The following is a 114,451-nucleotide window of genomic DNA, read 5'->3' as shown; positions in this document are numbered from 1 at the left end:
TGTCCAGTACCACGATCGCGGGGGCCGGGCGCAGGGCGCGCAATTCGGTCAAGGTGCGGGCCAATTCGGCAGCGCGGTTGCGGGTGGCGATGACGACGGTGGTCTTCGCCACCGTCGGCGCGCTCACGCCGGCCGCCCCGCGAGCAGTTCGTCGAGCAGGTCGCTGGTCAAGGCATCGGCCGAGGGGAACTCTCGCCGCCGTGCGCGTTCGCGCCCCGCCGGTGCCAGGCACCAGCGCCACCACTGGTCGAACGCGCCCGCGTCGGCGGTCTGCTCGGCGGAGACCAGGGCAGGCCAGTCCAGCGCCCTCGCTTGCGCGGTGACCTTCCCTCCGCCCGCGATGGGATCCACCGCGAGGACCGGGATCCCGGCTCGCAGGCCCAGCACCAAGCCGTGCAGTCGAGTGGTGATCACCGCGTCCAGGCGAGCGAACACCGACGCGAGCTGGTCTGGTGTGCGGCACAGGCGCCAATCGTCGGACGTCAATCTGGTGTCGAGCGGTAGTCGCGCGCAGTCGAGCTCCCGCAGCCACCGCAGCAACGCGCGATGCACCGACCGGTGCCGCCTGGCCACGCCGTACTCGGCCTGGCCCGGGGCGAAGACGACTCCCACCACGGGGACGCTCACCGTGGACGCCCCGACCGCCATGTCCGGTCGCGCGATCGACGGACCGTCGCGCGGCAAGATCCGGTGGAACCCGGTGACCGCGGCATCGGCAGGATCGAGGATGGAGACGCCCACCGCGATGCGTCGGCAGTTGGCGTACCGTTCGTGCAGGAACCGGATCTGTTCACCGTGCACCGGCCCGCACACGAACACCAGGTGCGAATATCGCCGGGAGTCCGCGTCGTCCAGATGCATCCCGTCGGAACGAAACCCCGGGCTCCACGCCGTGTCGTGGGGTATCGCGGCGGAGGCCAGCGCGTCGCACACTCGGCTCATGCTCAACACGTCCCCGGCCGTCGCTTCCCCGTGCAGGAAGCTGGGCCACCCGGTGACAAGTACCCGCATGTCTCTGCCCATACCCGCTGCGCCCCGGGTCAATCACCCACGACGGCGATCTCTCCGCTCGGTGACCGTGAAGACCGTGGTGCGGCGTCCTAGCTCGGGGCCGGGCGCAGGTGCACGACCTTCGTCTGGGTCATCTCGTCCAGCAATTCCGGCCCGTAACCGAAACCGGACCCGCTGGCCCGCCTCGGGTGCGCCGCTCCCCCGGGCGCCCCGCCGAACACCGAGTTGATCTTCACCGTCCCCACCGGCAAGTCCCGCCAAGCGTGCTGCGCGTTGGCCATCGACGGCGTGAGCACGGTGGCGGCGAGCCCGTAGTCGTCGGTCGCGGCCTCCGCGATGCCCTGCTCGAACGTATCCACCATCCGGACCGGGGCGATCGGACCGAAGGTCTCCTCCCGCATGATTCGCATGGCCGGATCGCACTGTGCCAGCACGGTGGCCGGATAGTGCGCACCGGCGCCGTCCGGCAGCACTCCGCCCGTCAGCAGCTCGGCGCCGCGTTCCACCGCGTCGCGGACGTGCGCGTGGACCTGCTCGCGATGATGACGGTCGACCAGCGGCGCCGGGTTCCAGGACTCGGCTTCGGCCACCAGCGCCGCCAGGAAGGCCTCCGCGACGTCCCGGTGCACGAAGATTCGCTCGACGGACACGCAGATCTGGCCGGAGTTCGCGAACGCGCCGAGCGCCGCCTGCCCGGCCGCCCAGACGGGATCCACACCGGCGTCGACGACGAGCGCGTCGTTGCCACCGTTCTCCAGCAGTGCCTTCGCACCGGTGTCGGCGACGCTGCGCGCGATGGACCGTCCCGTGGCGGTGCTGCCGACATGCGCGATGACGTCCACATCGAGACGTGCGGCGAGCAGAGCGCCGACCCGGCCGTCGCCTTGCACTGTCTGTAGAACGCCGCCGGGAAGCGCTCGGGAAAGCAACTCGCCGAGCAGAGCTCCGGTGTGCGGTGCGCGTTCGCTCGGCTTGTACACGACCGTGTTTCCCGTGACCAACGCCGCGCCGAGCAAACCGCAGGACACCGCGACGGGATCGTTCCACGGCGTCAGGGCGACGACGACGCCGCGGGGCTCCCACACCATGAGGTCGGTCGCCTCGAAAGCTCCTTGCAGACTTCGGCCTCGGTGCAACGGCCCCAGTTCGGCATATTGCTCGAGCGTCGCGGCACCGGCCAGCACCCCCTCCTTGCTCTCCGATCGCGGACGTCCGGTTTCGAGCCGATTGAGTTCGGCCAGTTCATCGGCATGCTCGCGGAGCAGGGCAGCACCGGCGCGGACCGCGACGGCCCGCTCGGCCGCCGTTGTTCGCGCCCAGGTGGTTTGCACGCGATTCGCTAGATCAACCTGCCGATCGATCTCGGCGGCATCCGTCATGGGTACCTTGCCGACGGTGGCGCCGCTGGCGGGATCGAAGATCTCGATTGTTCCGGTCGCGCGGAGTTCATTGGCCGACGGGGCAGCATGGGGTGCGCTCATATCGCGGCCATTGCCTGGCATCCCTGGTTCAAACCGGTCGCACGCCGGCCGCACCGGTACCGCCGCGCAGCGGTGCCAGGACATCGACAATAGCTACAAGTTCGCTGCCAGGCCGCGCCGACCAGGTTTGATCCGGCGGCAATAGGCAAGAGCTACCGGCATGGCCGAAAAGATCGAGCGGCTCACGGTGCTGCTGTGGCACGTGCACGGCTCGTGGACGACGTCGTTCGTCCGAGGGCGGCACCGTTATCTGCTGCCCGTGGTGGAAGACGGCGGGCCGTGGGGCCGTGGACGGTGCGGCCGCGACTGGCCGTCCGCCGCGGAGGTGCCCGCTGACCACTTGCGCGAAACCGAGCCGGACGTGGTCGTGCTCCAGCGCCCGGAGGAAATCGAACTCACCGAACGATGGCTCGGTCGTCGTCCCGGGGCCGATATTCCCGCGGTCTTCGTCGAGCACAACGCGCCGCGGCCCAGCGCCGCCACCAGCAGGCATCCGCTGGCGGGTCGCGCCGACATCCCGCTCGTGCACGTCACGCATTTCAACGACTTGATGTGGGACAGCGGACGCGCGCCCACCCGGGTGGTGCCGCACGGAATCGTCGACCCCGGCGCGCTCTACACCGGTGAACTGCCCCATGGCGTGGCGCTGATCAACGAGCCGATGCGGCGCGGAAGGATCACCGGGAGTGATCTCCTGCCCGACTTCGCGATGGCGGGACCGATCGATGTGTACGGGATCGGAGCCGGCGACTACACGGCGAACAGGTCCACCGGGCACCCGATCCACGGCATCGGCGACTTGCGGCAGTCGGCATTGCATCCGGACATGGCGCGCAGGAGGGTCTACCTGCACACCGCGCGCTGGACCTCGCTCGGATTGTCCCTTCTCGAAGCCATGCACCTGGCCATGCCGGTGGTAGCCCTCGCCACCACCGAGGCCGTCATGGCGGTGCCGCCCGAAGCCGGTGCCGTCTCCACCGATGTCGCGGTGCTCACCGCGAAGTTCCACGAGTTCCTCCACGAACCCGATCTCGCGGCGCTGGCGGGGAAGTCGGGACGGCAGTTCGCGCTCGAGCACTACGGCCTCGAGGTCTTCCTGCGCCGGTGGGATGCCCTGCTCGCCGAGGTCACCGAATGAAGGCAGGGTCCCGGAGAGAGAAGGCGGAATCATGAAGATCGCGATGGTGTCCGAACACGCCAGTCCGCTCGCGGTGCTGGGCGGCGTCGATGCCGGTGGGCAGAACGTTCATGTCGCCGAGCTGTCCGCTGCCCTGTGCAGGCAGGGGCACGAGGTCACCGTCTACACGCGCCGCGAGGAGGCGGACGCGCCCGACATGGTCACCGCCGAACAGGGTTACCGCGTCGTCCACGTCCCGGCCGGTCCCGCTCGTCCGCTGCCGAAGGACGAATTGCTGCCGCACATGGTCGAATTCGGCATTTTTCTGCGCGAGCACTGGCGCGACCCGCGGCCGGATGTCGTGCACGCGCATTTCTGGATGTCCGGACTCGCCGCCCTCTCGGGGGCACGCCCCACCGACATTCCGGTCGTACAGACCTTTCACGCGCTGGGCGTGGTGAAGCGCCGCCACCAAGGCGCGAACGACACCAGTCCGGCCGACCGGATACGCCTCGAACGGCTGATCGCCGGACAGACCGACCGGATCATCGCCACCTGCACCGACGAGGTGTTCGAACTGGCCAGGCTGGGCGTACCCCGGTCCAAGACTTCGGTGATCCCGTGCGGCGTGGACCTCGAACAGTTCACACCCGACGGACCGAAAGAGCCGAAGTCGGCCGAGTACCGGATGATCAGCGTCGGCAGGTTGGTGCCCCGCAAAGGTTTCGACACCGCGATCACCGCGCTCACCGGCCTGCGGAACGCCGAGTTGGTCTTGGTCGGCGGCCCGGACGATGCCGAGCTCGCCGATGACCCGGAGGGCAGGCGGCTGCTGGCCCTGGCGGACGAACTCGGCGTGCGAGAACGGCTGCGCATGCTGGGGCGGGTGCCGAGGACCCGGATAGCTGCGCTCCTGAGATCGGCGGACGTGGCCGTGTGCACGCCGTGGTACGAGCCCTTCGGGATGACGCCACTCGAAGCGATGGCGTGCGGCATTCCCGTGGTGGCCACCGCGGTCGGCGGCCTCATCGATACCGTCGTCGACGGTGTGACCGGCAGGCTGGTTCCCCCGCGGGAGCCCGCGGAACTGGCCGACGCGGTCGGCGAACTGCTGACCACACCCGGGGTCAGGGAGCGCTACGGCCGCGCCGGGCGCGAGCGTGTCGAGTCGCGCTATTCATGGGATCGGATCGCCACCGAAACTCTCCACGCGTACCGCCGGGTGACCGCACGCGCGGGCGCACGCAACGGACATGGGCCCACCGACAGCCATTCGCTCGACGGCACAGGCGACAGCGGCAAGCTTGCTCCCGGGTCACCATCGACAGATCGCGGTCTTCGCGCGAGCGGACGCGGGTAGGCCACAGCATGTCCGAACCCTGCGAACGCGCGTTGGTCACCGGTGGATGTGGCTTCGTCGGATCACACCTCTGTGAGCAGTTGCTCGACGCGGGCACCATCGTGGTCGCGCTCGACAACTTCGCCACGTCCACGCCGGACAACGTCGCCCGGCTGCTGGCCCGTCCCGGATTCGACCTCGTCCAGCACGACGTCACCGAGCCGCTGCCGACGATGGGGTTCTTCGATGTCGTCTTCCATCTCGCGTCGGCCGCGTCGCCACCGGACTACCTGCGACTGCCGATCGAGACGTTACGAGCGGGCTCCCTCGGCACCGCCAACGCCCTCGACCTGGCCGAGCGGCATCGAGCTCGTTTCGTGCTCGCGTCGACCAGCGAAGTCTACGGCGACCCGGGTGTCCACCCGCAACCCGAAAATTACTGGGGTCACGTGAATCCGGTCGGGCCGCGCAGCGTCTATGACGAGGCGAAGCGGTATGCCGAGGCTTTCACGATGGCGTTTCGCCGGGAGCGTGGCGCCGACACCGGGATTGCCCGGATCTTCAACACCTACGGTCCCCGCATGCGTACCGACGACGGCCGGATGGTGCCAACCTTCATCGCACAGGCGTTGGCGGACGCACCGCTCACCATCGCGGGAACCGGCGAGCAGACCCGCTCGCTGTGTTATGTCGAAGACACGGTGCGTGGCCTGCTCGCGCTGGCGTCGACCGACCATCCGGGGCCGGTCAATATCGGTAATCCGCACGAGATATCCGTTCGCGGCCTCGCCGAGGAGATCCGAGCGGCAATCGGTAGCCGTTCCATCGTGACGTATGTCGACGGCGCGATCGATGATCCGAAGCGGCGCTGCCCGGACATCTCGCTGGCGCGGCGGGAATTGGGCTGGTGGCCGCTGATCGGCAGGAAGGAGGGACTGCGCCGCACGATCGACTGGTTCGCCGGGCGCACGGCCGAGTCGGCCGAAGAGTCCGTGCGCTGAGCGGCGCCCGACGGCGGATCGGTTTAGTCGCGACTTCACCGGGTAGCGCCCCCCTTGTATGCCAGCGGGCGAACCGACAGGTCCCGCGCCTCTCGAACCGCGTCTCGAACAGAAAGGCGGCCCGTGCGCATTCTCGGAATCAACGCGGTATTTCATGATCCTGCTGCGGCTCTGATCGTGGACGGCGAGATCGTCGCGGCCGCCGAGGAAGAGCGGTTCACCCGTCGCAAGCACGGCAAGCGCCCGGTGCCGTTCTCCGCATGGGAACTGCCCGAACAAGCCGCCGCATGGTGTCTGGAGCGAGCGGGGCTACGCCCCGACCAGCTCGACGCGGTGGGCTACTCCTACGACCCGGCACTGGTCGATCATTCGCTCGGCGGTCTCGATCGGAAAAGCGAGGCGACCAGAACGGACTACGCGTTCCGAGCGCCCGCTTTCCTCGCGGCCGCGTTGCCCGGCCTCGATCCCACCATCGTGCGTTTCGTGCGACACCACCTGGCGCACGCCGCGTCCGCGGCCCTCGCGGCCCCGTCCGGCGACTCGGCGGTGCTGGTGGCCGACGGACGCGGCGAGAGCCAGTCCTATCTCGCCGGGGAATATCGAGACGGCAAGTTCGTGGAGCTGGCGGCACAGCGGCTGCCGCACTCGCTCGGATTGATGTACGAGGACCTCACCGAGCATCTGGGCTTCACCCGGTCCAGCGACGAATACAAGGTCATGGCGCTGGCCTCCTACGGCACCCCGCGATTCCTCGATCGGTTCCGCCAACTCGTGTATTCCACCCGGGACGGTGGTTTCCGTACCGAGGCCGTGAACTGGTCGGACTTCGCCCCCACGGTCGTCGGCGGTGAGTTCGGCCGAGACCACGCCGACCTCGCCGCCAGCGTCCAACGACGACTCGAGGACGTGTTGCTCGAGTTGACCTCTTGGCTGCATCGCCAGACCCGGCAGCGAACCCTCACGCTGGCCGGTGGCATCGCGCTGAACTGCGTGGCCAACAGCCGTTTGCACGCCGAAGGCCCCTACGAGCGGATCTGGGTCCAGCCCGCCGCGGGCGACGCGGGCACCGCACTGGGCGCCGCGCTGCAATTGGCGGCCGAGTTCGGGGAGCGGGTCACCCCGATGCGGGGCGCCGACCTCGGCCGCGAATGGACGGACGCCGAGCTGGAAACCGTGCTGCGCACGGCCAAGGTCCGGTACACGAAATCCAACGACATCGCGGCGGACGTGGCGCAAGCGCTCGCGGAAGACCAGGTGGTGGCCTGGTTCCAGGGCAGGGCCGAATTCGGCCCGCGCGCACTCGGCCACCGTTCGCTGCTCGCTCACCCCGGCCGGTCGGCGAATCTCGAACGCCTCAACGATGTGAAGGGGCGCGAACAGTTCCGGCCGCTGGCACCGATGGTGCTCGCCGACCGGGCGTCCGACATCTTCGGACGCGGGCCACTACCGAGCCCGTACATGCTGTTCGTGCACGACGTCGCGCCGGAGTGGCGAGAGCGGATCCCCGCCGCGACACATGTCGACGGCACCGCGCGGGTACAGACTGTCGATCCCGCCGACAAGCCGGTCCTGGCACGCATGCTGGCGGAGTTCGAGCGGCACACGGGTCTGCCGGTGGTGATCAACACCAGCCTGAACACGGCGGGCAGGCCGATGGTCGATTCACCGCGCGACGCCCTCGAATGCTTCGGTTCGGCACCCATCGATCTGCTCGCCATCGGCTCATTCGTGGTCCGCCGCCCATGAACGGCCCCACCGTGGACTACAGCATCGTGATCCCGACCATGGGCCGGGAAAGTCTTCGCGCGCTGCTCGAGTCGTTGGACACGGCGTCGGGACCGAAACCACGGGAGATCATCGTGGTGGACGATCGGCCCCGAGGCGGGGACCTGCCGTTGCCCGCGACGGTGTCTTCGGTTCAGGTCATCCGCTCGGGCGGACGCGGACCCGCCGCGGCCAGGAACGCGGGGTGGCGGCATGGAAAAGGAACCTGGATCGCTTTCCTCGATGACGATGTGCTCACCGCGCCGGATTGGCCCGCCCGCCTGGCCGAGGACCTACGTGGTCTCGACGACAACACGGCGGCTTCCACGGCCCGCATCGAGGTTCCGCTGCCGAAACACCGCAAGCCGACCGACGCCGAACGCGGGATCGCACGGCTGGCCACGGCGCGGTGGATCACGGCGGACATGGCCTATCGCCGGTCCGCGCTGATCGCGGTGGGTGGATTCGACGAACGGTTCCCGCGGGCGTTCCGCGAGGACGCCGATCTGGCACTCCGGGTCTGCCTCGCGGGTTACGTCATCGCGGCCGGACAACGCGTCACTCGCCACCCGCTTCGCGAATCGGGACCGATGGCCAGTGTCCGAGCACAACGCGGGAACGCCGACAACGCCCTGTTGCGGCGGAAATACGGCGCTCGATGGCGGCAGCGGATCGGCGAAGAGGCCGGACTTCTCCGCCGCCACGCGTTCACTACGGCCGCGGGTGCGGTGGCCATGGCGCTCGGCATCGCGGGCCGTAAACTGCCCGCCCTCGTTTTCGCGGCCATCTGGACGGCGCTGACCGGGGCGTTCGCAGCGCGCCGGATCGCACCCGGACCCCGCACACCCGGCGAGATCGGCCGGATGACGCTGAGCAGCGCGCTGATTCCACCGGCCGCGTGCTGGCACCGACTGCGCGGCGAGCTGCGTCACCGGAACGCGACCCACGCCTCGCCCCTGGCGTTGCTGTTCGACCGCGACGACACCCTCATCATCGATGTCCCCTACCTCGCCGACCCCACCAAGGTCCAGCCGGTGCCGGGAGCCGCCGACGCGCTGCGGAAAGTCCGCGCGGCGGGCATCCAGCTCGGCATCGTGAGCAACCAGTCCGGCGTGGCGCGTGGATTGATCAGCGCCGAACAGCTCGCCGCGGTGAACTCCCGAGTCGAGGATCTGCTCGGACCGTTCGCGACCTGGCAGGTGTGCGTGCACGGCGAAGGCGACGGCTGCGGGTGCCGCAAACCGGAGCCGGGCCTGATCCGGCAGGCCGCGGCGGATCTCGGCGTCGACATCGGCAGGTGTGTGGTCATCGGCGACACCGGCGCCGACGTCGCCGCCGCGCAGTCCGCGGGCGCACGCGCGATCCTGGTGCCGACGGCGAGAACCCTTCCAGGCGAGGTGCATCGCGCGCGTCGCGAAGCGACCGTGGCGCGGGATCTGGCCGAGGCCGTCCGGCTGGCGATGGCGGGTGTGCCGTGACCGGCCGGGCGCTGGTGGCCCGCATGGACAATTTCGGCGATGTGCTGCTGGCGGGGCCGTGCGTTCGAGCGGTGGCCGCGCAGGTCGATTCGGTGACGCTGCTGGCGGGGCCGCGCGGCCGGGCCGCCGCGGATCTTCTGCCGGGTGTGGAGCGGGTCGTGACGTGGCGCGCGCCATGGATCGATCTGGAGCCACCCGCGGTCACGTCCGCGGGCATCGATGCCTTTCTCGAGCGGGTACGCGCGCTCGAGGTGGATCTCGCGTTGATCCTCACGTCCTTCCACCAGTCGCCGCTGCCGCTGGCGCTGCTGCTTCGGATGGCCGGTATTCCCTGGATCGGCGCGATCTCGGAGGACTACCCCGGTTCGTTGCTGGATCTGCGCCATCGCGTCGAGGGCGATCCGCCCGAAGCCGAACGGGCGTTGTCGCTCGCCGCGGCGGCCGGCTTCCGGCTGCCGCCCGGCGACGACGGGAAACTCGCTGTCCGGCAGCCGTTGCCGAAGGTCGGCGGGCTCACCGGCGAACCGGGTTACGTGGTTATGCATCCGGCGGCGTCGGTACCGGCGCGGCAGCCGTCCTCCTCCTGTTCCGCGGCCATCGTCGCCGCACTGACCAGCGCAGGTCACCGGGTGATCGTGACCGGCGCTCCCGCCGACCGGCCGCTCACCGGCGCCGTCGCGGGCAGACACGGTATCGATCTCGGCGGAGCCACGACCCTGCCCGAACTCGCCGCCGTGCTCCGCGACGCGAGCGTCGTGGTGGCGCCCAACACCGGCCCGGCGCATCTCGCCGCGGCCGTCGGGACACCCGTGGTCTCGCTGTTCGCACCGGTCGTGCCCGCCGAGCGGTGGGCGCCCTACGGCGTGCCGGTGGCCATGCTCGGTGACCAACGCGCGCCGTGCCGCGGCAGCAGAGCGCGGGTCTGCCCGGTGGCTGGGCACCCATGCCTCGACTCGATCACCCCCGAGCAGGTCGTCACGGTGGCGGAAGAACTCGGTGCGGGCAGACTCACGCGCCTGCGGACAGGAGGTGTGGGGTGATCGAGGACCATTTCGCGGCCTTGCATGCGGCGCTGGACCGCACCAGTTGCTTCGCACCCGATATCCGCAGATGGGGCAGGCAACTCGCGGTCGTGCTCGCCAACGGCGGACGGTTGCTCGCCTGCGGTAACGGCGGCAGCGCCGCGGAAGCACAGCACCTGACCGGTGAGCTGGTCGGCCGCTTCCGCAACGAGCGCCGTCCGTTCTCGGCGATCGCGCTGCACGCCGACACCTCGGCGGGTACCGCGATCATCAACGACTACGGCGAGACCGAACTGTTCGCGCGCCAGGTCCGCGCGCACGGCAGGCCCGACGACATCCTCGTCTTGTTGTCCACCAGCGGCACCAGCCACAACGTGGTCGCCGCGGCGAAAGCAGCGCACGACATCGGCGTCATCACGTGGGCCATGACCGGGCCCGCGCCCAATCCGCTCGCGGCGCTGTGCGACGACGCCGTCGCCGTGGACGCGCCCACCACGGCCACCGTGCAGGAAGTGCATCTGGTCTTGGTGCACGCTCTGTGCTCGGCGCTCGACGATGCACTGGGGGTACCGACATGAAGCCGTTGGTCGTGGTCGGCGACAGCATTCTGGACGTCGACATCGAAGGCGTCGCGGAGCGGTTGTCGCCCGAGGCGCCCGTGCCCGTCGTGGACGTGGAACACCAGTGGATACGCCCGGGTGGTGCCGGGCTGGCCGCCGCGCTGGCCGCGCAGTCGGTCGCCGAGGTCTCGCTCATCACGGCGACCGCCGACGACCACGACGGCCGCATCCTCACCCGGCTCCTCGACCAGCACGTTCGAGTCGTTCCGATCGCGCTGCGCGGCAAGACGGTTCGCAAGGCCCGCGTCCGCGCCGCGGGACAGTCGCTGTTGCGAATGGACACCGGCGACGGCACCGCGGACGGCGGCTCGGTGAGCGCCGCGGTCACCAGGACACTGCGGGCGGCAGGGGCAATCCTCGTCGCGGACTACGGCCGGGGCGTCGCCGCGCACCCCCGGATCCGGAGCCTGCTCACCGAACTGGCTCGGTCGGTACCGGTCGTGTGGGATCCGCACCCGCGCGGCCCCACGCCGACGCCGGGAGCACAACTGGTCTCGCCGAACCTGAAAGAGGCACGCCAGTTCGCGCCGGGATATGTCGAACCCGACGAGTTGGCGAAGGTGCTGCGAGACGAGTGGGCAGCGGATTCCGTCGCGGTCACCACCGGTGCGGGCGGAGCGGTCCTGGCCAATGGGAAACGGCTCACTGTGGTTCCGGTACCCCCCGACGTCCGTCTCGCCGGGCATCCCGGTTCCGACACCTGCGGCGCGGGTGACCGATTCGCCTCGGCCGCGACCGCCGCACTGTTCGGCGGCTCCACGGTCGCCGACGCGGTGTCGCACGCGGTCGACGCGGCGGCCAGGTTCGTCGCGGCGGGCGGCGCGGCCACGTTGTCCACGTGCGACAGCACGGCCGTGGCCCCGGCGGGGCCGACCGACACGAACGAGTCGGCGTTCGAGGTGGCGGCGCGGATCAGGGCGCGTGGCGGCCGACTCGTCGCCACCGGTGGCTGTTTCGATCTGCTGCATCCCGGCCATGTGAGCCTGCTGCGCCAGGCTCGCGCCATGGGTGACGCCTTGGTGGTCTGCCTCAACTCCGATGCGTCGGTGCGGCGGCTGAAGGGGCCGCGCCGGCCGATCGTCACCGCAAGGGACCGTGCCCGGCTGCTCGTCGAACTGTCCTCGGTCGACGCCGTCGTCGTGTTCGACGAATCCTCGCCGAGCGCACTGCTGGACCGCCTTCGCCCCGATGTGTGGGTCAAGGGCGGCGACTACTCCGGCGTTGATCTCCCCGAGGCCGCGGTCGTTCGCGGTTACGGCGGCGAGATCGCGCTGATCCCCATTGTTCCCGGTTACTCGACTACACAACTGGTCACCGCGAGCCAGGTCGGCGGCTGACCCGAGAACGTAAGGAGCGCGATGCGAACCCTCGGCAATGTCCTGATCACCGGTGGCGCTTCGGGGCTCGGCGCGGCGGTCACCGCCGCCGTCCGCGCGAACGGGGGCCGCCCCTACGTGATCGACCGGGTGGAGCCCGACGCACCCGTCGATTTCGTGCGTGCGGATCTCGCCGACACCGTCGCCGCCGAACAAGCCGTGCACGAGATCATCGAGCGCACGGGCGGCCGGATCGACGGCGTGTTCACCGCGGCGGGGACCGACGCCTGCGGCCCACTGGACCAAGTGCCGACGAAGAAATGGGAATACGTGGTCCAGGTCAATCTGTTCGGCACCGCCGCCGTGATTCGTGCCGCCCTTCCGGCGCTGCGGGAGAGCAAGGGAACGGTCGTGACGTGTGCTTCCACCCTGGGCATCAAGGCGGTCGGTCATGCGACCGCCTATTGCGCGTCGAAATTCGGCGTCGTGGGCTTCACCAGGGCGCTCGCCGCCGAAACGGCGGGCAGCGTGGGGGTGACCCTGCTCATCCCGGGCGGGATGCACACGGCGTTCTTCGACGACCGCGACGAGCAGTACAAGCCGCCGCCCGACGCGAAACTCAACCAACCTCAGGACGTCGCCGACGCGGTGGTCTTCGCGCTCCGGCAGCCGCCGGGCTGCGAGGTCAGGGAGATGGTCGTGTGCGCCTCGGAAGAGGGATCGTGGCCCTGACGCGCACGATCCTGGTGCTGCGGGCACTCGGGCTCGGCGACCTGCTGACCATCGTGCCCGCCCTGCGTGGGATCAGAAGCGCCCATCCCGGCCACCGGGTGGTGCTCGCGGCGCCGGAAGCGCTGCGTGACCTCGTCGGCCTCATCGACGCGGTCGACGAACTGCTGCCGACGGCGGGACTGGGTGCGCTTCGATGGCCCACGGCGCCACCGAGTCTCGCGGTCAACCTGCACGGCAAAGGACCGGAGAGCATCCGCGATCTGCTGACGGCAGGCCCGGACGCACTACTGACCCACCACAATCCGGAATTTCCCGACCTGCCCGGCCCCGCGTGGCGCGACGACGTGCACGAAGTGGATCGCTGGTGCCTGCTGCTGGAATACGGTGGGATCGACGCCGATCCAACCGCACTGCTGCTGCCGGCCCCACCGCGACCCGCCCCCGAGTCGAATGCGGTCGTGATCCACCCCGGCGCGGCCTATCCCGCGCGGCGCTGGCCGTCCGAACGCTTCGCGCGAGTGGCGCGTGCACTCGGCGCCGACGGTCATCGAGTGGTGATCACCGGGAGCAGGGACGAAATGCGTTTGGCCAACGCGGTCGCCGAGAAGGCCGGGCTACCTCCCTCGGCGGTGTACGCGGGACGCACCGATCTGACCGAACTCGCCGCACTGGTGGCCGACGCGGCTCTGGTCGTGTGCGGTGACACCGGCGTCGGGCATCTCGCCACCGCGTTCGGCACACCGTCGGTAGTGCTGTTCGGGCCCACGCCCCCGCACCGGTGGGGGCCGCCCGCGAACGCGGAACGCCACATCGCGCTGTGGGCCGGGACCGTCGGCGACCCGCACGCCGATTATCCGGATCCGGGCCTGCTCATGGTGCGACCCGAACATGTGCTCACGGTCGCGACCGACTTGCTCGGACAGCGGGTCCGCCATGGGTAGTCGCGTCGGCGTGGTTGGCGCCGGTTATGTGGGGCTCACCAGCGCCGCATGCCTCGCCCACCTCGGACACCACGTGATCTGTGTCGACAACGACAAGGCCAAAGTGGCGGCGCTGCGGGCGGGTGCGGTCGCGATCGTCGAGCCGGGGCTGCCGGAACTGGTTCGAGAGGGCCTGGAGGAAAATCGGCTGGTCTTCACGTCGGACGCGCAGGCGCTGCACGAATGCGAAGTGGTCCTGTTGTGCCTTCCCACGCCCATGGGCACCGGCGGTACGGCCGACCTCGGCGTACTCGAGGACGCGCTGAGGACATTGGCCACCGTCCTACCGCCGGACTGTGTGCTCGTCACCAAATCCACCGTCCCGGTGGGGACGGCGGCGCGGATTCCCGCCCTGTCCGGTCTCGCGGGCACGGCGGTGGTCAGCAACCCCGAATTCCTCCGGGAGGGCCACGCGGTCGAGGATTTCCTGCGCCCCGACCGGGTTCTCCTCGGCGCGGCCGAGCACGATCGGGAGTCGGCCGACCGTGTCGCGGCGCTCTACGCCGGAACAGGCGCACCGGTGCTGCGTTCCGACTCTGCCAGCGCCGAACTGGCCAAATACGCCAGCAACGCGTTTCTCGCGGTGAAACTCTCGTTCGTCAACACACTGGCCGAACTGTGCGAACGAGTCGGCGCCGACATCACCAAGGTCACCGGTGCGATGGGGATGGACGACCGGATCGGTCCCGCCTTTCTCGCTCCCGGCCCCGGCTGGGGCGGCTCGTGCCTGCCCAAGGACACGCGCGCGCTCCTGCGTGCCGCGGAAACTTGGGGTGTGGACTTCGCCATGGTTCGCAATGCCTTGCAAGCCAACGACCGCCAGCAGGCGATGGTGCTGCGCAAGATCCGCCGCGCGGTCACCGATTCGGTCGACGGCTCGCTGGCCGGAACCCGGGTCGGCGTGCTCGGCCTCGCGTTCAAAGCCGGAACCGGCGACCTGCGCGACTCCCCCGCCGTCGCGGTCGCGCGGCAGCTGACCCGGCACAGCGCCACGGTCACCGCCTACGACCCGTGTGTGCCGGCGGGCACCCCGGGTCTCGACGGCATCCGCGTGGTGGACGACCCCTACCTGGTGGCGAAAGACGCCGGCGCGATAGTGATCCTCACCGAATGGCCCGAATTCCGCTCGCTCGACTGGGCGAAACTCGCGACCGACGTCGACCGAGCCGTCATCGTCGACACGAGAAACCTTCTCGACGAGCGCCTGCTCATCGACACCGGATTCACGGTGCTGGGCAACGGCACCACCGGCGCTTCCGAGGGCGGACCAGGGCGGTGACGGTCGACCTCACCGGCCACCCCATCGTGGTTCCCGATCACGGGTGTTCCCGCTGCCACTGCCGTAGATAGGCGCGGCCGTAGTCGTTGCCGGACGGGGTGCGCAGACGGTGCACGCGACACCTCGGCCGAGGAGTCCGGCACAGCGCGCCGGCCGTTGATGCCGCACACTGCTCCCATGACAACGCCCGAATCGCGAACCGGATCGATGTTCCGGTGGACTCCGGTCGCCACCGGCGCTGTGATCGCGCCCGGCGAGCGATTGACCTGGCCGCGCACCATCGGGATCGGATTGCAGCATGTGGTGGCGATGTTCGGCGCCACCTTCCTGGTGCCGGTCCTCACCGGGTTCCCACCGTCGACGACGCTGCTGTTCTCCGGGGTAGGCACCCTGCTGTTCCTGGTGATCACCCGCAACCGGCTGCCGAGCTATCTGGGTTCGAGTTTCGCGATCATCGCTCCGGTCCTGGCGGCCACCGCCTCCGACGGAATGGGTGCGGCGCTGGGCGGGATCGTCGTGGTGGGCGTCGTACTGATCGTCATCGGCGCGGTGGTGCACTTCGCCGGCACCCACTGGATCGAAGCGCTGATGCCGCCGGTCGTCACCGGCACCATCGTCGCCCTCATCGGGCTGAACCTGGCGCCGACCGCCAAGACCAATTTCGAGAAGGACGCGATCACCGCGACGGTCGTGCTCATCCTGCTGATCCTGTGTCTGGTGCTCTTTCGCGGGTTGCTCGGCCGGCTGGCGATCGTCACCAGCGTCGTGCTCGGCTACCTGCTCGCGCTCGCCCGCGGCGAGGTCGACACCGCGAGGATAGGGAAGGCCTCCTGGGTCGGCCTGCCCGACTTCCACGCACCGAGCTTCCACCTCTCGGTGATCCCGATGTTCGTGCCGGTCGTCCTGGTGCTAGTGGTCGAGAACATCGGGCACGTCAAGTCGATCACCACGATGACCGGTATCGACTACGACCGGCGCATGGGCCGCGCGCTGGCGGCCGACGGTCTGGCGACCGTACTGGCAGGCAGCGGCGGCGGTTCGGCGACCACCACGTACGCGGAGAATATCGGCGTGATGGCCGCGACGAAGGTGTACTCCACCGCCGCGTACTGGGTGGCCGGCGCCGCGGCGATCGCGCTCAGCCTGTCACCGAAGGTGGGAGCCGTGATCGCCGCCATCCCGGCCGGGGTGCTCGGTGGCGTGACGACGGCACTCTACGGCTTGGTCGGAATCCTCGGCGTGCACATCTGGGTGAGCAACCGGGTGGACTTCGGCAAGCCGATCAACCAGTTCACCGCGGCCATCCCGCTGGTCATCGGCATCGCCGACTTCACATGGGTGGTGGGCGAACTGGACTTCGGCGGCATCACGCTGGGCGCCGTCGCCGCGCTGGTGATCTACCACGCCATGCGGCTCATCGGGGGATGGCGCGGGACGGTCGTCCCTGACAACGCCCACGGGGTGAGGAAGCCGGTGGAACCGACGGATCGGTGACCGTCGGTGATTCCGGGCAACAGCCGCTCGATTCCGGCGCGGAGTTTCTCGGTCGACATCGGCGCCGCGCCGTAGGTCAGGTAGCGCAGGGGACGGATGCTGCCGTCTTCAGTTCCGCTACAGATGATTTTCCTTTCGATTCGGAAGTCGTCGATGCGGTCCGACCGACACTGGCCCGCGCCGAGGGCGGTGCGGAGTCGTATCGACCTCGCGGGACGACAGGAATCGTCGCTAAGGGCGCTCACCGATCGGCTGGTGATCCGCCAGGAGTCGACTGCCGAGGAAATCCAGTACTCGGTGGAGGGCGGCCTGGGTAGGTTGGCCCGGTTCGTCGATGAGGTGTTCGGTCAGGACCGAGTGGGGATCGAGCACGGCGTCCGGGTTGGCAGCGGCGTCGTCGAGTTCGATCGCGATGAACGCCTCGCCGAGTTGGTCGCGCAGGAAGTCGAATCGTTCGGCCGGAGAACGTCGATCACCGCAGAATCGCAGGCCCATGACCGAAAGTCCGTCGGCACAACGTTGTTTGACGCGGGCGAGGTCCGAAGCGGACAGGTCGATGGAGTATTTCTGTCGCGAGGTGAAACCCAGCGGCAACCCCGGCTGGGACAGCACGGGCGCGATCAGACGGTCGTCGACCGCCATGGCGAGGGCGAATCCACCGGTGAAGCACATCCCGACGGCACCGACACCCGGCCCGCCGCAGCGGCGGTGCTCGTGTTCGGCCAGCGCCCGCAGCCAGTGCACGACCGGTGAGGTGCGGCCAGTGGCCAGCACCACGAACTCCCGGCTGACGCAGATCGGCCCGAGCTGGCCGGCGACGTTCGCCAACGCGGAGACCAGCCCGTGCGCGGCGGGGCTGGGGTCACGACCCGGGTTGCCGTACAGGTGCGGCACCACCGCCGTGCACCCCAAACCCGCGACGCGGCGGGCGAAGTCGAACACCTCGGGTGAGATGCCCGGGAATTCCGCCATGACGATTACGGCGGGACCGGCGCCTTGGCGGAAAAGTGCGCGGGTCTTGCCGTCGTAGGTGAACGAATCGTGCTCGAAGTCGTGAAGATCGTCGTCGCTCATGTGTAGCCCTTCTCGTGAACGGGCCTTCACTATCGACCGGCCGGACTCGCCGGTTATAGGAAAAATGTTCCCCGATGCGCCCGGAGTCACCGCTGTCCCTCGACAGCGCCGTCGATGAACAGCGGCGTCGACGAGACCTGGACCCGAAGCACTCCCCCAGCGATGTCGACCGGCACCCGAGCACCGTGGGCATCCACTACATGCGCCCGGAGAAACGACCAGTCGCAAACGAATTCGTTCGGTGAATCATCCTGATCGGCAATGCCGCGCCGCTCCCAGACGACCAGCGCCGGAGTACCGTGATTCCGCTCGACTTCGAACAAGTACAAGTCGGGACGATCGGCGACGGTGATCCGCCGAACCCGGGTGGCGCCGTCGAGCAGGCGTGCCATCAACTCGAAGGTGTCGGCGGCCGGATGCCGCCGACCGATGGTTCCCGCCCGCACTGTCCAGAAGCTGGAGTCTGCCGAACATCAGGGCACCCGCGGCACGGCTGTCGCGAGCGAGTGCGTCGGGGTGATGGTCCGGATGTGCAGGACGACGTCGAACCAGTCGCCCAGTCCGGCACCGGCGATGTGATGATCGACGTCGCGGTCAGGGTGGTAGGTCCCGATGATGAGGCGGAGCTTCGCGGGCCGATGCAGCCATTGCCGAACCGCGCCCGCGGGTGCGGTCCGCAGATCGAGCAGGTAATTGCCGAGTCCGGGTTGGTCGAGCACCGTGTCGGCGAAGCCCTCCGCCGGAGCGGGCACAGCCAGGTCGGCGCGGACGTGGCCGTGATGAAAGGTGAGCGCGACCGACAGATAGCCGGTTCCGAAGCGGTCACGGAGCAGGGATCCCGTGCTCGGAAACCGTTGTGACATAGCGGCAACGGTGAGCTCTCGCGCGACGGCGGTGTTGGACACTCCTTCCCAGTACACGATCCGGTGCCCGGTGCGGTCGCGCCAGTCCACGATGCGGCGAGCGGCATCGACGGATTCGGCGGCGAAGTCACGGCGGCCCGAGGCGGTGCTGTTCTCGTGGTACCGCACGATGAGGTGAGCCGCGTCCAGGACTTCGGGCGTGTCGGCGGCGCCCGGCAACGACTCGACCAGCGTCAGCGCGTCTTCGGCGTGGTCGGCGAACGGGCGCCCGGGGTGGGTGCCGTTCGCGCGCTGTATGTGCTCGCCCAGCCGATGGGCTGTCACAATCGGGTCGTAGTGCGATCTGAGATCCGTGATCCTCTGCGGCGCAACTCTTTCCACGAACCGTGTCACGCGCTCGTAGTGCGCCGGTTTGGCGGCCTCGGGAGCGAGGCCGAACAGTCGTACCGGATCGTGCGGATGCGCACGATTGAACTCGCGCGCCCACTCCAGAACCGCGATTGTCTCGGCGGTGCGCCACGGCACCCACGCATCGCCCAGAATCGCCCGCACGTCCCCGGCACCCGTCCGCGCGTATTCGTCCATGGCCGCCACGACGGATTCGTCATCGAGCAGGGCGAGCGCCCGAAAACCTAGATTTTCCACGAACAGTCGCAATATCCGGTGTGCGGTCACGGACAGTTCGTGCCCCGCGCGGGTCGTCGCGCCGACTCCGACGACGACCGTGCCGTCTGCCCGGTCGGCCAACGCCGCCAAGTCCATGAGCGACCCATCGGCGTCGACCGTCGCGAGGGGGCGGGCGCAGTCGCGGATCCAGCGCATCACGTGCGCGGAGTCGTGCGTCTCATCCGACATGACCTTCTCCTCGGCGAACGGGCCCGCCGGACCTGGCGCGGCGGAGCGCTGTCGACAATATCTTTGCGATCAAAGGTATTTACCTTTGATCGCAAAGGTACTTTCGGGGTGGAGCGGATGTCAATTGCCGAATCGCGGTCACCGACCCATCCGTCCCCCGCCTACCGCGACCAGCGCGCCGTGCTGACGTGGGCCGCCCCGGAGCACAGGAAGGGCCGATCGTGTGAGCCGAGCCGAGGATCGGCGTCATGACCGATGGCGGGCGTCGACAGCTTCTCAGGATTGCCCGGCGGCGCGATCCGCGGGCGTCGCACGATGCGCTGTCGATTTTCCGGTGAGGGTCAGCAACTCGCCGAACACATCAGCTGCGATCTCGGCGAACGACCGCTGCTCGTCTTCGCGAATCCATTGCGTGAAAGCGATACCGAACACCGTGATGCAAGACTCCGCCGCCAGCCTCGCCGCGAGGTCGTCGACGCCTCGCGCGCGCAGGGCGTCGGCGACCGTCGTGGCGAGACCTGCGAGCTTGTGCCGCTCGCGTTCCTGTAGTGCGGGGTTCTGGTCGATCACAAATTGTCGTGTCCGGGACTCCGACCGGCGTTCGCCGGGAAAGAACGACGCCACGGACTGCAGCGCGGAGGCGGCGATGTCGATCGCGGACGCGTCCGGGGGTGCGGCGTCCACGCCGGTGACGAGTGCTTCGACCAGTAAGCCCTGTCCGCGGAAGAGAACCTCTCGCTTGTCACTGAAGTGACGGAAGAACGTGCGTTCGGTCAGACCGGCGGACTGCGCGATCTCCGTGGCGGTGGTCTGTTCGAAGCCCCGGGTGGCGAACAGTTCGAGCGCGGCCTGCCGCAGCCGCTCCGCAGCCCCAGGTTCCCAACGTGCCATATCGCCAAGTGTAGTGATGACAGCTACTGACATGAAGGCGTATGGTGATGTCTGTGACTGACGTCAGTCACAGACATCACCTCGTGCAGATCGCTCCCCGCTCGGCGGCGGAGTGGACGAAGGAGTTCACGTCATGCATGTTTTCGTCACCGGAGCCTCTGGATGGATCGGCTCCGCCACCGTCGCCGACCTGCTCGCCGATGGCCATGCGGTCACCGGACTGGCCAGATCCGACGGATCCGCCGCAGCCCTCGAGGCAAAAGGCGTCCAGGTCCGCCGCGGCGACCTGGACGACCTCGACAGCATCCGCTCCGGAGCCGAGGCGGCCGACGCCGTCATTCATCTGGCGAACAAACACGATTGGTCCGACCTCGCCGCATCCAATGCGGCCGAGCGAGCCGCCGTTCAGACCATCGGCGACGCGCTCGCCGGCACCGGCCGCCCCTTCCTGCTCGCGTCGGGCGTCGCTGCCCTCAGCCAGGGCAGGCCCGCGACGGAGGCCGACCCGTCTCGGTTCCACGGCCCCGACTCGCCGCGCGGAGGAAGCGAGAACTTGGCGCTCGAGTACGTCGACCGCGACGTGCACACCGTGAGCCTGCGTTTCGCGCCGACCGTGCACGGCGCCGGCGACCACGGTTTCATCGCGACCCTCGCCGCGATCGCCCGCCGGACCGGCGTCTCCGGCTATCCCGGCGACGGCGCCAACCAGTGGGCCGCGGTCCATCGATCCGACGCCGCCCGACTGGTCACGCTCGGCCTCGGCAAAGCCCCGGCGGGAGCTCGCCTGCACGCCGTCGCCGAAGAGGGCGTGCCGAGCCGCGTGATCGCCGAGGCGATCGGCCGAGCACTGGACCTGCCCGTGACCTCCATCGCCCCTGCGGACATCCAAGGCCATTTCGGGTGGATCGGCGCGTTCTTCGCGATGGAACTCTCGGCAACCAGCGAGGCGACGCGAGAGCTGCTGGGCTGGACACCTACCGGACCGACCCTCATCGAGGACCTCGACGCCGGCGCCTACACGGCGCACTGATCGGCCGCCACAAGTTCATGCCGTCGCCGGGGCGGCTCCACTGGCGAGCCTTCCCCCCGTGGCCACCATTAGCCTCCCCGACCCAGCACCCCCTGTGGCGATCACCGCCTCGGCGACGACAAGAAAAGGCCGGTGTCTGCACCGGTGCGGCCGCGAACTCGGCCCGCACAGCCTGGATGCCTACGTGGAACTCGAGACCATCTTCCGAGCCTCCGCCTGAGCGCAGGAAGAGCACGGGGGATTCGGTTCATCCACCCGTAGGCGGGGCCGGGGCAAAGGATCCCGAACGACCTTTGCGGCCGAGGCAGCAGTGTCGATTCCGCCGGACCGATGTCGGCCGTGCGGGCGGGGTGGAGATACTTCATCCGACGCGGCGCGACACGCCCCGAAGCTCGCAGTGCCGTTGCGTACAGCCGCAACGCGTGCCGCCCCCGGCGCTGCGGCGCACCGAGGAGATCCCGCGCTCGCGGATGCTGGATCGCCCGCGCCACCGAATTCGGTAGCACCCGTCAGAGACATCAGCCAGCGCGAGTACCGTCATTGCGGCTACTGCAACAGTTTTCGCGCATCCCGATGAAGCGAAACCTCCGGTGCCACGGCCACCCCCGAGCGAGGATGGACATCCGGCTCCGGCAGCGCGCGTTCGAGCACTGCGCAGGGTCGATCACCGGGGCACGATGCTCTTGGCGCCCACCATGCGCACGAGGCTGAGGATCGGGAGCCCGATCACCAAATGTTCGATCCCGGTGGAGATGCCGACCCAGAGGTCGCTGGACAGTGCCAGAGGAATGATCACCGCCGCGGCGGTCAGAATGCCCACGATCCAGCCGAAGAACAACTCCGGCGACGGAGTGCCCAGGCGCAGCAGATACCACAGCACCCCGCCCAACAGCGCACAGATGAATGCCACCACGGCGAACCAGTACGCATCCTGGGCCATCGGGTTCCACACCCCGAACTTGCCGCTCTCGCTCACTCGGGTGGCGATGATCTCGATGATCCAGGCGCACAACCACGCCGCGAGCGCGGTCACCACCGCGGCGGCGATCACACCGCCGACGAACATGCCGATATTGACGTCCGGCTCCTGCCGCGACCGAGGTTGCCTCTCCGGGCGTTCGGAGTGCTGATATGCGCCCTGTCCCTGGTCCTGGCCGTATCCGGACGCCTGGTCGTATCTGTGATCCTGGCCGTATCCGTGCTCCTGGGCGTACCCGTGTTCCTGGCCGTACCCCGAAGCCTGGCTGTACCCGCGATCCTGGCCATACCCGGAGGACCTGCCGTTTCCGCGATCCTGGCCGTACCCGGGATCACGGTAATCGCCCGGCTGATAACCGGCTTCATAACGTGCGGTGTGCTGGTCGCGCGGATTCATGGGATTCAACCGCCGATCACCTCCGTGGAGAGCTTGCGTGTGCGTCGAGTGTAGGGCGGGACCGCACGGGCCGCTGCCCCCTACCCAATTCCGTTTGGCGCACTCGCCACAGGCAGGCCGGCGCCGCCATGGCGGAGATCGGTTAGGTGCCGGACTCCGATGTGGGCCTGAGGATCGCCGTAGCGGGCGGCGCCGCGCGGTGATACGCCACGGGCCTGGGCGAGTTCGAGCGCCCCGCCCGCCAGCGAGAGTCGGCGAAAGATCATGGCCGCCGATGCTTGCCGGTTCCCGGCCGATCGCACCTGAGCACGATCCGCAGTGCGGAAAGTTCAGGCGACGACCGTCCGTTGCGGGACGCCGACGTATTCGCTCAGTGGCCGGATCAACGCGTTGGATTCGCCCTGCTCGATGATGTGGGCAGTCCAGCCGGTGATGCGGCTCATCACGAAGATCGGGGTGAACACCTCGATATCGAAACCGAGCAGGTAGTAGGCGGGGCCGGTCGGGAAGTCGAGATTCGGTTCGATGCCGGTGGCCTCGCGCATGGCGCGCTCGAGGATCTCGTATATACGCACCCACTTCTGGCCGTCGGTCGCCGCGGCGATATCCAGGAAGGCTTTCTTCATGGTGGGGACACGGGAGTCACCGTTCTTGTAGACGCGGTGGCCGAAGCCCATCACCTTCTCCTTGTGCGCCAGCTTGTTACGCAGCCATCCCTGGGCCAGCGCCGGGTCGTCGATCTCCAGCATGTCGTGCATGACGGCTTCGTTCGCGCCGCCGTGCAGCGGCCCTTTCAATGCGCCGATGGCGGCGGTGACGGCGCTGTATATGTCCGACTGCGTGGAGGTGACGACGCGGGCGGCGAAGGTGGAGGCATTGAAGCTGTGCTCGGCGTAGAGGATCAATGACACTTCGAACGCTTCCACCAGCTCGCGCGACGGGATGGTCCCGAAGCACATGTTCAGGAAGTTCTCCGCGTACCCCAGATGGGAATGCGGTGCGATCGGGTCCAGGCCGTGGCGACGGCGATGGTCGGCCGCGACGATGGTCGGCAGCACCGCGAACATGCGAAGCGCCTTGGCGCGGTTGGCATCCGCCGAATTGTCGTCTTCGGCGGGGTCTTCCGCGCCGAGGTAGCTGATGGCGGTGCGGACCACATCCATCGGGTGGCAGGTGTCGGGCAACTTGGCCACCAGCGACAGCAGTGACCGGTCGGCCCGGCGGGACGCTCGTTCTCGCTGCTGGAACCGCTCCAGTTCGGCGTCCGAGGGCAACTCGCCGTACCAGAGCAGATACGCCACCTGCTCGAAACCGCAGTGTGCGGCCAGATCCTGCACGGCGTAGCCACGGTAGGTCAGAGAGTTGGTTTCCGGCACCACCTTCGAGATGGCCGTGGTGTCGACGACGACGCCTGCCAGGCCTTTGGATATGGTCGGTACCGCGGCCTCCGGCCTACTCGTCGCCCGACCACCGCCCCCCATCGAATCGCTCCGCGATGCGGTGTTCATCACTGGTTCCTTCCCAGAGTGAAATCGAAGATGCCGGAATCGAATTCGTTGTATCGCTCGTACTGGAGAAGCTCGTACAGGCGAGAGCGGGGCTGCATTCGATCGAGCAAGCCCGATTGCGTGCCCTGATCGAAGATCTCCCGCAACCCGGCTTCGGCCGCGAACATCGCCAACCGCAGGGTGGACACCGGGTAGATCACCGCGTTGTAGCCGATCCGCTCCAGTGTCGCCGCCGGGATGAGTTCGGACTTACCGAACTCGGTCATATTCGCCAGCAATGGCATCGGCACCGCGGCCCGGAACTTCTCGAAATCCGCGACGGTGCGCAACGCCTCGGTGAAGATCAGATCCGCGCCCGCCTCGGCGTAGGCCCCGGCCCGATCGATCGCGGCGTCGATGCCTTCGATCCCGGCGGCGTCGGTGCGCGCGCAGAGCACGAAATTCGGATCCCGCCGGGCGGACACCGCCGCCCGGAGCCTGCGTACCATCTCCTCGACCGGCACCACCGCCTTGCCGTCGAGATGACCGCACCGTTTCGGATTCACCTGATCCTCGAGATGGCAGCCCGCGATTCCGGCGTCTTCCAGCAGCGAGACCGTGCGCGCGGCGCTCATCGGCTCGCCGAAGCCGGTGTCGGCATCGATGAGCACCGGCAGATCGGTCACGCGCGCGATCTGCCGACCGCGCTCCGCTACCTCGGTCGAGGTGGTGAGCCCGATATCCGGCAGCGCCAGATCGGCCGATACCACGGCGCCGGAGACATACACGCCTTCGAAGCCGATTTCTTGAATCAGCTTGGTCACCAGCGGATTGAACGCACCCGGGAAACGCTGGATCGTTCCGGAGGCCAGGCCCGCGCGGAACGCGGCGCGTTTGTCGGCGGCCGGCGTGGCCGCGGCCAGCAGACCGGTCATCAGAACAGTCCCTTCGGCGATTTCGGCGCCCCTGCGAGTACCTCGTCGGAGACGGTGAAGTTCAACTGACCCAGTTCCTCGGCGGACAGCTGCGGGGTGCGCTGGGCCACGTCGAGGAAGCGGTCCTGCTCGCCCGCGTCGATCACGCCCTCGGCCAGCGTCCGGAACTTGGCGATGTACTGGTCGCGGGTGAACGGCCGCGCGCCGAGCGGGTGCGCGTCGGCGACCGCGAGTTCGTCGACGATCACCTCGCCGCTCTTCAGCGTGACCTCGGCACAGGCGCCGAACGCCTTCTCGTTCGGGTCGGTGGAGTGGTAGCGCCGGGTCCACTCCGGGTCCTCGGCGGTCGAGATCTTGCGCCACAACTCGACGGTGTCGGGCCGCTGCGCACGTTCGGGGGCGTAGGAGCGCTCGTGGTGCCAGCTGCCGTCCTGCAGGGCGACGGCGAAGATGTACATGACGGAGTGATCGAGGGTTTCGCGGGACGCCGTCGGGTCGAACTTCTGCGGATCGCCCGATCCGGTGCCGATCACCACGTGCGTGTGGTGGCTGGTGTAGAGCACGATCGAGGCGATCCGGTCCAGGTCGCCGATCCGCTCCCGCAACCGGCGCGCCAGGTCGATCGGCGCCTGGCTCTGGTATTCGGCGGAATGCTCCTTGGTGTAGGTATCGAGGATGCCGCGCTTGGGTTCACCCGGGCCGGGCAGCGGCACCGAATACTCCTTGTCGGGGCCGCCCAGCAGCCAGGCGATGACGCCGTCCTCCCCTTCCCAGATCGGCGACGGCGCGCCTTCACCGCGCAGGGCACGATCGACCGCTTCCACCGCCATCTTCCCGGCGAAAGCGGGTGCGTAGGCCTTCCAACTGGAGATTTCTCCCTTGCGCGATTGCCGGGTGGCGGTGGTGGTGTGCAGTGCCTGACCGATGGCCTGATAAATGGTTTCGGTGTCCAGGCCGAGCAGCGTGCCGATACCGGCGGCGGCGGACGGGCCGAGGTGGGCGACGTGGTCGATCTTGTGCTCGTGCAGGCAGATCGCCCGCACCAGGTCCACCTGGATCTCGTATCCGGTCGCCAACCCGCGGATCAGATCCCGCCCGCCGCGTCCGGCATGCTGGGCTACCGCCAGGATCGACGGGATGTTGTCGCCGGGGTGGGAGTACTCCGCGGCCAAGAACGTGTCGTGGAAATCCAGTTCGCGCACGGCTACGCCGTTGGCCCAGGCCGCCCACTCCGGCGAGCATCGGCCGTCGACGCCGAAGACGGTCGCGCCCGGCTGGTACGGGTGCGCCAGCGCCTGGGCGCGCGCGTTGGCCACCGGACGACGCGTCACCGACGCCGCCGCGACCGCCGCGTTGTCGATGATCCGGTTGACGATCATCTCCTCGGTCTCCGGAGCGACCGCCACCGGGTCCGCGGCAACCTCGGCGATCCGCCACGCGAGGTGCTCCTCGCGGGGGAAGTGCTCAGCGGAGCGGCGCGTGCGGACGAGGTGGTTTTTCACGACGAAGCCTCCAGATCATCAATTTCCGGGTTTCTTTTCGCACGTTACACACGCCTATGCACCCGGGAAATCCGTTACCAATGCCGAATTTTGCGTACCGCAATCAGCAAATTTGTGGAAATTGCGAAATCTCGTGGTGCTACATTCGCGAGCATGCAGAAGATGTATGCGGGCGGACGGCTGCGTGCACTGCGCGAGCAACGCGGCTTGTCGCAATCCGGCCTGGCGAAGGCGCTCGCGCTGTCGGTCAGCTACGTCAACCAGCTGGAGAACGATCAGCGGCCCCTGACGGTGCCGGTGCTGCTACGCCTGAATTCCACCTTCGATCTGGACATGGGGTTCTTCGCCACCGACACCGACGCGCGACTGCTGGCCGACCTGCACGACGTCTTCGCCGAGGATCCCGACGGCGCGGCGGTGTCCACCGCCGAACTCGACGACCTGGTCTCCCGGGTGCCCGCCGCCGCCCGCGTCCTGCTGAGCCTGCACCGGCGTCTGCGTGGCGCGACCGAACAACTCGAACGATTCTCCGCGGGCATCGAAAGCCCCACGGCTGACCCCGGTCGTGCCATGCCGTACGAGGACGTGCGCGATTTCTTCTACGACCACCGCAACCACATCCCCGAACTCGACCAGGCCGCCGAACAACTCTTCGCCGGCCACGGTCTGTGCATCGGCGGCCTCGACCTGCAACTGAGCAAACTCCTGCGCGAGCAGCACGGCATCAGGGTCGCGATCAGATCCGACGACCCACACCGCCCCGGCCCCAAACGCGTCTACGACCCCGAAGCAGGCCGTATCATGCTCGCCCGCAGGCTCTCCGCCGGTCAGCGCGCCTTTCAACTCGCCACACAGCTGGCTTTTCTCACCCAGACCGCGACCATCGATGCGTTGACCGCGAGGGTGGAGTCGATGGCGGCCGAATCGCGCGAGCTCCTGCGGGTGGGGTTGGCGAACTACTTCGCCGGGGCGCTGATCCTGCCCTACACCCGGTTCCGGGACGCCGCCGAAGAGCTGCGCTACGACATCGATCTGCTGTCGGCGATGTTCGAGGTCGGCTTCGAGACCGTCTGCCACCGCCTGTCCACACTGCAACGCCCCGGACGACGCGGAGTCCCGTTCTTCTTCGTACGGACCGACCGCGCGGGCAACATCTCCAAACGCCAATCCGCGACCGCGTTCCATTTCTCCCGGGTCGGCGGCAGCTGCCCGCTGTGGGTCGTCCACGAAGCCTTCACCACACCCGGCCGGATCCGTACCCAGATCGCCGAGATGCCCGACGGACGCAAATATCTGTGGCTGGCCCGAACCACCGACGAGAGCACCCCCGGATATCTCTCTCCCAGAAGGGATTTCGCGATCGGGCTGGGATGCGACCTGGCGTACGCCGACAAGCTCGTCTACTCCCACGGCCTGCCCATTCATGACGACACCTCCGCGGTGCCCATCGGCGCGGGCTGCAAGATCTGCGAACGCCCCGACTGCGCCCAGCGCGCCTTCCCGCAGCTCGGGCGCGCGATCCGGGTCGACGAGAACCGCGCCGCCAATATCCCGTACACGCCGGCCGACCATCGCGACGAACCGCGGTGATCACACCGGCTCCGTGCCACCTACGAGCCCCAGCCGACGTGCAATTCGGCGCGCATCCGTTCGCGCATGTGCGGGTAGTGGAGTTCGAAGGCCGGGCGTTCGGATCGGATACGGGGGAGTTCGTAGAAGTTGTGCCGGGGAGGCGGGCAGGTCGTGGCCCATTCGAGTGAATTTCCCGCGCCCCAGGCGTCGTCCACGGTGACGACCTCGCCGTAGCGGTAGCTGCGGAACGCGTTCCACACGAACGTGACCATCGAGACGCCCAGAATGAACGATCCGATGGTCGAGATGGCGTTCAGCGGCGTGAAGCCGTCGGTCGGCAGATAGTCGGCGTACCGGCGGGGCATACCTTCGGCACCCAGCCAGTGCTGGACCAAAAAGGTCGTGTGGAAGCCGACGAATGTCGTCCAGAAATGCAGCCTGCCCAGGCGCTCGTCCATGTAGCGCCCGGTCATCTTGGGGAACCAGAAGTAGATTCCGCCGAAAGTGGCGAAAACGATCGTGCCGAACAACACGTAGTGGAAGTGGGCTACGACGAAATAGGTGTCGTGAATCTGCCAGTCCAGTGGCGGGCTGGCGAGGATGACGCCGGACAGCCCGCCGAACAAGAAAGTGACGATGAAGCCGACGGCAAACAGCATCGGGGTCTCGAAAGTCAGGTTCCCCTTCCACATGGTGCCGATCCAGTTGAAGAATTTGACCCCGGTCGGCACCGCGATCAGGAAGGTCATCATCGAGAAGAAGGGCATCAGCACCGCCCCGGTCGCGAACATGTGGTGCGCCCATACCGCCGCCGACAGCACTCCGATCGAGATGGTGGCGTACACCAGAGGTCCATAGCCGAACAGGGGTTTGCGGCTGAACACGGGCAGGATCTCGCTGATGATCCCGAAGAACGGCAGTGCCACGATGTAGACCTCGGGGTGCCCGAAGAACCAGAACAGATGCTGCCAGAGCAGGACGCCACCGGTAGCCGTGTCGTAGATGTGCCCGCCGAGATGCCGGTCGTAGGCCAGCGCCATCAAGGCGGCGGTGAGAATCGGGAACGCGAGCAACACCAGCACGCTGGTCACCAGGATGTTCCACCCGAACATGGACATGCGGAACATCGTCATGCCGGGCGCGCGCAGGCAGACGATGGTGGTGATCATGTTCACCGCGCCGAGAATGGTGCCCAAACCGGATACGACCAAGCCCATGATCCACAGGTCGGCTCCGGCGCCGGGCGCATGGATGATATCGCTCAGTGGCGTATACGCAGTCCATCCGAAATCAGCCGCGCCGCCGGGTGTCACGAATCCGGAGACCACCATCGTTCCGCCGAAGAGGAACAGCCAGAAGCTCAAGGCATTCAACCGTGGAAATGCCACGTCGGGTGCTCCGAGTTGCAACGGAAGGACCGCGTTGGCGAATCCGAACACCGTCGGAGTCGCATACAGCAGGAGCATGACGGTGCCGTGGATGGTGAACAGCTGGTTGTACTGCTCGGGTGAGAGGAACTGCAGGCCCGGCCGTGCCAGTTCCGCGCGCATGAGCAGCGCCATCAGACCGCCGAGCATGAAGAAGGCGGTAGCGGCGACGAGATACATGATGCCGAGCACCTTCGGGTCCGTCGTGGTGACCAGCCGCCACAACACCGAGCCCTTCGGAGCCGTCCGCGCCGGAAACGGCCTGGTCGGTGTGACCTGCGGTGCGAGTGGATACGACACTCGAGTCATCGATACTCCTCACCTACTACCGGCGAGACCTTCACCCGCGGTGGCCGGGGACGAATTCCTGGGCCTTGACTTTCACGCCTTGTGCCACGAGATGCCAGGCGTCGGGGTCGCCGCGCAGCACCGCTTCGGCGGTGGATTTCATCTGGTCCCAGGTGGCGTGCGGTGGGATCGGCGGTACCTCCGGATCGCAGCGGACGTCGAGCACCGTGGGCCGCTCGGCCGACAGCGCCGCTTCCCAGGCAGGCGCGAGGTCGTTCGGGTCGTCCACTGCGATGGCGCCCAGACCGTACGTGCGGGCGAGCTCGGCGTAGGAGACCTCCGGCAGCGACTGCGATTCCTCGAATTTCGGCGCGCCCCCCATCGAGCGCAGCTCCCACGTGACCTGGTTCAGGTCGTTGTTGTGGAACACGCACACCACCAGCCGTGGATCGCGCCACTGCTCGCGGTAACGGCTGATGGTCAGCAATTCGGCCGCGCCGTTCATCTGCATCGCGCCGTCACCGACGAGAGCGACCACCGGCCGGTCCGGGTGGGCGAATTTCGCGCCGATCGCGTACGGCACACCGGGCCCCATGGTGGCCAGCGTCCCCGACAACGAACCCCGCATCCGCCCGCGGAACCGCAGACAGCGGGCATACCAGTTGGTGGACGACCCGGAGTCCGCGGTCACGATGGCGTCCTCCGGGATGCACCGCGACAGTTCCCACACCACCCGCATGGGATTGACCGGCTTCGCGTCCAGCAGCGACTGGCGTTCGATCGTCTCCCACCAGCGCCGCACGTTGGATTCGATCGTCGTCCGCCAGCTGCGATCGGACTTGCGGCTCAGCAGCGGAAGCAGTTCGGTGAGCGTGTGTTTCGCGTCACCGACGAGATTGACCTCGGTGGGGTATCGCATGCCGATCATGGCGCCGTCGATGTCGATCTGCACCGCACGCGCCTGACCGAAGTCCGGAAGGAACTGCGAATAGGGGAAATTCGATCCGATGATCAACAGGGTGTCGCAGTCGCGCATCAGTTCATAGCTGGGCCGGGTACCGAGCAGGCCGATGGATCCGGTCACGTACGGCAGGTCGTCCGATAGCACATCCTTGCCGAGCAGAGCTTTGGCCACCCCGGCTCCGGTGATCTCGGCCAGCTCCATCACCTGCTCGGCGGCGTCCCGGGCGCCTTGCCCGACGAGGATCGCCACCCGCGACCCGGCGTCGATGATCTCGGCGGCTCGTTCGATGCCGGCGCGATCCGCGGTGACCGTGGCATGCAGTGCCGAGGGCGGGCTGGAGGGCACTTGCTTGAACGCGTGCTCGGGCGGCTGATAGCGCTCCTCCTGCAGATCGGAGGGGATGATCAGCGCCGTGGGGGCCCGGCGGGTGGTCGCGACACGGAACGCGCGGTCGAGCGCGTTGGGCAATTGATCGGGAACGTTCACCTCGACCAGATACTCCGACGCGACATCCTTGAACAGGCTCTGCAGATCGACTTCCTGCTGATAGCTGCCGCCCATCGCGCTGCGCGCGGTCTGCCCGACGATCGCCACGACCGGCACGTGATCGAGTTTCGCGTCATAGAGGCCGTTGAGCAGATGGATCGCTCCCGGACCTGACGTGGCGGTGCAGACGCCGACCTCGCCGCTGAACTTCGCGTAGCCCACCGCCTGGAACGCGGACATCTCCTCGTGGCGCGCCTGAATGAAGGCGGGTTTGTTGTCGGCCCGCCCGAACGCGGCGATCAAGCCGTTGATGCCGTCGCCCGGATAGCCGAACACCTGCTGCACGCCCCACTCACGCAGTCGTCGCAAGACATAGTCGGCGACCTGGTCAGCCATGTGGTTCTCCTGTCCGCCTTCGAGGTGTTGTCTCCGGGGCCGATTACCCCGGCCGGCAACCCTCAACCCGAGGCATACCGCCGACCGGACGGGCATCCGCGCGGTGTTCTCGTCTGTTCCGATGCTCACCTGCCGTCGTCGAGAGGATGTGCCCGAAATGGCGCGTTCGCTTCAATTGCCCGGCCATCACGGCGCTTCCGGTCGTTTCCAATGGCCGTTGGAGGCAACCCCTCGGGGTGGTCGTGCCGCGCACACCGGAGGACGCGGCCACTGCGGTCGCCGTCTGCCACGCGCACGACGTGCCGGTGGTGTCGCGTGGTGGCGGCACGAGCCTTGCCGGGCAATGCTGCAACGCGGCGATCGTCATGGACTGGAGCAAATGCTGCACGCGTGTGGTGTCGGTGGACTGTGCCGCCACCGCCGTGGTCGAGCCGGGCATCGCCCTCGAACGGCTCAACAGAGCACGGCCGGGCCGGTGAATGCCGGGAGCGGCGACACCACCTGACGCCCATACTTTTCGTCATCCGCCGGTCCACCGAGCAGTCCCGCTACGGCCGCCGCGACTAGGAATGCTCGCGAATCGTTTCCCATGGTCACCTCCCCCGAGACGGGCATGCTCCCGAGGATGCAGTCGAGCCTTCGCTCTGTTCGACCTGCCGACGCGAGTAGCCGACTACCCGTCTCCCGTAGTTGCGCCCGTACCCGTCTGCCCTGGCACCGCCCCTGATTCCGCGAGACCAACGGATATATCACCCGTCGCCGCGGCTCGAACGCACCATCGTGCTCCGCGACTTCACCGCAGCGGTCGCCGCGGGTAAGGCGGCTCCCGCCCGGGTGCGAGAGCGGGACCTTGGTCCTTCCCCGCTGGCTACCGGTTGCTCTACTGCCACCTCGCCGAAGAGACGGACACTCGCCAGGTACGCCGCCACGATCTCGATCCGGCCCGACAACGGCCCCGCATGCGAACCGGAGGAGCACCCATGTTCACTTCGAGCAAGGCTCCGATCCTGGCGGGTGTCGACGGTTCCGAGGTGGCGCTTGCCGCCGTGCGCTGGGCCGCCATCGACGCCGCCCACCGCCACGCACCGCTGCACCTCGTCTACCTGACCGGCGGCCTCGGCGACCACGGTTCCGGCGTCGAGTTCGGGCCGTCCGTCCCCGGCAGCTATAGGTGGGGCGGCCCGGACGCGCTGGAGCTCGCGTACGCCACGGCCATCGCCGAATCCGCTCCGATCAATCGGATCGACGTGACCGCGGAGTTGACCAACGCCGCCCCCGTTCCGGCTCTGCGCCGCCGATCCGAGACCGCGCGGCTGCTCGTGGTCGGCGCCCATGACCTCGGCGCGTTCAGCCGCGCGATGCTGGGATCGCTGAGCACCGCGCTGGCGCGGCAGGCGGGGTGCCCCGTTGCCGTCGTTCCCCGTGGCGTCGAGCACGGCGACGGGCCTGTCGTCGTCGGCGTCGACGCCTCCACGAGCAGCGCGGCGGCCGTCGGATTGGCATTCGACGAGGCGGCGTTTCGCGGCGCCGGTCTCGTCGCGGTGCACGCGTTGTCCGGCTTCCCCGGCTCGCTCATCGAATCGCGGGAGGGCGGCGAGGGATTGCTCGACCGGAGCCTGGCAGGGTACAGCGAGGCGTATCCGGAGGTGACGGTTCGGCGTGTCGTGGTCGAGGACCACCCCGCCAGGCGACTGCTCGAGGCGGGCGAGAAAGCGCGGTCGATCGTCGTCGGCAGCCGCGGGCACGACGAATTCTCCGCGATGCCGCTCGGTTCGGTCAGTCGAGCCGTACTACACGGGGCGCAGGTGCCGGTGATCGTCACCAGACCGGCGAGCTTTGCGCGGCACTCCCCCAACCGGCGGTAGGCGGCACCGCCACCGCGATCGACGGACCGGCAACGCTCCGAATCACGGTGCACCACGGGCAGCCGTGGGCGCGTAGCAGAGGCCGCACACGACGGCGAGCGACGACTGCCGATCCGATTGCGCCGCTAACGAGCACAACCGACCGTCCAGCCGCCGCCCGCCGAGGACGCAGCCCGCCGCCGTCAGCCGTCCAGGCGCTCCTGGATGGCTTCGATGACGCGAAGCCGCAGTTCATCGGCGCGGATGACCGCATCGACAGAGCCGACTTCGACAGCACGCTGGATATTGTGGATGCGGTCGAACTCCGCGGCCACTTCACCGAGTTTCTCCGCGCGCACCGAGGAGCGCAGTTCGTCCAGTTCCGCGCTCAGCGTGGCCCGATCGGTACCGGACGCGTTGGCGACGCGCACCTCCAGCTCCTGCACCCGTGGGTCGGCCGTGGTGCGGGTGGCGACGTCACCGGAGAACACCGCCGCCGCGGCGGGCGCGCCGCCGAGCACCGAGGCGAACGAGCCTTCCAGCGCCAGGACGGTCATGTTCGGGTTCAACGCCTTCGAGAAGACGACGAACGCGCCACCGTGGTAGCGGGAGATCACGCAGAACACGATCGGACCGTCGAAGTTGACGATCGCACGACCGATCTCGGCGCCGTACTCCAACTGCAACTTGCGCATCGACTCCGGCGACCCGTCGAAGCCCGACAGGTTCGCCAGCACCACCAGTGGCCGGTTGCCGCTCGCGGCGTTGATCGCCCGCGCGGCCTTCTTCGACGATCGGGGGAACAGCGTGCCCGCGGTGTAGGTGTCCGGGCCGTCGGTGGGCGGAAAACCGTGCCGCGGCACGCCCCGGGACTCGATGCCGAGCAGGCACACCGGGATTCCGCCCAGATGCGCGTCCTGCACGACGGCGGTCTCGGCGTCGGCCATGCCCGCCCAGCGCTCCAGCACCGGGTGGTCCTGGTCAGCGACCGCGCGCATCACCGTGCGGATGTCGAACGGCTTCTTCCGGTCCGGATTCGCGGTGGCCGAGAAGATCTCGCCGACGGTGGCGAAGTCGCTGCCCGCCAGGACGTGCGGGAAATCGGAGATGTCGCGATCGATGGGATCGCTGGTCTGCGACCGCCGCGGCGCCTGCTCACCGGGGACGATGTAGGTGTGGTCGTAGTGCGCCATCAGGATGTCGCGCGCCGCGGCCAGGTTCGGCGCCCAGTACTGCGCCTGTCCGTTCGGACCCATGACCCGGTCGTAGCCGCCGATGCCGAAGTTGTCCTCGGCCGACACGCCGCCGGAGAAGTCCAGCGCCTGCTTACCGGTGAGCACCATGGCCGAATCCGGCGTCATCACCAGGATGCCCTTGGTGTGCATGAGCATGGTCGCCTCGGCGTTCCAGTACGGCTGGGCTCCGACATTGATGCCCGCGACCACGATGTTGATCTCGCGGCCCGCCTGGGTGAATTCGACGATCCGCTTGAGCGCGGCCGCCACCCAGTCCATGTTCTCGGTGCCCGATTCCATCGAGATGCGAGCGCCCGCCGACAGCGCGTACCACTCCAGCGGCACCTCCAGGCGCTCGGCCAGGTCCAGTGCGGCGATCACCCGCCTGCACTCCGGTTCCGACAGCGCGCCCAATGCTTTCGTCGGGTCGCCGAGCAGTACCACCCGCGTGACGCCCTCCGGATGCTTCGGGGTGGCCGTGGTGATGACGCCAGCGACGATCGCGGCGGTGTTGCGCCCCTTCGGCCGGTCGACCGGGACCAGCGTGTGGTCGCTGTCGAGGTCGTATTCGGTGAAATTGCCGAGCAGGCCGGTCAATTCGTAGGGGTACACCGCATTGCGGCCCGCGGCGCGCAGCACCTTCTGCCGGTAGGCGTCGAGCGGCTCGATCGGTTCGTCGGACGGCTCGCCGAAGGTCACCACGGTGCCGCCCGCGGCATCGAAACTGATCCGGATGGCCACCTTCACCAACTCGCCGGTGTCCGCGTCGCGTTCCCGCGCGATGAGCACGATTTCCTCGAGTCCGGCGCCCGCGGTCGTCGGCAGCACATGGCCGCCGATCCGCTCGAGCTCGGCGCGGGTGACATCCAGCGGCGGCCAGACGTACATCACGATGCGATTGGTGTTGAGCCGCTTCGCCGACGGCCGACGCGACTGCGCCCGGCGGATCGAGTCGAGGCAGGTGGCGATCGTGCTCTCGGCGGTCGGCAGCGCGAGCAGCCGTCCGTCGTGTTCGCGCAGCGCGGTCAGGTCCCGCACCTGCGCGAACGCGATCAGCCGGTCGTCGGCCGGATTGTCCTTCGCGACGCACCGGAACAGATAGATCTCCTCGTCGTCGGACGACGGCAGGCGGGTGAGATCGAACTTACGCAGCCGCTCCATTTGCATCCGCTGCGCGATGTACGGATGCAGGCCGCGGATCAGCCGTTCCTCGGCGGGGCCGGTGGCCGACGGGCGGAAGGTGAAGTGGTGATGCATGACCGCGCCGTTGCTGCCCGCGACCGTCGCGGTGATCCGGTGCACCTGCTTCGGCAGCGGCTGCGCGCTGAGCACCGAGTGCAGGGCCGCGGCCATGGCGTCGAAGTCGGCGGGCTGCTTCTCCCAGCTGAGATAGATGTCGGCGTCGATCGACACCGCGTCGCCGGTCAGTTCGGCCAGCCCGCGCACCGCGGCGCCGAGCGCGTCGAAGCGCACCGCGGCGGACACCAGGCTCGCACCGTCGCGGTCGGCGATCAGGTAACGGCATCCGTCGACATCGTGGGTGCGGACGCCGGTGAGGCCCTTGTTGCCGTAGTACCGGCGGGTCAGCACCTCGAGCATCGCCGTGTTGTCGTCGCTGCCGCGGACCAGCCGCTGGCCCAGCAACCGCACCAGCGGTTCGGTGCTGCGGACCATGTCGGAGATACGCTCCGCGCGATCGGGCGCGTCGGGATGGGTGTCCAGGTACCGCAGGGACCGGCGGACGTTGGTGTACACGCGGGCGCGATTGCGCCGCAGCAGCGGCTGGCCGTACCAGCCGAACACCAGACCGCGAGCGAGATCGGCGACGACGGGGAAAGGCACCTGGGTCGCGGCGACCAGCCGTTCCAGTGCCAGACCGACCGGTTCGCGCAGAGCTCGATCGGGCATCCGCTCGCCCAGCCACTCCCGCAGCAGTGCCGTCACGACCGCGACGGTGTCGGTGCGTTGCTGGGCGAGGAAGATCCGGAAGACCGCGGCCTCGAGCTCGGGGGAACGCTCCAGATCGGACACGCCGTAGTGGCCGAGCGCCCGCGCGAGCTTGCTCTTGAACGATTCCGGCAGTCCGGCCCGTTCGACGTCCAGGCTCTGCAGGTAGGTGTGGAAGTACTCGCGGGCACTGTGGACATGCCCTTGGGCGTCCTCACCCGACGGCCGGTTGTGGCTCAACTCGGCGAGGTCGGTGAACACGTCGATGAGCTCGAGTTCCTCCGCCAGCGGCCTGCGGTCGTCCGCGACGGCGATACGGCGGGCATCGAGGTAATCCGACAGCACCCGGCGGTCGTCGTGCGGATCGACGTCGAAACCGAGCAACAGGCCGCGCAGGTCCTGCGACCGTCGGACGAGCCGCTCGTGCGGATGAGCCTGCGCATCCCCGGCGGGCAGGTCCAGCTCGACCGACCCGACGGCCGCGGTCTCCTCGACCGCGTCATCGACCAGGCGCTCCAGCCGCAGCAGCGGTGCCCCGGTCTCCACCTGGGTACCGACCGAGACGGCGCATTCCTTCAGCCGCGCCTTGAACGGTGCGCGCAGCACCGTCTCCATCTTCATGCTCTCCAGCACCAGCAGCGGCGCGTTGGCCTCGACCTCGTCGCCGACCTGCAGCGGCGTGGCGACCACGAGCGCGGGTGCGGGTGAGCGGACGACGCCGCCCTCGTCCCGGCTCACCCGATGGGTCACACCATCGACGTCGACCACGTGGATCGGCCCGTGCGTGCCCGCGGTGACGCGGAAGGCGGTGCCGTTGACCACGATCTGGCCGGAATGCCGGTCATAGCGGACCAGGTCGACATCGGCGGTGCGGATGTCCTCGCCCGCCTCGATGCCGATGCGGAACCGATGCGCGCCGGTACGGGCCACGCGCACGCGATAGCCGACTCCGCGCAATTTGAGGTCGAGCGGTCGGCCCGCGTGGTGCTGCACCAGGGGACGACCGCCCGCGGCGGTGGACAGCAGGCGGTCCCGCTCGGCCCGTTCCTCTTCCTCGTAGGCGTCGATGGCGGCGGCCGCGAGCGCGACGGCGGAATTGCGGTGCGAGACGAGGCGACCCTGTCCGCGCACACGGTCGATCCAGCCGGTGTCGGCGCTCGCGTCGATCACCTCGGGCTGGTCCAGCAGTTCGAGGACGAAACTCTTGTTCGTCGCGCCGCCCTCGATGATCACCCGGGTCTGCCCGACGGCCCGGCGCAACCTGCCCAGCGCCTCGGACCGGTCGCGACCGTAAGCGATGATCTTGGCGATCATCGAATCGAAATCGGCGGGGATGACATCGCCTTCGCTGACGCCGGTGTCGACCCGGATACCCGGACCCGCGGGCAGGTCCAAGCGGGCGATCCGGCCCGGCGCGGGAGCGAAGTCGCGGTCGGGATCCTCGGCGTTGAGCCGCGCTTCGATGGCGTGCCCACGCTCGGCGGGCGGCTCGCCCTCGAGCCGTTCACCGGAAGCCACCGCCAGTTGCGCGCGAACCAGGTCGAAACCGGTGGTCTGCTCGGTGATCGGGTGCTCGACCTGCAGACGGGTGTTGACCTCGAGGAACGCGAACAGCTCGTCGCCGGGGTGGTACAGGAACTCGACGGTCGCCGCGCCGCGGTAACCGACCGCGACCGCCAGGCGCTCGGCCGAGGCCTTGAGTTCGGCGACCTGCTCGGGCCGCAGCACCGGTGACGCGGACTCCTCGATGACCTTCTGGTTGCGCCGCTGCACCGAGCAGTCGCGCACACCCAGCGCCCAGGCGGTGCCCTGACCGTCCGCGATCACCTGGACCTCGACATGGCGAGCGCCGGTGACGAGCCGTTCGAGGAACACCACACCACTGCCGAACGCGCGGGCGGCCTCCTGCCGGGTGCGTTCGTAAGCGTCGACCAACTCGGCCTCGTCGGTGACCACGCGAATACCGCGCCCACCGCCGCCCGCGGTCGCTTTCAGCATCAGCGGGTAGCCGATGTCGGCGGCGGAGGCGAGCGCGTCGTCGACGGTCTCGACCGGGCCGCGGCTCCAAGGCGCGACCGGTACACCGACCTCTTCGGCGATGAGCTTCGCGCCGATCTTGTCGCCGAGTTTGCGCATCGCCTCGGCATCCGGACCGATGAAGGTCACGCCGATCTGGTCGCACAACTCGGCGAACGCCGGATCTTCGGCGACGAAGCCCCAGCCGACCCACGCGGCGTCGGCCCGGGTCGCCACCAGCGCGCGTTCGAGCGCCTTCAGATCCAGGTACGGTCGCGCGGAGGCCGGCCCCAGGTCATAGGTGATGTCGGCCTCGCGCACGAACGTCGCGTTGCGATCGACATCGGTGTAGAAGGCGATGGTCTCGATCGAACGTGCCGTTTCCGCGGCCAGGTCTCGGACCGCGTGGATGAGGCGCATGGCGGCCTCTCCCCGGTTCACAATGGCGATGCGGCTGAACACTCGCCGTCCTTCCTCTCCGAAGTTGTGGCCCGGTCGACGGGCAAAGGGTGAGTACCCTTTGTCGCACATCCGGTCGGTGGAATTACACCTGTCCGGTGGTTACTCGGCCGTATCGTCGCGCGGGTGCGGGGCAGGCGCGCCGGGTAGCCCGCTGCCGACTGCGACGGTCAGGTAAGCGTGGAGTGATCCGGCAGCCGTCGGTCGCAGAGATGGCGATACCTGCGACGGCCACCCCGACGCCGCATGGTAAGCATCGTTCACCACGCGAAGGTTAGAGGCAGGCCGGTGCCGCGTCAATCTTTTCGCCTCGCGTACGCTCGCGTCGTCGGATTCCGCTACGAAACCAGAAACGCGAATTACTGGTCGGTTTCGAATATTTTAGCGAGTGCCGAGAGCGATGGAGTCGGAACCTGCACGCGACCTGCGCCGCCTCTCTCGCAGACGTCTCCCCTCTCGCAGATGTCTCCTATCTCGCAACCGGGGAAGCTGCCACTTCGCGACCCACCGGAAGACTCCGTGACGAGGAACCGCGCGGCCGTCCCGGGTTCATCTCCTCACCCGGGGTACGGAGCCCGGGACTCGGTGCGCCCGCCGTAGCGCGTTCCGATCGCGATCTTCCCCACCTCGGCCATCCCGTAGGCATACAAAGGCTCGGATGCCGATTCACCCCGTCGCGCTGCCACCCCGCACCCGATAGGAGGCCTGGCGCGCCGACCACGGTGACGATCGGGATCCCACGGGTCGCAGATGCGTATGAAGCGCAGCGCCTTCGCCGACGCGTCGACGTCCGGACAGACCGCGAACCGCTCGAGCCGATCAGCCATGATGCAACCGCGCCCATCGATTCGGACGAAGCCGACACTGCAATCAATTATGAACCGGCGCAGCGATGTTAGCCGAATCTCGAACCTTGCCGTAGAGAACAGCGCGCAATCCGGCGGTGAACCTCAGATCCCGATCACCGGTCATAATCGCGAGGACATCGTCGGCACCCTCCTGCCGGGCATGACCACCGGTCGAAATTCGCGCCACCAGGGAATCCCACTCGCCCGCGTTGCTCAGTTCGAGATAGGCCTGTTCCTCGATGACGAAACCCGTAATGTAGGAACGCAATACCAAAACGATCTCGCCGACGCCGAACTGCGGCAGAACCACACCGCGGAGGAGTGTCGTCAGCGTACTGGAGACTCTGATGGTCTCCGGCGAAGGCGAGTACGAGCCCGCGACGACGCGTCCTCCCTCACGGAAACGAAGTATCGCCGCACGAATACGGTGACAGCAGATCATCGTCTGCGCGACATCGGGGTTGCCGAGGTCGATATCCGACAGGTCGACGGCCCGGAAAATGGTGTCGGCCATCGCACGCTGGAGATCCTTCCGGTCCCGTAAATGCTTGTACAACGCACCGGGCGTCACCCCCGCCGCGGCTGCCAGCCGTCGCATCGTGAGCGCGTCCAGACCGTTCTCCGAGACGTAATCGTGAGCGATGTCAGCCAAACGATCCCGGGTCAACCCGCGCTTGGTCATCGCTATCGCGCCGATCCCGCGCCGCGACCAGACCCAAGGACGCGGCGAGCGCCACCTCCCACGTCATCGACAGATCCGACTCGTCGAGCCACCCGACGAACATCTACGAAGCGGAGGCCCTCCAGATCTCGCGAACACGAGACGGAAGTGTTCACGACCGTCGGGTGAGCAATGTTCACCTCGCCGAGGCTAGGACAAGCTCCGTATTGTCGTCAACCGCTCTACCGTTGATCATGGTCCAATGCGCATATCTAAGTATGAACATGCAATTGCCGGTCGATTCCGGATCTTCGGGCCGGCAATCTCCCGGCCCGGCAGTGCGGGTGGACCGACGACACCGAATTGGCCTGCACCGTGGTTGCCGAACTCATCGGTCGCGGTGGGATCCCCGTCGTACTTCCTCCCCTACCCTGGTGCCCGCCGCACCGGTCGCGGCACACAGTCTTGTGGTCGAGAGCTTTTCAACCGAGCGGCGCCGATCATGCGCCGTGAGCGATGTCCTGCGCCCGCGGGCGCCCTTGGCCAGAAGAAGTGGCACGTCCGATCGGTGACCTCACCTGCGTAACCCCGCTCCGGCGCGGGTGCGGTCCAGGCCGGATTCCACGGGCACCCAGCGAAGGAAACGCTCCAGGTAGGCCTCGTACTGCCCGATATTCTGCGGCCGATCAGCGCCGCGAAAAGCGCGGCGCCGACAACAGCGACTCCGCCATCGAGGCCGCCGCGGCCGGGTCGTCGCGCGGACTCGAGGCGAAGCATGCCGCAAACGGCGCGCAGCAGGCGCGGTTTCAACTCCACAGAGTCACATGCACTTTCGGGCGAAACCGAGTGACGCCCACGCCGGACCCACGGATCATCGCCTGGATGCATCGCGGGGTGGTGATGAACCGCAGCAGTTCCGACACCGCGGGCTGGCGGGAATCGGGCGGCAACGTGGTGGCGCACCACTCGTCGGATACCTGGAGCCCCGGTCCCTTGACGTGGATCAACCGACCGGCCGCGAGATCGGCGGCCACGGCGAAACCGATCGTCAGGGTGATGCCTCCGACCCGGCGGACCTCTTCCAGAGCGGCGGCGTCGCTCTGGAAGATCCGCTGATGGGATTCGGGTACGGCCAACTCGCGCAGCATCGTCGCGATGTGCCCGTCCACACTGCCCGCGCTGGGACCCAGCATCCACGGCTGCTCCCGCAGCAGCGCCGGATGTGCGGCGGCGCCCGCCACAGGGCTGTCGGGGCGGGCGACCGAGATGATCTGATACTTCAGGAACGGCCGGGCGGCGATGGCCGTGTCGGCGTTCTCCGGCCCTGGCCCGAGCGCGATGTCCACCGCACGGGTCTCGATCAGACCGCGGAACCGGCTGGTGGGGTGCACGCTCAGCTCGACCGCCAGATCCTTCGCCCGCGCCGCGAACAAGTCGATGAGGCCGGGCGCGGCATGTTCGGCGAACGCGCTCGATGCCGCGATGCGCAGCAGCCGTCGGCCGTGCGCGGCTTCGCTCACCTCGATCGCGGTCTGTCGTTGCAGTCCGAGGATCTCGATGGCCCGGCTGGCCAGGCGCAATCCGCCGGGCGTGAAGGCCAGCCCCGCCGCGGCGCGGGTGAACAGCGGGTCGTCGAGCTCTTTGCGCAGCTGGGCGATGTGCAACGAGACACCGGCGTCGGACATCCCCAGCTCTCTGGCCGCCGCATGGACGGAGCCGAGCCGCACCACGGTCGAGTAGGCCCGAAGCTGGGCGGGCGTCACGATCCGAGTCTAGTTTGGAGGTGGACGCGGTGCCTACCGCCGTATCGCGCCCGGAGGACGCATCATGCAGGACGTGCTCACGGATCTGATGGCAACGTGGAACGCCGGGGGCACGGCTGGGGTCGCGACGGTCGTGCGCACCTTCCGTTCGGCGCCGCGACCGCCAGGCGCCGCCATGGTCGTCGCCCCGGACGGGACGGTCGGCGGTTCGGTCTCCGGCGGCTGCGTCGAAGGCGCGGTCTACGAACTCGCCACCGATGTCGTGCGCACCGGTCTTCCGGTGTTGCAGCGGTTCGGGTTCTCCGATGACGACGCGTTCGCCGTCGGCCTCACCTGCGGCGGCGTCATCGACATCTTCGTCGAACCGATCTCCCGGAAGACGTTTCCGGAACTCGGCGAGGTGGCCGCGGACATCGCCGAGCACCGGCCGGTCGCGATCGCGACCGTCATCGAGCACCCGGACCCCGGCCGGATCGGGCGGCGGCTGCTCATCCGGCCGAGTGACGCGCGCGGCACGCTGGGGTCGGCGCGCACCGACGACGCGGTGATCGATGACGCGGCCGGGTTGCTCGCGGCGGGCCGCAGCGAGGTGCTGTCCTATGGCCCGGACGGGCAGCGTCGCGGCGAGGGCATGGCGGTTTTCGTCGCCAGTCATGCCAGGCAGCCGCGGATGCTGGTGTTCGGGGCCATCGATTTCGCCGCCGCCGTGGCGCAGCAGGGATCATTTCTCGGATACCGGGTGACCGTATGCGACGCGCGGCCGATCTTCGCCACATCGGCCCGGTTCCCGACCGCCGACGAGGTCGTCGTCGATTGGCCGCACCGCTACCTGGCCGCGCAGATCGCGGCAGGCGCGGTCGACGCGCGGACCGTCGTCTGCGTGCTGACCCACGATCCCAAGTTCGACGTTCCGCTGCTCGAGGTGGCCCTGCGGGCGCCGCGGATCGGTTATGTCGGCGCCATGGGGTCGCGCCGCACGCACGACCAGCGGCTGGCCCGCCTGCGGGAGGCCGGCCTCACCGAGGAGCAACTCGCCCGGCTCGCCAGCCCGATCGGGCTGGATCTGGGCGGCCGGACGCCGGAAGAGACGGCGGTGTCGATCGCGGCCGAGATCATCGCGCGGCGCTGGGGCGGGCACGGCCGTTCGCTGACCGGAACCGGCGGACGGATTCACCACACCGCGCCGACAGCCGATTAAGTGATTACTTAATCCGGCCTTGACCCGCAGTTCAGCGGCGCAGAAGCTGAGCTTCTCCCCATGAATGTGAGGTGGGTCACATGCAGGTGCCCGGACCATTCGAATACGAGCGCGCGACGGGCGTGGATCACGCCGTCGGACTCCTGGACCGGCTCGGAGAGGAGGCGCGCATCATCGCGGGCGGGCACAGCCTGTTGCCGATGATGAAACTGCGCCTGGCCAATCCGGAATATCTCATCGACATCAACGACCTGGCCGCCGACCTGGGCTATATCGTCACCGATCCGACCTTGGTGCGCATCGGCGCGATGGTGCGGCACCGGCATCTGCTCGAATCCGACGATCTCGCCGCGGTGTGCCCGATCTTCCGTGACGCCGAGCGCGTGATCGCCGACCCGGTCGTGCGCAACCGCGGCACGATCGGCGGCTCGCTGTGCCAGGCCGATCCCGCCGAAGATCTGACCACGGTCTGCACGGTTCTCGGCGCCACCTGCCTGGTGCGCGGACCGTCCGGCGACCGGGAGATCGCGATGGACGACTTCCTGGTCGGCCCGTACGAGACCGCCATGACGCGAAACGAGCTGCTGATCGAGATCCGAATCCCGGTGCGGCATCGGACTTCCAGTGCGTACCGGAAAGTGGAGCGCCGGGTCGGCGACTGGGCGATCGCGGCGGCAGGCGCGACGGTGACACTGCGCGACGGTGCGATCGCGGCCGCACGGATCGGCTTGACCGCGGTCGATCCCGATCCCGCCGCATTGGCCGCCGCGTCGGGCCTGCTCATCGGTGAGCCGCCCACCGAAGAGATCTTCGCGGAGGTGGGCCGCCGGGCGAGCGCGGCGTGCTCACCCGCTTCCGATTCGCGTGGCAGCGCGGACTACAAGCGCCACCTCGCCTCCGAACTGACGATTCGCGCGCTGCGCACCGCGGTCGAGCGCGTACTGAACGATCCCGCGCTGAGAGGGAACTAGCCATGCAGGTAACCATGACCGTCAACGGCGAGCAGGTGACCGCCGACGTCGAACCGCGCACCCTGCTCGTGCACTTCCTACGAGACCAATTGCGGCTCACCGGAACCCACTGGGGATGTGACACCAGCAACTGCGGCACCTGTGTGGTGGAGGTGGACGGCGAACCGGTGAAGTCGTGCACGATGCTGGCCGTCATGGCCGGTGGGCGTTCAGTGCGCACCGTCGAGGGACTCGAGGTCGACGGCAAGCTCGATCCCGTGCAAGAAGGCTTCATGCAGTGTCACGGGCTGCAGTGCGGATTCTGCACGCCCGGGATGATGATCACGGCCCGGGCACTACTCGACCGCAACCCGGATCCCGACGAGCAGACCATCCGGGAGGCGATCTCCGGCCAGATCTGCCGCTGCACCGGATACACCACCATCGTGCGGTCGATCCAGTGGGCCGCGGCGAAGCAACGGGGCGAAGCGGCGGAGCCAGAACCCGCGCCCACCGCGGCGCCGGTAGGGAGCACATCATGACCGCCGTCGAATCCCGGCCGGAAGACCGCGTCGACAACGACCGCAAGCCGTGCGGGCACGGCAGGATGCTCCGCAAGGAGGATCCCCGGTTCATTCGCGGACGCGGGAATTTCGTCGACGACGTCCAACTGCCCGGCATGCTGCATATGGCGATCCTGCGTTCGCCGTTCGCGCACGCGCGGATCGTGAGTGTCGACGTCTCCGCGGCACAGGCGCATCCGAAGGTGAAGGCGGTCGTCACCGGCGCGGACCTCGCCGCCAAGGGACTGGCCTGGATGCCGACGCTTTCCAACGATGTGCAGGCGGTGCTGGCGACCGACAAGGTCCGGTTCCAAGGCCAGGAGGTGGCCTTCGTCGTCGCGGAGGACCGCTACGCCGCGCGTGACGCGCTGGAACTCATCGACGTGGAGTACGACATGCTCCCTCCGGTGATCGATGCCCGGACCGCGCTCTCGCCCGAGATGCCGGTGATCCGAGATGATCTGGAGGACAAGCGGGACAACCACTGCTTCGACTGGGAGACCGGTGACGCCGCCGCGACCGAGGCGGTGTTCGCCCGCGCGGACGTCGTCGTCGAGCAGGAGATCGTCTATCCGCGCGTGCATCCCGCCCCGATGGAAACTTGCGGCGCCGTCGCGGATCTCGATCCGGTGACCGGCAAGCTCACCCTGTGGTCGACGAGTCAGGCGCCGCACGCCCATCGCACGATCTACGCGATGGTGGCCGGGCTGCCCGAGCACAAGATCCGGGTGATCGCACCCGATATCGGCGGCGGGTTCGGCAACAAGGTGCCCATCTACCCGGGATATGTCTGCGCCATCGTCGGGTCGCTGCTACTGGGCAAACCGGTCAAATGGATGGAGGATCGTAGCGAGAACCTGACCAGCACCGGGTTCGCCCGCGACTACATCATGCTCGGTGAGATCGCCGCCGACGCCGACGGCAAGATCCTGGCCATCCGGTCCACCGTGCTCGCCGATCACGGCGCGTTCAACGGCACGGCCGCACCGTTGAAATATCCGGCCGGCTTCTTCGGTGTCTTCACCGGCAGCTACGACATTGAGGCCGCCTACTGCAAGATGACCGCGGTCTACACGAACAAGGCCCCTGGCGGCGTCGCCTACGCGTGCTCGTTCCGGATCACCGAGGCCGTCTACTTCGTCGAGCGGTTGGTGGATTGCCTCGCACAGGAACTGAAGATGGATCCGGCGCAGCTGCGGCTGCGCAATCTGCTCCGGCCCGAACAGTTCCCGTACACCAGCAAGACCGGTTGGGTCTACGACTCCGGTGACTACGAGAAGACCATGCGCTTGGCGATGGACATGATCGGATACGACGCCCTGCGCGAAGAGCAGCGGGAAAAGCGCGCCCGCGGTGAGTTGATGGGCATCGGGATGGCCTTCTTCACCGAAGCCGCCGGCGCGGGACCGCGCAAGGATATGGACATCCTCGGGCTCGGGATGGCCGACGGGTGTGAGCTGCGGGTCCACCCGACCGGCAAAGCCGTTGTGCGGCTGTCGGTGCAGACCCAGGGGCAGGGACACGAGACGACGTTCGCCCAGATCGTCGCCGAGGAACTCGGGATACCGCCGGACGACATCGACGTCGTCCACGGCGACACCGATCAGACCCCGTTCGGCCTCGGCACCTACGGCAGCCGCTCGACTCCGGTCTCCGGCGCCGCTGCCGCGTTGGTGGCGCGGAAGGTGCGCGACAAGGCCCGGATCATCGCGTCCGGCATGCTCGAAGTGTCCGTCGCGGATCTGGAGTGGGAGAAGGGCTTGTTCCACGTCAAAGGCGACCCGTCCGCGGCCGTCACGATCCAGCAGATCGCGATGCGAGCACACGGCGCGGGTGATCTGCCGGAAGGCATCGAGGGCGGACTCGACGCGCAAATCTGTTACAACCCGGCGAATCTCACCTACCCCTATGGCGCGTACTTCTGCGTCGTCGATGTCGACCCGGGGACGGCCGTGGTGAAGGTCCGGCGCTTCCTCGCCGTCGACGACTGCGGGACGCGGATCAATCCGATGATCATCGAGGGTCAGGTGCACGGCGGCATCACCGACGGCATCGGCATGGCGCTGATGGAGATCATCGCGTTCGACGAGGACGGCAACTGCCTCGGCGGATCCCTGATGGACTACCTCATCCCGACGGCGCTCGAGGTTCCGCATTTCGAGACCGGGTACACGGTCACTCCTTCGCCGCACCACCCGATCGGCGCGAAAGGTATCGGCGAATCGGCGACCGTCGGATCACCGGCGGCAGTGGTCAACGCGGTGGTGGACGCATTGGCGCCCTACGGGGTTCGGCACGCCGACATGCCGCTGACGCCGTCGCGGGTCTGGGAAGCGATGCAGGGCCGGGCCACACCGCCCGTCTGAGTGGGGTGGGAGCTATGGGAACACCGATGAAGATGACCGAGCGTGCACAGCAACTGGTGCGGACCCGGACTCCGTTCGTGCACGCGACCGTCGTCCGAGCGCAGCAGCCGACCTCGGCGCATGCCGGGGACGAGGCGATCCTGTTGCAGGACGGGACGATCGAAGGATTCGTCGGCGGCCAGTGCGCCCAGAACTCGGTCCGCAAGGCCGCGCTGGGCGCCCTGCAATCGAACGAGAGCGTGCTGCTGCGCGTGCTGCCCGACGGCGACCTGCAATTTCCCGAAGCCCCCGGCGCGGCTGTGGTGGTGAATCCCTGTCTGTCCGGCGGAGCGCTGGAGATATTCCTCGAGCCGCAGGTTCCGGCGCCTCTGGTGCGCATCTGCGGCGCGACACCGATCGCGGACGCACTGGCCGAAATGTGCGCACTGGTGGGATTCGATGTGCGGCGCGGTCTCGGCGGAGCCGACTCTCCGGATTCGCTGACCGACACGACCGCGGTGGTGATCGCGAGCCACGGCGGCCCGGAAGCCGAGACGATCCGCGCCGCGCTCGACTCGGGTGTGGGGTATGTCGGTTTGGTGGCCAGCAAGATCCGGGGAGCGTCGATTCTGGACGAGCTCGGCTTGACCGACGCCGAGCAGATGCGCGTGCGCACCCCGGTGGGCCTGCCGATCGGCGCCAAGACCTCGGCGGAGATCGCCGTCTCGATCGTCGCGGAAGTGATCCAGGCGATCCGCAAGGGCGGCTTGGCCGTCCCGGTTCGCCTGTCGAGCGTCGCGTTCGAGGCGCTCGATCCGGTGTGCGGTATGACCGTGGTGGTCGGGCCGGACACACCACATCTCACCATCGACGACATCGACTACTGGTTCTGCGGCTCCGGCTGCCGCACTTCCTTCGCCGAGGCGAAGACGCGCTCATGACGAACGGATTCGTTACCGGGGTCGTACTCGCGGCGGGAACCTCACGGCGTCTCGGCACACCGAAACAGCTACTGCCATACCGTGATACGACGCTTCTCGGCGCCACACTGGACGTGGTTCGAGCCTGCGGTTTCGATCAGATCATCGTCACCCTCGGCGGGGCGGCCGCGGCCGTCCGGCAGCAGGTCGATCTCACCGGGGTGGAGGTGGTCGTGGCCGACGACTTCGGTTCGGGCTGTTCCTCGTCGTTGCGTTCGGCCCTGGGCTCGGTACATCCCCTGGCTCCCGGAATCGTGCTGATGCTCGGTGATCAACCGGGTCTGTCGGCCGCGACCGTCGAACGACTGATCGCCGATGCGACGACCGCGGCGATCACGGTCTGCGGCTACCGCGACGGCGTCGGGCATCCGTTCTGGTTGCCCCGCGGTCTGTTCGGCCAGTTGGCCCGATTGCACGGCGACAAGGCGGTCTGGAAGATCATCGAGTCGGGCCGCGTCCCGGTGTCCCGGCTCGACGTCGACGCGACGGCGCCGTTGGACGTGGACACCTGGGCCGATTACGAGCGCCTGCGCGCCTCGACCACGCCATGATCTCTCCGTTCGCCGATATCGAGGACGTGGTCCGGCGATTCGACGCCGACGACTACCTGCTCGACACCGGTACCGCCGCCGCCTTCTATCTGGCCACCACGTTGGGTCGGCCCCTACTGCTGGAAGGCGAGCCGGGAGTAGGCAAGACGACCGCGGCGAAGACCCTTGCCGCCGTGCTCGCCGCTCCGCTGATCCGCCTGCAGTGCTACGAGGGCCTCACCGTGAACGAAGCGCTGTACGACTGGAATTACCAGCGTCAGCTGCTCAGCATTCGGCTCGCCGAAGCCCGCGGCGCCGACCTCACCGAAGCCGACTTGTTCACCGAGGCATTCCTGGTCGACCGTCCGATCCTGCGCTGTGTCCGCTATCGCGGTCCGACGCCCCCGGTGCTGCTGGTCGACGAAATCGACCGTGCCGACGACGAATTCGAGGCGTTGCTGCTGGAATTCCTCGGTGAGGCCGCGGTGACCGTGCCGGAACTCGGCACCTTCACCGCCGAGCGGCCGCCGCTCGCGGTGCTGACCTCGAACCGCAGTCGCGACCTGCACGACGCGCTGCGGCGGCGCTGCCTCTACCACTGGATCGACTACCCCGAACCGTCCCGCGCGGTGGCGATCGTGCGACGCACCGTGCCCGGGGCGACCGATGCGCTGATCGAACATGCCACCCTGTTCGTCGCGCACGCTCGCGGTCTCGATCTCGACAAGCCGCCCGGCGTCGCCGAGACCATCGACTGGATCGCCGCGTTGGCGACGCTCGATGTCGCCGATCTCGTCGCACCGGAGGCGGTCGCAGCACTCAGCGCGCTGGCGAAGACACCCGACGACCGTGCGACCGTGCGTGAGGCGTTCGCCGAATACACGCGAGACCTGGCTACCGGATGAGAGGGATGCCGCAATGAAGATCGCCAACGAGTTCACCGTGAACGCACCCGTCGAGCAGGCATGGGAGGTACTGACCGACCTCGAACAGGTCGTCCCGCTCCTGCCCGGCGCACAGATGGTCGGATGGCAGGGAGACGACTTCCTCGGCAGATTGAAGGTCAAAGTCGGCCCGGTGACCAGCGAATTCACCGGCAGAGCGCAGTTCGTCGAGCGCGACGAACACGACCATCGTGCCGTCATCAGCGGGCGCGGCCGGGATTCGCACGGATCCGGGAACGCCGCCGCGACCATCACCACACGGCTGTGCGCGGACGACGGCGGGACCCGGGTCACCGTCGACACCGACCTCAAGGTTGTCGGCAAACTCGCCCAGTTCGGCAGCGGAATGCTGCAACAGGTGTCCGAGAAGATGATGGGTCAGTTCGTCGCATCCTTGGAAACGAAACTCGCGGCTGCCGATGAGACTTCGGTGGAGTCGGTAGCCGAGCCGGACCGCCGAGCAGCGCAGCCGGTGGCGCCACCCGAGCCCGCGCCGCTGGACCTTGTCGAACTCATGGGACCCGCGATGATCAAAAAGTATGCGCCCGCGGTCGTGTTCGTGCTCGCGACAGTGCTCGGAATAATCTTGCTGCGCAAGCGGATACGCACGAATCGATGACGCGGGCGGCACTGCTGCGCGGCGTGGATCTGGCGGCGTTCGCCGTCGCGGTGGTCGCGCGACTACGGGGAAGTGGCGTCGCGGTGGCGCCGAGCGGTCCCGCGCTGTTCGTGCAAGCCTGGCGTCGCATGGCACCCCGCTCGCGCACCGAACTCTACTGGGCCATGCGACTCACGCTCGTCGATCGCATGCAAGATCTCGCCGCCTTCGACGCGGTCTTCGCGGCGGTGTTCGCCGACGCGGTGCTGGGTGTGGACCCGGCGAGCCGAACGCACGGGCTACCGGCCGAACGCGCGTCGGCGCCGGGCACAGTCGGTCGGGGGCGGTCTCGGCACGGCGGTGACGTCCCCTGGGCGACGCCGCGATCGGCAACCGGCGCCGACCGGTCCACCGACCAGGCTCCGGCACTGCCGGATGTGCTGCCGAGCCGGTTCGCCGCACGGGAGCAAGAACCGTTCGCCGGCTTCGATCCGGACGATCTGCGAACGATCGGCGCCTGGCTGGAACAGGCGGCGGCACTCTGGCCGCAGCGCCGCAGCACGCGCCGGGAAAGTGATCCGCACGGCAAGCGGATCGACTTCCGGGCGACGATGAACCACTCGCGCCGCACCGGCTGGGAGTCGGCGGTGCTGGTCCGCACCCGTCCCCGGCGTCGCCCGCGCCGGATCGTCATGGTCTGCGACGTCAGCCGCTCCATGCAACCGTATTCGACGATCTATCTGCACCTGATGCGGGCCGCCATGCAACGCCGTTCGTCCGATCGACCCGAGGCGTTCGCCTTCTCCACTTCCCTGACCAGGCTTACCCCCGTGCTCGCGCACCGTTCCCCCGAGGTGGCGGTGGCCCGGGCCAACGACAAGGTGCTCGACCGCTACGGCGGCACGCACATCGGCCGATGCCTCGGCGCGCTGCTCGCGACTCCGTCCGGTAACGCGGTGCGCGGCGCCGTCGTCGTCATCGCCTCGGACGGTTGGGACAGCGACACTCCCGATCTCCTGGCCCGTGCGATGGCCCGGATCAGACGCCGGGCTTGGCGCGTCATCTGGCTCAATCCTCGTGCGGGCGAGTCGAGGTTCCAGCCGGCCACTGGCGCGATGGCGGCAGCACTGCCGTTCTGCGACACCATGATGCCCGCGCACACTCTTGCGGAGATACACGCGTTCGTTCGGATTCTGGCATCGTCGGCTGTGTCCGCCGACCCAGGTCGATACCCGATCCCGTCCCGGTGATCATCGAAAAACCTTGCGGTGGCGCAAACCAGATCTCTACTCGAGAAATCCGCGGAGGACGGCCCGAGCGATAGCGGCGGTGTCGAGTGCGGGGACGTCGAGTGCGAGACGGTCGAGAGCGACGCCGGTCAGCAGGGACACTATGGCATCGATCTGATCGTCGGTGGCGTGCGGGTAGGCAGCGCGGATCTGGGCGGCCCGAGTGCGCACGGTGACCGCCCGCAGGTCTCGCATGAGCGCGGCCAGCTCCGGATCGCGGGCGGCTTCGACGGACAGCTCGAAGCGGGCCAGATACCGGTTGCGAGCGGGGCCGGACCCGGCGTCGACGGCGGCTGTGAGCAGATCGACCACCTGCTCGGGGGTGGAGGGCGGGTTTGTCACCGAGTTCTTTTCGGCGGCGATCTGGTGGTCGAGGATGCGCCGGGCGATCGCCGCGTATAGGGCGGCTCGTGTTGCGAAGTAGTTCGAGGTGGTGCCCGGGGGAACGCCCGCGGCCTTGTCGATGGCGCGGTGGGTGATCGCTGCCAGGTCGATCTCGTCGATCAGTCGGAGGGCTGTGTCGGACAGAAGCTCACGCCTATCTGTTTTTCTCGGCATGCGCTTGATTCTACTACATCGTAGTACTACATTGTAGTACTACGATGTAGTGACCATCTGATGGAGGCAGGTTCTGATGCTGCAGGACAAGAAGATTCAGAGCACCGACGTCCTCGTGGTGGGCGCCGGACCGACCGGATTGACACTGGCGGTCGAGCTCGCCCGCCGCGGGATCGCCCATCGAGTGATCGACCGCGGCTCCGGTCCCGCGATCGGTTCGCGCGGCAAGGGCTTGCAGCCGCGCAGCCTGGAGGTACTCGACGACCTCGGCGTGATCGATCGGATCCTGGCCACCGGCGAGGCAGGGTTGCCGCTGCGCATGTACCAGGACCACGAATTCACCGCCGAGCTGGCGACCACCACGGGTTCGGGTCCCCGGCCGGGAATTCCTTATCCGGACCTGGTCCTGCTGCCGGAATGGCGAGTGGAAAAGGTGCTGCGCGACCGCTTGGCCGAACTGGGTAGCAAGGTCGCATTCGGTGTGGAGCTGGCATCGTTCGAACAAGATGCCGAGGGCGTCACGGCGGTGCTGGACCACGGTGAGATCGTGCGGGCCCGGTATCTGGTCGGTTGCGACGGCGGGCACAGCACAGTCCGCCGTCAGCTGGGCGCGACTATGGCCGGACGGACGCACGACGACCAGTACTTCCTGGTGGGCGATGTGCGAGTAGGCGGACTGAGTGCCGATGCCGCCTACGCCTGGTTCACCGAAGGCGGTGGCTACCTCGCTGTTTCACCGCTGCCGCACGCCGATGGAGTATGGCAGTTCCAGGCGAACGTAGTGCCCGGACCCGACGGATCGGTGCCCGAGCCGACGCTCGACATCTTCCGCGAACTCTTCACCGCGCGTTCGGGCCGGGCCGATGTGGTGCTGGACGAGGCGACATGGCTGTCCCGTTACCGCTTCAACGCGCGCATGGTCGACCGGTACCGCTACGGCCGGGTCTACCTGGCCGGCGACGCCGCCCACGTGCATTCGCCTGCCGGCGGCCAGGGCATGAACACCGGCATCCAGGACTCCTACAACCTCGGCTGGAAACTAGCGGCCGTGCTCGGTGGTGCGCCCGGCGACCTGCTGGACAGCTACGGGGACGAGCGAATCCCGGTGGCCGCCAGAGTGCTGGCAGACAGCTCGCGCGGCTTCGAGTCGGTGTTCGCGCTGCGCGGTGTGCGCCGCTTTCTGCGTGATCATCTGATCTTCCCGCTCGTGAAGCACCCGGCGGTGATGGCCAGGCTGCTCGCCAAAACCAACCAGCTGGCCATCGCCTACCCCGACTCCGCGCTGACCCTCCGCGGTGAGGACCGCTGCCGCGGCCCACGCCCCGGGGACCGCGCCCCCGACGCCCGCGGCGTCGCCGCCGACGGCACACCGACCCGACTGTTCGACATCACACGCGGAACCCACTGGACCGTAGTGGGATTCGGCGAAGAGGCCGCCGCAGCGCTCCGTGAACTCGCCGGTACCTCGGACGACGCGGTACGCACCTGCATGGCAACCGACAACGCCCCGGCTTCGGACCACACGGATATCACTCGGATACTCATCGGTTCCGAAGCGCGGCGCCTGTTCCGCGTCCAGCCGGGCACGCTGGTCCTGATCCGTCCCGACGGTTACCTCGCCGCGCGCACCTGCGACGCAGCCGCGATCTCCGCACACCTCACTCGAATCCTCGCTCCGCGCAAAGCACTCGAGACCACTGCCTGAAGGTCACCGTCGCACCGGTGAGTGGGTCGCGCCGCCAGACGGAGCAACTCGACGGCAGCTGATGACCACGAGCCAATGCGAAGGTCCGAAGCGGTGAGCCGATGACCACGACCGACTCCAGCCCGCAGCGAGAGCATGGACCCTGTGGCTCGCTACTGTCCGCGGTCCACCCAGCGAACGAGCAGTAGCGTGCAAGCACGTCGCACGTCGGACGCGGCCTCGGCCGCGTCGAGTTGGCCTGCCACGGCCCAGGTGAGGATGCCGTAGATGCATTGCTCCACCAGCCGCGCCAGCTGGTAATCCTCGGTGTCGGGTGTGGCGATGCCCGCGACCGCCACGATCCGGTCGCGCATCGTGGTATCCACCGCGACCGCACCGGCCGAGCGCACGGCGTTGACCGAGACGAGCATCGCACGAGCCAGTAAGGGGCGCCGCAACAGTTCGATGGTGGTCTGCTCCATGAAGTCGCAGACCGCCGCGACCGGATCCGGCGGTCGCCCCGCGGGAACCGGCAGATCCTGGACGCCTGCTTCCAGCAGACCGGAGAAGACGTGGTGCTTGGCGAGACTGACACAGCTGGAACAACGAGTGCTCCGCCTGGAGGACGAGCTCGAGGTGACCCGGTTGATCGCCTCCTACGGCCCCTTCGTGGACACCGGCGCCGCCGACGCGGTGGCCGCCCTGTGGACCGAGGACGGCGAATACGAAGTCGAAGGATGGCATATGCGCTCTCGTGCCGACGTGCACGCGATGGTCAGCTCCGATGCCCACCGGTCCCTGATCGCCGCCGGGTGCTCACACTTCCTCGGCCCCGCGCACGTCGTCATCGACGGCGACAGTGCCGTCGCCGTGTGCGAATCCCTGCTGGTCCGCCATCAGGACGGCGTCTTTCGAGTTTGGCGTGCCGGAGCGAACCGGTTCGAACTGCGCCGCACGCCGCACGGCTGGCAGATCGTCCGCCGTACCACCAGAGCCCTCGACGGCACACCCGAGGCGCACCGGCTACTGCGTGCGACCATTCCGACCGGGGTTCCACACGATTGAGTTTTGAACAGCGTCCGGTTCGATCGAGCTGTCCGCCGTCCGGCGGATGATCAGGTGTGCTGGAATTGCCACTGCTGGGTGCGGCTGATCGGCGCGGATCGCGCGAGCCCGATCTCCTCGGTGCCGATGTCACCGTCGTGACCGGGCAGGTCGAGGACGAACTCGCAGGCGGCCCAGACAGCGATGCGGTAGCAGTCGGGGTGGGCTTCCTCGGCGGTGATCTGCCACCCCAACGGCGTCCCACTGCACTCGAGGTGGGCTCCCTCGCTCACCACGCCGTCGCCGAGTCCGAGCCTGGTGCCGGTGCGTCCGCTGCCGATGTACCAAATTCCTTCGCCGAATTCCGGCGCTCTGGACAACAGCCAATGCTGCCAGCCGTCCTCGACACCTGGCTCCGCCACCACCGTCACCTGATCAGCGCTGTCGAGCGCCAGCACACAACCGGCGCCGACATTGACGATCCGATAGACACCTTCGCTCAAATCGGTCATGGTCCGTCGTCCTCACCATCCGCTAGACCTCGAGGCCACGGCATTCCCACGAGCCTCGCATCAGAAGATCCCGTGCCTTTGGGCTACCCCGCCCATCGACCGAAGAATCACGTCGGTACGGGCGCGATCGCAGCCGCCCGGCTCCTCCGAACGAGACGGAGGCCCCCTACTGCTCATGGCGAGCTGACTACGATCGAGTCGTTTCGCTGAAAAATTGTCTGCGAATGCGGAAGACGCCTTACCATGTGGCCACCTGGGGCAATTCGCATTGACGAATCTGCTTCTGCCACAGAATCGCCGCCGCATTCCACCGACCCATCTCGAATTCCGGCATCTGGACGACAATATTCTCCGCCGGAATTCTTCGTAATCTGACGAAGTAACGCTTTTCGGCGCGGATAAGCAGAGCTCCGGCGGCATGGTCCTCGGCAGTCGCGAGAGGAGTAAAATCGATTCATTCGATATCGATAAATCAAATATCGACGATAAATGATAGCCCGACGATGCGGCCTGATGCCGGAGTCGACCGACCGTCCCACGCCAACGAAGTGTCGACAGAACAGAGCAATCGAGGAGCCATCATGACAGTGGTCCAGAACTTCATCGACGGCAAGCTCGTCGACTCGGTCGGTGGTGCCACGATGGCACTGGTCAACCCCGCTACCGGCGATCAGTACGGTACCGCCCCGGTGTCCGACGAGCAGGACATCGACAACGCGTACGCAGCGGCCGCCAGAGCGTTCCGCGACTGGAAGCGGACGACGCCGTCGCAGCGCCAGAAGGCGCTGTTGGATTTCGCCGACGAGTTGGAGAATGCCGCCGACGCGCTTGTCGAGGCCGAGGGCCGCGACACCGGCAAGCCGAACCACATCACCTCGGCCGCGGAGATCCCCCAGATGCTGGACCAGACCCGATTCTTCGCGGGAGCGGCACGGGTACTCGAGGGCAAGTCGGCCTGCGAGTACCTGGCGGGCCATACATCCTGGATCCGCCGGGAGCCGGTCGGCGTCATCGGACAGGTGACGCCGTGGAATTACCCGATGATGATGGCCATCTGGAAGTTCGTTCCCGCGATAGCGGCAGGCAATACCGTGGTGATCAAGCCGAGCGAAACCACTCCGGTGACGACGGTGATGCTGGCCGAACTGGCCTCCGCACACCTGCCGCCAGGTGTGCTCAACGTGGTAACCGGTGACCGGGCGACCGGTGCGGCGGTGGTCGCGCATCCGACTCCGAAGATGGTATCGATCACCGGTTCGGTGGCCGCGGGCCGTGCGGTCGCGGCGTCGGCCGGGGGCCACCTGAAGCGCACGCATTTGGAGTTGGGCGGCAAAGCGCCGGTCATCGTGTTCCCCGACGCCGATATCGCTGCCGCCGCCCAAGGTATCGCGGCCGCGGGCTATTTCAACGCCGGGCAGGATTGCACGGCGGCCACCCGTGTGCTCGGTCACGGGTCTGTGGCCGACGATCTGACCGCGGCGCTGGCCGAGCAGGCCTGCGGCGCGACAACCACTTTCGGCAAAGCCGCCGATGACGAGGATGCCTGGGTGCCACCGGTCAACAATGCCGACCAGCTACAGCGGGTGCTCGGCTTCCTCGACGAGGTGCCCGATCACGCTTCGGTCGTGGCCGGTGGGCACCGGCAGGGCGACCACGGGTATTACGTCGAGCCGACGGTCGTCGGGGGGCTGTTGCAGGATGACCGGATGAGCCAGAACGAGATCTTCGGCCCGGTGATCACCGTGCAGTCGTTCACCGACGAAGACGAGGCGATCCGGTGGGCCAACGGCGTCGAATACGGGCTGGCCTCCTCGGTGTGGACCAAGGATGTGTCGAGGGCGCTCCGCGTGTCGGCCGCGCTGGATTTCGGCTCCGTGTGGATCAACACCCACACCGCGCTGATCGCCGAGATGCCGCACGGCGGGTTCAAGTCGTCCGGACACGGCAAGGATCTGTCGATGTACGGGCTGGAAGACTACACCCGCGTCAAGCATGTGATGGCCAAGATCGACTGAACCCCGACAACGATGACAGCACAGCCGCTCGCCGCCACCGGCAGCACCATGCACCAATTGCCGCGTCGCCATCACCTCCTCGTGTCGTCCAGGCCGGCCGGCGGCACAATCGCAACAGCGTAGGCAACGAATCCGGTGTGGTGAGCGAAGACGAAAGGGGCGCGGGTGCACGCGACCGTAGAGCCCGGCGTCGAACTGGCGGTGCTGTGCGTGGTGATGGTGGCTCTGACTGCCGCGTGGTATCGGGTGGCGCGATTGGGACCGACTCCCGTGGCTCCGCGCGCCGCGATCCGCGGCGCCGCACAACTCGGAATCGTCGCGCTGGTACTGGCCGCGGCACTGGCACATCTCTGGTCCGCGGTGCTCGTGCTGGCCGTCATGTTCGCCGCCGCGGTGGCGACCGCCGCGCAGCGGTCCTCGGCCGGCTGGTCGGGAATGTGGCTCACCGTCGCACTCGGGGCGGGCATCGGGGTTGTGGTGCCGCTGATGCTGATCAGCGGCGTAGTCCCACTCACCGGTGTGGCGTTGGTCCCGATCGGCGGAATCGTGCTGGGCGGGACGATGACCGCGACATCGCTCGCCGCCCGTCGAGCCCTCGACACGGTCGAACAACGGTGGGGTGAAGTGGAGGCGGCGATGAGTCTGGGCTTCACCGAACGCGAAGCACGACTCGAGGTCGTCCGCCCGAGCACCGGTGATGCGCTGTTACCGGGCGTCGACCAGACCCGCACAGTCGGATTGGTCACTCTGCCCGGCGCATTCATCGGTGTGCTGCTCGCCAGCGGCTCAGCCCTTCAGGCCGCCGCGGTACAGATGCTGGTTCTCACCGGCCTGCTGCTGGCCCAAGCATCCGCGGTCGCGGTGACCACCGAACTGGTCGCACGATCGAAGGTTCGCCGCACACGACGGTAACGACACAAAGGATCCGTACCAGCCGAAGGTGCCGCACCGACCCGCGCCGATCACCCCCTGAGCGCCTTGCGCATCCGCTTGACCATCCGGACGGTGACGACCACCAGCACCGTCAACGTGGCCGTGAGCAGCACCGTGGACAACCACGCCATGGTGGGCACCGACAGCCGGTAGACCAACACGATCCGGGTCAGGGCCTCGACCACCAGTCCCACGCCCCACAATGCCGAGATGCGGACGTGGGTCCGGCGGGCGAGCGCATCGGTGCGGTAGGTGTGCTCGATGACGGCCAGGTCGCCGGTCGCCATGACACGGCGGGCGGCGTAGTAGGTCAGCGGCTTACCGAACAACAGGCCGACCAGGATTGTGACGCCGATACCGGCGGTCACCACAGATTGTTGCACCATGAGCGTGCGGGCGTCGCCACTGAGCAGCGACCCGATCAGTCCGATCACGAAGCCGCCCAGAACCATTCCGGCGAACAGGTCGATCCGGCGATTCCGCGCCACCTCGACGAGCACGGTCGCCGCAGAGGTCAGCGCACCGGCCAGCAGCGCCATGAAATCGGAGTAGCCGAGCGCGTGCAGCACGAAGTAGGACGCCATCGGCACCAGGATGTCGCGCGCCACGGGGGCGAACAGTTTTCGCAGGTCCGGACGCCCAGTGGCAACCTGCGCGGCGGGGGAAACGGTCTCGTCGACGATCATGGTGGGCAACTCCTGTAAGAACGGGCCGGACAGGAATCGAATCTACGAACGCGAGAGCCGTGCGGGATCTGTCAACCGTCATCTCTCGGGCATGACAACTGTCATGCCGCTGTAGCCGCCCGAACGGCACACGACTCGGGCCCGCAGCCGTTCGACGTGGTCGACGTGGCGGAGTCGGCGTTCGGCGAGGACACTGAGGACGTAGCACCCAACTCGTCCCCAGGAGCACATGAGATGCCAACCAACGGGCCTTTCGGCATCGATCCGGAAGATTTCGAACGCGCACTGCGCGGGGCGGGCACCGAGTTCCGCGACCTGCTCGGGAAAGCCGGCGTATACCTGGATCGCGTCGATCACGCGACCGTCGGTTCACTGGCGTCGCTGCTCGGTCAGTTCGTCCAAGCGCAACAGCCACGTCCACCGCAACCCGAGGGCGAGACCACCGGTGAGACCGGCAGCGGGGTGTGGGTGATCTACAGAGTCGACGACATCGGCGAGGCCAAGGTCGAGCAGGTCTTTCCGAACGAACTCGAGGCCTTGCGCGCACATCGCGACAACATCGATGATCGCCGTCGGGTGCGGTTCCTGCCCTACGGGGTTCCGGCAAGTGTGCTGGATGCGCCCTGACGGCTGTACAACCACCGACTACCCTGATGCGATGGACGGTCGAGACATCCGGCTGGGGTGAAGCCCGGCGATTTCAGCCGATGCTTTGACGGGTCGGCTCGATGAGCGCGATGAATCGCTCCTCTTGCCGCGGGTAGGGGTTGCCGGTGATTTCGTCGAGATTTGGTCGACGATCTCCCAAGCGGCGTCGCCTTCGAGCCATGCGACGACCCTGCCGCGGATGACGACCGGCCGGAGCGGGTTGTCGACCGGCGTGAGGGAGAGTGCGATCCGGGGGTCGCGGCGCATACGACCAGCGGCCACGCTACCTGCTCATGGTCATGACCCGCTGGGGTGACAGATGGCTCTCGGGTCCGGAAGGCCCGCCGGTGCTCTACCGCCACCACGCGTGCGGCCGGATCAGCGGCGTCGACCTGCGCCGCGCCCACTGCGGCGAGCCGATGCACGCCGAGGACTGGGGCCGAAGGTGCTCGAACTCTCGCGTGAGCGCACCGCCGGCGCGCTGCCGTATCTGGCTCCGCCAGAGCACACCGCGCGGGCGCGCCGGATCCTCGGCTCCGCGCTGCTGGTCGCGGAGCAGAAGCTCGTGCTCGACGACGATCCGCAGCGGGCGCGTGAAGTCGGCAGGCAGACGGTGGACATGTATCTCGGCCTGCGCAATTACGTCTCGAACCTGCGGCGTCTCGGCTTCTCCGAGGATGATGTTGCCAAACCGGGCAGTGACCGTCTCATCGATGTGCTCACGGTGCACGGCACGCCCGTCGAGGTCACCGGGCAACTGGTCGAGCATCTGAAGGCTGGTGCCGATCACGTTGCGCTGCAAGCATTGGATGCGGACTATCTCGGCTCGCTACGCCAACTCGCGCCGCTGCTGACCGCGGCCGACTGAATCACCGTGCCGCGCCGCGGTCTCGCGAGGCCGGCCATTCGCTGATCCACGTCGATCGACGGTTCGATGAGTCCGCACAGCGGTGTCGAGCACTGGCGGCCGATAGTATTCCGGCGTCGTCGTCCACCATCCTCCTGCCGGGGAGCCCACCATGTCCCAACCGCCGAATCCCGCCCAGCACCCGGTCGTGGTGGACTTCCACACCCGCCGCCGCGACAACTGGCAACTACGCATCGCCGACTGGATCACCCGCTTTGCCGGGTCGATGCCGTTCGTCTACCTCCACGCGGCCGGATTCGCCACCTGGATGCTCCTCTGCGAGGAAAGCCCTTGGCCGACACTGACTCTCGTGGTATCCCTCGAAGCGATCTTCCTCTCGACGTTCGTGATGATCGGACAGAACCGAGCGGCCGAATTCCAGCAGCTCAAAGCCGATCACGACTTCGCCGAGGAAGAACTCGAACTCAAGACCAACACCGAACTCACCCGCGCCATCCACGCCATGACCACCGAACTGCACCGACGCATCATCGAGGAAACACCCGACCAGGTAGAGCGGTTGTGATCGCGGTCAACCGACCGGCTCGGCAGCGCGCTGCCACCGTCCCGCGATGCGAGGAGTCGCGTTGCGGCGGAAAGCGACTCCTACCGCGCACGCGGCATTGCCGACAGCGGACCGTGCTCGGGCGAGGCGCGGAAGGCGTGGATCATGAGCGCGGCGAAGCGCCGCGAGGCCGCCACACGGGTCTGCGAGCCGGCCCGGATTCCTCGGTGTGCCATGAGCATGAGGCTCAGGTCGGCGACTGCGAAGTCGGGTCGCAGCTGCCCGGTCTTCTCGGCGCGGCGGGCCAGTTCCCCGACCGCCCGTAGCGCAGCGGCACGTTCGGCGGCGAAGTCGAATGCGTCGGGAAAGGTCGAGGTGAACGCCTCGGTGAAGCCGCGATTGTCGGCGTGCAACGCACAGATGTTCTCGATGAACAAGCAGAAACCATGCCAGGGATCCGGGTCGGACAGTCCTTGCTCGACGAGGGCGCGGCAGGCGCGCATCTCACCGGCGAACGCGGCGGTGGCCAGGATCTCCTTAGTCGGAAAATGCCGGTACAGCGTCGCGGGCCCGACCCGGGCACGGCGGGCGATATCGCGCATCGGGGCGGTCATTCCCTCGGCGGCGAACAGAGCGCGCGCGGCGTCGAGGATGCGTTCTCGGTTGTCCCTGGCATCCGAACGCAGAGTGTGAGGCAAACGGTCGGCCACCGCTCTCACTTTAGCTAAGCGGACGCCTGCGTCCGTTAGCGTCGGCTCCCGGGGGGATGACGGGAGACGAGGAGAGCCAGTGAAAGCCATCGAGATCCGGACCTTCGGGAGCCCTGACGGCATGGCAGTGGCCGACATTCGCATCCCGTCGCCCGCCGCAGGACAGGTGCTCGTCACCACGGAGGCGATCGGCGTCGGTGGAGTGGACGCGGTGATCCGGCGCGGCACCCTCGGCAGTTACGGCTTCCGGGAAGGGCACATCCCCGGCAGTGAGGTCGCCGGGGTCGTGACCGCGGTCGGCGCGGGTGTCGACCGCTCGTGGGTGGGGCGGCGGGTGTGGGCGTTCACCGGGGTCGGCGGCGGATATGTCGAACATGCCGGCGCCGCCGTCGAGCAGATCCTCGCGCTGCCCGAGCACCTGTCGCCGGCCGCGGCGGTCACCCTGGGCAGTTCTGGAGTCGTTGCGCACTTCGGTCTCGCTCACGCCCGCTTCGCCGCAGACGAGTCGGTGCTGGTGCGCGGAGCGGCCGGGAGTATCGGAATCCCGGCCGTGCAGCTCGCCGCTCGCGCCGGCGCCGCCGCGGTCGCGGTCACGACCTCCTCGCAGGAGCGAGGCGATCGGCTCCGCGCCCTCGGCGCCACCCAGGTGTTGGACCGCGCCGGGACCGGTGGCGCGGACTACGACGTCATCATCGACATCGTCGCCGGCGCCGCCCTCCCGTCGTTCCTCGGCAAACTCGCGCCGAACGGCCGCATGGTGGTCGTGGGGATCGTCGCGGGCTATCCACCGGCCGATTTCGGTATGACGATGATGACGGCGTTCCAGAAGTCGCTCTCCTTCGCAACCTTCAGCGCCGACACCATCGACCACGCCGCCCAGCGAGCGATCCGCGCCGAGCAGTTCGCCGCCGCGGCTCGCGGGGAACTGGATGCGGTAGTGCACGACTTGCTGCCGCTCGAGCAGGCCGCGCTGGCGCATCGGAAGATGGACGCCGGAGAGGTTTTCGGTCGCATCGTCCTGACGCCGTGAGCGATCGCGTCGCCGGCGCCCGCGCTCGCCAGCCGTCTCGGGCCTCCGGCGGCAAGACGTCGAGTTCGATGGTGCGGGCGGTGAGGTAGCTCCTGTTCGACCTGCTCGGTCGAGCACAGGCGTGTCGACACGAGAAAAGGGCTCCTGAACTGGGAGTATCGGAGTTGCGCAGCACACTCGACACCGCATTCAGCCGGCCGTGTGGATGTCGACCGCTCGACGTCCCGACAAACTCGCCCCGACCCACCGAAGGAAGTCAGAGCGCCGTGACAGACATCAGCATCCAGACGCTCGACGAAACCATCGACGCGGTGCTCGAAATTCCGTCCGGTGAGGGACCATGGCCTGGCGTGGTCGTCATCCACGACGCTCTCGGGCTTCGCGACCCGCACCGGAAGATCGCGCGTCGCATCGCCGACAACGGCTACCTGGCGATCGTGCCCAACCTGTATTCCCGCGGCGGGATGATCCGCTGTATGCGATCGATGTTCAACGATCTCATGGCCTGTGAAGGCCGCACCTTCGACGACATCGCGGCGGCACGAAAATTCTTGGCAGAACGGTCCGACTGCACCGGGGCGCTCGGCATCGCCGGATTCTGCTCGGGCGGCGGGTTCGCCCTCGTCGCCTCTACGAAAGGCTTCGGCGCATCAGCGCCGTTCTATCCACCGCCCCTGCAGAGCAAGTACGCCGAAATCGTCGAGGGCGCGTGCCCCATAGTCGCCAGCTTCGGCCGACGCGATCCGATGAACCGGGGTAGCGGCCCGCGCCTCGAAGAAGTGTTGACCCGAAAGAAGATTCCACACGACATCAAGACCTACCCCCACGCGGGGCACAGCTTCGCCGACCGCACTCCCGTGCAGGCGGTGGCGCGCATCTTCGGGTTCGGCGAGAACGAGAAAGCCGCCGCGGATGCGTGGCAGAGGGTATTCACGTTCTTCGGCCGGCACCTGCGGTGACCGCGACGCTGCAAGCACACCTGCGCGCCGCGCTGCCTCGACACACGGATCGGAGGAGACCGCGCGGGCGGCCGGCGCAACAGCTGGAGATGGAGTCAAAAGGGGATCCAACTGCCGTGAAAGCCGGTGGGGATTCGGACGGGCAGATGGACTTCGGCGATGGGCGGGCTGTCGAGGTCGGCGGCGTCAAGAATCAGAAGGTAGCCGTTTCCGCGAATACGATCGTGGGCGAAACTCATCAAATATCCGTCGTTTTCGTCCCTGGCCTGGGGGCGCGGGACGAACACGGCCTCACCACAGGTATGGCCTTCCGGCAGTCGGTGGGTGCGCCGTGAGGCGCCGTCGGCGAAGTCGTAGCGGTAGATGCGGGAGTGGCTCGGTTCGGCTTCGAGCGAGAAGCTGACCAGGTAGCCGAAGCGGTGGTGGAGCCCGACCGTGCTGTCGGCGACGCGCGGATACTCGGCTACCGCGTCGTCCACCGGCTGTTCGGTCACGGTGCCCTCGGCAAGCCGCAGGCGCCACTGGTGCAGGCGGGGCAGCCCGCCGCCGATATCGTCGCTGCCGGCCCGCCACAGTTCGGCCACCCGCGTGCCGGTGAGGGTGATGGCGCCGTCTTCCTCGAAGGCGTTGAGGGTGTGCCATACATAGCAGGGTTCGATGTCGAACCAGCGAACCGGGCCACCGGCGCGGGCCATCACCCCGAACCGGGCGTGATGTCCGTCGTCCCAGCGCCACGCTGCGGTGGCCTGGTTGAACACGACCGGCAGGTCCATGAAGACCACGTGGTGCCGGGTCACGGCGAAGTCGTGCATCATCGTGGCGCGCGGAAGCTCGATCGGCTGGGTCCGGAGCAGCTCGCCCGAGGGTGACACACGGTGGTAGGTCAGATACGGCGGGCGCAGTCGGTAACCGAAGAACAGCAACTCGCCGGATTCCGGACAGATCTTGGGGTGCGCGGTCGTCGGCGTTCGCAGCGCGCCGTCGAAGGTGAACGGTCCGACGGTCTCCAATTCCGGCGTGAGCTGGTAGGGGAAGCCGCCTTCCTCCAGCGCCAGAAGTCGGCCCGCGTGGCTGACGACGTGGGTGTTGGCCGTGGTGACCCGGTAATCCATCGTCGCGGTCGCCGGGTCGAAGCCGAGTTCGAAGCGCGATCGGCCCGGGTGGTGGTAGAGCGGGGTGCGCACGTAGCGGTTGCGGTACCAGCGCGCGCGTCCTTCCGTCAAGGCGACCGCGTGGACCATGCCGTCCCCGGCGAAATAGTGCGGTGACCAACCGGTCCGCGGGTTGGGACCATTACACACGAACATTCCGTTCAAGTCTGCGGGTATTTCTCCGATCACCTCCGTTGGTTCCACGGTGCATTCCTCGGTGACCGGCGCGTTGTTCCCGGCCAGATGCAGTGGCACGGCCGCGTACGACGGCATTGTCATCGTCGGATCTCCCTTCCCTGGATCGCCGTGCCAGGATGCCGAGACAATTCCCGAACAAACAGACTTGTTCTCGGCGGAGTCCTGAGCCGCTCACCGAACTCCCAGCTCAGCGCCGCGCAAAAAATTTGCGCGACCCGATCACCGCCATCCGCGCAAGCAGCGGCCGTCGTGGATGGCGGCGGCCGACTCGTCGCTCGAATGACGACCGGGATAGGCGCGGCGACCTGGGTTCCGTGTGAGAATCGGCTGGAGAACGGCCGGTCTCTTTCGGGACTCAGCGGCCGAACCTGCGGTGTCGCCGACACCGCTGCGCAGCGACACAGGTAGTCCGATGACCGAAACACATTCCGAGTGCACCCGCAGAGAGTCCTGGGAGCGGACGACCGGCATCCCCTTGATGGTGCTGGCCGTCGCGTTCCTCTGCGTCTATGCCTGGCAGGTACTCGATACCGGGGCATCGCCTCGTCTTGACGCCTGGCTTACCCGGGTCGACGTGCTGATCTGGGCGGCGTTCGCGCTGGACTTCGCCGTGCGGTTGGGGCTGTCCGGGAACCGGTTGCGGTTCCTGCGTACCCACCCGGTCGACCTGTTGATCGTGGTGTTGCCGCCGCTTCGCCCCCTGCGGCTGTTGCGGGCGGCCATGCTCGTGATCGGCACCCTGAACCGGAACACGACGACCAGAGCCAGGCTCGCGGTATTCGTCGGAACCAGTTCGCTACTGCTTCTGCTGCTGTGCAGTCTGGCTTTCTTCGACGCCGAGTACGGGGCGGCCGACAGCAAGATCCACAATTTCGGTGACGCGCTGTGGTGGTCGATGGTGTCGGTGACCACCGTCGGCTACGGCGATGTGTATCCGGTGACCACCGAAGGCCGTTTGATCTCGCTGATCCTGATGACCTTGGGCATCGGCCTGATCAGTTTCGCGATCGGCACCACCACCAGCTGGGTGATGGATCAGCTGAAGAGCGTCGAGGCGAATGTGGAGAGTACCGATCGGGAGATCACCGAACTCGTCGCAGAGATCAAAGCATTACGCGCCGAAGTGGCCGCTCTGCGCTCCACTGTGATCGAGCCGGATACCGTGCCGGCCGAATGACCGACGCACCACCAGCGGATGCGGGCCCGTGCGGGGCCGCCCCCTACAAGTAGGGGCGCTCAGGGTCGTAACCGGGGGTGAGGTGGGGGCGATGAGCCAGGTGGAGTTCGTCGAGAGCGGAGGCCGGCGTGGGTCGAGCTATGAGAAGTGTTGCGGTGGCCGCCATTACGGCGGCAACGTGGATGTTCGGGATCGGTGCACCGGTCATGGCGCATGCCGAGCCGGACGGGGTGAGGCATTGCGCGGTCAGCAGTGGACGAGTACCCGAGACGGCGACCCCGGAGGAGGTCGGACTCGATTCGACCGCGCTGCGCCAGGCGGTGGCGCTCGCGGCGGATTCGACCCGCACGACGCTGCAGATCTTTCGGAACAATTGCCTGATCGCGACCGGCCCGAACACCGCGCGGGCCGCCGGTGTGCCGTGGAATCTCTGGAGCAGCACCAAGAGTGTGGTTTCGATGGTAGCCGGGATCGCGGTCGGCGAGCAGCGGCTGCGGCTCGACGACCCGATCGGCGCCTATCTGCCACCCGAGCTCGGTGATGCCGGACATCGCGCGATCACGGTGCGGAATCTGCTCATCGAATCCAGCGGCATGCGGGTAGCGGTGGCCTCGGAGGGCATCACCGGGTTGGCGCAAATCGACCCGAATGTGGTGGCGCAGGCGCTGGCGATGCCGATCGATCAACAGCAGGGCACCGAGTGGCGCTACAGTCAGCGCGCTGTCGATCTGCTCGTGTACGTCATCCAGCGTGCGGTCGACGAGGACTTTCAGACGTACGCGCAACGAAAGCTCTTCGATCCGTTGGGAATTCCGCCGACCGACTATTTCTGGGGACGGGACCGCAGCGGAAACACCTACGGTTACGCGCATCTACTGCTGCCACCGGACGACTTCGCCAAGCTCGGACTACTGCTCACCAATCGCGGCCGGTGGGGCGGTCACCAGATCATTTCCGCGGATTATCTCGCGCAGGCAGGCCGACCCGCCCCGACGAACCCATGCTATGGCTTCCTGTTCGTGGTGAACGGGCCGGACTGCGGCAACTATTTTCCTGGACTGCCGCCGGATGCGATGCAGATGTCGGGAATGATGCGCCAGGACAATTTCGTGGTGCCGAGCCTCGGATTGATGGTCAGTTGGACCGGTGTCACGGTTCCGGGCAGCGCGTTGAGCTTCCCGCACGATGTCCTGCGCGCGGTCGGCGCTGCCTTCCGGGAACCTCGCATACCCGCCGCGGCACCCTACGAACAGCAATCCGATGTCCAACTGTCCGATCCGATGATCTCGAACCCGGACGCGACACTCGCCGCACTCGGCATCGGCCCGATGGCCTACCCAGGTTGCAACCCGCTGTCCTGCCTGGGTAAGCCCATGTCCGCGCCGTTCGCGAATTGGCCACCGGGTTGTTTCATACTCGGCTGCGCCGGCCCGCACCCGGCGACTCCTGGAATTCCGTAGCGGCACAACACGTCCCGGAGATAGGTTGGACGAGGGATTCGACCATACATTACCGCCACGACGGCTGGCAGGACGGCACCGCCAGGTGGACCGCCGGTGCGGGCGGCAACCGGATCAGTGGCGGCTGGGACATTTACAGCTCGGTGTTCAGTGGCGACACTTACCTCCACCTCGTCTGAGCATCCCCTCCGAGATTCGATGTCCTGTGAATCGCGCCTCCGCTCGATGCACGCTCCCCCAGAGGCTGCCCCTTTGGGGGAGCGTCTACATCCAAAAGAAGGCGGAGACCGCCCGATTACGTTCCCTCCATACGTGTCCACAGTCCTCCGGGGCGCACACCCTGACCGGACCCATGCCCGCTGCGCCCATCACGGTCGCTCGTCGCCGGGCACTGCGGTTTGCTGGACGGCGCGGGCGGTGCGACCGGAGTCGTGGGCGCTTATCGGCCTGCGACCGACGCAGGTGAGTCCGCTCGGGTGACGAGCCGGGAGACGAAAACCCGTTCCAGCAGTTCGTACAGACAGTCGCGGTCCTGGTCACTGAGCCTGTTCAGGCCGTCCTGGGTGGCGCGCATTTTCGCGCGGATCGTGTCGGTTATCTGTTCGCCCTCGGGTGTGATGACGAGATTGGTGACGCGCCGGTCGGCTTCGCTGGCCTCTCGTCGCACGAGGCCACGCTTCTCCAGCCGGTTGATGATCCCGGTCACGTTGGAGGCGTCGCAGGCCAAGGTCTCGGCCAACGCGCGCATCGCGACGGGCCCTCGGCGCAGCACGGTCAGCGCCTTGCCCTGGCTCGCCGTCAGGTTCTCGCTCGCCGCCGCGACGGTGAAGTCGCCGTAGTAGACGCCGAGCGACACCGAGAGCAGCTCCATCAACTGGGCCGTGTCGACGCGGGGAGCTTCTGCCATGGCGACCAGCCTATCCGCAGAAACTTGACTATCTCAAATATTTACCCTTAGCGTGTGGCCATTGCTTGAAGTTCTCAACCATCGAAACCGTACCAACGAGGAGTGCCCAGTGATCGTCACCGCGTCCGACGCCTCGCGCACAGCCGAGATCCTGTCCCGGCCCGTCGCGCTGAACGGCCTGACCGTCCCGAACCGCATCGTGATGGCGCCGATGACGCGCATGTTCTCCCCCGGCGGCGTGCCCGGTGACGATGTGCGGTCGTACTACGCCCGCCGTGCCGCCGCCGGCGTGGGCCTGATCATCACCGAGGGCACCTACGTCGGCCACGAGTCCGCCGGGCAGAGTGACCGTGTGCCGCGCTTCCACGGTGAAGAGCAGTTGGCGGGATGGGCGAAGGTCGCCGAGGACGTACACGCGGCAGGCGGCACGATCGTGCCGCAGCTGTGGCACATCGGCATGGTCCGCAACCAGGGGGACGCACCCTACCCCGATGCGCCCGCCGTCGGCCCCTCCGGTATTCGCGTCGACGGCACCGAGGGTCTCGGTAAGGCGATGACCCAGGGTGACCTGGACGACGTCATCGGCGCCTTCGCCGAGGCCGCCGCGGACGCCGAGCGCATCGGCTTCGACGGCGTCGAACTGCACGGCGCTCACGGCTATCTCCTCGACCAGTTCCTGTGGGCGCGAACGAACCGCCGTGACGATGCCTACGGCGGCGGCACCGTGGCCCGTACAAAGTTCGCCGCCGAGATCGTGGCCGCTGTTCGCGCGGCCGTCTCGCCCGGCTTCCCGGTGATCTTCCGTTACTCGCAGTGGAAGCAGGAGGCCTACGATGCACGGCTCGCCGAGACGCCGCAGGAGTTGGAAGCGATCCTGGCTCCGCTCGCCGCAGCCGGCGTAGACGCCTTCCACGCCTCCACCCGTCGCTACTGGCTCCCGGAGTTCGACGGCTCGGACCTGAACCTGGCAGGCTGGACCAAGAAGCTCACCGGCAAGCCCACCATCACCGTCGGCTCGGTCGGCCTCGACGGCGACTTCCTCCGCGCCTTCACCGGCGAGGGCGCCGAACTCGGTAGCCTCGACAACCTCCTCGATCGCCTGGAGCGCGAAGAATTCGACTTGGTCGCCGTCGGTCGCGCCCTGCTCCAGGACCCGGAGTGGGCGTCCAAGGTCCTGGCGGGGCGGATCGACGAGCTGAAGCCGTACGACGCGGCGGCACTGAAGACGCTGCGGTAAGCGAGTTCCCCTTTGTGGTAAGGATTCTCGCTGGCGCGAGCCGCAGCAGCATCGTTCGGGATACTGGATCGACGACGATGCCCTGCACAGGGACGACTGCGGTTGTGCCTGGTGGGTGCTGAAGTGGTTCGGCGACGGCCGGGCAGTGCTGGCCGTAGAGGACGAATCGAGCGAGGTCAGGGGTACGAGGCGCGATCGACCTGCTGGCCGGAGCGCCGGAATGGTTGCCGCGGCACTACCTGCGGGACCTGATCGCCGACTACGTGATCGGCTGTATCTACCTGCCGGGAGACCGTCACCATCGTAATCGTATCTGATGCAGTCATCAGATACGATTGCGATGACAGTCGCCAACGGAAGAGGGATCCATGTCCGCCGAACCCGTGGTGCGCAATCGCATCGACCGCCGCCGGGAACGCACTCGCAACGCACTGCTGGGCGCAGCACGGAAGTTCCTGGCGGAAGGTCGTTCGGCGGTGAGCATCCAAGAGATCACCGATGCCGCCGACGTGGGATTCGGCTCGTTCTACAACCACTTCACCTCCAAGGAAGAGCTGTTCGACGAAGCCGTCCGCTCGGTGTTGCAGGTCTACAGCGAGATGCGCGACGAGATCGTGAAGCTGTACGACGATCCGGCCGAGGTATTCGCGGTGAGTTTCCGGATGACCGGCCGTCTCCAGCGGCAGGCGCCGGAGATAGTGCGGGTGCTGCTGAATTCCGGCATGCCGGTGCTGCTTCGGGACGAGGGCCTGGCCCCGCGTGCCCGCCGCGACATCATCGCCGCCCAGGAGGCGGGCCGGTTCGAGCCGATGGACCCGGACATGGCCGTCATGGCCGCAGGCGGCGCACTGCTGGGCCTGCTGCAACTCCTGGACGCCCAACCCGGGGCCGATGCGGGCGCGCTGACCGACGAGATGACCTTCCATGTGCTGCGCATGTTCGGCATGAACAAGCGTTCGGCACAAAAGCTCGTCTCCCACCCCCTGCCCCCGCAGCCGCAGCTGGAGCTAGTTCCTGATCCATAGTTCCGGTGGCATCGCCATGCTCGGAGGGGCGCAACGTCTACCCGATCGACCGGTCGGCCGTGGTGAGAAGCGCCTGAGGGCCGAAACCGCTGCCCCCGTGGTCGCCTGCTTCAGTTGCCGAGAGAGTCACCGGCCGCGTCGAGGCGTCCGCCCCGTGCGGCCAACGCGGCCGCGGGAATAATGGCGACCAGCGCGGCTCCCAGCACCCAAGTGAAAGTGGTTGCGAACGCTTCGGCCTGCTCCGCGTGCTGGATCCCGCTGTCTCTCAGCCCCTGCTGCAGGATCACCACGAACACGGCCGTACCGATGGATCCGCCGATGCGCTGCATGATGTTGAGTTGAGGTGTGGCATCCGCCATCTGAGCCGGGCCGAGGTTGCGCAGCGCCACCGTCATGGCAGGTGTCGCGGCCAGTCCGATGCCGAGCCCACGCACGATCATCGCGGCGGCCAGCAGCCAGTACGGCGTGTCGCCGGTAACGAACAGGAACGGCACCGTGGCGACGACACCGATCACCGCACCGATCACGCTGGTGAGCCCGCCGAGCCGCTCGACCATGGGTGCCGACAGCCCCATGGCTACGGCCGCGCCCAGCCCTTGCGGGGCCAGCAACATTCCGGTGTGCGCGGCATCCTGATCTCGGATCACCTGAAAATACAGGGGAAGCAGCACCATCGCCCCAAAGGTCACCGCGCCCAGCACCAGCGTCGTGACCGCACCCGCACCGAACAGCGGATCCCGCCACAGCCGCAGATCGAGAACAGGATGCGCGGATCGCGTCGCGTGCACGACGAAAAGGCCGATGACGGCGACCCCGGCCAGGACCGGAACCAGCACCTGCGGATCGGTGACACTCCGGACTCCGGCGCGAGCCAATCCGAAAGTGACGCCCACTGTCCCGAATGAAATCATCATCAGCCCAACGACATCCAACGGACCTGCGGCTTCGGTCGGCTCGTCGGGCTGGAGCAGTCGCCACGCCAGCACCAGACCCAGCACGCCGAATGGCACGTTGATCAGGAAGATCCACTGCCAGCCCGCGTATTGCAACAACAGCCCGCCGAGGGTCGGCCCGATGACGGGTGTGAGCACCATCGGCAGTCCCGCAGCCACCATGGCTCGCGCCATGCCGCGCTGCCCAGCGCTGGTGATCAGGATCAGCTGCCCGACGGGAATCATCAGCCCCGCGCCGAATCCCTGCGCGACGCGGGCGACGATCAGGGCACCCACGGAGTCCGCGAGTCCGCAGGCGATCGAGGCGACGGTGAACAGGCCGAGCGTGCTCATATAGAGCCGCTTGGGCCCGACCTTGCGGGCAGCCCAGCCGCTGGCGGGCAGCACCGCCACCTGCACCAGGAGATAGGCCGTGACGACCCACTGGATGGCGTCAAGCGGCGCGTCCAGGGCCGTAGCCAGGGAGTGCAGAGCGACATTGACGATCGTGGCGTCGAGGAAGGCGAGCACCGCGCCGACCAATACGACGACCACGGCCCGACGGGCTTGCGGGCTCAGCCCGGTGGTCACGCTGTCGGAAACGTTGGAAGCAGTCACCTTCGCAGTGTCATCCACACGGCAAACTCTGTCAACCAGTTGGATGACAATCCATCCGACTGGTTGAACCAGTCACCCGAACCGGTAACCTGATCGCATGGCCAAAGCCCGCAGCACGGATCCGACGCCCGATGGCCCGGGCCGCCGTCCGCGCCGCGCCCCCAGCGCCGACGAGCGCCGCCGCGACGCGGAGCGCTCCCGTCAGGCTCTGCTGGATGCGGCCCTGGATGAGTTCTCCGCAAAGGGCTTCGACGGTGCGCGGATCCAAGACATCGCCGCTCGCGCGGGGGTGAACAAACAGCTCATCGCCTACTACTTCGGCGGCAAGGAAAACCTTTATCAAGAAATTCAACGGCACTGGCCGGAGGCCGAGGCCGAGCGTGCCGATCCGGCACTTCCCCTCGACGAGACCGCCGCCCGCTACCTCACCGCCGCGCTGGCGGACCCACGCCCGGCCCGCCTGGTTATCTGGCGCGGGTTGACCGGGGGCGGCACCGAATCCGACTACATCGACGACGCCACGGTCATCGACACCGATCTGGCCAACCTCCGCCGAGCAAAGGAGCGCGGCCAGATAGCCCCCGAGCTGGATCCCGCGTTCGTCCGCATGGCCGTCATGAGCATGGTCCTCGCGCCCCTGATGCTTCCCGAGGCCGCCCTGCGAGCCACCGGAAAGACTCCCGGCTCACCGGAATTCGAGGAGTACTACCGCACCCAACTCCGCGCTCTTATCCGCCGCCTCGGCACTGCCGAATCACCGGAAGGGGCCTGATCCGGGCTCTTCCCGGGCGCGGCGACGCTCGGGTCGGCGAAAGTGATTACGAACGCGCTGACCGCACGGAACACAGATGAGCATTGAGACATACATCCCGTTGCCCGGCACGGCATTCTCATGCCCTGCGCTCATGGAGTCGACCCGCTGCCGACGCTGTGACCTGCGTGGAATGTCCTGCGATGGCAGAACGAGCGCGTGACTTCACCGGTGCAGGTAGTCCGCTCGACTTTCCATTGCGCGAGGCGGTATTTTATGTCCTCTCCGGCAGGCCAATAGCGTCGGATTCATGGATTGGAATTTTCAGTCGGCGGAAGAACTCGCGGCCGCCTTGCATGCTGGTGAAGTCACATCGGTGGAACTGACCGACGAGGCGATCGCGCGTATCGAGCGCGACGACAAGGCGATCAACGCGGTCTGCGTACCGGATTTCGATAATGCGCGGGCCGCCGCATGCGCTGCCGACCAGGCGCGCGCCCGCGGCGAGGATCGGCCGCTGCTCGGTATTCCGGTGACGGTCAAGGAGTGCTACAACATCGCCGGGCTGCCCACGACCTGGGGCATGCCGCAGTACAAGGATTATGTGCCTGCCGAGGACGCGGTACAGGTGTCGCGGCTGAAGGCCGCCGGCGCGGTGCTGCTCGGAAAGACCAACGTGCCGTTGACGCTGCGAGATATCCAAAGCTTCAACGAGATCTATGGAACCACCAACAACCCGTGGGACCACAGCCGCACGTCGGGTGGGTCGTCCGGCGGTTCGGCGGCGGCCCTGGCGTCCGGATTCGGCGCGCTGTCCATCGGCTCCGATCTCGCAGGCTCGCTGCGCACCCCCGCGCATTTCTGCGGCATCTACGCGCACAAGCCGACAGTCGGACTGGTGGCGTCCCGCGGGATGGTCGCGCCGCCCGCGCCGGCATTGCCGGTCGATCTCGACCTTGCTGTTGTCGGTCCGATGGCGCGCACCGCCCGCGACCTCACGCTCCTGCTCGACGTGATGGCCGGACCGGACCCGCTGACCCACGGCGTCGCCTACGACGTCGCACTGCCGCCCGCGCGCCACGAACGGCTGGCCGACTTCCGTATCCTGATCATCGAGGACCATCCGCTCATTCCGACCGGATCGGCGGTGCGGGCGGGCGTGAACCGGGTCGCCGAGGCGCTCGTCGACGAGGGCGCCCGCGTCGAACGGCACAGCCCGCTGCTGCCTGATCCGACCGAAGCCGCGACGCTTTATATGCTGCTGATGCTGTCGAACGCCGCCGCGGGTCTTCCCCTCCACGTGTACCAACAGCTGCAGGCCCAAGCCGCCGCGCTGAGCGCGGACGACCGCAGTCTCGACGCGGCGCGGCTGCGCGGCATGGTGCTCAGCCACCGCGGCTGGGTCGAGGCGAACAACCGTCGCGAACTCCACCGCCACGGCTGGCGGCAGCTCTTCGCCGAGTTCGATGCCGTAGTGTGCCCCATCACGCCCACTCCCGCCTTCCCGCACGACCACAACGGAGGCCTGGAGAACCGGCACATCGACATCGACGGCGTCGGATACCCGTACTTCGACCAGCTCGTCTGGGCCGGTATGGCCACCATGCCCGGCCTGCCCGCCACCGCCATCCCCGCGGGCCGGTCGCCCGAGGGGCTGCCGGTGGGAGTGCAGCTCATCGGTCCGATGTTCGAGGACCGCACCCCGCTGCGGCTGGCCGAACTGCTCGAGCAGAAGATCGGCGGCTTCCAGGCGCCGAAGTAGGGTGCACTACCGGGTGCCGGTCGAGCGGAGGACGAAAATCCCGCGAAATCACACCCAGATGGTTGCGAGCCAAACGGTCACCACTGCCATGAGAAGAAGGGTGATGTTGAGGGCGACTTTGTGGTCTGCGCCGGTCAGATGGACCGGGATCGCACCGAGTTGCAGGAGTACGAACCCGATGGCCGCGGCAACGGCGAGCCCGGGCGTCAGTCCGGTCAGAGGTGGAAGGATCAGCCCGAGTGCGCCGAGTACTTCGAGTGCGCCGACGGTCCGGATCACGCATAGTGGTATGCGGTCCACCCAGGACATCATGGGCCGGAGTTGATCCCGGCTTCGGATGATCTTCAGTCCGCCTGCGTAGAGGTAGAAAAGGGCGAGCAGGCCGGCAGTGATCCAGAACGCGATGTTCACGATTCCATCCAAAGGTGGCATGTGCGGGCCGAGGCGAAAACACCCCGGCCCACTTGGGGTTCAGGCGAAGTCGGTGGCAGGCTCGGTGGCGTAGTGGCTCATCACCTCGATGTTCACCTGCGGTGTCAGTTCCCGGCTGTCGGCGACCATGTCCTGGAGGTCGCGGAAATACTGCACGTACAGGTCGGGGGTGAAGGTGCTGAGCATGACCGCTGGTCGATCGGTGATGTTGGCGAAGGTGTGCGGGGCGCCGGGCGGGACCATCACCAGCGTGCCCGCTGTCACGTCATAGTCGGTGTCGCCGACGGTGAACCGCAGCGTGCCGGAGATGATGTAGAACCCTTCGTCGTGCTGGGCGTGCCGATGCTGCGGTGGTCCGGGAGTGTGTGGGGGAATGACGGATTCGGCCAGCCCGAGGCGGTGCCCGGTGTTGCTGCCGTCCTCGAGGACCCGCATTCGCGTGGCGCCCAGGACGATCAGCTCTCCCTCGCCGGGGCCCACCACTGAAACAATTGTGCCGGAGTTGTTCTCGTTGTCGGACATGTTCCGATTGCACCGCCGAGATGTCGCGGGTGTCCAAGACCCGTTCCGCGCTGCCGATACCGGACGGGTATCGTGCCAGCGTGGAGCTGCGTACGCTGCGCTACTTCGTAGCTGTTGCCGAGGAACGCCATTTCGGTCGCGCCGCCGCCCGGCTGCACATGAGCCAGCCGCCGCTGAGCCGCGCCATCCGGCAACTGGAGTCGGAAATCGGTGCGGCCCTGTTCGACAGGTCGCCCACCGGTGTAGGTCTGACCCGGGTCGGGATGGTGCTGCTCGACGAGGCGCGCGCCCTGCTCGATCAGGCCGAGCGCGCCACCGTGCGGCTCGCCGCCGCGGCCGGAACCGCGAACCTCACCGTCGGCATCCTGGGGGACGGCACCGACCCCGGCGTCACCAGACTCGCCGCGGCCTACCGCCACAAGCATCCCGAGGTCGACATCCGCATCCGCGACACCGATCTCACCGACCCCACCTGCGGACTGCGGGCGGGCCTGGTCGACGTCGCCGTGACCCGCGCCCCCTTCGACGACACCGCCCTGACCGTGCGTGAACTGCGTGCCGACCCGGTCGGGGCGGTCTTGCGCGCCGACGATCCACTGGCCCGCCGCGACCACCTGACGCTGGCCGACCTGGCCGGCCGCCGCTGGTTCCAGTTCCCCGACGGCACCGACCCCACCTGGCAGACCTATTGGAACGGAGGCCAGACACGCGAAGGTCCGGTAGTGCGGGTCGTTCAGGAATGTGTGCAGGCCGTGCTCTGGAACGGCACCGTCGGCATCACCCCGCTCGGGCACAAAGTGCCCGAGGGACTGGGCGCCGTCCCACTGATCGACATGGCACCGAGCAGGGTGGTGGTTGCCTGGAACGAGGGCGACACCAACCCCCTGATCCGATCGTTCGTGCAGATAGCCACGCTCGCATACCTCGATCCCCCACCTCGGCCGTGAAGGCGACTCGGTCCACGAGCCCGCCGACCAGGTCGTTCCACTGTATTTCAGCGGCCACCCCGACGCTCTGGCAGCGTGGCATCCGGCGGGTGATCCACTCCACCAACGCGTCAACTCGCTCGATGCGCGCTTCCGGCGCACGATCCGCGCTACGGCAGTCAGGCGGTTCGGCTCGGTCAGGGATGGACCTTCGGCCCTGCCGCCAGGTGGTCCCGCAGACGATGATGTGGAGAAAAGAGGGGGTCCGGCTATGAGCCGGACATCGAGGCCGAGCCGCGGGAACGGAGCGGAACCGCAGTAGCTGTCCAGGCACGAGTAAGGGAGGTGAGGTCATGGCCGAAACCCCCCTGCTGGAACGGGTGACCGCTTCGGACCTGTTCCTGCTGCTCTGGGACGACTACGGCTGGTGCACCGACATCGGCGGGCTCGCCATCCTCGACGGCACAAGCCTGCTCGACGTGGACGGCAGCGTCCGACTCGACGCGGTCCGGCGATACCTCGAGCCGAGAATGCACTCGGTGCCTCGCTTCAGGCAGCTGCTGTGCCGGCCTCGGCTCGGGCTGGGCTGGCCGCTGTGGATCGACGCGCCCTACTTCGACCTCGCTGAGCACCTCCACGTCCGTGCGCTTGCCGCGCCTGGCGACCAAGACCAGTTGCTGCAGATATGCCAGCAACTGGCCCGGCGACCGTTCGATCCCACCCGGCCGCTGTGGGAGCTGTGGCTGCTGCCCGGCCTGCCGGACCAACGTGTCGGCGCGTTCTTGAAGCTGCATCACGTCCTCGCCGACGGCCCGGCCGCGATGGCCGCCTTCGGGGCGCTGCTCGACCGGACCGCCGACGCGCCCGTCGAGGGTGCACCGCCGTGGACGCCGACACCCACCCCGTCCACGGGTGAACTGCTCCGCGACAACCTGCGACGCCGCCGACACGAGCTACGGCTCGGGTGGTCGGCCCTCGTCCATCCGAGCAGAACCCTGCGCCTTGCGCGCCGTGCGTTGCCGGCCTGGCGGGAGGTGCTCACAGAAAGGCCTGCCCCACGAACCAGCCTCAACCACCCCGTGGGCCCCGAGCGCCGACTGGCCATCGTCCGCGGCCGCCTCGGCGCCATCAAACTTGTCGCCCACGCCCAGCACGCCACGGTCAACGACGTAGTGCTCACCGCGGTTGCCGGTGGCCTGCGCCAGCTGCTGACAAGCCGCGGCGAGGATGTCCACGGGCTCGTCCAGCGCGCGATGGTGACCATCTCCCACCACGAAGCGCGGCCCGGGGAAGCGCAAGGCAACACGCCCGGATGGATGATGGTGCCGCTGCCGGTCGGTGAGCCGGACTCGTTGTGCCGGCTCACGTCGATCGCCGCGCAGACAAGCGCACGGAGAGACAAGCCTCGCCCCGAGGCGGGCAGCGGGATCTTCAGATTCGTTGCCGGTCAGCGCATCTGGTACCGGCTGTTTCCGCGGCAGCGGTCAGTGAACCTGGTCGTGAGCAACGTCCCGGGTCCGCCGATGCGGCTGTACCTCGCCGGCGCACCGCTGCTGGAGGTGTTTCCCGTGCTGCCGCCCATGGGCAACCTGACACTTGTCGTCGCCGCCCTGTCGTACGCCGGTCAGCTCAACTTCACTGCCGCCGCGGACCGGGACAGCTGCCCGGACGTGGAGGTGTTCGCCCGCGGGGTGCGCGATGCACTCGATGACCTCGTGCAACCGATCCTGGGGTCCGAGACGGCTGGTGGGGCCGGTGCAAGGGAGTCGGTACCGACGCCTGAGGCACCGGTTACGCCGCGTCGGTCACCGCGGTGACCGATCCCGGCGCCAGCGGCGGGAAGCAGGCGCGGTGCAGAACGCCCCTTCTGGCCGTGGCAGAACTCTAAACACTGGATCTATTGTCGGACGATCCAATGGACGGTCGGTGCTCAGCGCACGAATTGTCCACGTATGCGGGTCGCGGCCATCGACCCGCCCGACTGGTCAGAGACCGAGACCTGCACGGGTCCGCATACGGAGAAGGCCGGGGCGAGCGATGCTCGACCGATCCGAGTGTCACCCCGGCGATGATGATGACGCCGCCGAAGACTTGCGCCAGCCGGACCGTCTCCGCATTGATCACCACGGCACCCAGCACCCCGAACACCGGCACCAGGTTGAGGATGTTCACCGCGACGCTCGAGGCCATCCGGCGAAGGCCGTAGTTGTAGAGCAGGAAGGCGCCGACGGAACACGCCACGGCCAGATATGCGAGCAGCGCCGAGGCCGTGACGTCGGGTACCCGCCAATGCTTCGACTCCGGTAGCGAGGCGAACAGGAAGCCGGCGGCGCCGGCCATGGTCTGGTAGTAGGTGAGGGTCACCGCGTCCTGCCCGTGCCCCGCATACTTGCCCAGCATGTTGTACCCGGCCCACACCAGCCCGCCGAGCAACAGCAGTATGTCGCCGGACCAGCGACCGCTGCCTCCCACGTCCGCCCCGTTGCGAACGACGAGGAAAGCCCCCAGGGCAGCCAGCAGCACACCGCCGACCCGGAGCGGCGGCATTCTGCTCCGAAAGACCACCAGCTCCAAAAGCATGGTCATCAATGGGTAGGTGGCCACGATCAAAGAGGCGTCGGAGGCCGTCGACAGCTCGACGCCGATGTTCTCCAGCACGAAGTAGGCCGTAATACCCAGCAGCCCACTGAGGTAGATCAACCGCCGCCGACGGGCATCCGGCCTGACAGTCGGGTTGCGGCGCAGGAGCATGATGATCCGGAGCAGTACCGCGGCGAGCGTGAAACGGATGGCCCCGATGCTCAGCGGGCCGACGTCCGCCAGCACCAGCTTGGTTACCGCGTACGAACTGCTCCACAACAGCGCGGCCATTACGACCGAACAGATCGCCAAGACTTCGGCCTGCCGCTCATCCACTTCCCATACCCCTTACCGTCCACAACTCGTGACCTCTGTTCGGCCGCTTCAGCAGAGGCGAATCATGAACGGAGATATGGCGACCAAGGTAGCAATCAGCAGGGCATCCTGGCAGTATGTCCGAATTAGATTCGGAGTTTCAGCAGAGAGACGGAATATGGATGAACTAGATTCGGCATTACTTCGGCTTCTGCAGTTGGACGGTCGGCGCACCAACCGGGACATGGCCCAGGAGTTGGGCATCGCACCCTCAACCTGCTTGGAGCGGATTCGCTCCCTCCGTGAGCGCGGCGTGCTGCTGGGATACCACGCCGAGGTAGATCTCCCCTCGCTCGGCCGAGGGCTGCAGGCGATCATCGCCGTACGGATACGACCGCCGACGCGTGCGGTCATCGAACAGTTCCAAGCCTTCGTAACGCGAATGCCCGAGGTGATCGAAATCTTCACGCTGACAGGCACCGACGACTTCCTCCTTCATGTGGCCGTTCGCGACACCGACCATCTCCACTCGGTGGTCCTGGACAAGCTGACCGAGCGAAAGGAACTCGCAGACGTGCGCACCTCAGTGGTCTACGGACACCTACGCAAGAACGTCGTCGAGCCGATTTGAAGCCTCCCGCTCGACGAGCAGGCTCGCGCCTCAGGAATCGGATGATGTCAGCGCAAGCGGTAGATCGCGAGAACGGGTGGTGCGAGTACTTGCGTATGCGGCGAGTGTGAACATGGCCGCGAGTGCTGACCATCGCGTGGCGACGGCGCCCACTGTGGACAACAGATAGCCCGCCCCCAGCGCGCCGAGCGCGACCGCGCCGTCGCAGAACAGTGCCATCGTCGCGACCGCGCGACCGAGCGTCTGTTCGGGGATCACATCGAGCCGGGATATCGTCAACGCGACGTTGCTGACGACCCCAACGCCGCCGATGCCACACCAACACGCGGCCAGCACAAACGGATCGGCGCTGAGCGCCATTGGAACGAGCAGCGCCGTCCATGCCCATAGCGCGCCCCGATAGACATTCCGCGAAGGGAAGCGAGCGGTTAGCCCGAAACGGGACTCGACGTGGCCGAATTGCAGCGCAACGGATTCGAGCCGCTTCCGTTTACGGAGTTTCTCCTCAAGATTCACAGCCGATGCAATCTGGCGTGCGATTACTGCTACATCTACGAAATGGCCGATCAGAGTTGGCGGGAGCAACCGAAGGCGATGCGCCGGGAGGTTTTCGACGACGCCCTCCGAACAATCGCCGACCACGTTCGCAGGTTCGGCCCACCGCGGTAAGTCTCGTCTTCTTCGGCGGCGAGCCGCTCATGGCGGGTCATGCCGATCTCGAGTATTTCGCATCGCACGCGCGGGCGGCGCTGGAGCCGATTACCGCTGTCACCCTCACTCTGCAGACCAACGGCGTGCTGCTCGACGACGAGTTCCTGAGGATCTGCGACGACTGCGACATCAGCATCACCGGCAGCCTCGACGGTGATGAGCACAGTCACGACCGCCATCGCCGGGACCGCCGCGGCGCGGGAAGCTACTCCCGGGTCGCTGCCGCCCTCGAGAAATTGACGGTCGGCGATCGGCGGCATCTGCTCAACGGTCTGCTCTGCGTCATCGACCTCGCAAACGACCCCTTGCAGGCCTATGAAGGATTGCTCGCGTTTCAGCCTCCGGCAGTCAATTTCGAGATTCCACTGGGCAATTGGACGACGCCGCCCCCCGGGCTTTCCGCAGATCCCGGAGCGACACCCTATGCCGACTGGCTGATCACGATCTTCGACCGCTGGTATGGCGCGCCGCAACTGGACACGCGGATCCGAATGTTCGAGAACATCATGGACCTGATACTGGGCGGGACCGTGGAATCGGAGGTATGGGGCCTCGGCCCCACCCGCATAGCGGTGATCGAAACCGACGGAAGTGTAGCGCAGATCGACGACTTGAAGGCGACCTTCTCGGGTGCGACCAAACTGCCGTCCGGCCGACGCAATCCGCTCGACCAGGCCATGCTGGAACCCGAGATAGTGGCGCGCCAGATCGGCGTGGACGCGCTCAGCGACACCTGCCGCGCCTGCTCGATACACAGCGTGTGTGGTGGCGGTCACTACGTCACGCGATACCGTGAGGGCGACGGCTTCCGTAATCCCTCGGTGTATTGCGCCGACCTGACCAAATTGATTCGCCACATCGAATCGCGAATGCGCGCCGACGTCGCCGCGGCACTCCACGGATGACCACTGCCAGGGCGCATGGATCATCGTCGGAGGCTGGGTGCGAGCGCCGCGCAGACCTTGCCGAACGTTTGAAAACCGCGCCGGTCACACCTACGGATACGCCCATCCGCTGGTCCCGCCGAACAATTTCGCAAAGCTCGGCCCCGTTGGTCGCGGGTCCGTAATCGACACTGCGCCGCAAGCGAAGCCGAACATCGAGCCAGTTCGCCCTGGTCACATCGCGATGCGCTGCTGGTCCCCGACGACAGCCAATCCCCAACGCGTCGGACCAACCGAGCCGAAGCGCTGGACTGCGTCAACCGGGGCTCGGGGTTCGCCCGACACGCTGGTCGCCGCACTTCAGCGCCACCATCCTCGTCACCGACACGCGACCTGAGGTCGTTCCACATCGCCGGATTCGGGATTGACACATATCTCATGCAACTGTGAGAACCGATTACAGAGACGCCCGCTCCACCGACAGCACAAGCGTGGGCACGCATCTGCGTGCCCGCGCTGTGAGGTTGGAGCGCAGACCGCGTCATCCGACCGTGATCTCTTCCTTGACCGCACTCGAAGCGACGGCGGCCCCATTCTTGCGCCCGCCGGGCAGCACGAGCGCACCTTGACCGCGACGCTCAGCTCGCACGTGTCCGCGGAATACTCGGCGCGAACCGCGGGAGCGACGCGCACAGAGCAGGCAGGTTTCCCCGGCAGCTCTGCACGATGCCGTCCGGCCGGACCAGGAGCGCGCTCACGTGGCCGCGGCGAATCCAGCGGTACAGATCCGTATGGGGCTCGGGGCGCAGCACGACACCGCCGCGTTGTTTCACGATCGACTGATCACCTGGCGATAATTCGGCCGTGGTGATGATGGCGTATCGCCCTATGACGACGTCGTCCACGCGCCGACCGTCGGCCAAGCGGTCGTTCGGGACGAGCCGGCCGGACAGACGTCTACGCGTCCGCGGCGCCTCCACCAGCGAGGAACGGCGGAGGGGCGGGGACTCTCCGCTGGTGACCATGCCGGTGAGGCCGGGCACGACGCGCAGTCGGGGTGCGATGAGGTTACGCAGGCGGTTACCCAGTTCTCCGCCTTCGGTCATCGTCAGGCCGGTGAACTTGGCCAGCCTTATCATGGCCCGTGCGTGTGGTTTTCGCTCGGCTTCGTAGGTATCGAGCACCTCCTCGGGCAGCTCACCGCGCAGCACTCCGGCCAGCTTCCAGCTGAGGTTGGCGGCATCACGCAAACCCGCACCCATCCCCTGCCCGATGAATGGTGGGGTGAGATGGGCGGCGTCCCCCAGCAGGAACACTCGCCCACTGCGCCACCGGTCGGCGAGCTGAGCACGAAAGGTGTACTCGGCGACCCGCACCAGTTCGGATCGCTCGTAGGCTGCTTCGTCGAGCCACGGGGCGAGCAACGGCCGAAGCTGGAGGAGATCCCGATAGTCGGTCGCGGTCTCAGCTGGGTGCAACCGGAATTCCCACCGGTATCGGGTTCTTCCGACGCGCATGAAGGTGGCCGCTCGCGACGGATCGCAGATCTGTTGTACGCCCTCCCAATGACCCAGGTCGGCCGTCGTCGCAATGTCGACCACCAGCCACCGCTGGTCGAATCGCAGATCCTGCATGCGTCCGCCGATCGCACCGCGCACCAGACTGTTCGCCCCGTCGCAACCCAGGACGTACCGCGCTCGAACGGACTCGGCCCTCCCGGTGGTCCTGTCGTCGAAATCCACTTCGACGCAGCCGATTCTCTCCGTAACAGCGGTGACCTCAGCGCCGCCCCGCAGTGTCACGCCCGGGTAGAGACTCAGGTTGGTGCGCAGGATCGCTTCCAGTTCCGGCTGGTCGAACAGGTTCGCCTCCGGATGGCCGTTGCGGCCACCGGCCGGGTCGCGATCGAACTGCGCCAGTACTCGATGATTCGGATCCACCAAGCGCAGCCCCAGCGCGGGCCGGGAAATGGCGTCGAATTCGTCGCCGATGCCCAATCGTTCCACGATCCGCCTGATCTCCCCGTCGAGGTGGACCGCCCGTGGCTGCGGGTATACCCCCTCCCAGCGCTCCAGCAGCAGCGACTCGACGCCGTACTGCGCCAGCAGCGTGGCCGCGGTAAGGCCGGCCGGACCCGCGCCGACGATCACAACCGGAATCGCCGCGGAACTCACGAAGACACACCCAAAGCGACGACGTACGCGACGGCGGCCAGACCGGAACCCGCCGCAGGGGCGATCTCTGCGACACCGTCGCCATTTCGCAGGTGGCTGACGATGGCACCGGCCATCAACAGCACCAGCCCGGTCCCCGCCGCCATGCCGATCGACGGGCGGACCAGCCCGAGCACCACCCCACCGGCCGCGACGATCTCGACAGCGCCGATCCCTCGATAGGAGTCCATGCTGTAGCCGAGGTGCTCCGCGCGTTTGCGCATCGCGGCGACTGCGGCCAGCTTCGCCGTCCCGAAGGACAGGAATTCGGCCGCCAGTATGCCGGCCAGCACGGTCGACGCGATCTTCACTACCGCACCTCGACTTTCCAGTTAATCGCATAGCGTCCCAAGATGGTTTCGGTCGCTGTCCGATCGGCGTCGGCATCGAGCGCGACCGTCGCGACGATCGCACCGTCCTCGACCGCGGCGGCGATACCGGCCACTCCGCAGATCTCGGCGAGTGCGTCCAGCAGTTCGCGGCGGGTGGCGTCGGCGCGAAGCCCGAGCTTGTAGGGCTTGCCGACATCGGTGACCGGCAGCGCGCCGAGGATCGTGACCGTCTCTATCGGCGCGGCGATACCCGCCGCCTGCGCGGCAAGGGTGGCCGGTATCAGTTGCGCGCAATTGGGTGCGATGAGCGCGACCGCGTCGGTGCGGCGCACGCCCAATTCGTGCAGCAGGTTCGCGTACCGGTGGACATCGGCGAGCAGTTCGCCGTAGCTGCGTCGCAACGGCTCTCGCCAGCGCGCCGCGTCCGGAAGCACGGTGAATGCGTTGTGTTCCGGCCGAAGCGTCGCCGCGCGGACGAGCAGGGCATAGGTCGATTCCGGCAAGCCGCGCGCCGCGAGCGGCACGGATTCGATCACCGCCAAGTCTTCCGGACCGGCATAGCGGGGCCAGAGAAATTTCTTGGCCGAGGTCTCGAGGGTCGAATTGTCGGTCATCGGGCGTACCGCACGACCGTGCGCTGGCGGCCCAGGTCGATCGCTCCGTCGTCGGTGCCGATCACGGCCTCGACGGTGTCGCCATCCTTCAGATACTTCGGATTCTTGGCCTGTCCCTGAAAGAACATCTTCCATTTGACCTTTGACGGCAGCAGCGAACCGATGATCTCCACCGCCTTGGGCGGGGCGCTGATCGCGGTGCCGACAGGGGTGCCGGTGAGCAAGAGGTCCCCCGCGTCCATCCGCTGGAAGCGGGTCAGCGCGCGCAGGGTCTCGACTGGCAGGTAGATCATGTCCGCGACCGTCATGTCCTGTCGCACGTGACCATTGACCGACAGTCGCAGCCGCAGATCCCCGAACCGCTTCAGCTCATCGTGGTCCAGCAGAACCAGCGCCGGGCCGACAGGAGTGAACGTCGGGTACGACTTCGCCTCGTAGAACTGGGTTTTCGGCAACTGGACGTCGCGCGCCGAGATATCGTTCGTGACGACAAGGCCCGCGACGTAATCCGCGAGGTTCTCCGCCGTGATGTCGGACCCGACCGGCATTTCGCGTCCGAAGACGAGGCCGATCTCCACTTCGTAGTCGAGAAGTTGCACATGGGCGGGCCGGATGACGTCGTCATGAGGTCCGCTGATCGATCCGGACGACTTGCGGAAGAACGTCAGCGGCACCGTCTCGGGGTCCATGCCGGAGTCCTTCACATGGGACGCGAAGTTCGTCATCTGCGCTACCACGCGGCACGGTGCGGTCACCGGCGAGATCAACTCGAGGCTCTCCAAAGCGATGCCTTCCGAGCTGACGGCCGCCGCGGCGATCGCGGCGCGATCGTCCAGCAGCTCTCGCGTGGTCCTCGCCGCGGTGTCGATACGCGCGGCACCCGCTGGTGTCCGCACCCACCAGGCGTCGGCGGTACGTAATACGGATGTGCTCATGAGTTGGTCACTTTCAGTAGGCCGCGCAGGCGGCGTAGATCGAATTCGTTGTCCTCACGCAGCGCGTGGGCGATCGCGCATACTTCACGCAGAGATTCGCCTCCCGGCTTGATGCCGAGGAAGTCTTTGGTAGCCGGCGGGCCCCACTGCGCCAGGCCGGAAGCCGTCATCGGGGCCCAGCCGGGCTCGAGGCTGCAGTCGAACATGTCCCCGTCACTGAAATGTTCGACCATGAAGCCGTCGGGGTCACGCCAATAGTCGAAGATCTGACTGCCCTGGATATGGCGGCCGATCCCCCACGACCGGTGGTAGCCCTGCTCACGCAGATACTCGCCACCCGCTGCGAGCGCGTCCAGATCCGCCACTTGATACGCGGAGTGCACATACCGGTTGGACGGTCCCAGCGTCAGTGCGAGCGTGTGATGATCAGCCGGAACCGAACCCCGGTCGCAGCGGATGAAGCTCATGACCGGCCCGCGCTGACGCTGACCCGGGTAGTAGAGGAAATCGCTGACAATCAGACCCAGCGTCGCAAGATACCAATCGAGGGTTTCCCGGTACTTCGTTGTTTGTAAAACGACATGACCGAGCCGTCGCACACGCGCGGGCACCCGTGGCGGTCGCTGGGTGGCGTTCACGCGGACAACCTCGTGCCCGAGATTGAATACATGCGGCTGCTGCGCCGGCAAGGCCGCCAGCTCATGCGTGTCGGCGACCACCCGTACCCGCAGCCGACTGGGGTCGGTGAGATCGACGGTCATTCCCCCCAGCGACTCCGGCAGCAGCACCGGTCGCACGCCGGTCGCGTCGGCCAGCCGCAGTAGGTCGGCAGGATCAGCCGCACGGTAGGCCGGACCGACGAATCGCGTGCGATCCCCGCGGCGGATGAGCACGCAGGGCGAGCCCGGGTCGGTTCCGCGCAGCCGCACCTCGTCGGCCGTCCGCATCGCGGTGGCGAAGCCGAAGGCGTGCGTGAAGGTTTCCGCTCTGTCCAGGTCGGGCTTCTCGAACTCCAGCCAGGCGAGATCCAGCACTTTGACCACCGGATTGCGCGCACGACCGGGATGCTCGCCGGCCAACGCACCCTGCTCGCTGTGCAGACCGCTGTGCACACCGTGATGGCCGCTCATCGACTACTCCCTTCCAGATGCTGACGATATCGTCACTCACGAGCAAGCACTCAGTCAATAGGATCTGACATTTTCGTCAGTATTGACCCGGAACGCTCCGATGGCGGGCGAGTAGCCCGCTGACCCGGCGCGAATTATGTCGTCGCCGAGTCGTCGAGACCGCAGGCGATCGAGTCCACACCGAGCGCGAGCAGAACGCGCTCTCGGATGGCTCGCGGCACCAGGTAGCCGAGCCGGACGCCGATCTGTTGGTCGGCGGGTGCCCACGCCTCGAACCGGTTACGCCGTTACGGCGGTCACGATGGCGCGGGCACAATCGTCGGGATCGATCACACGCAGCAGTCGCGAGGATCGGCCGGTGCTATCGATCATCCGCGTTCGGTGGCCGCTTTCGCCCCGACAAGGACGAATCGGTCAACACCCTGCTGTCAGGTTTCCCGCAGGACGGCCCGCAACCGCCGATCCTGCCGCCGGTCGAGGGCTACCTGTTCCTGGACCGGGCCGAGTTCCATACTTCCTTCGCCGGTGACCTGCCCGACGGGGATCGGTGACAACATGCCGCGAGTCGTTCCGAGAGCAAGACCGGTGCGGACGAAGTCGTCGAGGGCGAACTGTCTGGTCCGGCAATCTGCACGACCCCGTTGACGGGCTGGCCGAGCGTGGTGCGGCTTACCCCCTCGGCAACATCGTCGGCCGCCATCGGTTGGACAATAGCGGGTGGAAGGCGAACAGAGTGCCCCTCCGCCTCGAGCTTGGATGTCAACCTTGGAACCGATCAGCGAGCCGCGCATTCGGGCTATTGTCGTTTCGTCTTGCGGCCATCGGATCGGCGAGTCGACCGTCCAGCACAGTTGCTGTGGGGTAACTTCTGGCGTCATACCTGCGGCGGTAGAGGCGAAACGGCCGGTAATCGGCCGGTGTGAGCGGGCGATCATCGGCCTGCACGGACCGGACGCCGACGGCAACGTGCGCACGGGTCTGCTCCATCGAAAATAAAGGTCCGGAGCCCAGTCGCCGACGTCGACACCGGCAACGTTCCTGTCCAGAACGCCCGAGTTGGTCGGGCGCCGAGAGCCGAAGGTTCGCTCATGCCACACTCCATGCGCGCGCTCGTAGCCGGAAGAATCGGCGAGCCAACCGACGTCCTGCGCCTGGAGTCACGGCCCGTTCCCACGCCGGAAGCCGGTCAGGCGTTGATCCGCGTGCAAGCGACACCTATCCACGCCAGCGATCTGCACATGCTGCGTGGCCGCTACGGTTTCGCCCCCGAGTTTCCCACCGTGGTGGGTATGGAATGCGTGGGCCGAATCGAGGCTCTGGGCCCGGATACCGAGGGGCTGCAGATCGGTGAGCGCGTGGTGACCGTCGGTGTGACCGGCACGTGGCAGGAATACCTTGTCGCCGATACGCGAAGGCTTCTGCCGGTCCCCGGCCATCTGAGCGATTCCAGTGCCTGCCAGCTCGCGGTCAATCCGTTGACCGCGCTGCTACTGGTGACTCACGAACTCGACGTACGGCCGGGTGAATGGATGTTGCAGACGGCCGCGGGCTCCACCGTCGGCCGGCTCGTCATTCAACTGGCCGGACATCTGGGTATTCGGACGATCAACGTCGTGCGGAGACGCGAGGCCGTCGAGGAGATCAAGACGCTCGGTGGCGAGGAGGTCATCTGCACCGCGGATGAGGACCTATTGCAGCGTGTCGCCGAAATCGCAGGACCGGCCGGGGTGCGCAAGGCCATCGACTGTGTCGCGGGCGAGGTAGGTGCCCAGGTATCCCAGGCATTGGCCCCCGGCGGAGAGGTCGTGGTCTACGGCGCGCTCTCCACCCACCGCCGAGCCGACCCGGCAGCGCTGACGATCCCGCTGCTGGCACGCTCGATCATCTACGAAACCAAAGTGGTCCGTGGCTTCTGGCTCTACCACTGGTTTCGCGCTACCGCACCACAGGATGCGCTGCACGCGCTCTCCCGGGTTCGCAGTCTGGTCGCTGAGGAAGTGCTGCACATCCCCCGAGGCCGACCGTTCCCGCTCGAACACTTCACCGAAGCCGTCTCGCTCGCCGAAACACCCGCACATGGCGCCAAACCCCTCCTCGTCTTCGAACGAGGCCGGGGCGACGACGGCGGGTAAGACGCCGTCCTGAACAGATACGCCCATCTGCTCTGGCCTCGATGCGAGGTCGGTCGCCCGGAGGGCGAGACCGACTGCGTCACATGGCAGCGAGCATTCATTCGCTCGACGTCGTAGGTGTCGAGCAGGTGGCATCCGGTCGGTTCGCCCGGCGCAAACCCGGTTCGATCGGGTGATACAGAGAAAGTTACTCACGGCAATCGATGTTGTGTGGGGTCAAGGCGACGCACCGTCGAAGGACATGACTTTCCAGGCTGAATGTTGTTGTCGGGTCAGCCGGTACACCGCCGCCCAGCGGCGGCGTCCGTTTCTCGGGCGCCGCGACCGCTGTGAAGTGCTACGTTGTCCGTGCAGTCTCGTGAAACCGCCGCGCGTCGACGACGCTCGGCGCTTCGTACAGCACCGGGCACCTCTGGTCAGGAGGCAACGCGTGAGTACCTACACGGTCGGCTACATCGTCGGCAGTCTTTCCAGGGAATCCGCCAACCGGATCCTGTCCAAGGCCCTGATCCGACTGGCGCCAACCCGGTTGTCGTTCACCGAGATTCCGATCAAGGATCTGCCGCTGTACAACCGCGACTACGACGTCGACTACCCGCCGGAGGGCCGCGCACTCAAGGCGGCCATCGCCGCTGTCGACGCTGTGCTGTTCGTGACGCCGGAATACAACCGCTCGATCCCGGGAGCGCTGAAGAACGCCATCGACTGGGCCAGCCGCCCATGGGGCGACAACTCGTTCGCGCTCAAGCCGTCCGCCGTCATCGGCGCCTCGCCGGGCAAGCTCGGCACCGCGCTCGCTCAGCTCAGTCTGCGCAGCGTGCTCGGCTATTGCAATTCCCCGCAGATGAATTCCCCTGAGGCCTACATCCAATTCCACCCGGACGTCTTCACCCCTGATGGGGATGTCCTCGACGACTCGACGAAGCGATTTCTCACCCGGTTCATGGCGGATTTCGCCACTTTCATCACCCGCGTGCACAGCGTGGTCCCCCAACTCGGCTGACCCGATCTGCCCGGCCCGTGGCAAGCGGGTCGCCTCCGCCAGCGCCGAATCGCCACAATATCCGCGAACTCCGTCAGCGTCGTCACCAGTTCGCGGGCGAGTGTCGGACTCACCATCGCCGGAACCGGAGGCGTAGTGGCCGGATCGCTTGCCCAGTACAGCCGGATGGCGCCGTCGGACCGGCGCTCCAGAACGGTCAGCAGCGGCACAGGTCGGCCGTCAGAGCACCGTCGCCGCCGGGAAGTTCTCGGCGGCATCATCGACGCGGTGCCGCACGTGGCTTTCCGCAACCGGGGCTGCCGGTCGATATAGTTGCACGGGTCCTAGGTCTTACATCGTGGGCGCGTGTCGGCGAGCCGGCTCGCTACCGGATTCCACGGGAGGCGCGGCGTGACATCGACATACCTGGGGAAGCCGTATTATCCAGCGTGGCTGGACGATCTCGCCGACGATGTAACCGGGGAAGGCGCGGCGTGGGACGGCGTCATACAAGGCGCGCAAGCCGTCCATGAAGTCGTGGTCGCCGCCCGTGAAATATACGAGTTTCAAGATTTCCACTACGCCGGGTCATGCGGCGAGAACAGTTTTCTCGAGGACTACACCTCATCGGTCCGCGGCGTGCCGATTCACGTCATTGTTCTGGTCACCTTCGACGCCGCCGGAAAGGCCCAGCGCCTCGTGGTGAACCACCGGCCACGTAGCTCGGTGCTGCTGTTGTCCCGTGTGATGCTCGAGCGGTTCGCCGGCACTCCCCTGGCCGAGCATTGGGAAAACACACCGTGAGGAGCGAGCATGAGTGCGCGCTTGTACTTGATCACCGGGGCGGGTGGTGGCACCGGTGGCGTGAGCAGGCAGGTAATCGAGCGATTGCGGGAACGGGGGGAGCGCGTTCGCGCGTTGGTGCACCACGACGACGCCCGAGCCGAGCCGCTGCGTGCGCTGGGCGCTGAAGTCGTCGTCGGCGATTTGACCGAGCCGCGAGATGTGCTCGACGCGATGACCGGTGCTGATCGCATGTTCTTTTCGATGGGGGTTTCGCCGAGCTACCTGCAGGCGACGGTGGTCGTCTGCGACGCCGCATTGGCATACGGCCAGCTCGAGGTGGTCGTGAACATGTCTCAGATGACCGTCTCTCAAATGACGCTGACCAGTGTGGGCGAGTCTCGCCAGCATCGGTTGCATTATCTCGCCGAGCACGTCGTGAACTGGTCGGGCGTGCCGGCCGTGCACATCAGGCCGACGGTGTTTCTCGACAATCCGATCTTCACCGGATTAGCGGCACCGTCGCTGCGCGAGCGAAACGTACTGGCCCTCCCCTTCGGAACGGGTCGAACGTCACCGATAGCGACCAGCGACGTGGCACGCACGGTTGCGGCAGTACTCGCAGATCCCGCTCACCGCATCGGCGACGTCTACGAATTGACCGGTCCGCAGAGCTTGGACATCGATGGCCTGGCCGCCGAGTACACCCTGGGACTACACCGGCCGATCCGCGGCACCGACATTCCCCAGGAAACCTGGGTCGAGCAGGTCCTCGAGCCCCGAGGTCTGCCCCCGCACGTCGAGCAGCACCTGGCCACCATGGCACTGCTGCACCGCGCTGGGCGCTACGACCGAGCCACCGACGACGTCGAGAAGATCACAGGACAGCCACCATCCACGGTTGGGCGGTACATCGCCGAACACACGGAGTTGTTCTCGTAGTGCTCGTCGGGTGCGGGGTCGTGCGGATGCTCGGGACGGCGACCACGTTCACGGCCCAGGATTCATGGGGGCTCGGTGATGATTTCACAGACGCGGCGGAAAACGCCGATGGAAAGCATTTCGGAGAGTCCGTATGCCTTCGACAAGGCAGAGAGCTGAGCCGGGCGTAGCGTCTTCGGAGTCACAAACCGAGCTGGCGATGGGAGAAACGTATGGATCTACACCTGTCGGGCAAGGTCGCCGTGGTGACCGGCGCCAGCAAAGGTATCGGACTCGCGATCAGCCAGGCGCTGGTGGACGCCGGTGCCTACGTGGTGGCCGGATCACGCAGCCGAGGAGCCGGTCTCGGAGCGCTGGTGGATGCCGGGAAAGTGACTTTTGTATCCGCCGATTTGTCGCTGCCCGGCGGCGCGGATGACCTGATCGCGGCTGCGGCGGATCACGGTGGCATCGATGTATTGGTCAACAACGTCGGCGCGGTTACTGTCCAACCGGGCGGTATCGCCCGCGTTACCGACGACCAGTGGCAGGCGTCCTGGGATCTCAATGTGATGGGGACTGTGCGGCCGACCCGCGCCGCGCTGCCACAGATGTATCGCCGTGGCGGTGGATCGATCGTCATTGTCGGATCGGTCAATGCGTACTATCCGGACCCCGGCATCTACGACTACTGCGCCACCAAGGCCGCCGTCACCAATTTCGGCAAGGCATTGTCGAAGGAATTGGGGCCGAAGAATATTCGCGTCAACTCCATCAGCCCCGGGCCCGTGACGACAGGGCTGTGGCTGGACGAAGGTGGGGTGGCCGACACGATCGCCGACGCCAGCGGTCAGACTCCGGAACAGGTGCGGTCCGCGACAGCCGGTGCTGCCGCCATGGGCCGGTTCACCACTCCGGATGAGGTTGCCGACCTGGTCGTATTCCTGGCCAGCGACCGGTCCGCGAACATCACCGGATCCGATCTGAGGATCGACGGCGGCTTCGTGACCACGATTTGAGACCGACCAGTCACAAACGACCCGCTCCGCGGCAGGCATCGACCGCGGACTCGACCCCGACGAGGTGCCTCCCGCCCGGACAAGCCACCGGTCCTGCGCATGCTGGCCGTCGGAGCTCCCGACGGCGCGATCCGCCTGTGGAACGTGGCCGACCCTCTCCCCGGGGCCGGGCGCGGTTCTGTCCGGCCGTCCAGAAGGAGTGTGCGCCGCGGATTTCGGACCGGATGGAGGGTCCCTGGTGGCTGGCGGTAACGAGGGCCGGGTGGCGGTATGGAATTTCGCGGGTCCTGCCGCCCCAGCGATAGTGAAGAAGCACGAGAGTCCTGTATGCACTGCGGGTCTTCAGTCGCGAAGGCCACCGCTTGGTCACCGCGAGCCGCGACAGCGCCAAGACATCGAACGCCGTTGTCGCGGAGCAGTTCCCATCGGCTGCCGGACTGGCCGCCGCCGCGTAACTGTGGCGCGACTCGATGCGTCATCCGTTCTCGGTCACGGTGGTGTCGGGGTGACGGCGGCTGGTGTCAGGCTTGACGAAATGCCCAGTAATTGCTGAGCGGTCGCGCCGATTGTCCCCGTCGTGAGGCTCATCCTCACCGAGGGTGGTCTTCGGGTTCTCCGCTGCGGTCTCCTCGCTCACGTATTCGCCGGTATCGGCGGAGCGGTAACTCTTCTCGGCCACGTCAACCTCCTTGATCGTCTGGTCTAAGCCGTTGTCGAGGCACTATGTCGTGTCCTTCACCGAATAGCACCACCGCGCCGCTGTAAACGGCCGCCCCCTTGTCTCGGCGCCCCGGTAGCAAAAGCCTCCACACCAGAAACTCACTGCGACCAGCTGCGACTCACCAGCACACGCTAGACGTGCTGAGCCGAATTCCGCAGACACGCGTCAATTCTGAACGGCCTCCACATAGACCGACTTCCTTCGCCGAATGCATCCGCCCGTGTTGATCATCGACGGCACGTGCGAGGGCCTAGCCGCCGCCCAGTGCGGTGGCTGGTGGACAGGTCGCGGAACTGCTCGAGCCGGTTGAAGCATCGCTCGACGACATTGCGCTGCCGACAGGCGTCGGGTCGAATTCCGGTGGACGGCCCCGCGTGAGACCTTGGCTGCGCGGAGTGCGGCCTGGTCGTCGCGTTCAGCCCCGACGAACCGGACTCGGTGCCGTCGTCGCGCCTGTCGCGTCGAGGGATGCGATTGCCAGTTTCCATCTGCGGTCCAGGTCCGCAGCCGACTCGGCCACCACTCGCACCGGCCTGCGCGAGCGGGAGATCACTGCCACGATCCCGGTCCCGGCCGATCAAGCCGGACACCGCCGCAACCTCGGCCGCCGGGGCGAACGACCACCGGCGTTCGAACTGGCTCCGCTCGTCGAGCGGTGGCGCGAGCAGTACGTCGCCGAACGCGAGGCCGCCGGAAATCACGGTCAGGAACGCGGCTGACCACGGCGATCCTCCGATGAAAGGGATCGGGTCGGCCGGTCACATCATCCGTGCGGCCGCCGATGGCCTTCGAAACCGCCGATCACCGCAGGCAGCGGACCCGCACGCGTTTCCGTGCGTATGGCGGTGCGCAAAGGGTAGGCCGCATATGCACCTACTTCGACGAATGGAGGCGTCATGAGAGACGTCGACGACACCGTTCACACAGACCACGGCCGTCGCCTTCGAATTCCCCGTAGCCGAGGAGCCCTCGGCGGGCTCGCGGTGCTACTGCTGGGCTTGTGGGGTGCGCTGATCCCGTTCATCGGACCCTACTTCGACTTCGCGTTCACTCCGGACGACCCGTGGGTGTGGACGGCGGCGCGCGGGTGGCTCCAGGTATTGCCCGGCGTCGCCGCGATCATCGGCGGATTGCTCATGCTGGCCAGCCGCAACCGGCTCGTGGCCAGCTTCGGCGCGTGGCTGGCAGCGGCAGCGGGCTTCTGGTTCGTCATCGGGCCGATACTGGCGGACACCCTGAAAATCGGGGATGTCGGCGAACCCGTCGCCACGTCCGATCTGAAACGGGCCCTGCTGCAATTGGCCTACTTCTATGGTCTCGGAGCGCTGATCCTGTTCTTCGCCGCGACCTCACTCGGCCGATTGTCCGTGCGCAGCGCACGCGATATCGCCTTCGCGCGACGCGAGGTCGACACCAGAGCCGCCGAGGCCGACAGTCGGCGCCGCGTAGCCGACGCGCCGGGCCCTGCGGAACCCGCCCCCCGTGCCGATGCCACACCGGGGCCGCGACCGAACAAACCCGGGCTGTATCGCAGCTGACCTCACCTCCAACGTTGCCGAAAACGGTGGCCGCGGCGTTCCATCCGCCACGTTGCTACGCAGCACCGTTGGCACACAATATGGTCGGGTCACGCGTGTCGGAGGTCCTCCGATCGAGGTAGGGGCTCAGGAACGCTTCCCGACGAATCCCGCACCGCAGCCAGCCAGAACGCATCCTGCCCACGCGCGATGCGAGTCGCCCAACCGGTTCAGCCGATCCGCGGTGAAGACCCACTCGACAGCCGGCAACGCCTCGTCGGCGAGTTGCCGCGCCGATGCTGGTCAGCTGCGCGTTGATGACCTACAGTTCGTGTACGCATCGCCACGCCTCTAGATCTGGGCGCTCACCAGTTCCAGGCGATCCTCAGGCTGGCTTCCTCTTTCGTCGCTGTCGTCCGTCCCCCATAGTCTCGGTGAACTCGGTACGCACGGACCGTTCCATTGCAGCCTTTGCGATCGCCGAGTCCCGGAGCGTACAAAGCCCAGGTCGCCTCATCGAGTGCGGTCGAGAAGCGCCCGTCGGCGCGCAGCGGGTCCGCGCGCAACGACCCCCACGCCGCCGGCACCACACCAACACGCAGCACAAACGGATCGGCGCTGAGCGCCATCGGAACGAGCAGCGCCGTCCATCCCCGTAGCGCGCCCGATGGACATTCCGAGAAGGGAAATCTCCTGTGGTATCGCCGACCCCGGCCGAGAGCTCACGGTAGGTCGGCGAGGGCTGCGACGACAGCCCATGCGTCGGAATGCGGTTCCGATGTCCAGGGGGCCGTAGGTTTGTGGATACGCAGCGAAACCACGCCGTGCAGGGCGCACCACACACGCAGCGCGAGATCCGGGGATTTCTCGGCGGTGGGTAACAGATCGGTGAGACGGTCCAGCAGATCCAGCCCTGGCCCGGTGCCGAACTCGGTCGGGGGATCGGGGCGCTCGAACAGCAATTGGTAGGCGCCCGGATGGTTCTCGGCCCAGGTGAGATAGGCATCGACCAACGAGCGCAGTCGGTCGGCACGAGTGCTGTCCGCAGGGACTGCGGCATCCAGCGCGTGCCGCAGCCGACCGAACAGTTCCTCGGTCACGGCGTAGTTCAGCGCGTCCTGAGACGGGAAGTGCATGTAAACCGCGCTGGGCGCGACGCCGCAGGCCCGGGCGATGGCCCGCAGCGACGGCGTCGGCAACGCCTGCGGTTCCAACAGCAGTTCGATCGCGGCGGCAACCAACTCCGCGCGCAGCCGCTCGCCCTCTCCACGTACTCGTCGTTGGCGTGTATCGGTCATCGAGCCTCCCTTGACAAGGATCACTGAACAGCTGTTAAGTATTGCTAGCTTAACACCTGTTCATCTTCGGGAGGCGAACATGAGGAACTGGGAAGGCGCGACCGCGGTCGTGACCGGTGCCAGCAGCGGGATCGGCGCGGCGTTCGCCACAGCCTTGGCCGAAAGACGTTGCGACCTGATCTTGGTGGCCAGGCGCGAGGATCGGCTGCGCAAGCTGGCGACAGACCTCGAACGCACCTTCGGCATTCGGGCTCGGGTCGTCACCGCCGACCTTTCGATCCCCACGGACGTCGAGCGACTCGCCGACGTGCTGAGCGCGGACGCCAACCCGATCGACCTGCTGGTCAACAATGCCGGTTTCGCAACCCACGGACCGCTCGTCGACCACGACTCGGCGCGAACGCGCGAGGAGATCGCGGTCAACATCACCGCCGTCGCGGAACTGACCCGGGCGGTACTGCCGGACATGATTCGGCGCGGCGACGGAGCGGTGATCAACATCGCCTCCACCGCGGCGTTCCAACCGATCCCGTTCATGGCCGTCTATGGGGCGACGAAGGCGTTCGTGCTGTCGTTCACCGAGGCGCTGTGGGGCGAACTCGAAGGCAGTGGCGTCACCGCCCTCGCCGTGTGCCCGGGTGCTACCGACACCGAGTTCTTCGATGTCGCGGGCGAGGCCGCCAGCGTCGGCCGAAGGCAGACATCGGAGCAGGTGGTGGACACGGCACTCCGCGAACTGGACCGCCACGCGCCCCGGCCGAGCGTGGTATCCGGACTGGCGAACGCGGTGTCCGCGCGTCTGCCGCGGTACCTGCCGCGCCGCACCACGATTCGCCTGACCCGTAGATTGGTCGCCGCGAAATGACGATGTACGCGCTGCGGCCGAGCAGCCTCGATGACATCTCTGCGATGCGCTGCCACCTGCGCACCGAACGTATCGTGACGGCATCGGCGCAGCGCACCTTCGACATACTCGCCACCGGCGAAGGGCAACTGGAGTGGGCCGCCGGATACCGGACCACTACCTGGTACGGAAGTGCCCCGCATGACGTGGGAACGATCCGCGACATCCACTTGCGCTGGATCACCGTGCGCGAACGTTTCCTGGCCTGGGAGCCCGGCGCCCGATTCATGTTCTCCGCCGACGCCATGTCGATCCCGTTGGCCCGCACAATGATCGAGGACATCACCTTGGATCCGGTCGGACCCGACCGCTGCCGCCTGGTCTGGCAGGTACACCTGGACCCGGCACCGGTTCTGCGCCCGATCGAATCCCTCGTGGTGCGACGCATTTTCGAGCCGATGTTCGACTCCTTTGCCGCTGGACTCGCCCGATTCGCCTGCGCGCACCCTGATCGACCATCGAACCAGCCGCCCGCAGGTCCATGAAGACACAGCCGCGTCGGCCGGTTGGCCGACGCGGAGTTGGAGAAGGACGCGCTGCGGGAGATCGCCAAGGAAAATGGTGAGCCCGGCCGATCCGGATGCCGGTTCGCGGGCCTGGGCCCCACGAAACATCAACGTCACGGGTTCCGCCGTGCCCGGGCGTCGTTACGGTTGGATGAGGGCCACGTCGTGGTGGACTAGAAGCGGCCGACCTGCCACTCGCCCTCCGCGTAACGTTGTGAACACCCGGACCTGGATCGGTTATGCGGACGATACATCAACCCGTCGGGTAAAGGTCCTACGACACGTAGCACTACTCGGACGGGTCGGAAAAGGCCATGAACACATCGACCCTGCCGCCCAGCCATGTCCGTTGCGCAGCCACCGGCCACAGTGTGCCAGAACAACCCCTCGCGGCCAGTGACCATGGCGTGCCACCAGTGTGGCGACGGCAAGTGCGCTCGGTTCGCAGGGCGTGACGATGTCGTCGGCTGCGCCGCGACGAAATCGCGGTGGACGCCCCACCCGGCTACCGCGCGCCGGCCGACTTCCCGACCGGCATCTGCCGGGCCGCCGACGACTCCTGCCTCGACAGTTTCCTCGTGCCCGCAACCCTGTATCGATGAGTCGATCTCGGCGTGTTCTCTCCCGCCCTCCCTGCGGTTTGCGGCAGAGTTGCCGAAGACCGGTTGTAATCCTGAACAGGCCGCCCACTCGAGTCGGGAGATAGCGCCGTCCCTCCTGGGCGTAGGTGAGACCGGTGAAGGAACTCACTTCAACTGCGTGAAGGAACTTCACTGATGAACAAATGGTCTGACGCCCCACCCCGCCGGGTGAGCATCGTGGTGGCGGGCGCAGGAGCCCGCGGCGGCTATGAGGCCGGAGTGCTATCGGTGCTGGTGCCGCGCCTATACCGTGCCGGCGTGGAATCGGTGCGGTTCCTCGGTACGAGCGCTGGTGCCATCAACGCGACGATCTTCGCCGCCCTGGCGCATTTGCCGCCGGACGACCAAGCGCAACAGGCACTGCGGGTGTGGCGCGACATCACCGTCGGCGACGTGTTCCGGTCCCCGACCATCGCATTCCCTCGCCTCGCCGGCCGCGCCACCGGCCAGTTGCTGCGCATACCGGGAGCGGCACTGACCCATCTGCTCGACACCGCTCCGCTGTACCGCACGGCCCGGACCGTCATCGATTGGGATCAGCTACGCAGCAACATCGCCCAGAAACGTACCGCGCTCGCGGTGGTCGCGACATCCGGCGCGGACAACCGCAGCGTCGTGTTCGTCGACCACGCCGACACCGCGCCGCTGCCACCATCCGACGATGAACGGCCGATCGATTACGTGTCCGCCGCTATCACGGCCGAGCATGTGCTCGCGTCGGCGGCGATTCCGATCGTGTTCCCACCGGTGCGCATCAGCGACCCGCCACCGTGGGCCGGGTGGTATCTGGACGGCGGGGTACGACTCAACGCACCGCTGAAACCCGCGATCGCGCTGGGCACCGACGCGATCGCCGTCGTGGCGACCCACCCCGTCGCCGACGTCGACGCCACCGCGTCGGCACCCGGCAACGACCCGCCGCCGGATGTGGACGACGTCATCGTGCGGCTGATGGACGCCGCTCTGGTCGATCGGATGATCGAGGATTTGCGCACGCTCGCGAAAGTCAACACGCTGGTCGACACCACCGAGCCCGCCACCACGACCGGGCGAGCACGACAGGTCATCCCCTTCCTTGCCATCACCCCACCAGCGCGAGCGACCCTCGGCACCCTCGCCGAAGAAGTATTCGCCACCCAACGCCACCGGCGCGGCGGCATCGTGCCCACACTGCGTCAAGCGGAGTTACGGCTGCTGGGCCGCGTACTGGGCGGGGACGGCCCCCGCCGCGGCGACCTGTTCAGCTACCTGTGCTTCGACCCTGAATTCATCGAAGCATCCATCGAACTCGGTCAGCGCGACGCCGACACCGCCTTCGCCGCGGTCCCGGCACAGCAGCTGCCCTGGCGGATCGGACCACGACAACCACTCACGACCGCAAAATGATGAGACACTGCGAGCTGGGTCGCTGGCCTCGAGGGCGATGTCGTCGAGCAGCAGGGGGGACTCCGGGAGCGCGTCGAGACCGAAAGACAAACTACACGTGTCATCCGCTCGAGCCGGCGGGGAATCCTTCGTTGGCTCAGATCGGAGAATTGATCAAGAACCTGCGCAGGCTCCGAGCCCGGGATGATCATCACCGCCGGTGTTCCCCGCATCCACCTGCGGTCTCCCGCGCGGTGCTCATGCCACCGCGAGGATGAGGCCGAGCGCCCCACGTCGATCTCAGGGGTGTCGTCCAGTCATTCCTGGTGCGGATGCGAGGTCGGACTCGATCGCTCGGTCCGGCCGCAGGCTCCGGCGCGCGTCGCCGCTGAACCGGTAGTCGAACGGATACACCGCACAGCATCTGCCTGCGGCTGCGGCGTGGGCCGGCTATCGCGACACCGGCCCGGTGATCACGCGCTGGGCCCAGGCCGCGTGGTCGAGCAAGGTGTCGTCGTGACCGGATGGCGCGGACAGCAGGATTCCGGTGCGCAACCCGTCCGCCGCCACGGGTGCCGGCAGGGTGATACCGCAGGTGCCGAGGTAGCTGAGCACCATGGTGGTGCGCAGTGAGGTGGCATTGGCCCGGTCGTAGCGGGCGGCGTCGGCGCGGAGGTCGGCGATGCGCGGTGGCGGATGACGCACGGTGGGGCACAGGAGCGTGGCCCCGTCGAGTTCGGCCGCGAGAAGCGCACGCAGCAGGGGCATGTCGGCATAGACGGGCGCGATGGTGTCGGCGATGTGCGCATTGCCGGCGAGCCTGCGCCTGGTCGCGGGTTCGATCGGCATCGTCGAATGCAGCCGGTGGTGGTGCAGCAGGTATGCCTCCGCACCGACGATCGTGCCGTTGCGGTCGAGCAGAGCCTGCGCGGTCGCGAGCGAGTTCACCTGCCGCACAGTGACATCAGCGCCGGCAGCACGAAGCGCAGTGACGCCGGTGGCGAAGTCGTCGAGGATGCCGGGCGTTGCGTCTTCGGACCATTCCCCCGCGGGGACGACAAATCGCGGCGGTACGGCCGGGCGGGACGCCCGGCGTGGCAGCAGCGTACGGTCGAGCGCGATGATGTCGTCGACGGTGGTGGCGAAAGCGCCGACGCTGTCGAGTGTCACCGACAGCGGTGCGAAGTCGTGCGGCCCGTACCGGCCGGGACTGGCGCGATACCCCACGATGCCGCAGAACGCCGCCGGCACCCGGACCGATCCCGAGGTGTCGGTGCCGACGGCGAGGGGAACGATTCCGGTCGCGACGGCGACCGCCGATCCGGACGATGATCCGCCCGGGACCAGACGGGGATCGAGCGGATTGGCGGGGGTTCCGAAGTGCAGGTTGATCCCCAGGCCGGAGAAGGCGAATTCGCTGAGGTTGGTCTTGCCGATGGTGACCAGACCGCAGTCGTGCGCCCGCCGGACCAGGTGCGCGTCCACGACGGCGGGCCGGTCGTGGCGGTGAGCGGCCGAGCCGCAGGTCGTGACGGCGCCTTGGACATCGAACAGGTCCTTCCATGCGACGGGGACCCCATCGAAGAGGCTGCGGCGGGAGCCGCGCCGGCGGCGGCGGTCGCCGGCCTCGGCCTGGTAGCGGGATCGCTCGCCGGTGACGCTGATCATCACCCCGGCCGCATCCGGCTGCCGGGCACGGGCGACGGCGGCCGTCATCAGCTGCACCGAGGTCGTCTCACCCCGGTCGAGGGCATCGGCCATGGCGATGGCACTGATCATGGTTCGAATGGGTGCTTCCGATCATCGCGGTACGAAACGCGTCGGTCGTTACGGTATCGCGGCACCCACTACTGGTAGATATGTGTGAATATACACCACTGCCCCCGAAACAATGTGTGAGTATCCACTGTCGGAGGTACGGGTCGTGTTGTTGACTCGTGGCATGACAGCGTTGAGCTATCCGGAGCCGGTGACCATACCCGCCAGAGAAGCCCGGTCGGTGATCCTGCGATCCGGCGAGCGATTGCGCATCACCGACGTCTGCGGCGGCCAGGTGGGGGATGTGTTCGCCTACAACGCCTACGACATCACCGAGCATCACAGTGCCTCGCACACCCGTACCCACACCGGCCGGTTGTTTCCGGCGCTGGGCGAGTACTTCGTCACCAACCGGCGCCGCCCCATCCTCAGCTATCTGGCCGATACCTCCCCCGGTGTGCACGACATGCTGATCGCGGCCTGCGATCCGGAGCGCTATGCGGCATACGGGGATCCGGTGCACGCCAGCTGCGCCGACAACCTGCGGCGAGCGCTGGCCGAACACGGGCATCGGGTGCCGTTCATCCCACAGCCGATCAACGTCTTCATGCGTATCCCGGTCACCGCCGGCGGCGACCTGTCCTGGCTCGACGCCGCTACCGCGCCCGGCGACGCGATCACCTTCCGTGCCGAGATGGATTGCCTCGTCGTGGTCTCGGCCTGCCCGCAGGACCACAACGTCATCAACGGCGCCGGACCGACCCCGCTGGCCATGACCGTCCTACCCGCCATCACCGAGGAGAGCACCGATGACGACCACTGACCTGGCCCACCCGGCACTCGAGCCGTGCACGCTCGGCACGCTGGCCTTGCGCAACCGATTCGCCGTCGCGCCGATGACCCGCGTCTCCGCCGACCCCGACGGCACCCCCACCGCGCAGATGGCCGAGTACTACCGCGACTACGCGGTGGGCGGGTTCGGACTGATCATCACCGAGGGCATCTACCCCGACGCCACCCACAGCCAGGGGTATTTCAACCAGCCCGGCCTGGTCACCGACCGACATGTCGCCGGTTGGCGGACGGTGGTGGACGCCGTGCACGCGGCCGGGGCACCGATCGTGGCGCAGTTGATGCATGCCGGTGCCCTCTCGCAGGGCAATGCCCGCGGCTTCGAGACCATCGCGCCGTCGGCGATCCGGCCGCGCGGTCAGATGATGCCCGACTACGGCGGCCCCGGCGGACCGTGGGACGTCCCCCGGGCAATGACGGCCGCCGATATCGACGATGTCGTCGCCGGGTTCGCCGCCGCCGCGGCGAATGCCCGGGCGGCGGGTTTCGACGGAGTCGAAATCCACGCCGCCAACGGCTATCTGCTCGACCAATTCCTCACCGATTACACCAATCAGCGGACCGACGAGTACGGCGGGCCGGTGCGGAACCGGATCCGGTTGACCGCGCGCGTGCTGCACGCCATCCGGGACGCACTCGGGGCGTTTCCGGTCGGTGTGCGGCTGTCGCAGACAAAGGTCAACGACTTCACCTACCGCTGGCCCGGCGGGCAGGCCGACGCGCGGGTCGTCTTCGCGGCCCTGGCGGACGCGACCTATCTGCACATCGCCAGCGAGGGCAGGAATTTCCTGGACACCGCCCGGTTCCCCGGCGGCGACACCATCACCCGCCTCGCCAAGGAGGTGTCCGGCCGCCCGGTCATCGCCAACGGCGGCATGCACGACCTGGCCCAGGCCGCCGACGTCCTGATCGGCGGGCATGCCGACGTGCTGTCCCTCGGCCAGGGCGCGCTGGCCAATCCGGACCTGCCGCGCCGCGTCGCGGCCGGGATCGCGCTCGACCCGTTCGACCGTGCGATGCTGCATCCCATGGCCACTTTGGACACCGCGCGGGCCTGGCGCGAGCGAGACCGGACATGACCGAGTGGCACCGCGGTGCGGCCGCCGTGGCGACGCTGACATTCGACGTCGACGCCGAGACCCCGATCCTGGCGGAGGGCCGGCGATACGCCGACCAGCCCATGGTGATGTCGCACCAGTCGTACGGACCGGACGTCGGGGTGCCGCGCATTCTCGATCTGCTCGACGAGATGTCGGTGCCTGCCACGTTCTTCGTGCCCGGATGGGTGGCCGAACAACGGCCGGGCCTGGCACGATCGATCGCCGACCGAGAGCACGAGGTCGCGCACCACTCCTACAGCCACCGCCCGCCGACGTCGATGCCTGCGGGCGGTGAACGCGCCGATTTCGAACGCGCGCTGAATGTCTTCGCGGCACAGGGCATCGACATCGCCGGGCATCGCGCCGCGATGTGGAGTGCCACCCGCGAAACCGTCGACCTCGTCGCCGAATTCGGGCTGGCCTACGACTCGTCGCTGATGGGAGACGACCGGCCGTATCTCGTGGACAGCCCGCACGGCGCGGTGGTGGAGCTGCCGGTGCATTGGTCGCTCGACGACTGGGAACAGTACGCGTACCTGCCGGAACCGCGGATCGGTTCGGTCATCGAGTCACCGCTGAAGGTGGAGCAGATGTGGCGCATAGAGCTCGAGGGGATGCGCCACTACCGCTGCCTGTTCAACGTCTGCATGCACCCGTTCCTGACCGGGCGGCCGGGCCGGACGCGGGCGTTGCGCAACCTCATCGCCTACGCCCAGGAGTGTGCGGATGTGACCTTCGCGCGTTGCCGCGACGTCGCCGCCTGGGCCCGCGACGATCCATCGACACCACGACGGCCGCTGCCGGTGTACGACGTGGATCCGGCGGTGTACCCGGAGTGAGCGGCGCGGTGATCCGCAGTGCGGGTCACCGTGTCTCGCCCCGGGGAGCCGGGCCGATCGTCTCGGCCTCCAGCGCGAGGAACAGGTCCACGAGGTCCTCGAGCCGGTTGACGTCGCGGCCGGTCAGCTCGGTGATCCGGGCGATGCGATTGCGCAGGGTGTTGACGTGCACGTGGAGGGCGGCGGCGGTGACCGCCCACTGGCCCTGGTGGGCGAGAAAGGTCCGAAGCGTGTGCTCGAGTTCGGTGTGCGCGTGGGCATCGTGGTCGCGGATGATGCCGAGCACGTGATCGGAGAAACGGCGCAGCACCTGAGCGTCGAGCAGGCCCAGCAGCATCCGGTAGGTCGCGATATCGGCGAAGCCGGCCACGTCCGGGCCGTCCTTCGACCGCAGGATGTGGCAGATCTCGCGCGCCCGCACCAGCGGTTCCCGCAGTGCGGCGGCATCGGCGGCGATCTCCCCCACTCCCACGACGATGCGCGGGTGCCGCACCCGCCTGCCGGTTTCCGCGGACAGTTCGCGGGCGAAGCGCGCCACCTCGGCGGCGCTGCGATCCCAGGGGAACAGGGCCACGACGTCCCGGCTTCCCGCGGCGGTGAATCCGGGAATTCCGTGCGCGGCCAGGATCGCGCCGACGGCCTCGGCGACGGCGGCGGGCACACTGCCCTCGGGAGCGCCTGCGCGGGCAGGCGCGAGAGCGAATACGGCCAGCGGCCGGTCCGAGGGCACTCCGTACGCGCGCAGGCGCCTGCTCACCTCACCGGCACGCCGCGGACCCGACAGGATCATCTCCAGCAGTTCGGCCGCGAAACGTGCCTCGATCGCCTGCACCGCTTGCTGTTTGGTCACTTCAAGGCTGAGGAAGCGGGCGGCCTGGGTGAGCGCTTCGCGGTCGGCCGCGGTCAGCTCCGCGGCCGGCGCGAGACAGTACAAGCCGGCGTCGATCTGCCCCATCGCACCCTCGACGAGATAGAGCGGCGAGGGCACGCAGCCCAGGACGTCGACCTCGAGCGGCGGCGGCGTGCGATGCAGCGCGGCGGCGGCGACGCGGATCTGATCGTCGGTCGGCTCGCAGCCGATGGCGGCCAGACAGCGGCCCGATCGGTTGACGACCAGCAGCGGCAGATTCGTTTCGCCGCGCAGGATTTCGAGCACGCCCGCCGCGCCACCACCTCGTGACAGTGCCGTGGCCAGCGCTTCCCCGCGATGCACGGTCGCGGTCAGTTCCGCCTGCAGCACCTCGTGCTGGATGCGCGCGGCGGCGCTGGTGAGCGCGGCGAACGGCACGCCGACGCACAGCTCGATCAGGGGCAGGCCCCGCGCTCGGCACACCTCGGCCAGCCCCGGCGGAATGGCCGGTGTCTCGGCGGTCAGCCCGAATACCAGCCCGACCGCGCCCGCTCGCGAGACCGCGTCGACGAACGACTCCGCCGGCACGTGCGCCAGCCATAGGCCGTTGGTCAAGACCAGTTCGCCCGGCCGGACATAGCGCGACGGATCGGGCAGCTCGGTGGTGTGCAACCACCGGATCTCCGCCGTGAGGCGCTCGGTGAGATCCGGTGTCACCACCCGCAAACCCAACGCGGGATCGGCAACGAGTCTGCTAATGGTCAGCACCTATCGAAATGTACACACGTCTCCGGCGAGCAGTGGATGTATGTCCATACCACGAGCCCTTGCAGCGGTGCTCTTATGAGGTGAGTCACTTCCGAAAGAGGAACCACATGACATCCCCGCAACCGCCTGCCACCACGAGTACCACCGCGAACCTCGTCGACCCCGGTCTCCGCTTCGACGACCACGGTGTCCGCCCCATCCCAGACGGCGAACGAGACTGTTCGCCCTGGGAACTGTTCTGGATCTGGTGCGGAGCCAACATCGCACCCATCAACTGGGTCCTCGGCGCCCTGGGGATCGTCCTCGGCCTCGGTCTGGTCGACACCCTGATCGTCATCGTGGCCGGAAATCTCCTCGGCTGCACGGTGTTCGGCCTGTTCAACGTCATCGGTCACCGCACCGCCGTCAACCAAATGGTGCTCGGCCGCGCGGCCTTCGGCAGCACCGGATCCGCGCTCCCGGCCGTCGTGCAGGGTCTGCTGACGATGGCCTGGGTCGGCGTGAACACGTGGGTCGTTCTCGATCCGTGCTCGCCGTCCTCGAACAGCTCGGCATCCGGGGCGACATCGGATTGAAAATTGTTGTCGCAGCGGTGATCATGATCGTTCAGGTCGCGCTGGCGCTGTACGGGTTCTACGCGATACGCACATTCGAGAAATACACCGTTCCGCTCACCGTCGCGGTCATGGTGGTGATGACCGTCGTGGCGCTCGGCGGGTCGCACGTGGACTGGACCCTGTCCTCATCGCTGACACCGGGGGAAAAACTCACCGCGGCAACACAACTCATGACCGCCATCGGTGTCGGCTGGGGGTTGACCTGGATCCCCTACGCCGCAGATTACAGTCGCTTCGCGCGACCGGATCTCAGTGGCAAAGCCGTGTTCTGGTCATCGGCGGCCGGTATGTACCTGCCGACGGTCTGGCTCGCCGCGCTCGGCGCCTGCCTGGCCAGTGTCGGTGGCAACGCCGACCCGTCCACCCTCGTCGTCGGCACCTTCGGGGTGCTCGCCGTCCCGGTGCTACTGCTGATCATGCACGGCCCGATCGCGACCAATATCCTCAACCTGTACTCCTGTTCGCTGGCCGCGTTGACTATCGGTATCCGGATCGCACGCTGGAAGCTCACCCTCGTCGCCGCTGTGGTCGCCTCCGCCGTGCTGGCCGTGTTCGTCGATTCGTCCAGCTTCGCACGCGCCTTCGACAACTGGATGGTGTCGATCCTGATGTGGATCAGCCCGTGGATGTCGATCATGCTCATCGACTACTTCCTCGTCCGTCGTCACACGTTCTCGGTTCCCGAGCTCTACACCGGTGCGGCGTCGGACTACGGCACGATCAATATCCGCGGCCTGGCAAGCCTCGCCGCCGGGCTGGTCGCCGGTTGGTCGTGGCAATACGGCGTCGTTTCGGCCATGCAAGGACCGGTAGCGAAAGCCTTGGGCAACACCGACTTCTCCTGGCTGTCCGGCAGCCTGGTCGCCGGTGGCCTCTACGGTCTCCTGAGTCTCGGTGCGCGCTCACGCCGGACCTCGACCGCGGTCCTCGGGCCCGGCGTCCGTGGCGGGTAGATCGGGGCCGCCCGGTGCCTCGGGCCGGGTCCTGCCGGACCCGGCCTCGGACGGGGTGGTGTCCGCACTCGCCCGCAGCGTGGCGGGCGGCAGGTGCTATTTCGCCTCGAAGAACGCGGTACTGGCCGCACTGGTCGAACGCACCGTGACCGCCCTGCGCGCCGAGATCCACGCCGCCGACGCCACTGGTGAATCGGCAGCGGCCCTGCGCCGCAGCCTTGATCAGACCCGCGATATGTGGCGCGAGCATGGCAGCGTCATGCGCGCCGCCGTCGAACTCGCCCCGATGATCCCGGCCGTCGGCGACAGCTGGCACGGCGCCGTCGCCGTCATCCGCGACATCACCCGGACTATCACAGAACGCGCGGGCCTGCCCGGCGACGACGGCCCGACGGGCGCGCACGCCATCACGACCGCCCTGGTCTGGATGACCGAACGCGCCTTCTATCCGGCGTCGAAATCGGGTCCCTCGCTCGACGACACCGCGCGGACACTGACCCATCTCTGGCTCACCGCCCTGGAACCGGCAGCGGGTCGCTGACTCGAATCGACCAGTGCGACGGCAGCACCGGGTCATCGCTGAGGATGCGATAGTTCAGGTCGGACAGGGCGGCGGTCGGTTCGAGGCCGAGTTCCCGGCCGAGGCGGCCGCGCATGGCGCGGTAGACGGCCAGGGCGTCGCTGCGGCGACCGGCGCGGGCAAGTGCGACCATCAACAGGCCGCAGACTCGCTCGCAGTGCGGGTGGAGGGCGAGCAGGGCGGTCGCCTCGGCGATCGCGCGCTGGGAATCCCCGGTGACGGAGGCGATGTCGATGGACATCTCCCGCAGGCCGCGCTGCATTTCGCGCCAGCGAGCCCGCTCGGCCTCCGCCCACGGACCGGGCACACCGGCCAGGGGATCGCCGCGCCACAGCCGCAGGGCGGAATCGATGGCGCGGGCAGCCTCCGCGCGATGCCCGGCGCTCAGGGCGTATTCCGCGGTCCGCCAATGATATTCCACTGTGGCGGTGTCGGTTTCGCAATCGACGGCAAGACGGTAGCCGCCATGCGGGGCGGTGACGATCTCCCGGCCGGGTGTGGCGAGCAGCTGCCGAGTGTGCAGGACCAGATTGCGCAGGGCGGTCACCGCGGACCGGGGCGCGTGGATACCCCAGATGCCGTCGATAAGCTGGTCATTGGCGACCACGCGATGATCGTGACCAGCGAGCATGACCAGCAGCGCTTGGGCTTTCGGCCGCCGCAGGGGCGACCGGATGCCGTCGAGTCGCGTCTCGACGGGGCCGAGCAGTGCCAGGCGCAATGGTGCATCGGACATCCGCGGACTCCCTGTTCGCTCGTGGTTCACGGCAGGAGGCCGTGTTCCATGGCGTAGACCGCCACGCCCGCGCGGGTGCGCCGACCCGTCTTGTGATAGATGTGCGCCAGATGGTGGCCCACGGTCCGGTCCGAAATCTCCAGTCGCTCACCGATTTCGCGATTGCGCAGGCCACGTGCGGCCAGGCGCAACACCTGCACCTCGCGACCGGTCAGGCCCGCGGGCAGCACGGTCGGCGGGCGGGGTCGTCCCGCCGCCTCCACCACCGCCGCCGCGGCCTGTTCGTCCAGCGCCCCGTTCTCGGCTTCGCGCATGAGGATCTCGGCGGCGGCGTGAACCGGGTACGCCGGGCGGTGCGGACGCGGTTCGGTGAGGGCCGCGAAAGTGTCGGCGGCGGCGAGGATTCGGGCGTCGAGCGACAGCGTGGCGGAGGAGTCGCCGCGGTGGTATCCGCCGCCGTCCACCCGTTCGTGGTGGGCGGAGGCGATGGGGGCCAGCGCGGCCAGGGCCGGGACGCGGGCCAGGATGCGTTGAGTCCAATAGGTGTGCATGCGCACGCGTTCACGCTCGGCGACGCCCAGCGGCCCCGGCTTGTCCCACACGCTGCTGGACACGCCCACCCGGCCCAGGTCGTGCAGCAGTCCGGCACACCGCAATCGGCGGGCGGCGGCCGCGTCGAGGCCCGACAGCCGGGCGGCCTGTTCGGCCAGCGCGGCCACGTGCTCGCTGTGGCCGAGCAGCCACGGGGACTTCAGGTCCACGACGCGGGCCAGGACCGCGCACAGCTGCGGGAGCCAGCCGTACGGCAGGGTGTGGTGCGGTGTCGGCTCGGTGTCCAGGACCGTGGCGAAGGCGTCCCGATCGTCGAGGGGTGCCAGCGCGCCGGTTGGGTCGCGCAGGAACTCCGCGGCCAGTTCCGGATCCAGCTGTCCGCCGCTGCGGCGGCGCACTTCGGTCGTGGCAGCGGAGATTCCGTCCACCGCATGGGCCAGTACCGCCTGCTCGGCGAGGTGAACGATCCGGGCCGCGAGTGAGATGTGTTGTCCCGCGGTCCCGTCCGGGATGCCGAGCCCGTCCCAGCGCTCGTAGACGTGGTCCAGGGCATCCAGCGAGTCCGGGCGCAGGCCGAGTCCCGATCCCAGGGCCCGGCTGGTTTCGCAGCCATTACGCATCGCCTCGACCCCGACGGTGGGGAACGCCTCGACCAGGGTCCGTGCCAGCCTGGGCGCATCGGCTCCGGCCCACGCGCCGAATCCGGCCAGCTGTCCGGCGAGCACCGCGTCGTCCCCCGGGTCGAGCGTCTTGAGCGCGGCCTGCACCGCCACGTCGTCGCCGAACAGCGCAGCCAGTTCGGGCGCGTACGAGGTGCATCCGACCGACCGCAGCAGCGCCGTCTCGAAGACGGTGCGGCGCATGATGGGATCACTGCCGGGCAGGTCCTGCGCGAACCTGGTCGCCACCGCGCACGCGCGCAAACCCTTCTCGAAGGTCATGCCCGCGGCCAGATCCGTGGTGAGCGACAGCGCCGCAAGCACCTCCGCGACCCGCAGCGGCGGCTCCTCGGTGCGCGGCGGCCGTTCCGCGGATTCGAATCCCATACGTGTCCTCCCGATTGCTCGTCGGCTCGATGATCTCGATCCCGCAGGCCTTCGTCATCGGCCGAACGACCTACCGAACCTTCCCGACCATCTCGCACTCGATGGCGGGCATCCAGGTGCCATCGGCCCCACCTCCCGATTCCGTAGGCTGTTCGGCCGATGCGGGGTCGAGCCCGAGTGCCGATAGTCGCAATCGCAAACATCTTGCAGGAGGACAAGTTTCATGACCGACACCACCGCATCCACCAAGCCGGGGACACCGGAGAGCGCATTGATATCCAGTTTGTACGCCCTGTTGGCCGAGGGCCGCGTCGATGCCCTCATCGCCGCGTTCAGCCCTGCCATCGTCTGGACCGTGCCACCCGGCCTGCCCTACGGGGGAATCTATGTGGGGCACTCCGGTGTGGCCGACATCTTCACCCGAATGACCGTGGTCTGGGACCAATTGCGGGTACTGCCCGACGAAGTAGTCGGCGTCGCCGACCGAGTGTTCGCGACGGGCCACTACACCGCGGTCTCGCGCACCACCGGCCGGGCGATGCGCGCCAGGTTCACCCACCACTGGCGCTTCGCCGACGGTGCGCCGATCTCGTTCGAGACGGTCGCCGACACCGGCACCATGGTCGCGGCCCTGTCGTGACACACCGGCGGCCCCCGTCCGTCGTGCCGGGGGCCGCCCACAAGCCCGCGAACGCGCTACGCTCAGGCGCCGAAACGCCTTCGGGAAGCTTCGATTTCACCCAGGTAGCGCTGGGTCCACTCGCACATTCTGCCGATGATCACCCGCAGGGCCTGCCCCGACTCGGTCAGGGTGTACTCCACGCGCGGGGGCACCGTCGGATGCACACAGCGTTCGACCAGACCATTGCGTTCGAGCATGCGCAGATTCTGGGTGAGCATCTTGTGGCTGATGCCCTCGACCGCGATGCGCAGGCGGGTCAGAATCCAGCGGGTCACCCGCCGTGGCGACGGTGTGATCCGGTCGCCCTCGAGGCGACCCTGGTTGATGTACCGGTAGAGCAGGTTCTTGCCACCGGTGCGGACAACCTGCCCGACGGACGACGCTCTCACCTGGATGATCTGCTGGCCGCCTGCCCCGAGATGACCGCCTTGGCCGATTTGGTTCGCGAGTTCGCGCAGCTGATGACCGAACGACGCGGCGCCGAGATCGACGCCTGGATCAAGCAGGTTCGAGAGGCTGGCCTCATCGAGCTCGAACCGTTCCTCACCGGCCTCGACCAGGACCACGACGCCGTCGTCGCCGGGCTGACCCTGCCCTACAGCAGCGGACCTACCGAGGGCGTGAACACGAAGACGAAGCTGATCAAACGCCAAATGTACGGCCGCGCAGGCTTCCCCCTGCTCCGACATCGCATCCTGCTCGGATAGCCAGGGCTACCGCTGAGTAGGCCCGGGGCGCGGTGGCGGGATTGCTCCTGCTCCGTTTCCCCGGACCTCTCGCCGAACCCGCCGTGCAACTCTCGACGCAACGGGCTCTCCACGGTTTCTCCCCGTCAAGCTGGTTGCGTGGCCGCGCCAGCGGTAACGGGTAACCGTTGTGCTGGCCATATCGAACAACGCGGTCCCATCCGCTGCCGTGATCGGCAACCACCGCCCGGTGTGGGTGGTGTAACGGCGGCGAATATCGTTCCAACCCCAGCGATGCCGGGTTTGCAGCATCCGGATCACCCGCTGCCAGACAAAGTGCGCCAGCGCGGTGAACCGGTCCTTGGCCACGGCATGCTTGAAATAGTTGGACCAGCCACGCAGAATCTGGTTGAGCCGCATGATCACGTAATCCAGACCCTGCTGCGACAGCCGATGGGTCAAGGCACGAACTTTCGCCTTCAGCGACCGGGTGGGCCGGTCACCGATGAAGGTGTAGACGAACCACTTGTCCGTGCCATGCTTGCGACGCCACTGGATGTGGAATCCCAAGAAATCGACCCCGTCCGACAGGTGCCGCACTGTGGTCTTCTCTGGTGAAAGCCGAAGTCCCAGTGGCGAAAGCACCTTCTCGACCTGTTCACGCATCACCTCGGTATCGTCCTTGGTCCCATGGACCAGCACGACGAAGTCGTCCGCGTAGCGGACCAGCCGCCACGTCGGCGCTCCTTTTCGGCGACGGTATGCCCGCTTGGCCTCACTGGCCATCGTCCCGCCCGGCTTCCACGGCGCCATCACCTGCTCATCGAGCACGCTTAGCGCGATGTTGGCCAACAGTGGCGAGAGGATGCCGCCCTGCGGGGTGCCGGTCATGGTGTCCTGGTTCTCGCCGAGCTCGGTGAGAATCCCGGCTTTCAGGAACGCCTTGACCAGCGCCAGGACGCGTTTGTCCCTGACCCGCAACCGAACCCGGTCCATCAGGGCCGCGTGGTCGATCCGGGCGAAACACGCCTCGATATCCGCATCCAGCACCCAGCGGTAACCGCGGGTGCCGTAGTAGTGGATCTCGGCGATCGCATCCTGGGCCCGCCGGTTCGGCCGGAACCCGTAGGAGACCGGTTCGAAATCGGCCTCGAAAATCGGTTCCAGCACCAGTTTGAGCGCGGCCTGAACAACCCGATCGGTCACCGTCGGAATTCCGAGGCGACGAACCTTCCCAGATCCACCCGGTTTGGGGATCTTACGTTCCCGCACCGGAAGTGGCCGAAACGAACCCTCCTTGAGACTGGCCCGTAGGTCATCCAGGCACCCCCGAACCCCGATTTGTTCCTCGACATCGGTGACGGTCATGCCGTCGACGCCGGGAGTGCGGGCTCCGTGGTTGCCCGCGACCCGGTCGAACGCCACGATCAGCGTCGCCGGATCGTGCACGAAATTGAACAGGTCATCGAACCGGCGGCCGGGATCGGCCGCCGCCCAACGGTGAAGCTTGGCCTGCATCTCCGATACCCGCCGGCGCGGCCCCGCAGGGTCCACCGGCGCGGCGTCACCGTTCGGTGGCGCATCTTTCGGCATTACAGTCTCCGCCTTTCTCGAAACCGCTGCCGCCCTGGGCCATGTGACCGACTTTCCCGGCCTCGGACTACTACGGCGGCTCCGCCCCACCCGACTCGTTCGAGGGTCGGTGCGTCTATCCCCAAGCCACGCAACAGGATAGCGCGCCACCGAGGACTCTGATCGGGTGGTTCCTGTGTTCACTGTGTTTCGCTCGACGAAGTAGGAGCCCAACTGTGTCCCTGCGGCATCGCCACGAGTACGCCGTAGACCTTCCTCGTGGCCTCCCGACCGGCTTCGGTAAACCGATCAAGGAGTTCCCCGCCCACCCGAAAGCAGCGGGTGCGCACCGCGTCCTGCCCAGATCCGCCAGGTTCGAGCAGGTGGCCCATGGAGGGACGTAACGACGCTGGTTCCTCGCGTACTCCTCTTCATCCCGCTTGCCGGAACCGCACCATCTGGCAGTACTGGCCACGTCCCGGCGTTGT

102 protein-coding genes and 2 pseudogenes (1 of these 104 cut by a window edge) are annotated in these 114,451 nt (G+C 67.5%); 62 read left to right on the top strand and 42 right to left on the bottom strand.

Translation table 11 applies throughout. The annotated features are described in order from the left end of the window. The 3 genes from ACWEO7_RS04755 to ACWEO7_RS04745 form a co-directional block, all read right to left on the bottom strand. On the bottom strand, positions 1-127 hold the 5' portion of the coding sequence (locus ACWEO7_RS04755) for a glycosyltransferase family 2 protein (RefSeq protein ID WP_452420796.1). The gene continues 758 nt to the left of window position 1, outside the view; only the first 127 of its 885 coding nucleotides appear in the window; the start codon lies at positions 125-127; its stop codon lies off the left edge, out of view. Next, a complete protein-coding gene (locus ACWEO7_RS04750) occupies positions 124-1,011 on the bottom strand; it encodes a polysaccharide pyruvyl transferase family protein (protein WP_452420794.1) in 888 nt (295 codons plus the stop codon). Before ACWEO7_RS04750 ends, ACWEO7_RS04755 begins: the two co-directional genes overlap by 4 nt. Positions 1,012-1,100: 89 nt before the next feature. Beyond that, positions 1,101-2,492, bottom strand: a complete 1,392-nt coding sequence (locus tag ACWEO7_RS04745) for an aldehyde dehydrogenase family protein (protein WP_452420792.1) — start codon at positions 2,490-2,492, stop codon at positions 1,101-1,103. A 160-nt stretch (positions 2,493-2,652) separates the two neighbouring features. Between ACWEO7_RS04745 and ACWEO7_RS04740 the strand changes: the two genes are divergently transcribed. From ACWEO7_RS04740 to ACWEO7_RS04685, 12 genes are all read left to right on the top strand, one after another. Then, positions 2,653-3,630 carry a glycosyltransferase gene (locus ACWEO7_RS04740; protein WP_452420791.1) on the top strand — a complete coding sequence of 326 codons (978 nt, stop codon included), beginning with the start codon at positions 2,653-2,655 and terminating at the stop codon, positions 3,628-3,630. A gap of 31 nt (positions 3,631-3,661) precedes the next feature. After that, positions 3,662-4,969 (top strand): glycosyltransferase, encoded by a 1,308-nt coding sequence (locus ACWEO7_RS04735; RefSeq protein ID WP_452420789.1) that lies wholly within the window; start codon positions 3,662-3,664, stop codon positions 4,967-4,969. 8 nt (positions 4,970-4,977) lie between these two features. Beyond that, positions 4,978-5,949: an NAD-dependent epimerase/dehydratase family protein gene (locus tag ACWEO7_RS04730; RefSeq protein WP_452420788.1), complete on the top strand. Its 972-nt coding sequence runs from the start codon at positions 4,978-4,980 to the stop codon at positions 5,947-5,949. A 123-nt stretch (positions 5,950-6,072) separates the two neighbouring features. Then, positions 6,073-7,695, top strand: coding sequence for a carbamoyltransferase family protein (locus ACWEO7_RS04725; protein ID WP_452420787.1), 1,623 nt, complete (start codon positions 6,073-6,075; stop codon positions 7,693-7,695). Further along, entirely contained in the window at positions 7,692-9,191 is a 1,500-nt protein-coding gene (locus ACWEO7_RS04720) for an HAD-IIIA family hydrolase (RefSeq protein WP_452420785.1), read from the top strand. The genes ACWEO7_RS04725 and ACWEO7_RS04720 overlap by 4 nt, the downstream gene beginning before the upstream one ends. Continuing rightward, positions 9,188-10,231, top strand: a complete 1,044-nt coding sequence (locus ACWEO7_RS04715) for a glycosyltransferase family 9 protein (RefSeq protein ID WP_452420784.1) — start codon at positions 9,188-9,190, stop codon at positions 10,229-10,231. Before ACWEO7_RS04720 ends, ACWEO7_RS04715 begins: the two co-directional genes overlap by 4 nt. Further along, positions 10,228-10,791 carry a D-sedoheptulose-7-phosphate isomerase gene (locus tag ACWEO7_RS04710; protein WP_452420783.1) on the top strand — a complete coding sequence of 188 codons (564 nt, stop codon included), beginning with the start codon at positions 10,228-10,230 and terminating at the stop codon, positions 10,789-10,791. Before ACWEO7_RS04715 ends, ACWEO7_RS04710 begins: the two co-directional genes overlap by 4 nt. After that, complete coding sequence (gene rfaE2, locus ACWEO7_RS04705; RefSeq protein ID WP_452420781.1) at positions 10,788-12,170, top strand: D-glycero-beta-D-manno-heptose 1-phosphate adenylyltransferase; 1,383 nt, start codon at positions 10,788-10,790, stop codon at positions 12,168-12,170. Before ACWEO7_RS04710 ends, rfaE2 begins: the two co-directional genes overlap by 4 nt. Before the next feature lie 21 nt (positions 12,171-12,191). Next, on the top strand, positions 12,192-12,881 hold the full coding sequence (locus tag ACWEO7_RS04700) for an SDR family oxidoreductase (protein ID WP_452420778.1): 690 nt from the start codon (positions 12,192-12,194) through the stop codon (positions 12,879-12,881). After that, positions 12,872-13,822, top strand: a complete 951-nt coding sequence (locus ACWEO7_RS04695; protein WP_452420776.1) for a glycosyltransferase family 9 protein — start codon at positions 12,872-12,874, stop codon at positions 13,820-13,822. Before ACWEO7_RS04700 ends, ACWEO7_RS04695 begins: the two co-directional genes overlap by 10 nt. Further along, on the top strand, positions 13,815-15,140 hold the full coding sequence (locus tag ACWEO7_RS04690; protein ID WP_452420774.1) for a UDP-glucose dehydrogenase family protein: 1,326 nt from the start codon (positions 13,815-13,817) through the stop codon (positions 15,138-15,140). The genes ACWEO7_RS04695 and ACWEO7_RS04690 overlap by 8 nt, the downstream gene beginning before the upstream one ends. A 207-nt stretch (positions 15,141-15,347) precedes the next feature. After that, positions 15,348-16,634, top strand: coding sequence for a uracil-xanthine permease family protein (locus ACWEO7_RS04685; RefSeq protein WP_452420881.1), 1,287 nt, complete (start codon positions 15,348-15,350; stop codon positions 16,632-16,634). A gap of 231 nt (positions 16,635-16,865) precedes the next feature. Here ACWEO7_RS04685 and ACWEO7_RS04680 read toward each other — a convergent pair whose 3' ends face one another. The 4 genes from ACWEO7_RS04680 to ACWEO7_RS04665 all read right to left on the bottom strand — a co-directional run bounded on the left by ACWEO7_RS04680 (position 16,866) and on the right by ACWEO7_RS04665 (position 20,317). Next, entirely contained in the window at positions 16,866-17,708 is an 843-nt protein-coding gene (locus ACWEO7_RS04680) for a dienelactone hydrolase family protein (RefSeq protein WP_452420773.1), read from the bottom strand. Positions 17,709-17,794: 86 nt separating this feature from the next. Beyond that, entirely contained in the window at positions 17,795-18,154 is a 360-nt protein-coding gene (locus ACWEO7_RS04675) for a hypothetical protein (protein ID WP_452420771.1), read from the bottom strand. Positions 18,155-18,181: 27 nt separating this feature from the next. Then, positions 18,182-19,426: an erythromycin esterase family protein gene (locus tag ACWEO7_RS04670; RefSeq protein WP_452420769.1), complete on the bottom strand. Its 1,245-nt coding sequence runs from the start codon at positions 19,424-19,426 to the stop codon at positions 18,182-18,184. A gap of 276 nt (positions 19,427-19,702) precedes the next feature. Continuing rightward, positions 19,703-20,317 (bottom strand): TetR family transcriptional regulator, encoded by a 615-nt coding sequence (locus ACWEO7_RS04665; RefSeq protein WP_452420767.1) that lies wholly within the window; start codon positions 20,315-20,317, stop codon positions 19,703-19,705. A 133-nt stretch (positions 20,318-20,450) separates the two neighbouring features. Here ACWEO7_RS04665 and ACWEO7_RS04660 point away from each other — a divergent pair, with 133 nt between their 5' ends. Both ACWEO7_RS04660 and ACWEO7_RS04655 read left to right on the top strand, forming a co-directional pair. Continuing rightward, positions 20,451-21,347, top strand: a complete 897-nt coding sequence (locus tag ACWEO7_RS04660) for an SDR family oxidoreductase (protein ID WP_452420766.1) — start codon at positions 20,451-20,453, stop codon at positions 21,345-21,347. Between the two features lie 58 nt (positions 21,348-21,405). Beyond that, the gene (locus ACWEO7_RS04655; protein WP_452420764.1) at positions 21,406-21,567 is read left to right on the top strand and encodes a hypothetical protein; all 162 of its coding nucleotides are present in this window, start codon (positions 21,406-21,408) and stop codon (positions 21,565-21,567) included. A gap of 444 nt (positions 21,568-22,011) precedes the next feature. On the opposite strand, the gene ACWEO7_RS04650 is transcribed toward ACWEO7_RS04655, so the two are convergent. The 4 genes from ACWEO7_RS04650 to prpD form a co-directional block, all read right to left on the bottom strand. Further along, positions 22,012-22,722 carry a DUF6069 family protein gene (locus tag ACWEO7_RS04650; RefSeq protein ID WP_452420762.1) on the bottom strand — a complete coding sequence of 237 codons (711 nt, stop codon included), beginning with the start codon at positions 22,720-22,722 and terminating at the stop codon, positions 22,012-22,014. A 329-nt stretch (positions 22,723-23,051) separates the two neighbouring features. Next, entirely contained in the window at positions 23,052-24,203 is a 1,152-nt protein-coding gene (locus tag ACWEO7_RS04645) for a bifunctional 2-methylcitrate synthase/citrate synthase (protein WP_452420879.1), read from the bottom strand. A gap of 26 nt (positions 24,204-24,229) precedes the next feature. Continuing rightward, complete coding sequence (prpB, locus tag ACWEO7_RS04640) at positions 24,230-25,144, bottom strand: methylisocitrate lyase (protein ID WP_452420760.1); 915 nt, start codon at positions 25,142-25,144, stop codon at positions 24,230-24,232. Beyond that, positions 25,144-26,646: a 2-methylcitrate dehydratase PrpD gene (prpD, locus tag ACWEO7_RS04635; RefSeq protein ID WP_452420758.1), complete on the bottom strand. Its 1,503-nt coding sequence runs from the start codon at positions 26,644-26,646 to the stop codon at positions 25,144-25,146. The genes prpB and prpD overlap by 1 nt, the downstream gene beginning before the upstream one ends. A 153-nt stretch (positions 26,647-26,799) precedes the next feature. On the opposite strand from prpD, the gene ACWEO7_RS04630 reads away from it, so the two are divergent. Then, a complete protein-coding gene (locus ACWEO7_RS04630) occupies positions 26,800-28,236 on the top strand; it encodes a short-chain fatty acyl-CoA regulator family protein (RefSeq protein WP_452420757.1) in 1,437 nt (478 codons plus the stop codon). Positions 28,237-28,256: 20 nt separating this feature from the next. Here ACWEO7_RS04630 and ctaD read toward each other — a convergent pair whose 3' ends face one another. Then, positions 28,257-29,954, bottom strand: coding sequence for an aa3-type cytochrome oxidase subunit I (ctaD, locus tag ACWEO7_RS04625; RefSeq protein WP_452420756.1), 1,698 nt, complete (start codon positions 29,952-29,954; stop codon positions 28,257-28,259). 31 nt (positions 29,955-29,985) lie between these two features. Then, positions 29,986-31,779: a thiamine pyrophosphate-requiring protein gene (locus tag ACWEO7_RS04620; protein ID WP_452420754.1), complete on the bottom strand. Its 1,794-nt coding sequence runs from the start codon at positions 31,777-31,779 to the stop codon at positions 29,986-29,988. Between the two features lie 146 nt (positions 31,780-31,925). On the opposite strand from ACWEO7_RS04620, the gene ACWEO7_RS04615 reads away from it, so the two are divergent. Continuing rightward, on the top strand, positions 31,926-32,258 hold the full coding sequence (locus ACWEO7_RS04615; protein ID WP_452420752.1) for an FAD-binding oxidoreductase: 333 nt from the start codon (positions 31,926-31,928) through the stop codon (positions 32,256-32,258). A 501-nt stretch (positions 32,259-32,759) separates the two neighbouring features. After that, positions 32,760-33,644 (top strand): universal stress protein, encoded by an 885-nt coding sequence (locus ACWEO7_RS04610; RefSeq protein ID WP_452420750.1) that lies wholly within the window; start codon positions 32,760-32,762, stop codon positions 33,642-33,644. 182 nt (positions 33,645-33,826) lie between these two features. Here ACWEO7_RS04610 and ACWEO7_RS04605 read toward each other — a convergent pair whose 3' ends face one another. The 3 genes from ACWEO7_RS04605 to ACWEO7_RS04595 form a co-directional block, all read right to left on the bottom strand. Continuing rightward, positions 33,827-39,283, bottom strand: a complete 5,457-nt coding sequence (locus ACWEO7_RS04605) for an ATP-binding protein (protein ID WP_452420748.1) — start codon at positions 39,281-39,283, stop codon at positions 33,827-33,829. Between the two features lie 867 nt (positions 39,284-40,150). Next, on the bottom strand, positions 40,151-40,810 hold the full coding sequence (locus ACWEO7_RS04600) for a TetR/AcrR family transcriptional regulator (protein ID WP_452420746.1): 660 nt from the start codon (positions 40,808-40,810) through the stop codon (positions 40,151-40,153). Between the two features lie 785 nt (positions 40,811-41,595). Beyond that, positions 41,596-42,552, bottom strand: coding sequence for a LysR family transcriptional regulator (locus ACWEO7_RS04595; RefSeq protein ID WP_452420744.1), 957 nt, complete (start codon positions 42,550-42,552; stop codon positions 41,596-41,598). A 64-nt stretch (positions 42,553-42,616) separates the two neighbouring features. Here ACWEO7_RS04595 and ACWEO7_RS04590 point away from each other — a divergent pair, with 64 nt between their 5' ends. The 9 genes from ACWEO7_RS04590 (at position 42,617) to ACWEO7_RS04550 (ending at position 51,910) form a co-directional block, all read left to right on the top strand. Further along, a complete protein-coding gene (locus ACWEO7_RS04590; protein WP_452420743.1) occupies positions 42,617-43,750 on the top strand; it encodes an XdhC family protein in 1,134 nt (377 codons plus the stop codon). 80 nt (positions 43,751-43,830) lie between these two features. Further along, positions 43,831-44,721, top strand: coding sequence for an FAD binding domain-containing protein (locus ACWEO7_RS04585; protein WP_452420742.1), 891 nt, complete (start codon positions 43,831-43,833; stop codon positions 44,719-44,721). Between the two features lie 2 nt (positions 44,722-44,723). Next, positions 44,724-45,242, top strand: coding sequence for a (2Fe-2S)-binding protein (locus ACWEO7_RS04580; protein ID WP_450025334.1), 519 nt, complete (start codon positions 44,724-44,726; stop codon positions 45,240-45,242). Beyond that, the gene (locus ACWEO7_RS04575; RefSeq protein WP_450025336.1) at positions 45,239-47,629 is read left to right on the top strand and encodes an aerobic carbon-monoxide dehydrogenase large subunit; all 2,391 of its coding nucleotides are present in this window, start codon (positions 45,239-45,241) and stop codon (positions 47,627-47,629) included. The genes ACWEO7_RS04580 and ACWEO7_RS04575 overlap by 4 nt, the downstream gene beginning before the upstream one ends. A gap of 26 nt (positions 47,630-47,655) precedes the next feature. Then, complete coding sequence (locus ACWEO7_RS04570; RefSeq protein WP_452420877.1) at positions 47,656-48,549, top strand: XdhC family protein; 894 nt, start codon at positions 47,656-47,658, stop codon at positions 48,547-48,549. Further along, entirely contained in the window at positions 48,546-49,139 is a 594-nt protein-coding gene (locus ACWEO7_RS04565; RefSeq protein ID WP_452420741.1) for a nucleotidyltransferase family protein, read from the top strand. The genes ACWEO7_RS04570 and ACWEO7_RS04565 overlap by 4 nt, the downstream gene beginning before the upstream one ends. Beyond that, entirely contained in the window at positions 49,136-50,023 is an 888-nt protein-coding gene (locus ACWEO7_RS04560; protein WP_452420739.1) for an AAA family ATPase, read from the top strand. The genes ACWEO7_RS04565 and ACWEO7_RS04560 overlap by 4 nt, the downstream gene beginning before the upstream one ends. A 13-nt stretch (positions 50,024-50,036) precedes the next feature. Beyond that, the gene (locus tag ACWEO7_RS04555; protein WP_452420737.1) at positions 50,037-50,681 is read left to right on the top strand and encodes an SRPBCC family protein; all 645 of its coding nucleotides are present in this window, start codon (positions 50,037-50,039) and stop codon (positions 50,679-50,681) included. Then, the gene (locus tag ACWEO7_RS04550; RefSeq protein ID WP_452420736.1) at positions 50,678-51,910 is read left to right on the top strand and encodes a vWA domain-containing protein; all 1,233 of its coding nucleotides are present in this window, start codon (positions 50,678-50,680) and stop codon (positions 51,908-51,910) included. Before ACWEO7_RS04555 ends, ACWEO7_RS04550 begins: the two co-directional genes overlap by 4 nt. A gap of 36 nt (positions 51,911-51,946) precedes the next feature. On the opposite strand, the gene ACWEO7_RS04545 is transcribed toward ACWEO7_RS04550, so the two are convergent. Further along, on the bottom strand, positions 51,947-52,507 hold the full coding sequence (locus ACWEO7_RS04545) for a TetR/AcrR family transcriptional regulator (RefSeq protein WP_452420733.1): 561 nt from the start codon (positions 52,505-52,507) through the stop codon (positions 51,947-51,949). Between the two features lie 76 nt (positions 52,508-52,583). Here ACWEO7_RS04545 and ACWEO7_RS04540 point away from each other — a divergent pair, with 76 nt between their 5' ends. Next, a complete protein-coding gene (locus ACWEO7_RS04540; protein WP_452420731.1) occupies positions 52,584-54,212 on the top strand; it encodes an FAD-dependent monooxygenase in 1,629 nt (542 codons plus the stop codon). A gap of 152 nt (positions 54,213-54,364) precedes the next feature. Here ACWEO7_RS04540 and ACWEO7_RS04535 read toward each other — a convergent pair whose 3' ends face one another. Further along, positions 54,365-54,673 (bottom strand): hypothetical protein, encoded by a 309-nt coding sequence (locus ACWEO7_RS04535; RefSeq protein ID WP_452420729.1) that lies wholly within the window; start codon positions 54,671-54,673, stop codon positions 54,365-54,367. A gap of 97 nt (positions 54,674-54,770) precedes the next feature. Here ACWEO7_RS04535 and ACWEO7_RS04530 point away from each other — a divergent pair, with 97 nt between their 5' ends. Further along, a complete protein-coding gene (locus ACWEO7_RS04530; RefSeq protein ID WP_452420876.1) occupies positions 54,771-55,256 on the top strand; it encodes a nuclear transport factor 2 family protein in 486 nt (161 codons plus the stop codon). Positions 55,257-55,306: 50 nt separating this feature from the next. On the opposite strand, the gene ACWEO7_RS04525 is transcribed toward ACWEO7_RS04530, so the two are convergent. Then, complete coding sequence (locus tag ACWEO7_RS04525; protein WP_452420727.1) at positions 55,307-55,747, bottom strand: RICIN domain-containing protein; 441 nt, start codon at positions 55,745-55,747, stop codon at positions 55,307-55,309. A gap of 581 nt (positions 55,748-56,328) precedes the next feature. Between ACWEO7_RS04525 and ACWEO7_RS04520 the strand changes: the two genes are divergently transcribed. Continuing rightward, on the top strand, positions 56,329-57,762 hold the full coding sequence (locus ACWEO7_RS04520; protein ID WP_452420725.1) for an aminobutyraldehyde dehydrogenase: 1,434 nt from the start codon (positions 56,329-56,331) through the stop codon (positions 57,760-57,762). A gap of 165 nt (positions 57,763-57,927) precedes the next feature. Continuing rightward, the gene (locus ACWEO7_RS04515) at positions 57,928-58,674 is read left to right on the top strand and encodes an ABC transporter permease (RefSeq protein ID WP_452420723.1); all 747 of its coding nucleotides are present in this window, start codon (positions 57,928-57,930) and stop codon (positions 58,672-58,674) included. A 50-nt stretch (positions 58,675-58,724) separates the two neighbouring features. Here the strand turns inward: ACWEO7_RS04515 and ACWEO7_RS04510 are convergent, their stop codons facing one another. Further along, positions 58,725-59,381 carry a VC0807 family protein gene (locus ACWEO7_RS04510; protein ID WP_452420722.1) on the bottom strand — a complete coding sequence of 219 codons (657 nt, stop codon included), beginning with the start codon at positions 59,379-59,381 and terminating at the stop codon, positions 58,725-58,727. Positions 59,382-59,615: 234 nt separating this feature from the next. Here ACWEO7_RS04510 and ACWEO7_RS04505 point away from each other — a divergent pair, with 234 nt between their 5' ends. From ACWEO7_RS04505 to ACWEO7_RS04495, 3 genes are all read left to right on the top strand, one after another. Further along, entirely contained in the window at positions 59,616-60,008 is a 393-nt protein-coding gene (locus tag ACWEO7_RS04505) for a hypothetical protein (RefSeq protein ID WP_452420720.1), read from the top strand. 466 nt (positions 60,009-60,474) lie between these two features. Continuing rightward, entirely contained in the window at positions 60,475-60,897 is a 423-nt protein-coding gene (locus ACWEO7_RS04500; RefSeq protein WP_452420719.1) for a hypothetical protein, read from the top strand. Between the two features lie 151 nt (positions 60,898-61,048). Then, positions 61,049-61,462, top strand: coding sequence for a DUF1003 domain-containing protein (locus ACWEO7_RS04495; RefSeq protein WP_452420717.1), 414 nt, complete (start codon positions 61,049-61,051; stop codon positions 61,460-61,462). 80 nt (positions 61,463-61,542) lie between these two features. Here the strand turns inward: ACWEO7_RS04495 and ACWEO7_RS04490 are convergent, their stop codons facing one another. Continuing rightward, positions 61,543-62,151 (bottom strand): TetR/AcrR family transcriptional regulator, encoded by a 609-nt coding sequence (locus ACWEO7_RS04490; protein ID WP_452420715.1) that lies wholly within the window; start codon positions 62,149-62,151, stop codon positions 61,543-61,545. Between the two features lie 79 nt (positions 62,152-62,230). Here ACWEO7_RS04490 and ACWEO7_RS04485 point away from each other — a divergent pair, with 79 nt between their 5' ends. Further along, a complete protein-coding gene (locus tag ACWEO7_RS04485) occupies positions 62,231-63,181 on the top strand; it encodes a zinc-binding dehydrogenase (protein ID WP_452420713.1) in 951 nt (316 codons plus the stop codon). A 266-nt stretch (positions 63,182-63,447) separates the two neighbouring features. Beyond that, positions 63,448-64,140 (top strand): dienelactone hydrolase family protein, encoded by a 693-nt coding sequence (locus tag ACWEO7_RS04480; protein ID WP_452420712.1) that lies wholly within the window; start codon positions 63,448-63,450, stop codon positions 64,138-64,140. 95 nt (positions 64,141-64,235) lie between these two features. Here ACWEO7_RS04480 and ACWEO7_RS04475 read toward each other — a convergent pair whose 3' ends face one another. Further along, positions 64,236-65,570 carry a carotenoid oxygenase family protein gene (locus ACWEO7_RS04475; protein ID WP_452420711.1) on the bottom strand — a complete coding sequence of 445 codons (1,335 nt, stop codon included), beginning with the start codon at positions 65,568-65,570 and terminating at the stop codon, positions 64,236-64,238. Between the two features lie 331 nt (positions 65,571-65,901). Between ACWEO7_RS04475 and ACWEO7_RS04470 the strand changes: the two genes are divergently transcribed. Both ACWEO7_RS04470 and ACWEO7_RS04465 read left to right on the top strand, forming a co-directional pair. After that, on the top strand, positions 65,902-66,666 hold the full coding sequence (locus ACWEO7_RS04470; RefSeq protein WP_450021761.1) for a potassium channel family protein: 765 nt from the start codon (positions 65,902-65,904) through the stop codon (positions 66,664-66,666). Between the two features lie 155 nt (positions 66,667-66,821). Continuing rightward, entirely contained in the window at positions 66,822-68,126 is a 1,305-nt protein-coding gene (locus tag ACWEO7_RS04465) for a serine hydrolase domain-containing protein (protein ID WP_452420709.1), read from the top strand. Between the two features lie 439 nt (positions 68,127-68,565). Here ACWEO7_RS04465 and ACWEO7_RS04460 read toward each other — a convergent pair whose 3' ends face one another. After that, complete coding sequence (locus ACWEO7_RS04460) at positions 68,566-69,033, bottom strand: MarR family winged helix-turn-helix transcriptional regulator (protein WP_355074309.1); 468 nt, start codon at positions 69,031-69,033, stop codon at positions 68,566-68,568. Between the two features lie 109 nt (positions 69,034-69,142). Between ACWEO7_RS04460 and ACWEO7_RS04455 the strand changes: the two genes are divergently transcribed. Both ACWEO7_RS04455 and ACWEO7_RS04450 read left to right on the top strand, forming a co-directional pair. Continuing rightward, complete coding sequence (locus ACWEO7_RS04455) at positions 69,143-70,270, top strand: NADH:flavin oxidoreductase (protein ID WP_450021765.1); 1,128 nt, start codon at positions 69,143-69,145, stop codon at positions 70,268-70,270. Positions 70,271-70,638: 368 nt separating this feature from the next. Next, a complete protein-coding gene (locus ACWEO7_RS04450; protein ID WP_452420707.1) occupies positions 70,639-71,295 on the top strand; it encodes a TetR/AcrR family transcriptional regulator in 657 nt (218 codons plus the stop codon). 110 nt (positions 71,296-71,405) lie between these two features. Here ACWEO7_RS04450 and ACWEO7_RS04445 read toward each other — a convergent pair whose 3' ends face one another. Beyond that, positions 71,406-72,845, bottom strand: coding sequence for a DHA2 family efflux MFS transporter permease subunit (locus ACWEO7_RS04445; RefSeq protein ID WP_452420705.1), 1,440 nt, complete (start codon positions 72,843-72,845; stop codon positions 71,406-71,408). A 97-nt stretch (positions 72,846-72,942) separates the two neighbouring features. Here ACWEO7_RS04445 and ACWEO7_RS04440 point away from each other — a divergent pair, with 97 nt between their 5' ends. After that, positions 72,943-73,617: a TetR/AcrR family transcriptional regulator gene (locus tag ACWEO7_RS04440; RefSeq protein WP_452420703.1), complete on the top strand. Its 675-nt coding sequence runs from the start codon at positions 72,943-72,945 to the stop codon at positions 73,615-73,617. A gap of 289 nt (positions 73,618-73,906) precedes the next feature. Next, positions 73,907-75,358: an amidase gene (locus tag ACWEO7_RS04435; RefSeq protein ID WP_452420701.1), complete on the top strand. Its 1,452-nt coding sequence runs from the start codon at positions 73,907-73,909 to the stop codon at positions 75,356-75,358. Between the two features lie 48 nt (positions 75,359-75,406). On the opposite strand, the gene ACWEO7_RS04430 is transcribed toward ACWEO7_RS04435, so the two are convergent. Further along, positions 75,407-75,769: a DoxX family protein gene (locus ACWEO7_RS04430; RefSeq protein WP_452420699.1), complete on the bottom strand. Its 363-nt coding sequence runs from the start codon at positions 75,767-75,769 to the stop codon at positions 75,407-75,409. Positions 75,770-75,829: 60 nt separating this feature from the next. Beyond that, entirely contained in the window at positions 75,830-76,312 is a 483-nt protein-coding gene (locus tag ACWEO7_RS04425) for a cupin domain-containing protein (RefSeq protein WP_452420697.1), read from the bottom strand. An 80-nt stretch (positions 76,313-76,392) separates the two neighbouring features. On the opposite strand from ACWEO7_RS04425, the gene ACWEO7_RS04420 reads away from it, so the two are divergent. Next, positions 76,393-77,259 carry a LysR substrate-binding domain-containing protein gene (locus ACWEO7_RS04420; protein ID WP_452420695.1) on the top strand — a complete coding sequence of 289 codons (867 nt, stop codon included), beginning with the start codon at positions 76,393-76,395 and terminating at the stop codon, positions 77,257-77,259. Positions 77,260-77,591: 332 nt separating this feature from the next. Next, complete coding sequence (locus tag ACWEO7_RS04415) at positions 77,592-79,055, top strand: wax ester/triacylglycerol synthase family O-acyltransferase (RefSeq protein ID WP_452420693.1); 1,464 nt, start codon at positions 77,592-77,594, stop codon at positions 79,053-79,055. Positions 79,056-79,122: 67 nt separating this feature from the next. Here ACWEO7_RS04415 and ACWEO7_RS04410 read toward each other — a convergent pair whose 3' ends face one another. Beyond that, positions 79,123-80,154, bottom strand: a complete 1,032-nt coding sequence (locus ACWEO7_RS04410) for a DMT family transporter (RefSeq protein WP_452420692.1) — start codon at positions 80,152-80,154, stop codon at positions 79,123-79,125. A gap of 157 nt (positions 80,155-80,311) precedes the next feature. On the opposite strand from ACWEO7_RS04410, the gene ACWEO7_RS04405 reads away from it, so the two are divergent. Then, a complete protein-coding gene (locus ACWEO7_RS04405) occupies positions 80,312-80,764 on the top strand; it encodes an Lrp/AsnC family transcriptional regulator (RefSeq protein WP_356967545.1) in 453 nt (150 codons plus the stop codon). 30 nt (positions 80,765-80,794) lie between these two features. Here ACWEO7_RS04405 and ACWEO7_RS04400 read toward each other — a convergent pair whose 3' ends face one another. Continuing rightward, positions 80,795-81,280, bottom strand: coding sequence for a hypothetical protein (locus ACWEO7_RS04400; RefSeq protein WP_452420690.1), 486 nt, complete (start codon positions 81,278-81,280; stop codon positions 80,795-80,797). A 5-nt stretch (positions 81,281-81,285) separates the two neighbouring features. On the opposite strand from ACWEO7_RS04400, the gene ACWEO7_RS04395 reads away from it, so the two are divergent. Next, positions 81,286-82,380, top strand: a complete 1,095-nt coding sequence (locus ACWEO7_RS04395) for an FxsB family cyclophane-forming radical SAM/SPASM peptide maturase (RefSeq protein ID WP_452420688.1) — start codon at positions 81,286-81,288, stop codon at positions 82,378-82,380. A 617-nt stretch (positions 82,381-82,997) separates the two neighbouring features. Here ACWEO7_RS04395 and mhpA read toward each other — a convergent pair. The 6 genes and pseudogenes from mhpA to ACWEO7_RS04365 all read right to left on the bottom strand — a co-directional run bounded on the left by mhpA (position 82,998) and on the right by ACWEO7_RS04365 (position 88,140). Beyond that, on the bottom strand, positions 82,998-84,533 hold the full coding sequence (gene mhpA, locus ACWEO7_RS04390; protein WP_452420687.1) for a bifunctional 3-(3-hydroxy-phenyl)propionate/3-hydroxycinnamic acid hydroxylase MhpA: 1,536 nt from the start codon (positions 84,531-84,533) through the stop codon (positions 82,998-83,000). Continuing rightward, positions 84,530-84,883, bottom strand: a complete 354-nt coding sequence (locus tag ACWEO7_RS04385; protein WP_452420685.1) for a DoxX family protein — start codon at positions 84,881-84,883, stop codon at positions 84,530-84,532. Before ACWEO7_RS04385 ends, mhpA begins: the two co-directional genes overlap by 4 nt. A gap of 254 nt (positions 84,884-85,137) precedes the next feature. Beyond that, positions 85,138-85,518 (bottom strand): annotated as a pseudogene (locus ACWEO7_RS04380) (AMP-binding protein); the annotation flags it as partial. Continuing rightward, positions 85,515-86,453, bottom strand: a complete 939-nt coding sequence (locus ACWEO7_RS04375) for a fumarylacetoacetate hydrolase family protein (RefSeq protein ID WP_452420684.1) — start codon at positions 86,451-86,453, stop codon at positions 85,515-85,517. The gene ACWEO7_RS04375 and the pseudogene ACWEO7_RS04380, both read right to left, overlap by 4 nt. Continuing rightward, positions 86,450-87,583: a VOC family protein gene (locus tag ACWEO7_RS04370; protein WP_452420683.1), complete on the bottom strand. Its 1,134-nt coding sequence runs from the start codon at positions 87,581-87,583 to the stop codon at positions 86,450-86,452. The genes ACWEO7_RS04375 and ACWEO7_RS04370 overlap by 4 nt, the downstream gene beginning before the upstream one ends. A 428-nt stretch (positions 87,584-88,011) precedes the next feature. After that, complete coding sequence (locus tag ACWEO7_RS04365) at positions 88,012-88,140, bottom strand: hypothetical protein (RefSeq protein WP_452420681.1); 129 nt, start codon at positions 88,138-88,140, stop codon at positions 88,012-88,014. A gap of 681 nt (positions 88,141-88,821) precedes the next feature. Here ACWEO7_RS04365 and ACWEO7_RS04360 point away from each other — a divergent pair. From ACWEO7_RS04360 to ACWEO7_RS04340, 5 genes are all read left to right on the top strand, one after another. Continuing rightward, the gene (locus ACWEO7_RS04360) at positions 88,822-89,715 is read left to right on the top strand and encodes a zinc-dependent alcohol dehydrogenase family protein (RefSeq protein ID WP_452420680.1); all 894 of its coding nucleotides are present in this window, start codon (positions 88,822-88,824) and stop codon (positions 89,713-89,715) included. 430 nt (positions 89,716-90,145) lie between these two features. After that, positions 90,146-90,718, top strand: a complete 573-nt coding sequence (locus ACWEO7_RS04355) for an NADPH-dependent FMN reductase (RefSeq protein WP_039796448.1) — start codon at positions 90,146-90,148, stop codon at positions 90,716-90,718. A 390-nt stretch (positions 90,719-91,108) separates the two neighbouring features. Next, positions 91,109-91,501: a hypothetical protein gene (locus ACWEO7_RS04350; protein WP_452420678.1), complete on the top strand. Its 393-nt coding sequence runs from the start codon at positions 91,109-91,111 to the stop codon at positions 91,499-91,501. A 9-nt stretch (positions 91,502-91,510) separates the two neighbouring features. Then, positions 91,511-92,422, top strand: coding sequence for an NAD(P)H-binding protein (locus tag ACWEO7_RS04345; protein WP_452420677.1), 912 nt, complete (start codon positions 91,511-91,513; stop codon positions 92,420-92,422). 212 nt (positions 92,423-92,634) lie between these two features. After that, complete coding sequence (locus tag ACWEO7_RS04340; protein WP_452420675.1) at positions 92,635-93,420, top strand: SDR family NAD(P)-dependent oxidoreductase; 786 nt, start codon at positions 92,635-92,637, stop codon at positions 93,418-93,420. Positions 93,421-93,895: 475 nt separating this feature from the next. On the opposite strand, the gene ACWEO7_RS04335 is transcribed toward ACWEO7_RS04340, so the two are convergent. Next, entirely contained in the window at positions 93,896-94,099 is a 204-nt protein-coding gene (locus tag ACWEO7_RS04335) for a hypothetical protein (protein ID WP_039798023.1), read from the bottom strand. A 938-nt stretch (positions 94,100-95,037) separates the two neighbouring features. Here ACWEO7_RS04335 and ACWEO7_RS04330 point away from each other — a divergent pair. Further along, entirely contained in the window at positions 95,038-95,679 is a 642-nt protein-coding gene (locus ACWEO7_RS04330) for a hypothetical protein (protein WP_452420673.1), read from the top strand. 701 nt (positions 95,680-96,380) lie between these two features. Here ACWEO7_RS04330 and ACWEO7_RS04325 read toward each other — a convergent pair. Beyond that, positions 96,381-96,956 carry a TetR/AcrR family transcriptional regulator gene (locus tag ACWEO7_RS04325; RefSeq protein ID WP_452420671.1) on the bottom strand — a complete coding sequence of 192 codons (576 nt, stop codon included), beginning with the start codon at positions 96,954-96,956 and terminating at the stop codon, positions 96,381-96,383. A gap of 79 nt (positions 96,957-97,035) precedes the next feature. Between ACWEO7_RS04325 and ACWEO7_RS04320 the strand changes: the two genes are divergently transcribed. From ACWEO7_RS04320 to ACWEO7_RS04310, 3 genes are all read left to right on the top strand, one after another. Continuing rightward, positions 97,036-97,821 (top strand): SDR family NAD(P)-dependent oxidoreductase, encoded by a 786-nt coding sequence (locus ACWEO7_RS04320; RefSeq protein ID WP_452420669.1) that lies wholly within the window; start codon positions 97,036-97,038, stop codon positions 97,819-97,821. Further along, positions 97,818-98,345 (top strand): SRPBCC family protein, encoded by a 528-nt coding sequence (locus tag ACWEO7_RS04315; RefSeq protein WP_452420666.1) that lies wholly within the window; start codon positions 97,818-97,820, stop codon positions 98,343-98,345. Before ACWEO7_RS04320 ends, ACWEO7_RS04315 begins: the two co-directional genes overlap by 4 nt. 797 nt (positions 98,346-99,142) lie before the next feature. Next, the gene (locus tag ACWEO7_RS04310) at positions 99,143-100,393 is read left to right on the top strand and encodes a patatin-like phospholipase family protein (RefSeq protein WP_452420664.1); all 1,251 of its coding nucleotides are present in this window, start codon (positions 99,143-99,145) and stop codon (positions 100,391-100,393) included. A gap of 429 nt (positions 100,394-100,822) precedes the next feature. Here the strand turns inward: ACWEO7_RS04310 and ACWEO7_RS04305 are convergent, their stop codons facing one another. After that, positions 100,823-102,151: an amidase family protein gene (locus tag ACWEO7_RS04305; protein ID WP_452420663.1), complete on the bottom strand. Its 1,329-nt coding sequence runs from the start codon at positions 102,149-102,151 to the stop codon at positions 100,823-100,825. Positions 102,152-102,314: 163 nt separating this feature from the next. On the opposite strand from ACWEO7_RS04305, the gene ACWEO7_RS04300 reads away from it, so the two are divergent. The 3 genes from ACWEO7_RS04300 to ACWEO7_RS04290 are packed head-to-tail and all read left to right on the top strand — an operon-like array spanning position 102,315 to position 104,921. Next, on the top strand, positions 102,315-102,953 hold the full coding sequence (locus tag ACWEO7_RS04300) for a DUF1989 domain-containing protein (protein WP_452420662.1): 639 nt from the start codon (positions 102,315-102,317) through the stop codon (positions 102,951-102,953). Beyond that, positions 102,940-104,061 carry an oxidoreductase gene (locus ACWEO7_RS04295; RefSeq protein ID WP_452420660.1) on the top strand — a complete coding sequence of 374 codons (1,122 nt, stop codon included), beginning with the start codon at positions 102,940-102,942 and terminating at the stop codon, positions 104,059-104,061. The genes ACWEO7_RS04300 and ACWEO7_RS04295 overlap by 14 nt, the downstream gene beginning before the upstream one ends. Continuing rightward, entirely contained in the window at positions 104,058-104,921 is an 864-nt protein-coding gene (locus ACWEO7_RS04290; RefSeq protein ID WP_452420658.1) for a polysaccharide deacetylase family protein, read from the top strand. Before ACWEO7_RS04295 ends, ACWEO7_RS04290 begins: the two co-directional genes overlap by 4 nt. 25 nt (positions 104,922-104,946) lie before the next feature. On the opposite strand, the gene ACWEO7_RS04285 is transcribed toward ACWEO7_RS04290, so the two are convergent. Further along, positions 104,947-106,539: a PucR family transcriptional regulator gene (locus ACWEO7_RS04285; protein WP_452420657.1), complete on the bottom strand. Its 1,593-nt coding sequence runs from the start codon at positions 106,537-106,539 to the stop codon at positions 104,947-104,949. A 107-nt stretch (positions 106,540-106,646) separates the two neighbouring features. Here ACWEO7_RS04285 and ACWEO7_RS04280 point away from each other — a divergent pair, with 107 nt between their 5' ends. From ACWEO7_RS04280 to ACWEO7_RS04270, 3 genes are read left to right on the top strand one after another with little or no spacing between them, the layout of a single operon-like run. Next, positions 106,647-107,114, top strand: a complete 468-nt coding sequence (locus ACWEO7_RS04280; protein ID WP_452420655.1) for a cytosine permease — start codon at positions 106,647-106,649, stop codon at positions 107,112-107,114. A gap of 23 nt (positions 107,115-107,137) precedes the next feature. After that, positions 107,138-108,109, top strand: a complete 972-nt coding sequence (locus ACWEO7_RS04275; RefSeq protein ID WP_452420874.1) for a purine-cytosine permease family protein — start codon at positions 107,138-107,140, stop codon at positions 108,107-108,109. A 58-nt stretch (positions 108,110-108,167) separates the two neighbouring features. Further along, positions 108,168-108,650, top strand: coding sequence for a TetR/AcrR family transcriptional regulator (locus ACWEO7_RS04270; protein WP_452420653.1), 483 nt, complete (start codon positions 108,168-108,170; stop codon positions 108,648-108,650). Here the strand turns inward: ACWEO7_RS04270 and ACWEO7_RS04265 are convergent. Next, positions 108,619-109,425: an AfsR/SARP family transcriptional regulator gene (locus tag ACWEO7_RS04265; RefSeq protein WP_452420651.1), complete on the bottom strand. Its 807-nt coding sequence runs from the start codon at positions 109,423-109,425 to the stop codon at positions 108,619-108,621. The two genes, ACWEO7_RS04270 and ACWEO7_RS04265, sit on opposite strands and share 32 nt — an antisense overlap. Positions 109,426-109,451: 26 nt before the next feature. Further along, the gene (locus ACWEO7_RS04260; RefSeq protein WP_452420649.1) at positions 109,452-111,023 is read right to left on the bottom strand and encodes an HD domain-containing phosphohydrolase; all 1,572 of its coding nucleotides are present in this window, start codon (positions 111,021-111,023) and stop codon (positions 109,452-109,454) included. A 223-nt stretch (positions 111,024-111,246) separates the two neighbouring features. On the opposite strand from ACWEO7_RS04260, the gene ACWEO7_RS04255 reads away from it, so the two are divergent. Next, on the top strand, positions 111,247-111,663 hold the full coding sequence (locus ACWEO7_RS04255) for a nuclear transport factor 2 family protein (protein ID WP_452420647.1): 417 nt from the start codon (positions 111,247-111,249) through the stop codon (positions 111,661-111,663). Positions 111,664-111,725: 62 nt separating this feature from the next. On the opposite strand, the gene ACWEO7_RS04250 is transcribed toward ACWEO7_RS04255, so the two are convergent. Further along, the gene (locus ACWEO7_RS04250; RefSeq protein ID WP_452420645.1) at positions 111,726-112,094 is read right to left on the bottom strand and encodes a winged helix-turn-helix transcriptional regulator; all 369 of its coding nucleotides are present in this window, start codon (positions 112,092-112,094) and stop codon (positions 111,726-111,728) included. On the opposite strand from ACWEO7_RS04250, the pseudogene ACWEO7_RS04245 reads away from it, so the two are divergent. Continuing rightward, positions 112,044-112,412, top strand: a pseudogene (locus ACWEO7_RS04245) (transposase); the annotation flags it as partial. The gene ACWEO7_RS04250 and the pseudogene ACWEO7_RS04245 overlap by 51 nt on opposite strands. A 6-nt stretch (positions 112,413-112,418) precedes the next feature. Here the strand turns inward: ACWEO7_RS04245 and ltrA are convergent. Then, entirely contained in the window at positions 112,419-113,909 is a 1,491-nt protein-coding gene (ltrA, locus tag ACWEO7_RS04240; protein WP_452420872.1) for a group II intron reverse transcriptase/maturase, read from the bottom strand. Positions 113,910-114,451: the final 542 nt, after the last annotated feature.

This window comes from Nocardia sp. NPDC004260 (assembly GCF_053603155.1).
The sequence above is the reverse complement of the archived record's forward strand: the minus strand, read 5'-3'. Positions and strand labels throughout refer to the sequence as shown.

Coding starts and splice junctions, on each gene's coding strand:
- ACWEO7_RS04750 (WP_452420794.1), bottom strand. CDS start 1,011: ATGCGGGTACTTGTCACCGGGTGGCCCAGCTTCCTGCACGGGGAAGCG.
- ACWEO7_RS04745 (WP_452420792.1), bottom strand. CDS start 2,492: ATGAGCGCACCCCATGCTGCCCCGTCGGCCAATGAACTCCGCGCGACC.
- ACWEO7_RS04740 (WP_452420791.1), top strand. CDS start 2,653: ATGGCCGAAAAGATCGAGCGGCTCACGGTGCTGCTGTGGCACGTGCAC.
- ACWEO7_RS04735 (WP_452420789.1), top strand. CDS start 3,662: ATGAAGATCGCGATGGTGTCCGAACACGCCAGTCCGCTCGCGGTGCTG.
- ACWEO7_RS04730 (WP_452420788.1), top strand. CDS start 4,978: ATGTCCGAACCCTGCGAACGCGCGTTGGTCACCGGTGGATGTGGCTTC.
- ACWEO7_RS04720 (WP_452420785.1), top strand. CDS start 7,692: ATGAACGGCCCCACCGTGGACTACAGCATCGTGATCCCGACCATGGGC.
- rfaE2 (WP_452420781.1), top strand. CDS start 10,788: ATGAAGCCGTTGGTCGTGGTCGGCGACAGCATTCTGGACGTCGACATC.
- ACWEO7_RS04700 (WP_452420778.1), top strand. CDS start 12,192: ATGCGAACCCTCGGCAATGTCCTGATCACCGGTGGCGCTTCGGGGCTC.
- ACWEO7_RS04690 (WP_452420774.1), top strand. CDS start 13,815: ATGGGTAGTCGCGTCGGCGTGGTTGGCGCCGGTTATGTGGGGCTCACC.
- ACWEO7_RS04685 (WP_452420881.1), top strand. CDS start 15,348: ATGTTCCGGTGGACTCCGGTCGCCACCGGCGCTGTGATCGCGCCCGGC.
- ACWEO7_RS04680 (WP_452420773.1), bottom strand. CDS start 17,708: ATGAGCGACGACGATCTTCACGACTTCGAGCACGATTCGTTCACCTAC.
- ACWEO7_RS04670 (WP_452420769.1), bottom strand. CDS start 19,426: ATGTCGGATGAGACGCACGACTCCGCGCACGTGATGCGCTGGATCCGC.
- ACWEO7_RS04665 (WP_452420767.1), bottom strand. CDS start 20,317: ATGGCACGTTGGGAACCTGGGGCTGCGGAGCGGCTGCGGCAGGCCGCG.
- ACWEO7_RS04660 (WP_452420766.1), top strand. CDS start 20,451: ATGCATGTTTTCGTCACCGGAGCCTCTGGATGGATCGGCTCCGCCACC.
- ACWEO7_RS04650 (WP_452420762.1), bottom strand. CDS start 22,722: ATGAATCCGCGCGACCAGCACACCGCACGTTATGAAGCCGGTTATCAG.
- ACWEO7_RS04645 (WP_452420879.1), bottom strand. CDS start 24,203: ATGGGGGGCGGTGGTCGGGCGACGAGTAGGCCGGAGGCCGCGGTACCG.
- prpB (WP_452420760.1), bottom strand. CDS start 25,144: ATGACCGGTCTGCTGGCCGCGGCCACGCCGGCCGCCGACAAACGCGCC.
- ACWEO7_RS04630 (WP_452420757.1), top strand. CDS start 26,800: ATGCAGAAGATGTATGCGGGCGGACGGCTGCGTGCACTGCGCGAGCAA.
- ctaD (WP_452420756.1), bottom strand. CDS start 29,954: ATGACTCGAGTGTCGTATCCACTCGCACCGCAGGTCACACCGACCAGG.
- ACWEO7_RS04620 (WP_452420754.1), bottom strand. CDS start 31,779: ATGGCTGACCAGGTCGCCGACTATGTCTTGCGACGACTGCGTGAGTGG.
- ACWEO7_RS04615 (WP_452420752.1), top strand. CDS start 31,926: ATGTGCCCGAAATGGCGCGTTCGCTTCAATTGCCCGGCCATCACGGCG.
- ACWEO7_RS04610 (WP_452420750.1), top strand. CDS start 32,760: ATGTTCACTTCGAGCAAGGCTCCGATCCTGGCGGGTGTCGACGGTTCC.
- ACWEO7_RS04600 (WP_452420746.1), bottom strand. CDS start 40,810: ATGACCAAGCGCGGGTTGACCCGGGATCGTTTGGCTGACATCGCTCAC.
- ACWEO7_RS04590 (WP_452420743.1), top strand. CDS start 42,617: ATGCAGGACGTGCTCACGGATCTGATGGCAACGTGGAACGCCGGGGGC.
- ACWEO7_RS04585 (WP_452420742.1), top strand. CDS start 43,831: ATGCAGGTGCCCGGACCATTCGAATACGAGCGCGCGACGGGCGTGGAT.
- ACWEO7_RS04580 (WP_450025334.1), top strand. CDS start 44,724: ATGCAGGTAACCATGACCGTCAACGGCGAGCAGGTGACCGCCGACGTC.
- ACWEO7_RS04575 (WP_450025336.1), top strand. CDS start 45,239: ATGACCGCCGTCGAATCCCGGCCGGAAGACCGCGTCGACAACGACCGC.
- ACWEO7_RS04570 (WP_452420877.1), top strand. CDS start 47,656: ATGAAGATGACCGAGCGTGCACAGCAACTGGTGCGGACCCGGACTCCG.
- ACWEO7_RS04565 (WP_452420741.1), top strand. CDS start 48,546: ATGACGAACGGATTCGTTACCGGGGTCGTACTCGCGGCGGGAACCTCA.
- ACWEO7_RS04560 (WP_452420739.1), top strand. CDS start 49,136: ATGATCTCTCCGTTCGCCGATATCGAGGACGTGGTCCGGCGATTCGAC.
- ACWEO7_RS04555 (WP_452420737.1), top strand. CDS start 50,037: ATGAAGATCGCCAACGAGTTCACCGTGAACGCACCCGTCGAGCAGGCA.
- ACWEO7_RS04550 (WP_452420736.1), top strand. CDS start 50,678: ATGACGCGGGCGGCACTGCTGCGCGGCGTGGATCTGGCGGCGTTCGCC.
- ACWEO7_RS04545 (WP_452420733.1), bottom strand. CDS start 52,507: ATGCCGAGAAAAACAGATAGGCGTGAGCTTCTGTCCGACACAGCCCTC.
- ACWEO7_RS04540 (WP_452420731.1), top strand. CDS start 52,584: ATGCTGCAGGACAAGAAGATTCAGAGCACCGACGTCCTCGTGGTGGGC.
- ACWEO7_RS04535 (WP_452420729.1), bottom strand. CDS start 54,673: ATGGAGCAGACCACCATCGAACTGTTGCGGCGCCCCTTACTGGCTCGT.
- ACWEO7_RS04525 (WP_452420727.1), bottom strand. CDS start 55,747: ATGACCGATTTGAGCGAAGGTGTCTATCGGATCGTCAATGTCGGCGCC.
- ACWEO7_RS04520 (WP_452420725.1), top strand. CDS start 56,329: ATGACAGTGGTCCAGAACTTCATCGACGGCAAGCTCGTCGACTCGGTC.
- ACWEO7_RS04510 (WP_452420722.1), bottom strand. CDS start 59,381: ATGATCGTCGACGAGACCGTTTCCCCCGCCGCGCAGGTTGCCACTGGG.
- ACWEO7_RS04505 (WP_452420720.1), top strand. CDS start 59,616: ATGCCAACCAACGGGCCTTTCGGCATCGATCCGGAAGATTTCGAACGC.
- ACWEO7_RS04495 (WP_452420717.1), top strand. CDS start 61,049: ATGTCCCAACCGCCGAATCCCGCCCAGCACCCGGTCGTGGTGGACTTC.
- ACWEO7_RS04475 (WP_452420711.1), bottom strand. CDS start 65,570: ATGACAATGCCGTCGTACGCGGCCGTGCCACTGCATCTGGCCGGGAAC.
- ACWEO7_RS04470 (WP_450021761.1), top strand. CDS start 65,902: ATGACCGAAACACATTCCGAGTGCACCCGCAGAGAGTCCTGGGAGCGG.
- ACWEO7_RS04460 (WP_355074309.1), bottom strand. CDS start 69,033: ATGGCAGAAGCTCCCCGCGTCGACACGGCCCAGTTGATGGAGCTGCTC.
- ACWEO7_RS04450 (WP_452420707.1), top strand. CDS start 70,639: ATGTCCGCCGAACCCGTGGTGCGCAATCGCATCGACCGCCGCCGGGAA.
- ACWEO7_RS04440 (WP_452420703.1), top strand. CDS start 72,943: ATGGCCAAAGCCCGCAGCACGGATCCGACGCCCGATGGCCCGGGCCGC.
- ACWEO7_RS04435 (WP_452420701.1), top strand. CDS start 73,907: ATGGATTGGAATTTTCAGTCGGCGGAAGAACTCGCGGCCGCCTTGCAT.
- ACWEO7_RS04425 (WP_452420697.1), bottom strand. CDS start 76,312: ATGTCCGACAACGAGAACAACTCCGGCACAATTGTTTCAGTGGTGGGC.
- ACWEO7_RS04415 (WP_452420693.1), top strand. CDS start 77,592: ATGGCCGAAACCCCCCTGCTGGAACGGGTGACCGCTTCGGACCTGTTC.
- ACWEO7_RS04405 (WP_356967545.1), top strand. CDS start 80,312: ATGGATGAACTAGATTCGGCATTACTTCGGCTTCTGCAGTTGGACGGT.
- ACWEO7_RS04395 (WP_452420688.1), top strand. CDS start 81,286: ATGCAATCTGGCGTGCGATTACTGCTACATCTACGAAATGGCCGATCA.
- ACWEO7_RS04375 (WP_452420684.1), bottom strand. CDS start 86,453: ATGAGCACATCCGTATTACGTACCGCCGACGCCTGGTGGGTGCGGACA.
- ACWEO7_RS04370 (WP_452420683.1), bottom strand. CDS start 87,583: ATGAGCGGCCATCACGGTGTGCACAGCGGTCTGCACAGCGAGCAGGGT.
- ACWEO7_RS04365 (WP_452420681.1), bottom strand. CDS start 88,140: ATGTTGTCACCGATCCCCGTCGGGCAGGTCACCGGCGAAGGAAGTATG.
- ACWEO7_RS04360 (WP_452420680.1), top strand. CDS start 88,822: ATGCTGCGTGGCCGCTACGGTTTCGCCCCCGAGTTTCCCACCGTGGTG.
- ACWEO7_RS04345 (WP_452420677.1), top strand. CDS start 91,511: ATGAGTGCGCGCTTGTACTTGATCACCGGGGCGGGTGGTGGCACCGGT.
- ACWEO7_RS04340 (WP_452420675.1), top strand. CDS start 92,635: ATGGATCTACACCTGTCGGGCAAGGTCGCCGTGGTGACCGGCGCCAGC.
- ACWEO7_RS04330 (WP_452420673.1), top strand. CDS start 95,038: ATGAGAGACGTCGACGACACCGTTCACACAGACCACGGCCGTCGCCTT.
- ACWEO7_RS04325 (WP_452420671.1), bottom strand. CDS start 96,956: ATGACCGATACACGCCAACGACGAGTACGTGGAGAGGGCGAGCGGCTG.
- ACWEO7_RS04320 (WP_452420669.1), top strand. CDS start 97,036: ATGAGGAACTGGGAAGGCGCGACCGCGGTCGTGACCGGTGCCAGCAGC.
- ACWEO7_RS04315 (WP_452420666.1), top strand. CDS start 97,818: ATGACGATGTACGCGCTGCGGCCGAGCAGCCTCGATGACATCTCTGCG.
- ACWEO7_RS04310 (WP_452420664.1), top strand. CDS start 99,143: ATGAACAAATGGTCTGACGCCCCACCCCGCCGGGTGAGCATCGTGGTG.
- ACWEO7_RS04305 (WP_452420663.1), bottom strand. CDS start 102,151: ATGATCAGTGCCATCGCCATGGCCGATGCCCTCGACCGGGGTGAGACG.
- ACWEO7_RS04300 (WP_452420662.1), top strand. CDS start 102,315: ATGACAGCGTTGAGCTATCCGGAGCCGGTGACCATACCCGCCAGAGAA.
- ACWEO7_RS04295 (WP_452420660.1), top strand. CDS start 102,940: ATGACGACCACTGACCTGGCCCACCCGGCACTCGAGCCGTGCACGCTC.
- ACWEO7_RS04290 (WP_452420658.1), top strand. CDS start 104,058: ATGACCGAGTGGCACCGCGGTGCGGCCGCCGTGGCGACGCTGACATTC.
- ACWEO7_RS04280 (WP_452420655.1), top strand. CDS start 106,647: ATGACATCCCCGCAACCGCCTGCCACCACGAGTACCACCGCGAACCTC.
- ACWEO7_RS04275 (WP_452420874.1), top strand. CDS start 107,138: ATGATCGTTCAGGTCGCGCTGGCGCTGTACGGGTTCTACGCGATACGC.
- ACWEO7_RS04265 (WP_452420651.1), bottom strand. CDS start 109,425: ATGTCCGATGCACCATTGCGCCTGGCACTGCTCGGCCCCGTCGAGACG.
- ACWEO7_RS04260 (WP_452420649.1), bottom strand. CDS start 111,023: ATGGGATTCGAATCCGCGGAACGGCCGCCGCGCACCGAGGAGCCGCCG.
- ACWEO7_RS04255 (WP_452420647.1), top strand. CDS start 111,247: ATGACCGACACCACCGCATCCACCAAGCCGGGGACACCGGAGAGCGCA.
- ltrA (WP_452420872.1), bottom strand. CDS start 113,909: ATGCAGGCCAAGCTTCACCGTTGGGCGGCGGCCGATCCCGGCCGCCGG.